This window comes from Trabulsiella odontotermitis (assembly GCF_030053895.1).
In the GTDB taxonomy this organism is placed as follows: Bacteria; Pseudomonadota; Gammaproteobacteria; order Enterobacterales; family Enterobacteriaceae; genus Trabulsiella; species Trabulsiella odontotermitis_C.
Map to the genome: position 1 here is coordinate 967,675 of NZ_CP125781.1, position 115,343 is coordinate 1,083,017.

The window sequence follows — 115,343 nt, forward strand, 5'->3', positions numbered from 1 at the left end:
ACCGCCATTGTTGCCGGAGAGATACTGTTCTTTAAATCCACGAACAGAGCTTTCTCCACCCAGAGTGAGTTGTTCAGCTCCGTATAGCCGGTCCGGTGACCACTGAAAGTAAACGCTGCTGAGCCACCAGAGATCGGTCGCCAGAGGCCGCTGGAAGCTGCCGTTGAGGCTCCACTTTCGGAACTCCGCTTTCGGCACATCGCCATATTTGTCGTGATCGTCCTCCGCCCCCAGCCACGGTACGCCGTGGGTAAAAGACGGGTTGAGGGTCGCCACACCGCCGAGCACTTTTTGCGTGTGGTTGATACCGAGCATCACGCTGGAGAGCCTGCGGCTGCTGGAGTCCAGCAGCACGTCGTCAAGGTAGTTATGGTTGATGCGGTGGGTGATGCCAGCGGTAAGCCCGGTTTTGATATCGCCATTGCGGAACACTACCCATGAGCCGGTAAGCCGGTGGGTTTCGCTGTCGCCAGTTGAGCGCCACGGCCAGCCGTTGTTATCAATGGTGTTGAGGTAATTGCTCCAGCTGTAGCTGTAGTCGAGCAGACCGTAGCCATACGGCACGCTGACACCCGCAGCAAAATTCTGCGCATCATGCGAGTTTGAAAAATCACTGCTGCGCCCGCCGCTGACGAACCATTTATCCGCCAGCCCGAGCAGGTTATTGCCGGTCAGCGCGCCGCTGAACTGGCCGGTGCCGGTGCTTTTCTGCCCGCTGTTATCAAAACTTACCGACCCGCTGAGCGGAAATTCCGGGGCGGCGGTGAGATTGACAATTGACCAGCCCTGTTTGTCGCCTGGCTGGATTTCAATCTCCACGGGAACCTGCCGCACGCGGTTTAATTGCTCCATACCCTGTTCGATGTCGCGCAGGTTAAGGATTTTTCCTTCCAGCCCGGGAAAAGTCATGGCGAGCGTCCGCTGCGGAACACCTTCCAGTCGGATTTGCTGTAACCGACCTTCCAGCACCGTAAGATGCAGCACGCCGGAAGAGAGGTCCTGCTCAGTCAGAAAGGCACGGCTGGTGATATACCCCCGGCTGATGTACCACTCGGAGACGGCGTTAGTGACCTGCGTCAGACGTGCCATATTCAGGCACTGATTCAGCCAGGGCGCGGTAACGGTATGTGCGTCGTGTGAAGAGAGCAGGGTGGCGCCGCGCACCTCAATACGAGAAATGGTAAAGCACGGGCCTTCTGTGGCCGGTGGTGCGACAGGAGCAGTCGGACGGGGCAGCGGCGTGCTGCGCTCCAGTTCATCACGCTGACGCTGGTTCTGCTCAAGCAACTGTTGTTGTTGCTGTTGAATCGTATCGCGGTCAGCCGGAGAGAGCGGAGCCGCTGTGGCGCGCGCGCACGCTACCGCCAGAATGGCGAAACAGAAAAGGCGCGTGACGACGGAATATCCGCGTACTGGCTTCCTGCCCATTACTTATCCTTAAGGGAGATTTCGTATAAAAATTAAACGTGAAAATAATCCATAAGTAAGATTTTGTAAATAACATTATTAATTGTGCAGTTATTGTAAGAAAGGCTAATGTATTTAGTCGTCTTACGGCAATGACGATAACCGGAAATTAACTGGTTTATAGAGAAATTCAGGCAAGGTATTTTATCGATACACAGGGTGTAAGATGGGATAGGCCGTGAACTGCTGTCGTGACGAGTCATTTTCCCGCCCCGATAAACCAGGAGTGCGTCATACGTAATACGCCTGCTGCAGGGAGTGAAAATGAAAGCAAAGAAAAGAGAAGGAAAAATGCAGGGACACTATGGACAATCGCTGAACTGTCTTTTCTTGAAAGAAATTATGGTGTGCTTACAGGAAGACTAAATATCACGCGCCAACCTCACAACAGATTTCATCTTAACCGTTTTTCGCTGTTATGGGTCTATGTCAGCGAGCAAATGTCAGGTAAATTGTTATAATACATGGCGGGTATTTTATAATACAAATGGATACAAATGATGGAGCAGCCTGACAGCAAAAGCGCAAAGCCACTCTATAAACAGCTTGAAGCCTCCCTCAAAGAGGCTATTTTATGTGGCGAATATCAACCTGGACAGCAGATCCCTACTGAAAATGAGCTAAGCGCACAATGGGAGGTCAGTAGGGTAACCGTGCGAAAAGCACTGGACGCGTTAACGCGTGAAAAACTCCTGACCCGCGTGTCAGGTAAGGGAACGTTTGTTTCCACTGAAAAATTTCAGCGTAGTATGACAGGGATAATGAGTTTCACCGAGTTATGCCAGTCACAGGGGCGGCGACCCGGCTCACGTACTATCAAATCAGTCTTCGAGTCTATCGATGATGAGACACGGTTTTTGCTGGGCATGACTGCCGAAGAAAAAGCTGTTGTCATCGAACGTATTCGCTATGCTGACGATATTCCCGTCTCGCTGGAAACCGTCCAGATGCCACCCCGTTTTGCCTTCCTGTTACAGGAAGAGCTTAACAATCAGTCGCTATACGAGTGCTTGCGTGAGAAACACGGTTTGTGGTTTACCCACTCACGAAAAATGATCGAACTGGTTTACGCGAGTTTTGAGGTTGCTCATTATCTGGGCGTAGCAGAGCATTATCCTCTTATCCTCATTAAGAGTGAAATGATCGACAACAAAGGCGAATTGTCCTGTGTCTCCAGGCAACTGATTGTCGGCGACAAAATTCGTTTCACGGTGTAGTTTTACCCTTTCAGCAGTCATACTGATTCATCCAAATCGGGATCCACGTCGCGGATCCCGTTTTTTTTTGCTTTGCATCTTGAACAAATGTATCTAAATGTCATATAAAAATATAAACACATTACAAGTCATTTGTGGCGGCAGAGTTCGCCGGGTCAAAGTAAGAACCAGAGGGATGTATGATGAGTATGAAAGAGATTGTTAGCGACATTTTGGCCAGCCAGGTGGATAAAGGGGGAGTAAAATACGTTTATTATGTGGCCTGCGGTGGCTCTTATGCTGCGTTTTATCCGGCAAAAGCCTTTTTAGAGAAAGAGGCGAAAGGTCTTACCGTTGGCCTGTACAACAGCGGAGAATTCATTAACAACCTGCCATCGGCATTGGGAGAGAACGCAGTTGTTATCGTGGCTTCGCACAAAGGAAATACCCCGGAGACCATTAAGGCGGCTGAGCTTGCACGTCAACATGGCGCACCGGTTATTGGGTTAACATGGGTAATGGATTCGCCATTAGTCGCCCATTGCGATTACGTGGAAAGCTACACCTTTGGTGATAACAAAGACATTGCTGAAGAGAAGACAATGAAAGGTTTGCTGAGCGCAGTAGAGCTATTGCAGCAGACTGAAGGCTATGTTCATTACGACGACTTCCTTGACGGGATAAGCAAAATTAACCGAATTGTCTATCGTGCTTGTGAGCATGTCGCAGAGCGGGCTGTGGCTTTTGCGCAGGAATACAAAGACGACAAAGTTATTTATACCGTAGCAAGCGGTGCTGGTTACGGTGCGGCATATCTCCAGAGTATCTGTATCTTTATGGAAATGCAGTGGATTCACTCAGCCTGCATCCACAGCGGTGAATTTTTCCATGGGCCTTTTGAGATTACTGATGCGAACACACCATTTTTCTTCCAGCTATCTGAGGGCAGCGCGCGGCCTGTAGATGAACGCGCTTTAAACTTCCTGAAAAAGTATGGCCGCCGGATTGAAGTTGTCGATGCGAAAGAATTAGGGTTATCTACTATCAAGACGACGGTGATAGATTATTTCAATCATTCTCTCTTTAATAACGTTTATCCTGTCTACAATCGCGCGCTTGCAAGGGCTCGTCAGCACCCGTTAACCACGCGTCGCTATATGTGGAAAGTTGAGTACTAATTACAGGGATTTAGAAAAGGCAGGGACGCTTTTTATTCTATATATAAATCAAGGATTAGTTATGAGCATCAGCGTTATAGGTATTGGTGACAATGTTGTCGATAAATACCTCCATTCCGGAGTGATGTATCCGGGGGGGAATGCATTAAATTTTTCCGTGTATGCAAAACTCGCAGGCGTACCTGCTGCTTTTATGGGAGTCTTTGGCAATGATGAGGCTGCAAGGCATGTGCAGGATGTCTTACATGAGTTGCAGATAGATATCACCCACTGCCGTCATTATGCTGGTGAGAATGGATACGCATGTATTCGACTCAAAAATGGTGATCGGGAGTTTGTTGCCAGCAATAAAAATGGGGTGCTGCGCGAGCATCCTTTGAAACTATCACAAGATGATCTCCATTATATTTCTCAATTCAATTTAGTACACTCCAGCATCAACGGTTTTCTGGAGCCAGAGCTGGAAAAGATAAAACAGAATAATAATCTTATTTCGTTTGATTTTTCCGGGCGCGGTACTGATGAATATTTCGAAAGTGTATGTCCATGGATAAGCTACGGTTTTATTTCATGCAGTGGTTTATCATCAGATGAAATAAAAGAAAAGCTTGAGAAAATTTATCATTACGGTTGCCAACATGTTATCGCGACCCGCGGACATGAGGGGGTTTATTATTTTTCGGCCAATGGTTATCTTGAGTGGCATCCTCAGTATATCGAACCAGTGGATACGCTGGGAGCGGGTGACGCTTTTTTAACCGGTTTTATGCTCTCCATTATGCAATCCGGTACAGATAAACCTGATGATGAAATAGTGATGTCAGCCATGCGGGCGGGAGGGCAATCTGCTGCGCAGGTTTTATCACATTACGGCGCATTCGGTTTTGGCAAACCTTATTCTGCCTGTTAACGCTGTTCCATTAAATTAACCCAGCATTCACTCCACACAGGTCAGGAGGAAGTATGTTTTGGACGGAATTGTGTTTTATTCTTATCGCTTTGATGATTGGCGCCAGGATCGGCGGCGTATTTTTAGGGATGGTCGGTGGGTTGGGTGTGGGCGTCATGGTATTCGTATTCGGCCTGACACCTTCAACACCCCCCATTGATGTTATTCTTATTATTCTTTCTGTTGTATTAGCTGCAGCATCATTACAGGCAGCAGGGGGGCTGGATTTACTGGTTAAACTGGCAGAAAAAATCCTGCGACGTCACCCACGTTACATTACGTTACTGGCTCCTTTTATTTGTTATATTTTTACCTTTATGTCTGGAACAGGGCATGTGGTATACAGCTTGTTGCCGGTGATCTCTGAAGTGGCTCGTGACTCGGGGATCCGTCCAGAACGCCCATTATCCATTTCCGTAATCGCCTCACAGCAGGCAATCACCGCCAGCCCGATATCAGCCGCAATGGCGGCGATGATTGGCCTGATGGCGCCTTTGGGTATTTCAATTTCCACCATTATGATGATTTGTGTCCCTGCAACATTGATCGGTGTGGCAATGGGGGCGATAGCGACTTTCAATAAAGGCAAAGAATTAAAAGACGACCCGGAGTACCAGCGTCGACTGGCTGAAGGAGTTATTCAGCCGGTTCAGAAGGAAAGCAAAAAAACAGAAGTCACGCTGCGTGCCAGGCTCTCTGTTGTGCTGTTTTTAATGAGTGCGGTTGTGATTGTATTGTTGGGGCTTATTCCGGCTCTGCGCCCAATGGTTGAAACAGCAAAAGGGCTACAACCGCTTTCAATGTCTGCCGCAATCCAGATTACCATGCTCTCTTTTGCCTGCCTGATTGTATTGCTGTGTCGCCCGCAGGTGGATCAAATCATTAGCGGTACGGTTTTTCGTGCCGGTGCGCTGGCGATTGTCTGCGCCTTCGGGCTTGCCTGGATGAGCGAAACCTTTGTGAATGGGCATATCGAACTGATCAAAGCGGAAGTCCAGACACTTTTACAACAGCATACCTGGCTCATTGCTATCATGATGTTTTTTGTATCCGCGATGGTCAGCAGTCAGGCCGCAACAACGCTTATTTTATTGCCGCTGGGGTTGGCGTTAGGGTTGCCAGCCTATGCGCTGATTGGTTCATGGCCAGCAGTCAATGGCTATTTCTTTATTCCTGTGGCGGGCCAGTGTCTGGCAGCATTAGCTTTTGATGACACCGGAACCACGCGGATTGGTAAGTACGTGCTTAATCATAGCTTTATGCGACCAGGCTTAGTCAACGTCATTGTTTCGGTTACCGTTGGCTTAATTATTGGAAAAATGGTGCTGGCCTGATTATTTAAAAGTCAGACAGGTTTCACCCTGTTCAATTAAATTCAGAGGAAGATAAAATGAATATAAGAATATTCATTGCTATGGCTTTGCTTTTTATCAGTCAAAGTATATTTAGCGCTACCACGCAACCTCATATTGTGATTCTTGCTACAGGAGGCACGATAGCAGGGACGGCAGCAAGTACAACACAAACATCGGGTTATAAATCCGGTGAAATTGGCGTTCAGACATTAATTAATGCCGTGCCAGAGATAAAAAATATTGCACGTGTTGATGGTCAACAAATTGCTAATATTGGCAGTGAAAACATGACCAGCGATATTATTTTAAAACTGTCTCAGCAGGTGAATACGCTACTGGCGCGGGATGATGTTGATGGTGTGGTGATTACTCATGGCACAGATACGTTGGATGAAACGGCGTATTTCCTGAATCTGACGGTGAAGAGTGATAAGCCCGTGGTATTCACGGCCGCAATGAGACCCGCGACAGCGATCAGCGCAGATGGCGCGATGAACCTGTTGGAAGCCGTTACTGTGGCCGCAGACCCGAATGCCAGGGGCCGCGGGGTGATGGTGGTATTAAATGATCGTATTGGTTCGGCAAGATTTGTCACTAAAACTAACGCGACCACGCTGGATACATTCAAAGCGCCTGAGCAGGGGTATCTGGGGGTTATTGTAAACGGTAAACCGCAATTTGAGACGCGAGTGGAAAAGGTGCATACCCTGCGTTCAGTATTTGATGTGCGAAACCTGCGCAACTTGCCGAAAGTCGTGATTATTTATGGTTACCAGGATGATCCGGAATATATGTATGATGCAGCAATTTCGCATCATGTTGACGGAATCATCTATGCCGGAACCGGGGCGGGTTCTGTTTCCGTCAGAAGCGAGGCAGGGATCAAGAAAGCAGAAAAAGCCGGAATTATAGTGATACGTTCATCCCGCACAGGGAATGGCGTTGTACCAGCCGACAAAGGTCAACCTGGACTGGTCGCTGATTCATTAAATCCCGCTAAAGCCCGGATATTACTGATGACTGCGCTGACGCAAACAAAAAACCCGGAGCTGATCCAACACTATTTCAGCACCTACTAAGCAAATTCGCCGCGCTAAACCTGTGCCAGAAAATACAAAAAGCGGTTTAGCGCAGCGGAGGGTGTTTCATTATTACGCCAGAAAACACCCACGCTTCCTTTCTGCTCTATTTTTGGCAAGTTTAGGATCACCAGCTGTCCCTGGCTGGCGTAGCGTTGTGCCAGACGTAAAGAAAGAATGGAGATCATATCGCTGCTTTGCAGCAGGTTGGTGCTGACGTTCATAGACGCGGATTCGATGGTATTCTCCGCCAGCATGACGCTCTTAAACCATCGCGGCATTGACCTGCAACAGGCTTCCTGAGTTACAGCCGCTTTCCAGATTGACGGGATGCGGTGTACATCGTCATGATTGGCCTGAGTGAAAACGGCCTGTGACTGATGACGCTACGGCTTGTGGCGGTAAATCGCTCACAATCCAGTGTGGTGAAGCCCTCCTGGCTCTCACGGTAAAAAGCGTTAAGCTTTTGGTGAAGGGCTTCTTTTGCCGTCATTGTTTATCTACTCTAAAGCGTAAACTCAGACAGGAACAATCTGGTATTGGCACCGCCTTAGCAAGCCCGGGGTGGTGTGAAACCTATCTGTTTCACATTTTAATTTCATTGATGGATGAAAATTGAGGTTCCTGTTATGAGGGCTGACTTATCAGGATGGCGCTCGTAATTAATTGAACAAGGTGATCTGCCCGCGAGGCGAATGATGGCTGGTCAACTGCCCAGCCCAGCGCCGTTATTAGCGCGAACAGGTCATCGCCATTCATGTCCATGCGCGCCATGCCTTCAGCCTGGGCGCGTTGTAGCAATTGAGCGCCTGCTGAATGCACTGCGGCACATGAAGCGTAAAGCGCGGAATCTTTATCCGTGTGAGCCGCGGCCATCATAGCGACCACACCCCTGTAGCTTTGTGTGAACATCACCAGTTCCTGGAACCAGGCAAGAAGCGCCTTATCAGCTGAAACCGAAGTTTCGAGCCAGGCTGGTGAAAGGCTTCAATCATCTGGTCGCTGCCGTCCTTGACCAGGATCCGTCCGTGCAGGGTGGCAGGAGAGTCGTATTCCTGGCGAGTGACGATGACAGCGCCCTGGCGGAGGTCGGTGTACTTGCGGAAAAACTCGGTTTCTCACCCGTTCCGCTGGGTGGACTGTCAGAAGGGGGCTTGCTTGTGCATGCGCGCGGAAAAAAATGGGGGCACCTGATATTCAAGGACCTGGTCTCGTTCGATAAGTGACAGATAAAACACACGGCCAACGGCGTGATGCGTCGTTGGCCAACCTGTCGGGTCAGTCAACCACCCCGCCTCCCAGCGACTGCCACAGGGCAATACGGTTATCCAGCTCGGTTTGCTGCAGCGCGATCAACGATTCCTGCGCTGACCACAGTGTGCGCTGCGCGGTCAGCACCGTCAGGTAATCGTCGCTTCCGGCCTGATAGCGTTTCACGGCGATATCCAGCGTCTGCTGCTCAGCAGCGACGTACTGGCGCTGGGCATCCAGCTCTTCATTCAGCGTCTGGCGGCGTGCCAGCGCATCGGCCACATCTTTAAACGCGCTCTGAATGGTTTTCTCATAGGTGGCGATCAGCCCTTTTTTCTCCGCTTCAGCATAGCGAAGCTGCGCCATATTGCTGCCGCCGGTAAACAAGGGCAGGGTAACCGATGGCGCAAACGACCACACCTTCATACCATGACTAAACAGCGATGAGAGTGAATCACTACCCACACCCGCACTGGCGGTAAGAGAGATTGTCGGGAAGAAGTTGGCGCGCGCTGCGCCGATATTTGCATTGGCGCTCAGCAGATTATGTTCCGCTTCCTGAATATCCGGGCGGTTGAGCAGCACAGCGGAGGAAACCCCTGCGGGCACCAGCGTGATGGTGTTGTCGCTTAAACTCTCCAGCGTACCCGGTAACAGTGAGTCCGGCACTGTCTGACCGGCCAGCAGGTTGATGGCGTTTTTGTCCTGCATTACCTGCGTCTGATAACTCGCCACGCTGGCGCGGGCCTGCTGGTAGACGCTCATCGCGGAACTCACGTCAGTGGCGGCGGCGGTGCCCACGTCCATCTGGCGTTTCACAATTTTCAGTGAATCCGCCGCGCTGTTCATCGTCTGCTGCGCCAGCGCGAGATTGCTGTTATCGGCGGCCAGCGTCACCCACGCGGTGGTGAGTTCGGAAATCATCGTCAGACGTGTGTTCTGCGCGGTGTACTCGCTGGCAAGCCAGGTCTCCCGCGCGGCGCGGGAGAGGCTCTGGTTACGGCCAAACAGATCCAGCTCAAAGCTGGATACTGCGCCTTCCGCCTGCGTTGTGGTGCTGACGCCGGTGGTGGTGGTGCGGCTACGGCTACCGGTTAGCTCCGCATCCACCGTCGGGAAGAGCGACGCGCGCGTTTCCCCGTATTCGGCGCGGGCAGCGTCGATATCAGTAATCGCTTTTTGCACATCGCGGTTGCTGTTTAACGCCATGCTGACCACCTTATTCAGACGGGCATCTTTCACCACCTGCTGCCAGTTGCCGATCACTGCCGCGGCTTGCCCCTGCGTACCCGGCAGCATTGCCGGGATGGGCGCGTCGGGCCGTTGATAGTTCGGGTCGAGTGATACGCAGCCGACGCTCAGGAAGGCGATAAATAAAACAGAGAAACGAAACATAACTTACCCCTGACGGCGTTTACCGGCGAACAGGCGTTTCACCAGCACAAAGAATAAAGGAACAAAGAAAATCGCCAGCAGCGTTGCGGTTAGCGTACCACCGATAATCCCGGTACCGATGGCGATACGGCTGTTGGCGCCTGCGCCAGTGGCAATTGCCAGCGGCGTTACCCCGGCGACAAACGCCAGCGACGTCATGAGGATCGGGCGCAAACGGGTTTGTGCCGCGCGCAGCGCCGCACGGGAGAGGGAGTAACCCTCGTTCACCGCCGCTTCGGCAAACTCGACGATCAGAATGGCGTTCTTCGACGACAGGCCAATCGTCGTCAGCAGCGCCACCTGGAAGTAGACGTCATTGCTGAGACCTCGCATCCACGCCGCCAGCGCCGCACCCAGCAGGCCGAGTGGGATCACCAGAATGACAGAAATCGGTACTGACCAGCTCTCATACAGCGCGGCCAGACAAAGGAATACCACCAGAATCGAGATGGCATACAGGCTCATCGCCTGGCCGCTGGCCAGTTTTTCCTGCAGCGACAGACCGCTCCATGCCCAGGTGGAACCGGCGGGCAGATTGTTGGCGAGCGTTTCCATGGTGGTCATTGCAGTACCGGAACTGGCGCTGGTGGCGTTCTCGCCCTGAATCTCATAGGCGGCTGCGCCGTTGTAGCGTACCAGGCTTTCCGGGCCGTATTCCCAGCGGGTGGTGGCGAAAGCAGAGAATGGTGTCATGCTGTCATCGCTGCCGCGCACAAACCATTTACCCAGATCAGACGGGGATGAGCGGGAATCGCTGTCGCCCTGGATATACACTTTTTTCACGCGTCCACGGTCGATGAAGTCGTTCACATAGGTGCCGCCCCAGGCGCTGGAGAGTGTTGACGTGACATCGCTCAGCGACAGGCCCAACGACACCGCTTTGTTGCTGTCGATATCGACCTGCAACTGCGGCGTTTGCGGCATATCATTGGCACGTACCGCATGCAGCGTGGCATCCTGACTGGCTTTGCCGATCAGCTCATCGCGCATTTTCAGCAATTCCGCACGATCGGTGCCGCCGCTGGCCATCAGTTCGAAGGTGAAGCCGTTGCTCTGGCCCAGACCATCCACCGCCGGTGGCGTCATGGCAAACAGCGTGGCGTCACGGATCGCCCCCAGCTCCTGGGTGGCGCGCAGGGCAATCGCCTGTGCGGTGTTTTGCGCGCCCTTACGTTCGGACCAGTTTTTCAGGGAGACAAACGCCATTCCGGCGTTCTGGCCGCTGCCACTGAAGCTAAAGCCGTTAACGGTGAAGATAACGTTGGTGTTGTCTTTTTCCTTATTGAGAAACCAGTTGGTGACCTGTTTGCTCACTTCGGCAGTACGGGAGTTGGTCGCGCCCGCAGGCAACGTGTACTGCACCATGATCTCGCCCTGGTCCTCAACTGGCAGGAAGCTGCCCGGCAGTTTCCACATCGCCAGCGCCATGCCGCCGCAGACCGCCAGATAAACCACCATCACCAGCCCGGTACGGCTGAGCGTGTTGAGCACCTTATGTTTGTACTTACGTTCGGTCGAACCGTAGAAGCGGTTAAACGCGCCGAAGAAACCTTTTTCATGCGCCGGGGTGTGACGCAGAATCGAGCCGCAGAGGGCAGGCGTTAATGTCAGCGCCACGACGACGGAGAGCAACATCGCCGAGATAATGGTGACCGAGAACTGACGATAAATCACTCCGGTTGAGCCACCAAAGAAGGCCATCGGCAGGAATACGGCGGAGAGCACCAGCGCGATCGCCACCAGCGCCCCGGAAATTTCTCCCATTGATTTTTCAGTGGCTTCGCGGGCGGGTAGCCCTTCGTCTCGCATAATACGCTCGACGTTTTCCACCACCACGATGGCATCATCCACCAGGAGCCCGATGGCGAGCACCATCGCAAACAGCGTTAAGGTATTGATGGAGTAGCCGAACAGCGCCAGCACGCCAAAAGTGCCGAGCAGCACGACGGGTACCGCCAGCGCCGGGATCAGCGTCGCGCGGAGGTTCTGCAGGAACAGATACATCACGCAGACTACGAGGATGATCGCTTCGAACAGCGTTTGTATCACGTCCTCAACGGAGATTTTAATAAACTCGGTACTGTCTTTCGGATACGCGACATCATAACCCTGCGGCATGTTGCGTTTGTATTCGTTGATTTTTTCTTTTACCAGCGTGGCTGTGCTCAGGGCGTTCGCCCCCGGCGCCAGCATCACTGCCATCCCGGCGGCCGGATGACCGTTCAGTCTGGCAACGGCGGTGTAATCTTCACTGCCCATCTCGACGCGAGCTACGTTACCAATGCGTACCACCGCGCCGTCAGACTGGCTTTTCACGATGATGTTTTTGAACTGTTCGACCGTTTGCAGGCGCGACTGCGCACGCACAGTGGCGGTCAGTTGCTGGCTGTCAGGCGACGGCAGCGCGCCGATTTTACCTGCGGAGACCTGCACGTTTTGCGCTTCTATCGCCGTCTCCACGTCGGATGGCATCAGGGAGTAAGAGGCGAGTTTCGCCGGATCCAGCCAGATACGCATCGCGTATTCGGCGCCAAATACCTGCAGGCTGCCGACGCCCTCGATACGGGCCATGGGATCCTGCATATTACTCACCAGCCAGTCGGCGATGTCAGAGCTGCTGGCTTTATCGGTTTTATCGTACACCCCCATGATGAGCAGGAAGTTGCTCTGGGATTTCACCACGGTGACGCCCGCCTGCTGAACCTCGCTCGGCAGGCGCGACTCCGCCTGTTGCACTTTGTTCTGCACCTGTACCTGCGCAGTATCGGGGTCGGTACCCTGCTCGAAAGTGACAGTAATGCTTACCGAACCGTCGGAACTGCTGGTGGAGGTAAAGTAGAGCAGGTTATCCAGCCCGGTAAGTTGCTGTTCGATGACCTGGGTCACACTGTTTTCCAGTGTTTGTGCTGATGCACCCGTATATGTGGCGGAAATTTTAATCGACGGCGGCGCGACATCCGGGTACTGCGCCACCGGCAGCGTATTGATGGCCAGCATCCCGGCCAGCATAATCAGAATCGCGATAACCCAGGCAAAAACCGGGCGACGCACGAAGAAACTGGAAAACATCAGGCGTTTCCTCCGTTGGCCTTCACTTCAACGGGTTTCACCTGTTGGCCAACCACCACTTTGGCAGAACCTTCGACGATTAACTTATCGCCCGTTTTCAGGCCGCGTAATACCAGCCATTTGTCGCCGTAGGTTTCGCCTGTCTCGAGTTCACGCTGTTCGACTTTGTTATCCGCGCTTACCACCAGCGCGGTGGCAGTGCCTTTGGTATCGCGGGTAATGCCCTGCTGTGGGGCCAGAATGGCATCGTTCATGATGCCTTCATCCACTTTGGCACGCACAAACATCCCTGGCAGCAGTTGCTGTTTCGGGTTAGGGAATACTGCGCGCAGGGTTACGGAACCCGTGGATTCATCCACCGCCACTTCGGTCAGCGCCAGACGCCCTTTTTCGCTGTAGGTTGAGCCATCTTCCAGAATCAGCGTCACGTTCATCGCATCGCTGTTGGTCGCCAGCGACTGTTTGCGCAGGCGTAGCAGGTCGACGCTGGAGCGTGTGAGGTCAACGTACATGGTGTCGAGACTGCGAATGGTCGCCAGTGCGGTGGTTTGTTCAGCAGAGACCAGCGCGCCAGGCGTCACCGATGAAATGCCGATGCGTCCGGCTATCGGTGCGGCGATGGTGGTCCAGTTCAGGTTGATGCGTGCGCTTTCCAGCGCTGCTTTTTTTGACTCGACGCTGGCTTTATCCTGCGCACAGGTCGAGGCGGCGTCATCAGCATCCTGACGTGAAACCCCGTTCTCTTTCACCAGTTGCGCATAACGCTGCGCTTTCGAACAATCGGCGGTCACCAGCGCCTGCGCCTGCTTCAGCGCGGCGGCGGCTTCGTTCCAGGTGGCGCGGAAGCTGTCTGCCTCAATCTGATAGAGTGCCTGCCCGGCTTTAACGTTATCGCCTTCATTAAAAAGCCGTTTCTGGATGATGCCGGTCACCTGCGGACGAACTTCCGCGCTCATCGCGGCGGTGGTGCGCCCGGTGAGTTCACTGACCACGGAAACGGGTTGGCTTTTTAATGTAACGACACCCACTTCCTGCTCCGGGCGTTGGGGCGCTGATGTTTGCGCATTATCGCATCCGCTCAGGAGAAATAATGCGGCAAAGGTGGTTGTGATGTATTTCATCTTTTTTCTCAAGGTGAATGACGTCCTCCCCGCGGATATATTGCGAGGATTTAAGGGTGAACGAATCCACATTCCCGGTTTCCCGGAAATGACAAAAAAGGAGAATTAAATTCCCCCGCTGATTACAGGATTAAATTACTTAACAGCGATAAGCATATTGATAATTTCCTGATAGATTTTTTCTAACGCCTCGGGTGAAACTTTTTGCGGCGTTAAACGGCGGTAAATGGAACCTTCCATCATGACCGCGATGACTTCCACACAGCAACGCACGCGTTCCGGGCTGAGGTGTGGGTGTTCTTTTTGCAGATGGGCGCAGGCGTTGTTGAACATACGCTCATCGGCCTCGGCCAGCCAGGCGGCGACCTGCGGGTTACGCGTGGCTTCCGCCGACATCTCAAGCATTAAAGCGTCGTCATCCTCACTCAGGGTAAAACGACAGGCCAGCAGATGTGGCAGCAGATGAGTCTGGGTGTTGCCTTCCATCTCGGCGATACGGTAATCGATGATACGGCGGATCATCTCTTCGATAATGGCGTCTTTACTGGCGAAGTAGCGATAGATTTGTCCGACGCTGAGTTTCGCTTCCGCGGCGATTTGCGACATGCTGGCAGCATGGAAGCCGCTGTCGCGAAAACAGAGGCGTGCAGCGGCAATGATATCGTCCTGCCGTGCTTTCTGTCGGGCTTCCAGTTTGCTGATCATGCATCGCTCCGTATTTTTGGGTGGTGAGAATGATCGTTCTCATTTTTGCTCATTATACGGCGATAATGGATAATGAGAAGTATTTTCTGGAATTGATTCTTTCTTTTTATTTCACCTTAAAAATAATGAAGAAAAAAAGGATTTTTTGTGAAATTACAAATGCAGGTTCGGATTTAAGCGCTGTTTATTATTTTTCAGGCTGTATTTGTATTCGCCGCGCTAAACCTGTGCCAGAAAATACAAAAAGCGGTTCAGCGCGGCGGAGGGTGTTTCATTATTACGCCAGAAAACACCCACGCTTCCTTTCTGCTCTATTTTCGGCAGGTTTAGGATCACCAACTGTCCCTGGCTGGCGTAGCGCTGCGCCAGTCGCAAAGAAAGAATGGAGATCATATCGCTGCTTTGCAGCAGGTTGGTGCTGACGTTCATAGACGCGGATTCGATGGTGTTCTCCGGCAGCATGACGCCGTTATCGACCAGCGCGTTATCAATGCTGATGCGGATAGGCGTTCCTGTCGGCCAGACAATCCAGCGCCAGTCGGCGAGATCGTTCCAGGTCAGCGTGGCATGCCCGGCTAACGGGTGATGAGGACGCGCGACAAAGCAGACGGGTTCGGTGTACAGCACCTGATAGTTCAGCGGCAGTTGCAGCGCCCGGCCACCGACACGGCCAACCACGACATCGACCGACCCGGCCAACAGATCATGCAGCAGCGGGGTCATTACTTTTTCTTCAATGTTCAGATGCAGCATCGGCATCTCATTGAGCAGATTGAGGATTGCCTGCGAGACGCAGTCGGTCGCCACCGGTGAACAACCGATTTTCAGGCTACCGACCAACCCACCCGCTTTAAAGCGCGCCATTTCATACTGCGAACGCTCCATATCGTTGATTAACCGCTGAGCATGTTGCAGCAACAGTTTTCCACCCTCGGACGGACGCAAGCCTTTACTGTGCCGTTCGAAGAGTGTGATCCCTATCTCATCTTCAAGCTGTGACAGCCATTTCGACAGCGCTGGCTGGGTGATATTCATCATTCTGGCGACGTGGGTCAGATTGCCCTGTTCGCCCAGCGCCACCAGCATTTGCAGATGATGGAGTTTCAGTTTCTGCGTCCAGTTCGCCATTAGCTATAACCCTCAGGTTATGTCTCTGCATGAAATGCCATTGTACATTTTATCGCCCAACCTACAAAGTCGTAACATATCAAAAACAAAACGACCTCTTACCTTACCTGCACTGAGGCATTTATCATGACTCAACGACGTGAACTACAAGCACTGATCGACGCCGCTCCCATCGGCAAGGTTCAGTGGCACGTGATCATCTGCTGCTTTCTGGTGGTCATGCTTGATGGCTTTGATACCGCGGCCATTGGCTTCATCGCACCTGATATCCGCACCCACTGGCAATTGTCGGTGGGCGATCTGGCACCGCTGTTTGGCGCGGGCCTGGTGGGATTAACCGCCGGCGCGCTGCTTTGCGGGCCGCTCTCCGACCGCTTCGGTCGCAAACGCGTGATTGAACTTTGCGTCGTGTTATTTGGTGCATTGAGTCTGCTGTCCGCGTTTTCGCCCGATTTACAAACGCTGGTTATTCTGCGCTTTCTGACCGGGCTCGGGCTGGGCGGCGCCATGCCAAACACCATCACCATGACCTCGGAATACCTGCCGACCCGTCGTCGTGGCGCGCTGGTCACCCTGATGTTCTGCGGTTTTACGCTCGGATCGGCGATGGGCGGGATTGTCAGCGCACAACTGGTGTCAGTGATTGGCTGGGATGGGATCCTGGTGCTCGGCGGCGTGTTACCGCTGATGCTGTTCTTTGCGCTGCTGGTGGTGTTGCCGGAATCGCCGCGCTGGCAGGTGCGCCACCAGTTGCCGCAGGCGACCATCGCCCGTACCGTCAGCGCAATGACCGGCGAACGATACGACAATACCCATTTCTACCTGAATGAAACGGCCGCGATTGCCAAAGGCAGCATTCGTCAGCTTTTCGTGGGTCGCCAGTTGCCCATTACGCTGATGTTATGGGTCGTTTTCTTCATGAGCTTGCTGATTATTTACCTGCTTTCAAGCTGGATGCCAACGCTGTTAAACCATCGCGGCATTGACCTGCAGCAGGCTTCCTGGGTTACCGCCGCTTTCCAGATTGGCGGGACGCTGGGCGCGCTGGCGCTGGGCGTACTGATGGACAAACACAATCCATTCCGCGTACTGGCGGTGAGCTATGCGCTGGGCGCGGTGTGTATCGTCATGATTGGCCTGAGTGAAAACGGTTTATGGCTGATGGCGCTGGCGATTTTTGGTACCGGGGTGGGTATCAGCGGATCGCAAGTGGGCCTGAATGCCTTAACCGCCATGCTCTATCCCACGCAAAGTCGCGCAACGGGCGTCAGCTGGTCCAATGCCATTGGCCGTTGCGGGGCGATTGTCGGCTCGCTTTCCGGCGGCGTGATGATGGCGATGAATTTCTCTTTCAACACACTGTTTTTCATTATCGCTGTTCCGGCGGTCATCAACGCGGTGATGTTAACCCTGTTGACGATAATTTCCCGCCCGCCAGCCTCTGTCCCTGATGCCTTGCCGCGTGCTGGCGTCGTGAACGATTAAGGAGAATCTCTATGTCTGAATATCATCAGGATGTTAAAAACAGCCGTCAGCAGTATTACCAGCGCATTTCGGGGCAGAACCTCACCCCGCTGTGGGAATCGCTGCATCATCTGGTGCCGCAGACGCCGAACGCGAACTGTGCCCCGGCGTACTGGAACTATCAGGAAATTCGCCCGCTGCTGCTGGAAAGCGGCGACCTGATTGGCGCAAAAGAGGCCGTGCGTCGTGTGCTGGTGCTGGAAAACCCCATGCTGCGCGGGCAATCCTCCATTACGTCAACCCTTTATGCGGGGCTGCAGTTGATCATGCCGGGCGAAGTCGCGCCCAGCCATCGCCATAACCAGTCGGCATTGCGCTTTATCGTCGAAGGAAAAGGGGCGTTTACCGCCGTTGACGGTGAGCGTACGCAAATGCACGAGGGCGATTTTATTCTGACGCCGCAGTGGCAATGGCACGACCACGGTAACCCGGGCGATGAACCGGTGGTCTGGCTGGATGGCCTGGATCTGCCGCTGGTGAATATTCTCGGCTGTGGCTTTGCGGAGGATTACCCGGAAGACCAGCAGCCGGTCTCGCGAAAAGAAGGGGACTACCTGCCGCGCTACGCTGCCAACATGCTGCCGCTGCGCCACCAGAAAGGAAATTCGTCACCGATCTTCAACTACCGCTACGACCGCAGCCGCGAAGCGCTGCACGACCTGACGCGCCTCGGCGAGGCTGACGAGTGGGATGGCTACAAGATGCGCTACGTCAACCCGGTGACCGGTGGCTACCCGATGCCCTCGATGGGTGCCTTCCTGCAACTGTTGCCAAAAGGTTTTGCTTCGCGCAGGGCGCGCACCACCGACAGTACCATCTATCACGTGGTGGAGGGCAGCGGCGAAGTCACTGTCGGCAACGAGACCTTCACCTTTTCAGCAAAAGATATTTTCGTGGTGCCGACGTGGCACGGCGTGTCGTTCAACAGTACGGACGACACCGTGTTATTCAGTTTTTCGGACAGACCGGTACAGGAAGCCCTCGGGTTGTTCCGTGAAGCACGCTATTAATTTGGGAGAGAGCCATGATTAAGTATGTTTTTGAACCGCAGGCACCCGTTACCGTCCCGGTTGTCGGTAGCGATGAGCTGTTTCCCGTCCGTCGCGTTTACTGCGTCGGGCGCAACTATGCCGCACATGCCCGCGAAATGGGTTTTGATCCGGATCGCGAGCCGCCGTTCTTCTTCTGTAAGCCTGCTGATGCGGTGGTACCGGTCGCAGCAGGCGAAACGCTCAATCTTCCTTATCCGACGCAAACCGACAACTACCACTATGAAATTGAACTGGTGGTCGCCATCGGCAAAAAGGGGAGCGACATTCCATTAGAAAAAGCCCACGACTATGTCTGGGGGTACGCCACCGGGCTGGATATGACCCGCCGCGACCGCCAGATGGAGATGCGCCAGATGGGGCGTCCGTGGGAAATCGGTAAAGCGTTCGATCTCTCTGCCCCGATTGCGCCGCTGCATAAAGCCAGTGAATCCGTGGATGTTAACAACGCGGCTGTCTGGCTACAGGTGAATGGCATCGACCATCAGCGCAGTGACATCCGTCACCTGATCTGGTCGGTTAACGAAACCATCAGCTATCTGTCCGGATTCTTTGAACTGCAACCGGGGGATCTGATCTTCACCGGCACGCCGGAAGGCGTGGGCGCGGTAGTCAAAGGGGATGTGATCACCGGCAACGTGGACGGGTTAACCCCCATCGCCGTGAAGATAGTCTGAGGTGATGCATGAAGCTGTACAGTTTTTTTAATAGCTCAGCATCGTACCGCGTACGCATCGCGCTGGCATTAAAGGGCATCGACTATCAGACGGTGGGCGTCAACATCCGCATCGGACAGCAAAACGCGCAGGCCTATCGCCGTATGAACCCGATTGGGCTGGTGCCGACACTGGTGACCGATGACGGCGACGCGCTCGGTCAGTCGCTGGCGATTATCGACTGGCTGGACCGGCATTTCCCGCAGTCGTGTCTGTTGCCAGCCAGCGACCCGGCGCGCAGCAGGGTGCTGGAGATCGTATACGCCATCGCCTGCGATATTCACCCAGTGAATAACATGCGGGTACTTCGCTATCTGAGCGAAGAATTAAAAGTCAGTGAAGAAGAGAAAAAACGCTGGTACGCACACTGGATCCAGCAGGGACTTAGCGCTGTCGAACAACTGCTGCGGGAGAGCCAGTCACAATCTTATTGTGTCGGGGATACCCCAACGCTTGCTGACTGTTGCCTGATCCCGCAGTGGGCGAACGCACAGCGCATGGAGTGCGACCTGAGTGACTATCCACGTTGTAAAGCGGTGTACGACGCCTGCACGCAGCTACCGGCGTTTATTGCCGCGGCACCCGAAAATCAACAAGACAAACTCTCAGCCTGAGAAGGAGAACGACAATGGCTAAAGTGACGAACGCAATTATCGTCGGCGGCGGAATCGGTGGAGCAGCGACTGCGCTTTCGCTGGCGCGTCAGGGCATCAAAGTGATGTTGCTGGAAAAAGCCCATGAGATTGGTGAAATTGGCGCGGGCATCCAGCTTGGTCCTAACGCCTTTTCCGCGCTGGACAGCCTCGGCGTTGGTGAAGTGGCGCGCCAGCGGGCGGTGTTTACCGATCACATCACCATGATGGATGCGGTGAACGCGGAAGAAGTGGTACGCATTGAAACCGGGCAGGCGTTTCGCGACCATTTCGGTGGGCCATATGCGGTCATTCACCGGGTGGATATTCACGCTTCTGTCTGGGAAACGGTGCTGACGCATCCGAATGTTGAATACCGGACGTCCACCAACGTCGTTGATATTCGCCAGACAGCGGATGATGTGACGGTGTTTGATGATAAAGGCAACCGCTGGACGGCAGATATTTTAGTCGGTTGTGACGGCGTGAAATCCGTGGTGCGCCAGAATCTGCTCAACGATTCCCCGCGTGTCACCGGTCATGTGGTCTACCGCGCAGTCATCGACTGTGAGGATATGCCGGAAGATCTCCGCATCAACGCGCCGGTGTTATGGGCCGGGCCGCATTGCCACCTTGTGCATTATCCGCTGCGCGGCGGTAAACAGTACAACCTGGTGGTGACTTTCCACAGTCGCCAGCAGGAAGAGTGGGGGGGTTAAGGATGGCAGCAAAGAAGAGGTGCTGTCGTATTTCGAGGGGATCCATCCGCGCCCGCGTCAGATGCTGGACAAACCGACCACATGGCGTCGCTGGTCAACCGCTGATCGTGAGCCGGTTGGCAAGTGGGGCACTGATCGCATCACGCTGGTGGGCGATGCGGCGCACCCGGTGGCGCAGTATATGGCACAGGGCGCCTGCATGGCGCTGGAAGATGCGGTGACACTCGGCAAAGCACTGGAGCAGTGCGATGGGGATGCGGCGAAAGCCTTTGCGTTGTACGAATCCGTACGTATTCCGCGCACCGCGCGTATCGTCTGGTCTACCCGGGAAATGGGGCGCATTTATCACGCGGCTGGCGTTGAACGTCAGGTAAGAAACCTGCTGTGGAAAGGCAAATCGCAGGCGGAGTTTTATCGCAGTATGGAATGGTTGTACGGCTGGAAAGAAGATAACTGTCTGCTGCCTCGCTAAAGAAGCGTAATTATCAGGCGCCGGACACACCGGCGCCTGTCTGTCGCATCAGGAAACGAAGTTGTCCTTCAGCGCCTTGAGACCATCCTTGTAGATGCCCGTAAACAGCGCCTGCGCCTCTTCATCAGACACGTTCACTGGCGTAAATTCACCGGACCATTCCACGCGGGAAACCTGGCTGTCAGCCGTGTGGTGAACCGTGATGGTGGAGAGGTAATCCACCACCGGGAACGGCGCCTGAATAATGGAGTAAGTGTAGCTGCGCTGGCGGTTATCGAACGCTTCCAGACGCTCAATCACCGTGCCGCCGTCAGAGGTTGTCAGTGAGCGAACGCGACCGCCCTCCGTCACCACACTTTTCGGGATAAACGGCAGCCAGTCTGGCAGCGCATCAAAGCCGCCCATCAGTTGCCATACGGTGTCGGCAGATGCCGGAATTTCAATCGATACACTTGTCTTAGCCATGATAATTTTCTCTTAAATCTCCAGGATTACATTGTCAGGGTGTCAACGACACCGCCATCGACGCGCAGGGCAGCCCCTGTCGTTGCCGAGGAGAGCGGTGACGCGAGATAAACCGCCAGATTCGCCACTTCTTCCACATCCGCCGCACGCTGGATGATAGAGCTCGGACGCGCCGTTTTAACAAACTCATCGGCCTGTTCACGCGGACTGCGCCCGGATTGCGCGGCGGCGTCCGCCAGCATCTCTTTCAGACCTTCAGTAAAGGTCGGCCCTGGCAGAATGGCGTTGACGGTCACCCCGGTTCCGGCCAGTCGTTTAGCCAGACCGTGGGACACCGCCAGATTCGCAGCCTTGGTGACGCCGTAGTTGATCATGTCGCCTGGAATAGCCACGCCGGATTCGGACGAGACAAAGATAATCCGCCCCCAGCCTTGTTCCGTCATGGCTGGCGCATAATGACGCGCCAGACGAACGCCGGAGAGAACGTTAACGTTATAGAAGTGCAGCCATTCGTCATCCGGGACGCTAAAGAAATCTTTATCGTTAAAAATCCCCAGATTATTGACCAGCACGTCAGCCGTCGGGACGGCGGCAATCAACGCAGTGACGCCATCTTCGGTGCTGAGGTCCGCCACCACGCCGCGCAGCGACGCCGTGGGGTTTTGTGCCGTAATCGCGGCTATGGCGTCATCGACACCGCTCTGTTTACGCCCGACGACAACCACGGTTGCGCCAGCCTTTGCCAGCCCGGCAGCGATACCCTGCCCGATGCCGGAGGTTGAGCCGCTGACCACAGCAAGTTTACCTGTCAGATCCAGTTTCATATTTCTCTCGCTCGGTTGATTAACGGGTCGGCAGTGGCGCGTTTTCCGCAACCAGATCCTGACGGCGCATTTCCGCCCAGAATTCAGCCGGAACGGTCGCATCCAGTGCCGCCAGATCTTCTGCCATACGGCCAGGACGGCTGGAGCCAGGAATGACTGCCGCGACGGCCGGGTTTGCCAGCGAGAACTGCAGCGCCGCGGCTTTGACATCGACGTTGAAACGCGCGGCAATGGCGTTAATTTGCGCCACTTTCTGCTGAATGGCCGGGGAGGCTTTCTGATATTCAAAGTGCTCGCCGCCTGCCAGCACACCGGAGCTGTAAGGGCCGCCGACGACGATATCGACGTTATGTGCCAGCGCTTCCGGCATCAGACGTTGCAGCGCACGTTTGTGGTCCAGCAGGGAATAACGGCCCGCCAGCAGGAATGCATCCGGCTTAGGCTCATCAAGTGCCAGCGTCAGTTCGCAGGGTTCGACGCGGTTCACGCCCAGTCCCCAGGCTTTGATCACGCCCTCGTCACGCAAACGTGTCAGCGCACGAAACGCGCCGGTACGGGCAATATTGAACTGCTCCAGCCAGCTGTCGCCGTAGAAATCCTGCGCCGGATCGTGGATCCAGACGATATCCAGACGGTCTGTTTTCAGACGTTTCAGGCTGTCTTCAATCGAACGCAGCGTGGCGTCGGCAGAGTAGTCATTCAGGATTTTGTTTTTCAGACCATGTTCGAACAGGCCGCCTTTTTCACCGAAATCACGAGTTGCCGGATCTTCCATCTCGTCCAGCATGATGCGGCCGACTTTACTGCTCAGAACGTATTCATCGCGTGGGTACTGAGACAGTGCTTCGCCCATGCGGATTTCAGAAAGGCCAGAGCCATACAGTGGCGCGGTATCAAAGTAACGCACGCCCAGGTTCCAGGCTTCGCTCACGGTAGCGTGGGCTTCTTCTTCCGGAATGGCGCGGTACATGTTGCCGAGCGGTGCGCCGCCCAGGCCGATTTTGCCGGGAAGTAAATTTTTAATGCTCATAAGATGTCCTCTTTAATTCGGGTTCAGTTGGGGCTTTTTTTGCTGTCGCCCTGTGACGGAGATCACAATACCTTGCGCTATTATGACTTAACAGGACATAATTGGTCTGACTTAAGTCCTTTGAGGTCTGACATGATCGATTTACGCCAACTTAAATATTTCATGGTAGTCGCAGAAGAGCAGCACGTGGGACGTGCCGCCGAGCGACTCCATATTTCGCAATCGCCGCTGAGCCGTCAGATTGCGCAGCTGGAAGAGCGTCTGGGATTGATGCTGTTTGAACGTAACCAGCAGCGCATCCGGCTGACTGCTGACGGGCAGACATTCCTCGCAGAAACGCGTTCTTTACTGACGCATGCCAACCGTCTGGAGTCACTGGGTAAACGTCTGGGGCGCGGTGAAGATGGTGGGTTGTGTATTGGTTACATTGAAAACGCCATGCATTCCGGCGTGCTTTCTACGGCGTTGCGTACGCTGCGGGTATCGCGCCCGGATGTGCATATCGCGCTTTACAGCCAACCGCCGGTTACCCAGATTGAAGGTTTGCGCCAGCGCAGCCTTGATTTTTCACTGGTCGATACACCGCCCGCCGACAGCGAACAGGATCTGGAATACATTCAGGTGCTGGATGACCGAATGCTGCTGGCCTTACCGCAAAACCATCCTCTGGCGCAGGAGGAAAGCCTTGCCGCGCAACAGCTTGCTGATCAGCAGTGGATTGCGGTGATCCATAACGACGATGCCCATTCACGCGATGATTTTGTCGCCGCCTGTGTCAAAGCCGGGTTTAATCCTGATATTCGTCTGGAAGCCGGTGAACCGCTCACCGCGTTAGGCCTGGTGGCAGCGGGATTAGGCCTGGCACTGATTCAACATAGTCTGCGTCATAATGCACCGGAAGGGGTGGTATTACGTGAATTACCGTGGATGAATTATTCCACACAATTATGGGCCGCCTGGCATAAAGCCAATCAACGTCCGCTGGTATCGCATTTTCGCCAGATCCTGCGCAGCGAATAAAAAAATTCCGCTTTCGTGCCCGACGAAAGCGGAGGCTTTTCACGTTCCCCATATCGACGGGATCTAGATTGCCCGTCGCTTATAAGGGCGATACTCCGGTAACCAGAACTCCGCAGTAATACTCTGGCGCAGGGCATCATCATCCATTTCATTTGCCACGCCAGACTGCTGCGCCGCCTTGCCTACCGCAAAGGCAATATAGCGGGTGATATCGCAGATCGTACTGATTTCCGGCAGCAGCCCACCAGTGCCATGACACACCAGTGGTGAAACCTCGGCAAGCGCACGACTCGCCGCCATCAGCATCGCTTCCGTGACCCTTTTCGCGCCACAGGCCAGCACGCCCAGCCCTATCGCCGGGAAGATGTAAACGTTATTGCATTGTGATATCGGGATAGTCCGCCCTACATAATCCACCGGTTCACAAGGACTGCCGGTGGCAACAATCGCATTCCCTTCAGTCCAGTGAAGAATATCTTCTGGCCGGGCTTCCATTCGCGACGTTGGGTTAGACAGCGGCAAAATGATCGGTCGTTCGCAGTGGCGGTACATCGTGCGTATCACCTCTTCAGTAAACAACCCCGACTGCCCCGAAACGCCCAGCAGAATGGTGGGTTTCGCATAGTGAATCACCTCCAGCAACGACGGTGTGGCGCCAGCGTATTTCCAGTCCGCCAGCCATTCGGGAGGTTGCGCCAGTGGCGCCTGAAAATCGGCCAGTGAGGGGGTTGTCGTCATTACCAGACCGTCACGATCCACCATAAAAATGGTTTTACTGGCCTCATCGACATGCATCCCTTCAGCTACCCGACAGGCGATGATATGCCGGGCGATGCCGCAGCCCGCCGCTCCGGCACCCACAATCACAATCGACTGCTGACTGAAATCACACTGATTACTGCGACACGCCGCTAAAATCGTCGCCAGCGCAACAGAGGCAGTTCCCTGAATATCATCATTGAAGCAGCACAACGCATTCCGATAGCGATGCAGCAAAGGAACCGCGGTGTGCTGGGCAAAATCCTCAAACTGCAACAAAACATCCGGCCAACGGCGCTTAACGGCGGCGATGAACAGGTCAATAAAAGCGAAATATTCCTCGCCGGTAATCCGCGGATGGCGCCAGCCTATATAGCGAGGATCGTCCAGTAACTGCGGGTTATTAGTTCCGACATCCAGCATGATGGGTAACGTCTGCGCTGGATTCACGCCGCCGCAGACGGTGTAGAGCGACAGTTTGCCAATGGGAATGCCCATTCCGCCGACGCCGAGGTCACCCAGACCGAGGATCCGCTCGCCGTCCGTGACCACGATAACGCTGACATCGTGGCGCGGAATGTCATGCAGAATATCGTCAATACGGTCACGATCGGGCCATGAGATAAACACGCCTCTGGCCCGGCGGTAGATCCCGGAAAATTTTTCACAGGCGGTACCCACCACCGGGGTATAAACCATCGGCAACATCTCCGGGAGATGTTTTTTCAGGAGATGGTAAAACAGTGTCTCATTCGTATCCTGAATATTACGCAGGTAGATATGCCGGGCGTTATCTGAGTCGGTATCCTGATACTGTTGATAAGCACGTTCAGCTTGCTCATCGATATTTTCAATGGCGCTGGGCAGTAATCCATTGAGATTAAAATCATTCCTCTCCTGCCGGGTAAAACTGCTTCCCTTATTCAGAAGAGGTGATTCCAGTAACAATTTGCCCGTAAACGGGACGTACAGCACATCGTCTCTCACGTTGCTATCCATGGTTATCAGCAGAAATTTAAATCAGGACGTAGTTGGCAATTAACATGGCGACAATACCCGCCAGCGCCGGAAGTAATGTTCTTCTGACGATCATAAACGGCGAACATTCACCCGCTTTACTGACGGCGATGATGATGCCGGCAACCGGTGAAATGGCGCGACCCATGCCCGCCATCAGTTGCATCGGCAGGATCATATTGACCGCGCTTTCACCAAACTTTGCCGCAATCGACGGTGCCAGCCCGGAAAAAGAGAAGAATGCCGCCACGCCGGAACCCGTCAATACTGCCGTAATACCCACCAGTGCGGTCATCACCAGGGTCATGCTGGTGAAGCCTAAGCCGGCGTTCTGAACCGATTGCAGGAGATAATCCACAGCACCGATTTTTTGCAGCCCCTGGGCGTAGATATCCGCGCAAACCAGCAGGGACACAATGCTGGTAAACATGCTGCCCATGCCTTTAAAGAACACCTGCAAACCTTTGCAGCAGGTCCGGAAATCACGCGTGGTGACCAGCTCAAAAAAGAAGGCGACGATGGCGCCCAAAATCATCGCTGTGACCACATCAATTTTGACTGATGTGATCAGCAGCGGGCTGAACACCAGCACAAGGACTACAGGTAAAACAGGGAGAAGCGCATATATCACCGGAGCCTTACGTCCTTCTTCTTCCTCCGCGGCAACCTCTTGTTCGCCAGGCACAAACCCGTCTTTTTTATCGAAATATTTCGCCGTGAAGAAAATCACTACTGCAACCGCCAGCATCACGACCGCCGCCACGGGCATCTGGTAATGGGCAAAGTAAATGGCGCTTTCCATTCCGGCATGTTTCGCCGCCAGGTTAGCCGTGCCGACGGCCGGGCCAAGATCCATAAACGCGCACAAACCGATCATGGCGGCCGCAGAGGCTTTACTCACGCCCAGACGCACCAGTACGGGGAAGAAAGTGACCAGCAATAACATCGCTAAACCAGCCGCGCTGGAGATAGCCACATGCAACAATTGCGCACAGATATAACCCAGCGCGAGGATAAGATAAGGCGCTTTGATCACCTTTAAGGGGCGAATGCACATATTCACCATCGCATTCGACGCTTTAATATGATCCATATAACTGGCGAACCCGCCGGCGGCCATGATGATCAAACCAATACCCGCAATTTGGGTCGTCAGCGATTCTTTGGCAAAGCTGAAGATATCCAGCCAGGTGGATCCGGTTGATTTTGCTTTGTCGTACAGAATACTATTTTCAGGAAAAAACAGCACCGTAATGGTGAGTAATGCTAAACCTGCGAGTAATAAAACAGTTTGCGGCTGATAATTTTTAACAATTAGCCACGCGGCAATTACTGTTATCACTATTGCTATAATAAACGCTGTCATAATAGAAATCCCTAATGCGCGATAATCACTGAGTTAAGCGTTTTGACCTGGAGATTCAATTCTAATCATTGGTGTTGATGCAAAATACGGGAAAGGTCATTTCCCAGTATTTTTTGTGAGAAGGATCGCATCTTATCTGCATCTGAGTGATGGGATGAAGAAATTCTGGAAAACAGTTAATATTAAAGGCTATGACGTAATTGACGCCCGCAGGGGATTATCTTATAACAACTCTGTTATAAAATAGTCTCCGGGTGGCATATATGTACAGAAAAAGAACACTAAGTCTGGATGAGTATAATTCGTTAACAAAAAGTATTGGCGAGTTAACAGAATCAGAATGTCGGCTTAATAAATATATTAACAAGCATTTTAATGAGCTGCCCTATCATGGCATTGTCGATCTTTCACAAAATGCGGCGGTGAGTAAAGCGACAATTGGCCGCTTTCTGAATAAAGTCGGGTTTACCGGCTACGCAGCCTTCAGAAGGGCGCTTGATACCACCCTGTCTGAGAATAAAATCTCGGCGCCTTTTGAAAAAAACATCCGCCAGCGGAACAAGAGTACCATTACGACTGAGCATATTGTTGGTGAATTCACGCACCGGGTATCCTCACTCTTTGCCGGATTTAAAAACAGCATCAATATAAATAATTTAAACGAATTTATTACACTGGTACTGAATGACCAACGGCACATTTATGCGGTAGGGCCGTCATCATCGCATGCGATGGCGATTCACTTTTGCACGCTGCTCAAGTACTTCCGCAGTAACATCACTCTGCTGCCCACTGACATTAGCGAACTTCCTAAATGCTTGATGGACATTAAAGAAGATGATGTGCTGGTTGTTTTTTCCTACTATCGTTTTAACCGTGTCGCGCTCAATATTGCAAAATGGTTCAGAAAGAAAAATGCCAACGTCGTGCTGATTACTAATTCCGAAGCTAATCCTTATGGCAAATTTTGCGAACTGCAATTTGTTGTTCCAAGTGATGCGCAATCCATTTTTCAAAGCCGAATTATAGGCTTCTTCTTTATCGAGCTGATTTTGCATCTGGCTTACGAGAAAGGGGACAGCGAGGGCAATTTTGCCCAACTGGAAGAATTGTTTGAGTTCTTTGAGACCTTCTCCGCGTCCTGATACCCGGTTGAGTATCAGGACGGGAGGTTATCAGGCAATATCAGCTATCTTAATCTTTTCGAATTTGTCGACGGTTTCGGCGATCAATTCATCGTTACAGCCAATATAAGAAAGCGGCTCGCAGGCCTCAGCGATCTCGTTTTGCGATAAAGCGGCCAGAATCTCCGGGCTGGACTGTACGATCGCCATAAAACTTTGCTCACCATCAGCCTGCATTAAGAGGGTTTTTACCAGGTTATAGGCGGGCTCCCGACCAATTTTTGCGGCAAGCTTCATCGTCAGTGATTCAGACATAATGAAATGCTTTGAGCAGGCAAAATTGGCGCGCATTTTTACTTCATTAACAATAAGATGCGAAAGCAGTTTTTCCGCACGCGTCAGACTGGTCGATAACGCATTCGATGCTTCAGGCAGAATCGTCCAGTTCAGTACCCGCATGGAAGCCGCGCGGACATCCTGCTGGTCGAGCATCGCTGGCGCGCCGGAGGCGTACATCCATCCCATTCTTGCCAGCGTCTGAATCATATTGCTGGCGCGTGGGTTAGCCTTATGCGGCATGGTGCTGGAACCGCCACCGCCTTCTCCCTCCATCACCTCGGCAATGGGGGTGCGGCCCATGGTTTCGACATCATTTGCCAGGCGGCACAGCGTACCGTGAATCAGCGCAAAGCACTGTACCACCTCGACAATGGCGTCCTGGCTGGCATTGTTTATGCCACAAGGGATATTCAACCCCAGCGCCTGCATTAAACGTTCACGCGTCGCCATCCCCTGCGCACCCACAGAGGCAAGATTCCCCACCGCACCACCAAACAGACCGGTAATGGCGCGGGGATAGAGCTGCTGAAGCCGGACAAGATGCCGGTTCACCTCAGCCAGATAACCGGAAACGTGTAACCCCCAGGTCGTGGCGGAAGCATCTACCGAATTGGTGCGCGCAACCATCACGGTGCGGGAGTGCTTCACTGCCATCGTCTTCATCTCTTCGCCAACGGTAATCAGTTGCTGATACACCAACTGCAGCGCCTGCTGCAACCGCATCGCCAGGCCAGAATCCAGTAAATCCTGGGTCGTACATCCCCAATGGAGATACTGACTCACCAGTGGCGTGCCGGAAGCCGAGATCTGATCGATCAACGGTTTGATCGCCATTCCCACGGATTGTGTTCCCTGCGCTAAGGCAGGCCAGTCCAGCGTTAAGTCGCGACAGGCGTGATCAATTTCTATCGCCGCCTGCGCCGGGATGATCCCCAGATCGCTTTGTACACGCGCGACTGTCGCTTCAAAGCGTAGCCAGCAGCGAATCAGATTGTCGTCAGACCATATTTCCCGCATCTGGTCATTGGTGAACAGAGGGGAATAGAGATCAGAATCAAATACGGTTGTTTGCTTACCGTACATACGGTACCTCTCCGGTAATGAAAGCATCGTAATAATAGTGTGATTAACCGATTTTGCGGGATCTGCGTTCCAATTTACAGGGGAAAATACATTTCCCATCGCAAAAGAGAACATGGGAATGTGATATTCCCAACGTCATGTTTGTTTTACTGTAAAAGTGCGATAGATTTCACAGTATTTTTAAAATTATCTCCAGAGTAAAAATAAAATCTGATCGAGTTATGTTAGCAAATACTGAAATAATTAATGCAAGAATGCGATGCGGTATATTTATGCGTGAATAATCACATTTTATTACGAGAAAAAACAATTCCCATATCGGATTTAATTCATTCTCACGAACAATTATCTCGCAGTTAACCTTTTATGACCAGGAAGTGAATGCTTCCTTGAGGCTTTCTTGAGGGATTATATGAAAATAAAACACTATTCACTAATATTACTGATGGGTATGAACTCTTCTGCATTTGCCTTAAATGTCTACGATAAAGACGGTAATACGCTGGATATCTATGGGCGTGTCGAGGGTACTATTGCCAGCGGTGACAACTCATTCGCCGGAAGCGAAACTCGCAGCGATCTGGGCGGTCGTTTAGGGGTTTATCTCACGAAAGATTTAACGTTTTTGCCTGATACCAAAGTTGTCGGTCGCCTGGAGTGGCAGGTTCGTACCGAGAAAAACGATAACAACACCGGTGACAGCGACCTGGAAGCCCGCTACTCATACATCGGTTTGTCGAACAAAACGTGGGGTGAAGTGATCGCGGGCAGAACGAAAAACCCGCTCTATCAGGTCATGCGAATGACTGATAAATATAAAAATTTCACCCCCAACGTCTATAATTACGGCGTGACGACCATTGACGATTCTTACCAGTTCAACCGTCAGGACGGTACTGTTCAGTGGAACGCCAAATTTGCCGGTAACGAAATCCAGATGGCGTGGGTTACCGGTAATGGTAATAGCGACAACGACGCCATGGACTATGGTGCAATGGCGAGCTACCGGAAATTATTCCGGCTTGGTGATGTCAGAATTACGCCAGCAATTGCTGCCAGCCGTTATAAACGTCAGGACGGTGTTGTGACCACAGATGGCCGTAATCAGCACGATCAGATCATGGGGGGACTCCAGCTCAATTATCAAGCCTGGGAGCTGGCAGTAACGGCATTACGCACTTCTATTTCTCGCGATAATAAAAGCGACAATAATTTTAATGGATTCGACTCACTCCTTTCCTATAACTTTGGCAAGGTTAAAGTCCTGGGCGGTTATAGTGTTTTAAATGAAGATGATAAAGATATTGCTGAAAAAGAAGACTGGCGCGTGGAAACGCAATTAACGTTGGCAAAAGATACCTGGTTATCTTTCACTTACGATAAATCGCTCGCCAATAAAAACCAAAAAACCAATGATGATGCCCTTATCGTCGGGCTTCGTTATGATTTCTGAGAGGCTACACATGAAAAGGCTCGCTCTGCTCGCCACGGCGGCAATGCTGACTTTTGGCAGCGTAAGCAGTTATGCGGATACATTAATTGCGCCTTCGCCGCATGCTAAAATGGATGGGGATAATAAAATTATCGCCCTGTACGGTAATTCATACACGTTTTACAACAACAATATTAATACCCGTCTGCGGGATCTGACAAAATCTTTACTGCCGGATCACGCTAAAGGCTATCAGTATCGTGGGATCACCATCTCCAGTGGTCGCTTAGGCTGGCATATTCCCAACCTTGAGTATCAGAACAGCCTGCAGAAATGGGATGTGGTGATCCTGCAAGGTAACTCCACCGAGCCTGTCTCGAAGAAAGAGAGTTCCCGAGAGAACTTCGTCGAATCGGCAACTAAAATGGCCGAGATGGCGCACAACGCGGGCGCAAAAGTGGTCTACTTTATGACCTGGGCAAAGCGCGATAAACCGGAAGAAACCCAGAAGCTTGCCGATGCCTATTTGTCTGTTGCGCAAAAAACGGGTGGCTACGTTGCGCCAGTCGGACTCGCGTTTGAAAAAGCCCGCAAGGCGCATCCGGAGATTAACCTGTATTACCAGGACGGCATGCACCCGTCGATGGCTGGCACCTATTTAGCCGCCTGCGTCTTCTTTGCCACGTTGTATAACCAGTCCCCGGTTGGAGGCGCACTGCCGATCGACACTGACATGACCCCGGCAACGGCAAAAGCCTTACAACAGGTTGCCTGGGAAACGGTAACTGAATTTCAAAAATAACCCGCGCGCCAGAAAAGCGTAACAACTCAACCCCACCTCCTTTATCGTCCGGCATGCTGACCTCTGTGTTGGCATGTCGTTACCTCTGAATACGCTCTCGCTTTAAGTGAAACTGACTGGTTTAAAGTTATGTCGATCACAAATCTATTCGCTAAAAAATAATTTTATTGACGTTCATGTGAATTACTGAGAGTTTCGTGTGGAACCGGTTACCTATCATGGTTTCTTATACGTGATAGCGACATCATTTCTGTCACAACTGGAGCGGGATCAGTTTTTAGCGACGACATGAACGTGCGTTGGGGCCTGCTATTGCCTGTAAAAAGGTAATTTAATCAGTGGCATAAAGAATACACGCACGACATATCCAGAGAGCAATAACGAATGGCAAAAAATTACGCCGAAGCAGCACAAAAGATCCTCGGTGCCCTCGGAGGCCGCGACAACATTGCGGCGATTACACACTGTATGACGCGTTTGCGTTTTGTAGTTCGCGATGAAAGCGTGGTGGATACCGCCGCACTGAAAATCATCAGCGGCGTCATGGGCGTGGTGAAAAACGAGAACCAGTGTCAGGTGATTATTGGAAATACCGTTTCACAGGCTTATGCCGAAGTAGTGAAACTGTTACCGGAAATGGCAGGGGGCTCACAGGAGACCGGAAAAAGAAAAATAACTTTCAGACGTATTGGCGCCGGTATTCTCGATGCGCTTATTGGCACCATGTCACCGCTTATTCCGGCCATTATTGGTGGCTCAATGGTTAAGCTGTTAGCCATGGTGCTGGAAATGAGCGGCGTATTACCGAAAAACGCACCGACGTTAATTATTCTGACCGTGATTGGCGATGGGGCGTTTTTCTTCCTGCCATTAATGGTGGCGGCTTCCGCGGCGTTGAAATTTAAAACCAATATGTCACTGGCGATTGCCATTGCGGGTGTACTGGTGCATCCGGCGTTTATCGACCTGATGGCGAAAGCTGCGCAGGGTGAACACATGGAATTTGCGTTTATCCCGCTGACGGCAGTGAAATATACCTACACCGTCATTCCGGCTCTGGTAATGACATGGTGTCTGTCCTATATCGAGCGTTGGGTAGACAATATTACCCCTGCGGTGACTAAAAACTTCCTTAAGCCGATGCTGATTGTGCTGATTGCCGCACCACTGGCGATCCTGTTAATCGGGCCGATTGGTATCTGGATCGGTAGTTCTATTTCCGCCCTGGTGTATACCATCCACAATTATCTGGGCTGGCTGGCCGTCGCCATTATGGGCGCAATCTGGCCACTGCTGGTAATGACGGGGATGCACCGCGTCTTTACGCCGACCATCATTCAGACTATTGCCGAAACCGGCAAAGAGGGTATGGTCATGCCGTCAGAAATCGGCGCAAATCTGTCGCTTGGCGGTTCATCGCTGGCGGTGGCCTGGCGCACGAAAAACCCGGAACTGCGTCAGACGGCACTGGCCGCCGCCGCATCGGCCATCATGGCAGGGATTTCTGAACCCGCACTGTATGGTGTGGCGTTACGCCTGAAGCGTCCGCTCATTGCCAGTCTTATCAGTGGTTTTATTTGCGGCGCAGTCGCCGGTATCGCCGGGCTTGCCAGCCACTCGATGGCGGCGCCGGGGCTCTTCACCAGCGTGCAGTTCTTCGACCCGGCGAACCCGATGTCCATTGTGTGGGTCGTGGGTGTCATGGCGCTTTCCGTTGTGCTCTCCTTTATATTGACGTTAATGCTGGGATTTGAAGATATTCCCGTTGAAGAAGAACCACGGAAAATAGCGGAGCCAGTTCAGGCGGTACAAACGCAACAGAGCGCCTCATAATGTAACAGGTCGTTGTAGTAATAAATATTCCGGCTGATATAAGAATAAATGCCTGGTGCGTAAGGTAGCTGCCTTGTGCCTGCTATTTTGTACAGTTTATATCGCTGAAATATGTCTGGTAGTGAGCGTCTTTAATAACCATTAATATGAACTTTTAGTAAAGGATATTTAAATGAAAATCCGTGCTCTTACATTTTTAATTCCGGTTATGTTGTTTTCTGCAGCGACTCATGCAGCGGAAATTTATAATAAAGATGGTAATAAATTAGGTTTATATGGTTTCATCAACGGGCTGCACTATTTTTCTGACGATAAAGGCTCTAACGGTGACAAGACTTTTATGCGTTTTGGCTTTAAAGGCCAGACGCAAGTCTCCGATGACCTGGTAGGGTTTGGCCGTTGGGAATATCAGGTTCAGGGTAACCAGGCTGAGAATACCAACACGGCTTTTACGCGTTACGCCTTTGCCGGTCTTCGCTTTGCACAATATAACTCCATTGATTACGGGCGTAATACGGGGATCCTGTATGATGCTGCGGCATATACCGATATGCAGCCGGAATTCGATGCCTCAACCTACGGCTCAGATCAGTTTATGTTCAAGCGCGGCAACGGTATTGCCACTTACCGTAACACTGATTTCTTTGGTCTGGTCGATGGCCTGAAATTCGCGTTACAGTACCAGGGTAAAAATGACAGCGGCGCGGCTGAAGCGGGAACCCGCAATGTGTTAACGCAGAATGGCGATGGGGTTGGCGCCTCGTTAAGCTATGAATTTGATGCCGGGATCAGCATCGCTGGCGCCTTCTTTAATTCTAATCGTACCGATGAACAAAATGCGGCGCCGGGTATCATGGGTGATGGCAGTAATGCAGAAGGCTACACCACGGCGATCAAATACGACAACAGCAAGCTCTACCTGGCGGCGATGTATACCCAGGCGTATAACGCAGCAAAATTTGGTTCACCGAGCGCCACCGCGTACGGGTTTGCTAACACCTCGCAGGCGGTTGAGCTGTATGCCGGTTATGCGTTCGAATTTGGCCTGGTGCCGTTCATCGCCTATAACCAGACGCGTGGTAAAGATTTAGGTACTGATCGCCAGGGCAATACTTACGACAGTCAGGATCTGGTTAAGTTTGTTGACGTAGGTTTTACCTATAATTTCAACAAAAATATGCAGGCGTATCTCGACTATAAAATCAACCTGCTGGATGACAATACCTTTACCCAAAACGCCAATATCATGACGGATAACGTAGCGGCAGTCAGCATGAAGTACGTGTTCTGATAATCTGTAAACCCACTCAATATTTTCGCCGCGATGCGCATGTGCGGAAATATTGAGATGGGTTGTTTTTACTTATGAAATACTTATTTTTCCTTACTAATTTTAGGGTTTTTCATTTTTCTTCTGTGTCAGTTGATTTTACATTTTCAAAGCAAAAATCAATAAAATCATAACGATACAAAGTGCTGGTGCAGAGTAATTACTTAGATTAATTCACAATGGAGCGTCCGAAAACCACTGCGCGTATTTTAACAATTCTCCAGGTGATAAGTTATAGTCGGGAAAATTATTTCGACTGTTTTTTCATGGAGGCGTTATGCTGAGTTTAAAAGGGATTAAGCGAGTTGTTGTTCTCGGTGGCGGGACTGCGGGTTGGTATACAGCGTTAACATTACGGAAATTATTCAGCGCTAACGTGGAAATCCGTGTCGTGGAGTCCACGGAAATCGGGATTGTTGGTGTTGGGGAAGGTGGTCTGTTGAATTTCCAGGCTGCGTTACATTCCGTTGATATTGATTTCAATGAGTTTGTACGTGAAACCAATGCGACCTTTAAATGGGGCTTCTGCTACGAAGGCTGGCGTACCGGTGAGAGGGACGATAAATATTACCATCCTTTCGCATCGGCCTCCGGATCGGCGTCAAAATGGGAAACGATGGGGCATTACCCGTTATTCTCCGCCATGATCAATAACAGCATTCCGCTGACCTCATACCTCAAAGGGTTTGATCTGATTGTCAATAATGCCAGTCAGGAAGAGGCTAGAAACGCGCTAAATAACCAGGCTGTAGATATTATTAACTCCTTCCATTTTGATAGCTACAAGATCGCCAAATACCTTAAAAAGGTGGCGCTGTCGCGCGGCATCATTCATCAGGATGTGATTGTTGAACATGTTGAAACGAACGAGAAAGGCCATGTCACGGCATTAATCACCCAGGAACAAGAGAAGATCGAGCTGGATTTCCTGGTGGATGCGACCGGGCTGGCGCGCAAGGTCATAGGCAAAGTGGTGCCCAGCGAGTGGTACTCGTTTAAGGAACATCTGTTGCTGGATCGCGCATTACCGTTCTATATGCCGCATCCGCTGAAAAATCCCTACCTGGTGAGTCGCGCTATCGCAATGAAGTCAGGCTGGATGTGGCAGATCCCGCTGATCGACAGGGTAGGGGCGGGCTATGTGTATAGCAGCAAACATATTTCTGACGATGATGCGTTGCAGGAAATTAAAGACTATCTGGGCTATGACGTAACGCCACAGCAGAACGTGATCAAGTTTGAGCCGGGTTGCTACCGTCAGGTTTGGGTGGGTAACGTGCTGACTGTCGGTCTGGCATCCGGTTTCGTTGAGCCGCTGGAAGCGACCTCGATCGGCCAGATGATTGAAGTGGTACGTAATTTCACCCGCGTGCTGGTCGCCAGTCAGGGTGTGGTTTCTGATAACGCGATTCGCGAGTTTAACGAATCTAACTTTGCATCGTGGATGGAGATCCTGGATTTCCTGCGCATGCACTATGACTGCCCGCGCCGGGATACCGAATTCTGGCAGGACGTCGCCACAACCCCGCTGACCGAGAACTATCGCGCATTTAAAGAGTGTATGCAGGTTCGCGCCCCGCGTTTGCTCGATGTTGAAAGCTACATGCTCTATGGCCGCCGCGGTATGTTCCACGTGGTGAACTGGATGTTCGTCGCTGCAGGTCTGGGTCTGATCCCGCCAGGTGCCGTGGTTAACGATCTGATGGCTATCGCACCAGAGAAGAAACAAGAGGTGGTGGATTTCCTGAATTCACTTAACCGGTAAAAGGAGGAGTCGCTGCGACGGGGGTTGTGGCGACTTTTTTCGTTAACCGCGCAACCTCTGACTACCTGAGCCAGTGGATTATTCTCAACCATCTTTTATCGTCTGATAATAGAATTTCTCCCCACAGAACCCGATTGAATGATAATTCAGCATAAAGGTCATCTTTGCCCGTTGAGTTACCAACTTGATATTCCAGAATATCAAGTTATCAATAAGCTCAGCCAGTCATCAAAATCAGCATTTTCATATAGATATCCAGAATCCGGAGTCGGGAGATCGACAGTGCCTAAACTTACCGCTCTTAGTACCACCACCTTTCAGTGGAACACCATTCTCATCAAGAACCCTGGCAGTGCTATTAAATAAATGATTGGTATCAATAATTTAGGAAGTTTGCAGCCCAAGCCGCTTTTCTTCTTCCTCGCTGAGTGAGTTATTCTCCACAACAACTCTTTCCGACGTGGGTTTATGTGGCCAACCAGGTTTTTAATTATACTTTCAGTGGGTTATATTCGTTTTTGTCTGGTTCATTTCCGGTGTGACAACTTTTTGCCCCGACGCGCCTTTCTCTCCTGAACACGCTACCGCCCCGGTGAAGATCACCAGGTCTGCTGCCCTAGGGAAGGTGCGAACAAGTTCCTGATATGAGATCATCATATTCATCCGGAGCGCATCCCAGAGGGACATCATGAGCCATCAACTCACCTTCGCCGATAGTGAATTCAGCACTAAGCGCCGTCAGACCCGAAAAGAGATTTTCCTCTCCCGCATGGAGCAGATTCTGCCATGGCAAAACATGGTGGAAGTCATCGAGCCGTTTTATCCCAAGGCGGGCAATGGCCGACGGCCCTATCCGCTGGAGACCATGCTGCGTATTCACTGCATGCAGCATTGGTACAACCTGAGCGACGGTGCCATGGAAGATGCCCTGTACGAAATCGCCTCCATGCGCCTGTTTGCCCGATTATCCCTGGATAGCGCCCTGCCGGATCGCACCACCATCATGAATTTCCGCCACCTGCTCGAGCAGCATCAACTGGCCCGTCAATTGTTCAAGACCATCAATCGCTGGCTGGCCGAAGCAGGCGTCATGATGACCCAAGGCACTTTGGTGGATGCCACCATCATTGAGGCACCCAGCTCTACCAAGAACAAAGAGCAGCAACGCGATCCGGAGATGCATCAGACCAAGAAAGGCAATCAGTGGCACTTTGGCATGAAGGCCCACATTGGTGTCGATGCCAAGAGTGGCCTGACCCACAGCCTAGTCACCACCGCGGCCAACGAGCATGACCTCAATCAGCTGGGTAATCTGCTTCATGGAGAGGAGCAATTTGTCTCAGCCGATGCCGGCTACCAAGGAGCGCCACAGCGCGAGGAGCTGGCCGAGGTGGATGTGGACTGGCTGATCGCCGAGCGTCCCGGCAAGGTAAAAACCTTGAAGCAGCATCCGCGCAAGAACAAAACGGCCATCAACATCGAATACATGAAAGCCAGCATCCGTGCCAGGGTGGAGCACCCGTTTCGCATCATCAAGCGGCAGTTCGGCTTCGTGAAAGCCAGATACAAAGGGCTGCTGAAAAACGATAACCAACTGGCGATGTTATTCACCCTGGCCAACCTGTTTCGGGTGGACCAAATGATACGTCAGTGGGAGAGATCTCAGTAAAAACCGGAAATAACGCCAGAAATGGTGGAAAAAATAGCCTAAATAGGCTGATTCGATGTGTTTGCGGGAAAAAAATCGGCCCAGATCCGCGAAATTTTAATCAGCGAGTCAGCTTGGGAAGAAATGACCTGCTTATTCGCACCTTCCCTAGAATCATCTCAGCATGACGTTATAATGCCACGCCCCCGCCTCATAAGCGTCTGTCAGTGGCTAATTAAATGATCAAGGGTAGAGGCGAGGGAGCGAATTTTGAGGTAAGAAGCAGGCCATTAAAAAATAGCCTGCCGGAGCGGATTCAAGATTTCTGGTTAAGAAGGCTATCGATCCTTGGAATAAAAAAGCCTCTATAATAGCCAGAGGCCATTTTAAAGATGTATATTACTTATCGTTCCTTTCGGATCAAAGAATCATACTCCCCAAACTCTGGGAATATATCATAATTCCCAGCCACATCTGAGTAAGTTTCACTCCTCTCCGATGTATTATTCGAGATATTATCCTCTATAATTATAGTATGTCCATCTTCTTTAAAATGGTACGTTGTCCCATTGATAACCAAGTCAGTATCACCGTCAAACTCTCTATAAACAGCCATCGATAGAAACAATGTTCCGACATTCAGTATCTGAAAATTATAAAGAAGATATTCTCTTAAATGCTCATCAAGAAAACTTACACTTACCCACCCACTATTCCTCATTATATTAATAAAACACGATGGTGTAGAATCAGAGCCAATGAGCACTGTATAAGAGTCACCAGCCTCATGTTTTTTAAGGGCTTTTTTCTCCACCCATAAGTTAATTGGCTCCTTATATCCAATTGACCATGTTTTGCAATAATAAACGTTCTGACTCATTTATACACCTTACCATTTGTATCACGAATCACCACACCGGATTTCCTGGCTGTATCAATTATTGATTGTGGGATAGGTTTAACCTGTGGAGGGATTTCTAGTATATTTTTCCCTTTCAGTAAGCTACCGCCAAGATCACCGCTAGAGGGAACATTTGCAACTGTAACTCCAGCCGGATACTTGTTCACAGCTTCCCGAATGTAATTGGTCGCCGTAGCCTCTGTAATATCTGCAAATTGTGTGAACTTACGCGACACTATCTCACCTGTTGCCGGGTTATACGAATCTACACGATAATAGCCGTTTCCGTTGGGTTTGTTTACATACAGTTCATTATACGGATAATTTTTAGACTGTTCTGCGTTAAACTTATTACCGGCCTGAACATTCTGCAACCAACCGGGTTTCGCAGAATTCATCGCTGTAACCTCAGCTTTTGCTGCTGCAATCTCTGCTGCATTCTTACCGACAGTAAGGATCCCTGCCTGATTCAGGCAAAGTATTGCAGCTGATTGACACCCTGCCAGCACTGCTGTGCTGCTGCGGCCAGTTCAGGCGTCGCAGCAGCATATTATCAATCCCCATGCCATGACCGATAAGGTTCGCCAGCTCTGGCGCAGATGCCCTGGCCAGTGCCCCGGCGATATTCCCGCCGGCCAGCCCCTGCAGTGCCGCTGTGGCTGCCTGAATACCACGCTGCAAATCACTACCGGTACCATAGTTCTGCATGGCAGTCCGGCCTGCCTGGTCTGCGATTTCCTGTGTGGTCGGACTGCTGTTACCTTCCTCCAGTAGCTTGTCTTTCGCCGCCGTCAGCGCTGCCGGGTCTTTCATTGCTTTCGCTTTAGCAATCTCTCCCTGCGTCCTCGCAATATCCATGGCCTGACTGCCAATCTCGCCAATCAGCTGAATTTCCTGCAGGCGGTTCTGTTCTTTCTCCTTGTCAAATATCGGGCTGATGCTGCCGTTGGCATGTTCCGTGTCGCGGCTCAGGTCTGCCACATCCTGTTTCTGGTTGTCCTTGTCACGGATGATGATGGTACCGTCGCTTACCGCTGCCTGTGTGGTACCTTCTGCATGACCGCTGTTACCACCTCCAGCCAGCAGGGTGTTTGCCATGTTTCCGGCGAACTCCTTACCGATATTGCCGCCTGTACTGAAGCCAGCGCCCTGGTGCTCAGTTTTGTAGTCAGCTTCGTTGTGAATGTCGCCGAAACCCAGCGTGTCGGTATCCAGCCGGTTTTTATCTGCCGGACCGGTGGAGGCTATCACGCTGCCATCACGCTGATTTGCCCCATCCACGGCAGGGTAAACAGCGAATAATTCAGCTCATTTCGCAGATAACCGCCATTGTTGCCGGAGAGATACTGTTCTTTAAATCCACGAACAGAGCTTTCTCCACCCAGAGTGAGTTGTTCAGCTCCGTATAGCCGGTCCGGTGACCACTGAAAGTAAACGCTGCTGAGCCACCAGAGATCGGTCGCGACGGGTCTCTGGAAGCTGCCGTTGAGGCTCCACTTGCGGAACTCCGCTTTCGGCACATCGCCATATTTGTCGTGATCGTCCTCCGCCCCCAGCCACGGTACGCCGTGGGTAAAAGACGGGTTGAGGGTCGCCACACCGCCGAGCACTTTTTGCGTGTGGTTGATACCGAGCATCACGCTGGAGAGCTTGCGGCTGCTGGAGCCCAGCAGCACGTCATCGAGATAATTGCGACTGATGCGGTGCGTGATGCCGGTCGTGAGTCCCGTTTTGATATCGCCATTGCGGAATACCACCCATGAGCCGGTAAGCCGGTGGGTTTCGCTGTCGCCAGTTGAGCGCCATGGCCAGCCGTTGTTATCAATGGTGTTGAGGTAATTGCTCCAGCTGTAGCTGTAGTCGAGCAGACCGTAGCCATACGGCAGGCGCTGACGGGCGGGGCAGCGGCGTGCTGCGATCCAGTTCATCACGCTGACGCTGGTTCTGCTCAAGCAACTGTTGTTGCTGCTGTTGAATAGTATCGCGGTCAGCCGGAGACAGCGGCGCTGCTGTGGTGCGCACGCACGCTACCGCCAGAATGGCGATACAGAAGAGGCGCGTGACGACGGAATATCCGTGTACTGGCTTCCTGCCCATTTCGTATCCTTAAGCGGAAATTAATTTGAGAAGTGAGCGCAACGGTAAAGTAAGGGGTATATTTTGTAAATGGTCTCAGTAACTATATGAATATATTTAAGGAAAATTAATTTTCTTTAACGTACGTCAGGATTTTTAGCGGAAAATTGGAGATAAGTCGGCAGGGGAAATTGGTGTTTATTTCTTTTTTACTGCGGTGAATTATTATTGGTTATCAATATTACAATGTAAATATAATAAAATAGCATTTACCTGTGAGTTACACAGATAAATGCCAGTACATTATTACTGTGCCGCTTTATCAGAATTTTCCGCGATACGACGCAGATATTCATTATTTTTAAATGCGATCATTATCAGTTCGAACATTACCCGGCAGCCGATCAGGCCAAAGATAATGGCAACGATCCCCCGAAGCAGTTCACCGCCAATCATAGTGAAAACGCCGCCCACCACGATCAGAACCATAAACAGCCAGTATAAAAATACCATCAGTTTCGGTGTCAACAGGTAATCAAAACCCAGAATTTGTTTCATTTTCTTATCCTTAGAAAAAAGAGATGTGCCAGCGCAGAGCGGCATTCGAACTATAAAATAGCTTTTTCAGAATGTAAATATGTGTGACTGTTTGGTACCAGGCAGGCTAACATCGCTTTTTATGTGGGTATTTTGGCATTTTTGCCAGAATGGCAATGGCATAATAAGTAAAAATAAGAATATTTCTTTCGACAGGCCACGATCCTGAATTAGAGCAGGCAGAACGGAGTGACTATGAGCGATAGTTTTACCATCATTGTCCCTGAACGCGTGATGATCCCTGAAGAAGAGGCGCGTGCACTGGGCAAACGAATGCTTTCCTGGTTGCGAGAAAAAACGTGGGTGGGAAACCCGCTTCCGGGCTGTATTCTGACCCGGGAGCTGGGATACCGGCTCACCAAAAATGCGGCAGAGATTATTACGCCTGAGGATTTACCCCTCTTTACCTGGGTTGCCGACCACTGCGATCAGCAGGTCTATGGCTATCTGGCCATTAAAGTCGCTGACGAGTTAAAAGTGGTGCATCACAGCGGGCAGGGCGGGATAGCCTCGGCGATCTGCCCGGCCTGCGGCCAGGACATCGGCGAGCAATATTACGATCTCATTGAAAGCTGGTGGAATGCCGAAGGAAATGATGACGTCATCTGTCCCGCGTGTCAGCAAGCGTCACCCCTTCCGGCGTTCATGTCAGATCCTGTCTGGGGATTCAGCAATTTGAGTTTCCAGTTCTGGAATATCAACGCCCGCTTCAGTGAAAATTTTCTCGCGGCTTTTGCGAAAGAGCTTGGCGAACCGGTGCGCTTAGTGACCGGCAAAGTATAAGGAAAGCGGCGGGTTGAAAGAGAAAATACTGATAAGCGCCTGTCTGATGGGATTTCCGGTGCGCTACAACCAGAGTGACAAACCGTTACGTTCAGCATTGCTTGAGCGGTGGCAACAGGAAGAGAGGCTGATCGTTCACTGTCCGGAACTCGCCGCTGGGCTGGAAACGCCGCGGCTGCCCGCCGAGCTGACGGGCGGGCAGGGGGCGGATGCTCTGGCAGGGGGGGCGAAAATTCGCGAGGTGGACGGTAGTGACGTTACCCCCCATTATCTGCTGGCGGCCTGGCTGGCGCTGAAAACCGCACAGGAAAACCACTGCCGTTTTGCGATCATGACCGACGGCAGCCCGACCTGCGGCAGCAGCCGCATCTACGATGGTACTTTCCAGGGTAAAACGATCGCGGGCGAAGGTGTCGCGGCGGCGCTGCTGCGTCAGCATGGCATTGAGGTTTTTGCGGAACATCAGATGGCTGCGCTGGCGCAACGGCTTGTCGAGGTTGAGTCGGTGTGAATAAGACCGTCGAAAGTCGACGGTCCTGGAAAAAAGATTACAGTGCGGTCTGCCCGTATTTCGGTGAGCGTGGACCATATAACAAAGCACCGTCAGCCCCGGCGCTAAACATACGCACACTGGTGACCTGAGCGATGTCATGCGCTTTCTCTGTTGCTGAGTTGGCAATCTGCGTCACTGCTGCCGTTAACAACATTCCCAACAGCCCGCCGTTGTTATTACTCTGGCCTTCATTGGTGGAGGCTGTCGCGCCGCCTGTCCACAATTCCTTGCCTGAGCGTAAATCCACTAAACGTGCCGTTGCCGTTACGCGTGTATCGCTATTCACAACCTGATAGGAAGTACCATAATCTGTGATAGTGATATACATCACCGCATCAGCACCAAAAATATCGTGCAGTTTTTTCAATGGGATAGCGCTGATATCATCCGGATTGGTCGCGCCATTTTGTTTAAACGTCTCTTCCACGACGGCGACCGGGAACACATAGTAACCAGACTCAGCCAGTGGCATGGTGACGCTACTCAGGAAGCTGTGGCTGGCGTTGACTTCTGGTGACTGATTTCTCGGCGGAAGGACCAGAATGCTGCGCGGCTTGCTTTCTTTGAACGCGGAATAGTCCGTCGGTTGTTTATTATTGGTGGCGCAACCCGTTAATATCAGTGCAAACGCAAGGGTGAAGAATGCGAATAATCCTTTCATTTTGTGTCCCTTATTTTTTTGCTGTCAGGAAATTAATATAAGAAGCCGATTCCGGGTACTGCGTTTTTTCGGCATTAAATTCGGCCATCGCCAGGTCTGCGTTACCGGTGTTGCTGTAGAGCATTCCCAGTTGCGCATGAACACCAGGGGGAACAGGCTTGTTGCTTGAACGGGACATTTCAATCAACTTCTGTAATGAGGCGATTTGTTCCTGGGCGCTGCTTTCATTGGTGTAATAGTGATAAACCGAGTCCTCATAACCATCCCACGTATACAGCTTTTGCGGTGCGTGATTTGCGCAACCTGCAAGCAGTAATACTGCTGCGCCAGCAGCGATCCTGTTTAAATATGCCATCATCCTTTCCTTTTAATTTGTATTTGACGGATTCCAGCTACCGTTCTCAATACCGGCAACCAGATTGTTTACGGCTTCACGAATGGCAAGATCCAGTACTTTGCCGTTCAGCGTGGAGTCATAGCTGGCGGTCCCGCCGAAACCAAGAATTTCACGATTAGACAGCTCGTATTCACCCGCGCCTTGTGAAGAAAAAACCACTTCTGATGTTTTAACATTGACGACATTCAGAGCGACTTTCGCATAAGCCACCTGCGATTTGCCGCGACCCAGAATGCCAAACAGCGCCCTGTCACCGGTCTCTTTACGACCGAATTCCGTCACATCACCGGTGATCACAAAGGTCGCGCCTTTTAATTGCTGGCTCTTACCGCTGATGTCTGCTTCAGCTTTGATCTCCTCCATATTCATGCGATCCAGTACATTAAAACGGCCAGTTTGCTGTAAGTGAGTAATCAAAATAGTTTTCGACTGATTACCTAACCGGTCGACACCATCAGAAAATATGCCATTCATATAACTTGAACGGTTATCGAATTTCCCGACGGATATCGGGCTGCGTGGACCCTGCCAGGCCGTCTGGTAAGTGGCGACTTTCGCGACTTCGACAGAACGAGAAGATTCTTTCGCGCAGCCGGTGAGGAATAAAGCGCTAAGACAGAGCGAACTTACGATTATTTTTCTGGCAATCATCATTTAATTTCCTTTAAGTATTGAATAGCGCAAAGCGCCATTCCTTATAAAACGCACCACATTTCCCACCGGGAAATGGTGTGAACAAATTCAATATGGAAAAACATAAAACAAAGGCGCTGCGCTGCCAGGAAGAGAACGCACGGTCGGAGAGGCTGGGGAAACGAGATGACTCGCAGCAAACGATCCGTGTATTGACCCTGGCGTAGTGCCTGTGTCTTATCCTTCAGCCAAAAATCGTAGGAAAATGAAGTACAACGATAAGGTAAAAGATAATTTTTGTAAATGACCCTATAAAAAATGCGTGAAGCAGTGATGCATTTCGCTACCGCCGATCCTGTCGATCTTCTCCTTACCATTCCCCGATCTGCGATCAAAATCACAGACGCTTTTTCGTTGCACTGTATATTTAGGTAATCGATTACCTAAAATGCAAATCATGAAAAAGAAACTGCTAATTAAAGATGTCGCGAACATGGCCGGTGTATCGACAGCAACGATTTCCCGCTTTCTGAACGGGAAATATCAGTCTATGAGTGAAAGTACCCGCCAGAAGATTGCCAGTACGATTGAGAGTATTGGTTATCAGCCAAATAATATTGCCCGGTCATTACGCAGCCAGGAAAGTAAAACTATTGCCGTTATTATGGCGGATATTTTTAACCCGTACTCGATGGATGTCTTGCGGGGTATAGAGGAATATTGCTCGCAGGAAGGGTACAAGATTTTTATTTGCGATGCGAAAAACTCCGGGGCCAGAGAACGTAACTATATCGAAGAGATGGTCAACCGCGGCGTTGATGGGTTTATTCTCAACACTACCGGCGAGAATGATCTATTTGTTAAGGGAATTTCCTTAGAACACCCCGTCGTATTGATCGGCAGAAAGATTAAAAACAGCAACATCAGCAGTGTCGCGGCAGATAACGCGCAGGGCGTTAAACTCGCCCTTGAACACCTGTTGAAAACAAATTGCCGGCGTGTCAGTTATTTAACGCCAGCACCAGGGAATGTTTCACCCCGTATTGAAAGAGTCGACACGTTCGGACGTTTTGCCGCGTTAAGCGCGTATTCACATATTGCCTTTGAATGCGTCAAATTTGATGTGATCGATCGCGAGCATGTCATGAACACATTGGAAACGTTGACCGCCCGTTCTTCGCAAAACCACACCATTATTACCGGGAACGGGTTGCTGTCACTGCATGTGGTGCAGGCGGCGAAAGCGCTGAATAAGCGGATCCCGGAGGATTTCTCCTTGATCGGTTTTGATGAAACCGAATGGTCAGAGATCCTCAAAAACCCGCTGACTGTCGTGGCGCAACCGACCTATGACATTGGCTGTACCGCCGCGAAAGAAATAATCACTACGCTCAGAAAAGAAAATGAGAGCAATGCAGCACGGATCACTCTCTTGCCATTTTCACTGATTGTCAGGGAAACCGCCTGACGGACGAGAGGATATTATGAGAATTAAATCCATCAATACCAGGGTAATTACAGACGAGCTGCCAGAGAAATTTGGCATGTCACAATGGTTCTGGAATAAACGAGCAATTTGTATCGTTGAAGTGGAAACCGACGAAGGCATTACCGGCTGGGGCGAATGTTTTGGTCCGGCACAGGCGAATGCCGCGTTGATTAACGAACTGTTTGCGCCGTTACTGAAAGGCAAAAACCCGCTGCAGCGTCGGGTGATATGGGAAGAGATGTACAACCGGACGCGGGAATTTGGCAGGAAAGGCATTGCCATTACTGCGCTGTCGGGCATTGATATCGCGCTGTGGGATATTTTTGGCAAAGCTACCGGCAAGCCGATTGCCGAATTGTTGGGCGCGGATCTCGAAACGCCAATTACAGCCTACGCATCCAGCTTTTATTACTCGCCGACAGATGATTTCCGGCAAATCGATATCGACGCCAGAAATGGGCTGGATGAAGGCTATCAACATTTCAAAATGAAAGTCGACGCCCTGACGCTGGCGGAAGATATTAAGCGCGTGGCACGCGTGCGTGAACTGATTGGCCCTGACGCCACGCTCGCCGTGGACGCTAACCGCGCCTATACCACTCATGAAGCGCTGAAATTCGCCCAGGCAATTGAACAATACGACATTAGCTGGTTCGAAGAACCCATTTTACCGGACGACACGGCAGCCTATCACCAGCTTAAGCAGCAGTTCCCGATGAAACTCGCCGCCGGGGAATCGGAGTTCACCCGCTTTGGTTTCCGTCGTTTCCTCGAAGCCGACTGCGTGGACATCGCCCAGCCGGATGTCGCCGCCTGCGGCGGTATCAGCGAAATCCTCAACATCGCCGCGCTTTCTACCGCTTATGGCGTTGAGTGTTATCCGCATCAGTGGGGCTCGGGCATCTCGCTGGCAGCCACGCTGCACGTAATGGCGTCGCTTCCGGCGGCGGTACCGCGGATGGCGAAAGAGCCAGCACGGCTGGAGCTCGATCGCGCGCCCAATATCTTCCGCGACAAGTTAACCGATCTGGATATCGGCCCGGTGATGACGGTGCCGCATAAACCCGGACTGGGCATTGAGGTCGATCCTGACATGCTTGACCATTACGCGCTGAAATAAAAGGTAGAGAAAAATGTTTAAATCGAAATGGTTCAGAATTGGCGTCACGCTGATGGTGGGGCTGTTTGTTGCCTACCTTGATCGTTCAAACCTCTCTATCGCGCTGCCCGGCATGGAGAAAGAGCTCGGCATTGATGGTGCGGCGACAAAAAGTCTGGCGCTGACCGGTTTTCTGATTGGTTATGCGCTGGCGAACTTCTTTGGCGGCTTCCTGGCGAACCGCCTGAATCCTAAAATCACCATCGTCACCATGGTGTTCCTGTGGTCGGTCGTCCAGATTATGACGGCGTGGATCACCTCGGCAGCGCTGCTGATTGCGTTCCGCATCATTCTGGGGATTGCCGAAGGGATTTACTGGCCGCAACAATTCCGTTTCGCCAGAGCCTGGTTTAATAAAGATGAGATTACCCGCGGCACCAACCTGATCCAGTTTTACGGTCAGTTCCTGGCGCTGAGCCTGGGCTTTATCATCCTGACGCCGATCTTCGATCACCTCGGCTGGAAATGGGTGTTCTACATTACCGGCGGCATGGGTGTCTTTATTGTGGTGCCGATGTTCCTCGCGTTCCTGAAAAACAGCCCGGACAAGGCTTCTGCACCGGATGAACCGGTGGCAGAGCCGGAACCTGCTGGCGGCAAAATCAGCTTCAGCGATCTCGGCGGCGCCCCGTTCCTGCTGCTGGTGTTCAGCTATTTTGCGAACGGCATGCTGTTCTGGGGGATCACGCTGTTTATCCCGATGGCCGTGCTGTCACTGGGTTTCAGCGGGTTTTCACAGGGCGCGGCGAGTGCGTTACCGTATTTCTTAGCGATTCTGCTGGCGATCCCGGTATCGTGGTACAGCGACAGAACGCAAAAACGCGGTCTCATTGCCGCCTGCGGGCTTGGTTCGGCGGGGCTGTTTTTAATCGCGCTGCCGTTCATCGACAGTCCATTCGGTAAACTGGCGCTGATTACCTTAGCTATCGCCTGGTTTACCAGCTGCTACACCACCAATATCTGGTCGATTATTACTTCCAGCGTGAAGAAATCAGCGGTAGGGCCGGCAGCCGGGGTGATTAACGGCGTGGGCGCGGGGCTCGGGGGAACGACGGCCGGGTTTGTGGTGCAGTATCTGCAATCCTGGAGCGGTTCGTATGTGCCAGGTTTTACGGTACTTGGCGTTGTCGCTATCCTCGGTGGGCTCAGCGTTTACACCTACAGCCGGATCATGGCGGCGCGTCCGGTCAGCGCATAATCACCGGAACGCAACGCGGCAGCCATGGCATCACGGCTGCCGTTTTTTTATCTTCAGGACTCATCCGGTTCAGCAACAATCACCTCGATTTTTTCCTGCTCCAGCAATTGACTGAATGCCGCTGGCGGACGCGCATCGGTGATAAAGGCTTTGACCTTGCGCGCGTTGCCAATGGAAACCGCCGCTGAGGCCTGGAACTTGGTGTGATCGGCTACCAGCAATGTATGACGCGCGTTGGCGATCATCGTTTTCGCAATGGTGGCTTCGTTGACGTCAAATTCCAGTAACGTTCCGTCGCTCTCAATTGCACCGATACTGGTGATCAGATAGTCGGCACGGAAATCCTCAATAAAATTTACTGCCGCCGGACCGACAATGCCGCCGTTATGGGCGCGCAATGTGCCGCCAGGCACCATCACTTCCAGATCCGGATTCTTATAAAGGATCTGCGCAACCCGCAGGCTGTTGGTGATGATGCGCATGTCATGCCGTGACAGCAGCGCTCTGGCGACGGCTTCGACGGTCGTGCCGATGGTGATGAAAACAGTACAACGTTCAGGAAGGCAATCGACAACCGCTTCCGCCATCGCGCGCTTTTCCTGCGTCAATGACAGCTCGCGTTGTTCGAACGCGATATTCATTACGCTGGAAACACGTCCTGCGCCACCGTGATGCCGGGTAATCAGTCCCTGTTCACTGAGCTTGCGGATATCCCGACGCACGGTTTGCGTCGAAACCTCCAGCAGTTGCGCCAGATCCTCAATGTTCATATAGCCACGTTCAGTAATGTAATGAACGAGCTGATCGTGTCGAGGATTCCCGGTCAGTTCGGTAATACTCATGCGCTCTCCTGTAGTCTTCCGTAAAAGGACGTGCTTATTTTACCTGTAAAGTGACAAAAATGACTCTGTTTGATCACGATTAGGAATGCCTGCGCGTCCGCCGGGTTGCGTACACTTCAGCGCCGCCACTGCCGATGAGAACCGAACAGCCTGTTCCAGCGGCATTTTTTCTGCTAATGCCAGCGCCATCGCGCCGTGAAAGACATCCCCCGCGCCGGTGGTGTCAACAACATTGACAGAAAAGGAGGGCAGATGACAGAAATGATCACCGTTCAGCCACAGCGTTCCTTCCTGGCCTTGCGTCACGCACACTGTTCCATCGGTCTGCTGCGCGGCTCGCGCCAGGCCTGGACGCGGCTCCTTATTTCCGCTCATACGCGCCAGACCTGGCGTTGAGAAGACGGCGTAATCGGCCAGAGCGACCAGTGGGGTCATGTCCTGCGGCGTGACGTCGGCATCCAGCAGCGTGGGTACGCTCGCCTTGCGCGCCAGCGTAAATGCCCGCGCGGTACCGTCATGCCAGCGTACATCCGCCAGCACCATGTCGTAACAGGAAAAATCAATGTCCTCCAGCCAGTCTGCGTTCTGCGGCAAATCGGGGCTGGGGTAGTTGACAATAATGCGTTCCCCTTGCTGGTCAACCAGAATGGCGGACTGCGACGAGCGTGCGCCAGGAAATACACGACAGTAGCGCGTGTTCACGCCCCACTGCGCCAGCTCAAGCCGTAACGTCTGACCACAGCTGTCATCCCCTACGCGGCCAATAAAATCCACCTCCGCACCGAGCCGGGCGATAGCCACCGCCGCCGTCGCTGCCGGGCCACCGCCGGTCTCCAGGTATTCATTCGCCTGATATTTGCCACCTTCTGTGGGCAGGCTGGCAAGGCTGTAGATCCTGTCCTGCACGGCGATGCCAACACATGCAATTCTGGTCATCTCTGTTAACTCCCTTAGTTTTTTGTTTGTTAATGCTCATTTTAATGACACAAATGATCAGATTGGTGATGAATGTCATGTTTTTAACCAGAAATTACAAATATGCTCAAAAACAGACGAGAGTGATTCCTTATTTGTGACTTTTTTACCACTCATTAGCAGGAGAGCGTTATGACAACGATCGCGTTTCTTGGGCTGGGTCAGATGGGAAGCCCCATGGCCAGTAATTTACTGGCGAAAGGCCATCAGTTGCGGGTGTTCGACCTGAACCCGGACGCGGTGCGTCAGCTGGTAGATAACGGCGCAACAGCGGCACATACGCCCGCAGAAGCGGCAAAGGGGGCGGAATTCATTATCACCATGCTGCCGAACGGCGACATCGTGCGCCAGGTACTGACCGGCGCTGATGGTGTTTGCGATACCGCCTCACCACAGTCGCTGGTGATCGACATGTCCACCATCCACCCGTTGCAAACGGACGCGCTCATTGCAGAGCTGCACGACCGTGGCATCGCCATGATGGACGCGCCGGTGGGGCGCACCTCGGATAACGCCAAAGATGGCACCCTGCTGATTCTGGCGGGCGGTACGGCAGAGCAGGTTGAACGAGCTCGCCTGGTGTTGATGTGCATGGGGTCGGAGCTGGTGGAAGCAGGCGGGCCGGGCATGGGGATCCGCGTGAAGCTGATTAACAACTATATGAGCATCGCGCTCAACGCACTCTCTGCCGAAGCGGCAGTGCTGTGCGAATCGCTGGGGCTGTCGCTCGACGTCGCCATCAGGGTGATGAGCGGTACCGCCGCAGGGAAGGGGCACTTCACCACCACCTGGCCGGGCAAAGTGCTGAAGGGCGATCTCTCCCCGGCGTTTATGGTTGATCTGGCGCTCAAAGATTTGCGCATCGCGGTGGACGTTGCGCAACAGACAGGCGCGCCGCTCGGCATGGGGAAAGTCGCCGAACTTTATTATCGTTCCGCCAGCGAAGACGGGCGTGGCCGTCAGGACTGGAGCGCGCTGCTGTCGCAGGTTCGCCACCTGGCGGGGCGCACGGACGTACAGTAATTTTTAGTCTACAACGGGAGTAAATATGTCTAACCAGAAGAGTCCTTACAGCCTGAACGATATCGCCCGACCGGGTGGCGGTTTTGCCATGCTGGCGGTGGATCAGCGTGAAGCCATGCGCCTGATGTTCCAGGCCGCAGGCCAGCCGACGCCAGTTGCCGACAGCGTACTGACTGAATTTAAAGTGGCGGCGACCCGTATTCTGTCGCCGTGGGCCTCAGCCGTGCTGGCGGACAAACAGTTTTGTCTTGATGAGATTGTCGCCCAGGGCGCAGTGGCTGAAACCTGCGGGCTGATCGTTGCGGCTGACCGTTTCCTGCCGGGCAACGGCATTCCGGTGGATAGCGTCGACATCGACATGGACATCGATCCGCATGCCGCGCGGGCAATGGGTGCAAAAGCCATGAAACTGCTGGTGCTGTGGCGTCAGGATGAACCGGCGGAGCAGCGCCTGGCGATGGTCGATACCTTCGTTGAACGCTGCCGGAGCGCCGGGCTGGTCAGCATTATTGAGCCGGTGGTGCGTCCGCCACGTCGGGGTGCCGCGTTTGATCGGGAAGCGGCCATTATTGCGGCAGCGGCGGAACTGGGCGACACCGGGGCCGATCTCTATAAAGCCGAGATGCCGTTGGGCGGTAAAGGTGAGGCGAGCACTTTGCTGGCGGCCTGCCAGAAGTTGAACGATCGCATGAAAATGCCGTGGGTCATTCTCTCGTCCGGCGTGGAGGCTGACATTTTTGGCCGCGCGGTGCGTATTGCGATGCAAGGCGGTGCTTCCGGTTTCCTCGCCGGTCGCGCGGTATGGGCGTCGGTTATCGGTGCGCAGGATCCACAAACAATGCTTCGCGATGTTTCCGTGCCGCGCCTGCAGCGTCTGGCAGAAATCGTTGATGAAGGTATGGCTCAGCGCTAATCCTCGCGATGTCAGCGCTCCTGGAGAATAACCATGGATAAAATTACGCAAGTGCTCTTTTCCGACATCGGGAAGGTCACGACTCAGTATATTGAACAACCGCATCAGGCGCTTAAGCCGAACGAAGTGCGCATCGCGCCTGTGTTTTATGGCATCTGCGGTTCCGATCTTCACGTCCTGAAAGGCGGACATCCTTTCGCTAAACCGCCCGTTGTGCCAGGGCATGAAATCGCTGCACGGGTGCTGGAAGTGGGCAACGCCGTCAGTAATGTCAGGCCGGGCGACCATGTGGTGGTTGACCCGATCATGGCCTGTATGGAATGCCGGGCCTGCAAAGCCGGGCGCTTTAACCTCTGCGAGCCGCCGCAGGTTGCCGGATTCCGCGCGCCGGGGTTTGCCCGCTCACAACACATCGTCCCGGCGCGTAACTGCCATGTCGCACCGCCATCCTTACCCCTGAAGGTGCTGGCGTTTGCTGAACCTGCCGCCTGTGCGCGCCACTGCGTCAACCGGATGCCGGACGCCGCGCGGGAAGATGTGCTGGTGATTGGCGCAGGCACCATCGGGCTGTCGATTGTGCAGGCACTGCGCATTATGGGCGCCGGACGTATAACGGTCATTGAGCCGGACAGCGCCAAACGTGCGCTGGCGCTGAAACTGGGCGCGGCGGCGGTCTGGGCACCAGGCGAACTGGATGCCGATGCCCGCTTCACCGGCGTTATCGACGTCGTTGCCGCGCAGGCCACACTGAATGAAGCCTGCACCCGCGTTTACGCTGGCGGCACGGTGGTGTGCATGGGCGTCCCAAGCGGCCCGCGTGAAATTCCGCTGCCGATGATGCAGCGTTTCGAACGTGATCTGCTCAACTCCGGCATGTACGTTCCGGCGGATTTCGACGCAGTGATCGAATGGCTGGCCGACGGACGTTTCGATACTCGCGAGCTGGTGACCGATCTTTTCCCGGTCAGCGAAGCCGAAAGCGCCTTTGCGCGTGCGCAGCAAAATGACTCAATAAAAGTCATGCTGCAGTTTGAAGACATTGATTTTTGACCTCTGCGGGCACCGCCTCGCGCGGTGCCGCCCTACAATTTTTGCAACAGGAGGCTGCGATGAGTCACATCACCAGTCCAGTGTCTTACCCGGTCAGCAGACCGCAGGATGTTATTGATATCGTCAATAAAAATAACGCGGTAAATGCCAACATCTGGATCATTTTTATCGCCCTTGGCGGGATCCTGATCGACGCTTATCAGGCGGCGATGGTGGGGTTTGGCAATAAATATATCGCCGCGCAGTTCGGCATTTCGCCGGGCCTTGCCGCAACGGTCAACGCCTCAGTGCTGGTGGCCGCGCTTATCGGCGGGCTGCTGGCAAACCGGGTGATTAACCGCTTTGGTCAGCGTCGCGCATTTCTCATCGGCATGGCGCTCTGTACGCTGGGCGCCGCGCTGGTGGCGGTCGCGCCGAATATCTGGTGGGTGCTGGTGTGCCGCGTCATTATGGGCTTTGGTCTGGGGATCGATTTCCCGCTGGCGACGAACGCGGTGGCGGAATTACGTGGCTCCACATCGAAGAAAACCGGCACCTCGGTTAACCTCTGGCAGATGGCCTGGTATGTCTCCACGACGGTGGTCTATCTGGTGCTGCTGCCCCTGCTGTTTGCGGGGGTAGCCGAAGAACAGCTGTGGCGTTACGGCATCTTTGTCGGGGCCATCTTCGCAGTCATCTTTATGGTGCTGCGCTATGTCTTTATCGGCGAATCGGCGATGTGGGCGGCGCGTGTCGGGCGCTATGAAGAGGCTTGTGCCATTCTGCAAAAACGGTATGGCGTGCAGGCGCGAGTGGTGGCGGAGTCCATCGTCGATGTAGCGCAGAAACCGGAAACTAAAATCCGTGGCGGTTATGGCATTCTCTTTAATAATCGCTACCGTAAACGCACCATTCTGGGCTGCGTGGTCGCCACCATGCAGGCGTGGCAATACAACGCGGTTGGGGTTTATTTGCCGTTAACGCTGGCAGGCATTCTCAGCGGTGGGCTGGCGGGCGCGCTGTCGGGATCGGCGGTGGTGAACGCGCTGTGCGGGATCACCGGCGGGCTTATCGGTTCGTTAATCCTTCAGCGTTTTGGTACCCGTTTACAGTCCATGTATGGCTTCGCCTTTGTCACCCTGGCTTTGCTGGCGCTGGGCTCGCTGGCGACGACCAACCCGTGGCTGTCGCTCGGGCTGCTGGGCGCGATTATTTTCTTCCATTCTGCAGGGCCGGGCGGGCTGGGCATGACCATCTCCACACTCTCTTATCCGCCATCTATTCGCCCGACCGGCGTCGGTTTCGCGCGAGCTATTATGCGTACCGGGGCGATCGCCGGGTTGATTTTCTGGCCCATGCTGTGGGGAAGCCTGAATACCGATGCCTTCTACTGGCTGGCGCTGGTGCCGTTCATCGGGTTCATCACCTGCGTGCTGATTAAATGGGAACCGCTGGGCGCCAATGTCGATGCGGAGGACGCCCAGGTACTCGCTGAGCTGGAAAAATAATAATAAGGCGCGCTGGCAGGTACCAGCGCGCCTCGTCTGCTTCTCGCCGACACGGAGGAGAATACGATGTCTGAAATAACCCACAGCGGGCTGAGCGGTAAAGCGATGCGACGCGTCGTGATGGGCAGCTTTGCCGGCGCGCTACTGGAGTGGTACGACTTTTTTATCTTCGGTACGGCTGCCGGTCTGGTGTTTGCCCCGCTCTTTTTTCCCGACAGTGACCCCTGGATTGGGTTGATAGCTGCCTTTGCCACCTTCGGCGTGGGGTTTCTGACGCGTCCGCTGGGCGGCATCGTTTTCGGCCATTTCGGCGATAAAGTCGGGCGAAAAATGACCCTCATCTGGACGCTCGGTATCGTTGGCGTCTCGACCTTTCTGATTGGCTTCATCCCGACCTATAAAGAGATTGGCGTCTGGGCGCCGTTGACGCTGATGTTGCTGCGCCTGATCCAGGGTTTTGGCCTCGGCGGTGAATACGGCGGCGCGGCATTAATGACCATTGAATCAGCGCCAGAATCGAAGCGTGGTTTTCTTGGCTCGCTGCCGCAGACCGCAGCTTCAGCGGGGATCATGCTGGCAACCGGTGTGTTTGCGCTTTGTAACCACTTCATGACCCAGGAGCAGTTCCTTTCCTGGGGCTGGCGCATTCCGTTCTGGCTGTCATCGGTGATGCTGGCGGTGGGAATGTTTATTCGCCTGCATACGGAAGAGACGCTCGATTTCCAGAAACAGCGTAAACCAGCAACGAAGGAGAAATCCCGCCTGCCGCTGTTCGAGCTGTTTCGCCATCACCCGCGCAACATTTTGCTGGCGCTGGGTGCGCGGCTGGCGGAAAGCGTGTCATCAAATATCATCAATGCGTTCGGCATTGTCTATATTTCCAGCCAACTGGCGTTGTCGCGCGATATCCCGTTGACCGGGATGCTGATCGCCTCCGCCATCGGTATTCTGTGTTGCCCGCTAATGGGGTGGATTTCAGACCGCGTCGGCCAGCGAAAAATCTACCTGCTGGGCGCCGGGTTCTGCGTTCTGTTCGCGTTTCCATTCTTTCTGCTACTCGGCACCAAAAGCACACTGATTATCTGGTGCAGCATGATTATCGGTTACAACCTCGGGCCGACGATGATGTTCGCCGTGCAGCCGACGCTGTTTACCCGCATGTTCGGCACCCATGTGCGCTACACCGGACTGTCATTTGCCTACCAGTTTTCCGCGATTCTCGGCGGAATGAGTCCGCTGATTGCCTCCAGTCTGCTGGCCCTGGGCGATGGCGAGCCGTGGTATGTCGCGCTGTTCCTGTTCCTTATCTCGGTGTTGTCGTTTGTTTGTGTCTGGCTCATTACGCCGCACCAGACGCCGGATCACGCCGGGCAGGATAAACCGCTTTCGCATCACCAGGGAACCTCACTATGAACAAAGACTTTTCGACCGATCACCGGCTGGCGCTGCTGCGTGCATTTGACGCCCCTTGGCCAGGCCCGCAGGGTGACATCATCGTTCTTCAGCAAGGCCATCTGACGCTGCACGTCAATGCACAGGATGGCGCGCGCATCACATCGCTCCAGGCGTTTGGCATGGAGGTGTTGCGTCAGTGGCATTCGGAGCGACGCGCTTTCCAGTATGGCTGTTTTCCGATGGTGCCGTGGGCCGGGCGGCTCGGTAACGCCACGCTGGTTTTCGGCGGACATGCGTATCCATTACCGGCCAATAAACCACCGCATGCGCTGCACGGTATGGCCTGCTATACCGCCTGGGAAGTGGTGGAGCGAAGCCCCAGCCGGGTAACGCTGCGTATGACGCTCGGGCATCCGTGGCCGTGGGCGGGCGACGTGCTATACACTATCTCGCTGGATAACGACGCCGTTTGTCTGCGGCTGGTGATCCGCTCCGCGCAGGGGCGTTTTCCAGCGTCTGCGGGCTGGCACCCGTGGTTTAATAAAATCGTTGGCGGTGAAGCGTTGCAGATTGAATTTTCGCCGGACTGGCTGGAGGAGCCGGGTGACAACGAATTGCCAACCGGCAGGCGGATCCCACCTCGCCCGGGGCCATGGGACGATGCGTTCGGTTTCCATCAGGGCGTGGATGTTATGCTGCGCTGGCCCGGACGTCTGCAGATGCATATGACTTCGCCGGCACACAGCCTGGTGGTGTTTGATAAGCAACCAGATGCGGCCTGCGTGAATCCGCTGACGCAGGCACCCGATGGTATCAACCGTGATCCTGACTGCGTGACGCCCGATGCGCCGCTGGTTCTGGAAACCCGCTGGCTGTTTGCAACAGATCCGCAGTAAGAAAAAAGATGAAAATTTAAATCAGAATGAATGCTGAGATCGGATTATTTACCATCTTTTATGAATAATCCGTTTTTATTATTTATTTAAAAGATTTATTTTGATCGAAAATCCCAAAGTGACCTTATTATTTCAGCTTTTTTATATCCCCGGGGAATGTGACATGCGACAAGGAAATAACGAGTCGCTATAAATAGAATTTTATTTGTCAGGATGACGTGTTCTGACTCACTACATTTATCATTGAGGGATTTATGAAAAAAGCATTATTAGCAATGTTGTTAGTTTCTGCTGCGTCGGCTTCTTACGCAGCTGATGTGAGTCCGACTTGCCAGAAGTACTTTGACTCCGTTGAAAACTTTATTGAAATGGCGAAAGCGCACCCGGAAGCGAAAGCACAAGTTGATACGTTGAAAACGCAGTTTGAGCAAAGTAAAACACAAATTACCACACTTCCGGCTGAATCTCAGGAGCAGGCTTGCAAACCAGCTCTGGATGCAATGGAGCAGGTGACTGCTCAGCTGAAAGCAGCAAAATAAGACAGATACAGGGAATGGGGAAAATACCCCTGCGCTAAAAGTAAAGAGAGCCGTAATGGCTCTCTTTTTTATTTCGGCATTCCATAAATTAGCGGGCAATTTATTAATGTAATAAATTCTGAGAATAAACCGGGTGGAGGTGGAACCACGAAGTTAGCGGGGCGACGAGAGTACGGGAGTCTGGCGACCCCGAAAATGAAGGCTCCGCAAGCGCCGGAATTACTTGAGCGCTTTAAGCCACATCATCAACTGCTTCAGTTCTGAGCCGGTCAGCGCCGGGATGGTCACTTTCCGTTTTAACTCAGTACTGACAAGCTCAAGCGCGAGCCGCATCATTTGATCGTTCTTGCCGTGTGAAATGACATCTGTACGCATGGCAGTACCTCCTCAATGTGAAAATACGCGCGAGCGCGATATAAGCACATGTTTAACAAGGAAATGCTAGATGTAGCGTCATTACGTCACAAATGGTACTACATGTTGGGTATTGTAACTGAAGTTTTCTGCAAGGCAAGTGACAATTTGAGGAAAGTCCAGGGGAATATTCTGTTGTTTTTCAAAAGGCAGAGGGGACAAGGGTCACGGCGTCATAATTGCACTGGACCAGGCATTCACCACAGCCCGTACAGCGTTCGCTGTCCAGTTCCGGCAACCAGTTTTCACCAATGGTGCATGCCTGCGCGGTACAACTGTCCACGCACTGATTACAACGGCGAACCGGGTTGATGCAACTGCTATTGAACACGGGGCGCAGGCCGGTGTCGAATCGCGCTTGCGGCAGCAAAGCGCCGACATCGCAGGCGTCGATGCAGCGTCCGCAGCCGTCGCAACTGGCATATTGAATATTGAGCTGCGGCAACCCGCTTTCGTGTCTCTCCAGAATCCCCATCGGACAGGCGTCGATACAGAGATGGCACTGGGTGCATTGTGCGTTGAATTCAGCGACCGGCAGTGCGCCGGGTGGCAACGGAATTGCCGGATACGCCGGTGGCGTTTCCGGCGCGACCTGACGAGCGGCGCTGACAACGGCGCGGAACAGTCCGCGCCGACTGACATGACGATGAGAAAGATACTCCTGATAATACCGCTCGGATTTGCTCATCAGAAAAACAGCCTTTTGGTCTCCGGTCGCAGCGCTTTTCGTTGCTGCACATCATTAAGAAACAGTGTCGCGACTCTGGCGAGACGGGCATAGAACGGGCTTATCTCATTGCGCTTGAGCAACTCGAGATAGCGATGTGCCCACGGCAGTAAATGCACTTCCAGCAGCGTGGCGGCCGCGTTCGGGTTTCCGCGCTCCAGCAGGGCACTCCAGGCGAGCAGCATCAGGCCGAACTGGTCTTCAGGCTCATTGTCTTTGCCATCAAAAGCAATGCCGTGACGGCGCAAAAACGCGCGGTACTGGGCCGTGGATTCCCCCATCAGCAGGTTATCTCTTTCCAGATAAACGGAACCCCAGGGCGGGGCGACCATTTCACCCTGACCTTCAAAAAGCGTTGAAAATTGCCAGATCAACGCCTCTTCGTCAGGCTGTGGCCACTCTTCGCAAAGCGCGGCGATTCTTTCGGGATCGAGCCACGAATAAAGGGAAGGTAATGTCGGGAGGCATTGCAACAGCTCCCGGGTTTCGCGATGCTCTGGTGAATAGTAAAACAGTGCACCGAGGATTCGCGTCATTACTGCATGGGCTGACATGTCATTCACTCCTGTTGTGACCCGGCCAGACGAAGACGGCAGCCAGTCATCCGCTGGCTGCCCGTTGATTACATCGGTAACGTCCATAAGTTATAGAAGGCGACCCGACCGGCCAGTTCTGCCGCGACGATCACCAGCACGGCGGTCGCCAGTACCGGCTGACCCGAGTTGCGTCGTGCGTATGCCATTGCGCAGATCAATCCCAGCGCTAACAGGACTCCCTGAGCAGTGAACCACGTTGTTTGCGCTGATGCCAACGCGCTGTCTGCATTTGTGATTGTTGACATATAACCAGGCAACAAACAGAAACTGGCGAGAATGGCGATGATGCACACCCACAGCCCCACGCGACGCGCGCCAAAGAATGCCGCTAGCGCGCCGCCGCCGATGAACGGCGTCAGCACCATAATGGCGGTGGTGTAGTGTGAGCTCCAGGTGGCGACAGTCGGCAACTGATAAATGCGCGGGATCGCGAGCACAAAGACCACGCCTGCTGCCGCCGCCAGCCAGGCGAGGGAGGCAAACAGTGTTGACGCACCGCGCTTCAGCAACAGCCCGAGTGCGGCGAGACCGCCGAGGGCGCCGAACACGGCGGAGAGCGCAATTTCATTGCTCATCGGCGATGACCCGACACGGAACAACATATTCAGCGCGCGTGCAGGTTGCCCGACGTGGAAAATACCCAACACCACGCCGAGGCCAAACAGACACATCACTGCGAACAGCCCGATGGCCATCCGTCGCGCGTCGATCTGCTTAAGCGCGCCACCGATCAGCAGCAGAATAAACGCGCCCACGGCGCACTGCGTAAAGACGGTGAAAAACACCAGTGGTAACTCATGCATGGCGAGTCTCCTGCAGATTCTGAATAGTGCCGGCCTTATCACCGCTGGCTTTCGCCTTCGGATGCGGTTTAACGATCAGGTTAGGGCGAGTGAATGAGGCGGACGGCAGCGGCGCAATCTCGTTTTCGCTGCCATATTTCGCGCGCAGCTCGTCAATCGGGCCGAAATCCAGTGCGCGTTGCGGGCAGGAATCGACGCAGATCGGGCGCAGGTTTTGCGCCAGCCGGTCCAGGCAACCGTCACATTTGCGCATCACTTTCGCTTTCGCATCAAACTGCGGCGCACCGTACGGGCAGCGCATTTCGCAGTAGCGGCAGCCGACGCAGATACTGTCGTCCACCACCACCAGTCCATCTTCTTCACGCTTGTGCATGGCGCCCGTCGGGCAGCCTGCGGTGCAGGTGGGTTCATCGCAATGGTTGCAGGCGATGGAGAGATAGTAGGCGAAGGTGTCGTTATGCCAGCTGTCGCCTTCTTTGACCCACTCGCCGCCGCCGTATTCATACACGCGGCGCAGTTTAGGTCCCACATCTAAATCTTTATTGTCCTTACAACTCACCTGGCAGGTTTTGCAGCCTGAACAGCGCGAGGAGTCAACGTAAAAGCCATATTGTTTCATATCAAATCACTCCTTAAGCGCGTTTAATCTCAACCAGGTTGGTGTGCTGCGGGTTGCCTTTCGCCAGCGGCGAGGGCAGATGGCTGGTCAGCGAGTTGATGCAACGACCAACATCGACACCGTCATTATCGAGGCGAGTCCATGCGCCCTGCGGCATGGCAGCCACGCCCGGGATAATGCGGTTTGTCACCTTGCAGGGGATCTCAACAACCCCGCGATCGTTAAATACACGCACCATGTCGCCGTTTTCCAGCTGACGCGCGCGGGCGTCGATCGGGTTGATCCACACTTCATCTGGTACCGCTTCGTGAAGCGCCAGGATATTGGTGTATGTGGAGTGGGTATGACCTTTGGTATGGAATCCGCTCAACTGCAGCGGGTATTTCTCCGTTAACGCCTTATTGAGGTGCGACTCTTTCACTACGCAGAATTCCGGGACTGCCGGAATGCGATCTCCTTCAGGCAGCGTCCATTTCTGCGCCAGATCCGCCAGCGCCTGCGAGTAGATCTCAATCTTGCCCGATGGCGTGGTGAGCGGGTTGGTTACCGGATCGGCGCGGAAATCGGCAAACACCAGGCTCTGTTTGTCGGTAGCGACCTGCTGGTCGATAACCCCTTTAGTTTTGGCAACGCTCCATTCGGGTAAATACGCCCGTTTTTCTTTGATCTGCTGATAGTGGAATTCGGCCCATTCCGCCTGCGTTCTGCCACCGGTGAATTTCTCCCGCAGACCGAGATGCCCGGCGATGTCAGCGCAGATGTCGTAGGTACTGCGCACTTCCCACATCGGGGTGATGGTCTTCTGCAGCGCGATCATATAGTTGTGCGAACCTGCTGCGTAGGAGCTGTCGACCAGATCGTCGGCTTCAAGGTAGCTGGTTTCCGGCAACAGAATATCGGCAAATTTCGCGCTGGGCGTCATGTGGTTTTCGATCACGATGATCGTTTCACACAGCGTTTCATCGGCGAGGATTTCGCGCGTACGTTTGATGTTGCCATGCTGGTTGACCAGCGCGTTCCCGGCCTGATTAACCACCAGTTTGATCCCGGTTTTCAGTTTATCAGTGCCTTTCACGCCCATAGTGGTGGCGGTCATTTTTTCCGGATTCAGAATAGCATCGGTCCACAAATAGCAGGGGATCGAGGTGGTGATCGGGTTGGTCTCGGTCGGCAGCAGCGGCACGCCGTACGGTGTGCCGTAAGGCCAGTTGCCGTTGTTGGTGCCAGGCAGACCAAAGTGGCCGGTCAGCGCAGGCAGCATCTGGATGGCGCGCACGGTTTGCTCGCCGTTGGCGTGGCGCTGCGGTCCCCAGCCCTGGCAGATATAGCAGGCTTTCGCTCCGGCGATTTCGCGGGCCAGCTGTTTGATGCGTACTGCCGGAAGCCCGGTGATGGCCGCCGCCCATTCCGGCGTTTTGGCGACCCCGTCCGGGCCGGTGCCGAGTATGTAGTCTTTATAGCTGGCGTTCGGCGCGGCCTGCGCGGGCAGGGTGGTGCTGTCGTAACCGACGCAGTATTTGTTGATCTCTGCTTCGTCGATCAGGTTTTCGCTGATCAGCGTCCAGGCGATGCCGGCGACCAGTGCGGCGTCGGTGGTCGGGCGGATCGGCAACCATTCTGCATGTTCTGCAATCACCGAGTCGGTATAACGCGGATCGATAATCACCACTTTGGCATTTGAGGTTTCCAGCGCGCGGCGAATTTCTTCCACCTGGCCGCCGCCGGACATCCGTGTTTCCGACAGGTTCAGACCAAAGAAAACCACCAAATCAGAATGGGCGATTTCGGTAAAATGGCTACCGGCATATTTGCCGTGAGTATATGGTGTCGCTGTCGCAATCTGGGCGGTGGAATAGGTATTGTGGTAATTCAAATAGCCGCCGGAAATGTTTAGTAAACGTTTCCAGGCTGGCGTTCCCTGGGTGTGATAATAGGCCCCGGACTGGTAGTGATAATATATGGCTTCACGGCCATATTTTTCAGTAATTCGCGTCAGCTCGTCGGCAATAAATTTCGTCGCCTCTTCCCAGCTAATGCGTTTGAATTTCCCTTCGCCACGTTTACCTACGCGTTTCATCGGATACTTAATACGGTCCGGACTGTACACGCGCCAGCGGCTGGAGCGCCCGCGCAGGCAGGGCCGAATCTGGTGCTCGCCAAATACCGCGTCGTCTCTGGCATCTTCCGGCTCGATTCGCACGATGCGATCGTCTTTCACGATAACCTTCAGCGGGCAGCGGCTGCCGCAGTTCACCAGGCATGCGCTGTGGCGTACGGTCTCGCCGGTGGTGGCATCGGTGGGCGTTGCGGCCTGTGCTACGGATGAAAACGGCAAGGTAACGGCATTGCTCAGCGCAACGGCAGAGCCAATTTTGGCCGCTGTCGTCATTGCTTCCCGTCGGGAGATTTCTTTATTTAAAATCTCGTTTATTTTATTTTTCATTATCTGCTTCCCTAAGGAAGGTGCGAACAAGTTCCTGATATGAGATCATCATATTCATCCGGAGCGCATCCCAGAGGGACATCATGAGCCATCAACTCACCTTCGCCGATAGTGAATTCAGCACTAAGCGCCGTCAGACCCGAAAAGAGATTTTCCTCTCCCGCATGGAGCAGATTCTGCCATGGCAAAACATGGTGGAAGTCATCGAGCCGTTTTATCCCAAGGCGGGCAATGGCCGACGGCCCTATCCGCTGGAGACCATGCTGCGTATTCACTGCATGCAGCATTGGTACAACCTGAGCGACGGTGCCATGGAAGATGCCCTGTACGAAATCGCCTCCATGCGCCTGTTTGCCCGATTATCCCTGGATAGCGCCCTGCCGGATCGCACCACCATCATGAATTTCCGCCACCTGCTCGAGCAGCATCAACTGGCCCGTCAATTGTTCAAGACCATCAATCGCTGGCTGGCCGAAGCAGGCGTCATGATGACCCAAGGCACTTTGGTGGATGCCACCATCATTGAGGCACCCAGCTCTACCAAGAACAAAGAGCAGCAACGCGATCCGGAGATGCATCAGACCAAGAAAGGCAATCAGTGGCACTTTGGCATGAAGGCCCACATTGGTGTCGATGCCAAGAGTGGCCTGACCCACAGCCTAGTCACCACCGCGGCCAACGAGCATGACCTCAATCAGCTGGGTAATCTGCTTCATGGAGAGGAGCAATTTGTCTCAGCCGATGCCGGCTACCAAGGAGCGCCACAGCGCGAGGAGCTGGCCGAGGTGGATGTGGACTGGCTGATCGCCGAGCGTCCCGGCAAGGTAAAAACCTTGAAGCAGCATCCGCGCAAGAACAAAACGGCCATCAACATCGAATACATGAAAGCCAGCATCCGTGCCAGGGTGGAGCACCCGTTTCGCATCATCAAGCGGCAGTTCGGCTTCGTGAAAGCCAGATACAAAGGGCTGCTGAAAAACGATAACCAACTGGCGATGTTATTCACCCTGGCCAACCTGTTTCGGGTGGACCAAATGATACGTCAGTGGGAGAGATCTCAGTAAAAACCGGAAATAACGCCAGAAATGGTGGAAAAAATAGCCTAAATAGGCTGATTCGATGTGTTTGCGGGAAAAAAATCGGCCCAGATCCGCGAAATTTTAATCAGCGAGTCAGCTTGGGAAGAAATGACCTGCTTATTCGCACCTTCCCTAAGTGTCCAGGGATAAACGATAAAGGGATTATGCAGAGCGTTAATTGATTACGATCAAGCGAAGATTCCTGTAATTCAGGTATGGCGCGCTTTTGTGATGAACATGATGGTGACGTGGGAAATTCATTTAGAAATGATATAAATTCCTGAATGTAATTTGTTATCGTTACCCATTTGTGATTATGTAAAATATTTTATTTCATGTTAAAGAAATGAAATAAGAATGGCGTCGAAGTATGAAATCCTGTTTTATTCTTAATCACATTGATATAAAAAAAGCCCCGCAGTCAACGCGGGGCTTTTTCAGGGGGAATGCTAACGTATTTATTTGCTGTTCACCGTCGGGTAATCGAGGTAACCGGCTTTACCGCCGCCGAAGAACTGCTCCCGAACCGGTTGGTTCAACGGTAGATTGTGCTGCAGACGATACGGTAAATCCGGGTTGGCGATGAACGGACGGCCGAAACCGATCAGGTCCGCCCAGCCTTTGGCCAGCGCCTCTTCTGCACGCTCCACGGTATATTTTCCGGAGTAGATCAACGTGCCGTGGAAGATAATTCGCAGCGCTTCTTTAAAGGCCGCAGGCATCACCGGCGCGTCTTCCCAGTCCGCTTCCGCGATGTGGATATACGCAATGCCAATCTCATTCAACACGCTTGCCGCGGCCAGATACGTCGCTTCCGGCGTGTCATCTTTCGAGCCCATCAGCGTGGTCAACGGCGCCAGGCGAATACCGAGCTTCTCTTTACCGATGGCGGCGGAAACGGCTTCTGCCACCTCTTTCAGAAAACGCAGACGGTTTTGTAGCGAGCCGCCGTACTGGTCATCGCGCAGGTTTTCACGCGAATCAATAAACTGGTTGATCAGGTAGCCGTTGGCGCCATGCAGTTCAACACCGTCAAAACCGGCAGCAATGGCGTTACGGGCGGCCTGTGCGTAATCAGCGATAATGCCAGGGATCTCTTCCAGCGTCAGCGCACGCGGCAGGGAGTGTTGCACCATCTCACCCACACCGTTTTCCGGGCCGCGGCCTTCTATGTCAACGAACACTTTCACGCCTTCCGCCTGAATCGCAGACGAGGAGACAGGCGCAGCGTTGCCTGGCTGCAGAACGGTATGCGAAACGCGGCCAACGTGCCACAACTGCGCAAAGATTTTGCCGCCCGCGCTGTGCACGGCGTCAGTCACTTTTTTCCAGCCTGCAATCTGCTGTTCATTGTAGATACCCGGCGTCCAGGCATAGCCCTGGCCTTGCTGGCTGATCTGCGTGCCTTCGCTGATGATAAGCCCGGCACTGGCGCGCTGCGCGTAGTATTCCGCCATGTCGTCGGTCGCGACATCGCCAGCACCAGCGCGAGAACGGGTCATCGGTGGCATGACAATGCGGCTTTTCAGCGGCAATGTGTTAAGTGAATACTGATCGAATAACATAGAATTTTTTTCCTCACTTAAACGGGAGACGATCTCCGGTACTGGCAATACAGCCGATTTTATTTATCCAGCTCAGCGGTCATCATGACAAAGTTACCCATGCGGGCGCTGGTGATTTTGTAGTCGCTTTTCCCTTCGGCTTTGGCTTTTGCCGCCAGGGCTGCTTCAGCAGAATCCAGGGTATTACCGGTTGCAGAGATGGTTTGTGCAGACGCGCCAAAGGCCAGCAAAGAGAAAGCAGCAGCGGTAATAAAAGTTGTTACGGTTTTCATTGGGGTATTCCTGAGTTTGTTTTTTCAATTAACGAGTGCTGTGGTCAACAACACGATGGAGCACAGGATATTCCCGCTGATTAGTGAGATAAATGCCAATAGTGGCAATAGACTATTGCGTATTAAGTAATAATCAGGCTGGAAGCCGGTTACGTCGCAGAGGTAGTGAGGCTCATCAAAATTGGGGGGGTTAAATATGATATAATCCGCGTTTCCCTTTTTGCTTTTGGGCTTTTTTTATGCAACAACCTGTTGTGCGTGTCGGAGAGTGGCTGGTTATACCCTCCGTCAATCAAATCAGCCGTCAGGGACGCCAGCTAACATTAGAACCGCGTTTAATCGACCTTCTGGTTTTTTTTGCCCGCCATCCTGACGAAGTACTGAGCCGTGATGAGCTCATTGATAATGTCTGGACGCGAAACGTCGTTACCAGCCATGTTGTCACGCAGAGCGTCTCCGAGCTGCGTAAATCCCTGAAAGATGGTGATGATAACAGCCCGGAATACATCATTACCGTGCCTAAACGTGGCTATAAGCTGACGGCGCCGGTGATCTGGTGTACGGAAGAGGGCGAAGAGCTCACGCCAGAAATGCCTGCCGCTGAAGTGTATTCGCCGGTTGAATCCGCTCATGTCCCTGTCGCTGCCAACCCCGCCGCGCCTGCCGCGCCGCCGGCGGTGAAACCCGAAAAACGTAAGCGTCTCGCGACCTTCTGGGTATGGTGTCTGTTCCTGCTGGCGCTCGGTACCTGCGTTGCGCTGGTGGCGATGTCGACGCTCAAATCGCATCCCGCGGTCACCAAAACGCGGCTGCTGCTGAACCCGCGTGATATCGACATTCGTCTGGAGAATGGCAACTCCTGTAATAACTGGATGTCGCAGCGTTCCTATGCGGTCGGGCTTGGCAGCCTGGTGACGACCTCGCTCAATACTTACTCCACCTTTATGGTGCATGACAAAACCAACTACAACATTAACGAGCCCAGCAGCTCCGGCAAAACGCTGTCAATTGAGTTCGTTAATCAGCGCCACTACCGCGCGCAGCAGTGCTTTATGTCAGTGCAACTGGTGGATAACGCCGATGGCTCTAGCATGCTCGACAAGCGCTATTTCATTACCAACGACAACCAACTGACGATCCAGAACGACCTGTTAAACAGCCTTTCCGAAGCACTGAAACAGCCGTGGCCGGAAAAAATGCAGGAGATGCTCCGGCAGTATCAGCCGCTGCAAAGTACCTCGCTGTCGCGCTTCTATCAGGCGCATCAATTCTTAATGAATGGCGATGTCGAGTCGTTAGGCAAAGCCAGTGATATTCTCAATGACATCACGAAGCAGTCGCCGGAATTTACCTATGCGTATGCGGAGAAAGTGCTGGTGGATGTATTACGCCATTCCCAGCAGCCACTTGACGGCACACAGCTGGCGGCAATGTATGAAGAAATTAAGCGGGTGGAAAATATCCCCGGAATGAAAGATGAGTCGATCGTTTATCAAATACGAACGATTGATCAGCTGGGTAAAGGTAACGTCGATGAAGCGTTCGACGCCATTAATACCGGCATCGATCTGGAAATGTCCTGGTTGAATTATGTGTTGCTCGGCAAGGTATATGAAATGAAAGGCGCCAACCGCCAGGCTGCGGATGCCTACCTTACCGCGTTTAATTTGCGTCCTGGTGAAAACACCTTGTACTGGATTGAAAACGGGGTATTCCAGACCTCCGTGACCCGCGTCGTTCCGTATCTCGACAATTTCCTCTCTTCAGAATAAGTAAACTCTCATCATGCTGCTATTTAAGGGCATGATGAGGTTAATTTTATGTATATCAACAATATTCGATTTGTTACTCAAATTCACCACTTTTCTCGCCGCGAATAACCGTTTTTTAACACCTTTTTTGTTCTCAACCTACTGTAAAACAACAATGTTTATCTTTTTATGATATCGGCTTGTCTTGTTGATGTGTTAATGCAAAAAGCTCAGGATATCATTTGTCTGACGTTTGCCATTAATTCATTTAATCCTTAGGACTTCTCCTATAAGAATCCTTAATCTTGTTGGCAGTCGGTCGGATCAATAAATAATTTGCATCATGGTCCGCACCTCCAAAGTAAAGCTCAGGAGAAAAAGAAACATGAGTTCTGCCAAGAAGATCGGGCTATTTGCCTGTACCGGCGTCGTCGCTGGTAATATGATGGGGAGCGGGATTGCGTTATTACCTGCAAACCTCGCAAGCATTGGTGGTATTGCTATTTGGGGCTGGGTTATCTCTATTATTGGTGCAATGTCTCTGGCGTATGTATATGCCCGACTGGCAACCAAAAACCCACAACAAGGTGGTCCAATTGCGTATGCAGGGGAATTATCTCCGGCATTCGGTTTCCAGACCGGCGTTCTTTATTATCATGCAAACTGGATTGGTAACCTTGCCATCGGTATTACTGCCGTATCTTATCTGTCTACCTTCTTCCCGATTTTAAATAACCCGGTTCCAGCGGGTATTGCCTGTATTGCCATCGTGTGGATATTCACCTTCGTGAATATGCTCGGCGGTACCTGGGTAAGCCGCCTGACTACTATTGGTCTGGTACTGGTGCTGATCCCGGTCGTAATGACCGCCGTTGTTGGCTGGCACTGGTTTGACGTTGCCACTTATCAGGCAAACTGGAACACCTCACAGACCACAGACAGCCACGCGGTCGTGAAAAGTATTCTGCTTTGCCTGTGGGCGTTCATCGGTGTTGAATCCGCTGCCGTGAGCACCGGGATGGTCAACAACCCGAAACGTACTGTGCCGCTGGCAACCATGCTGGGCACCGCGATGGCCGGTCTTGTCTATATCGCCGCCACGCAGGTTCTGGTCGGTATGTACCCGGCATCGCAAATGGCCGCCTCTGGTGCGCCGTTCGCTATCAGTGCTTCCACCATTCTGGGCGGCTGGGCTGCGCCGATGGTTTCTGCCTTTACCGCCTTTGCATGCCTGACTTCTCTGGGTTCCTGGATGATGCTGGTGGGTCAGGCCGGTATGCGTGCCGCTAACGATGGCAACTTCCCGAAAGTGTATGGCGAAGTCGACAGCAACGGTATTCCGAAAAAAGGTCTGCTGCTGGCCGCGGTGAAAATGACCGCGCTGATGATCCTCATTACCGTGATGAACTCCAGTGGGGGTAAAGCCTCTGACCTGTTCGGTGAGCTGACCGGTATCGCGGTTCTGCTGACCATGCTGCCTTACTTCTACTCTTGCGTTGACCTGATTCGTTTCGAAGGCATCAACATTCGTAACCTCGCAAGCCTGGTGTGCTCTGTCCTCGGCTGTGGCTTCTGCTTCATCGCACTGATGGGTGCAGGCTCTTTCGAACTCTCCGGCACCTTTATCATCAGCCTGGTCATCCTGATGTTCTACGGCCGCAAAATGTCCCAACGTCAGCAAAACAAAGTTGCTACTGAAACACAGACCGCTGACGCGCATTAATTCTTAACCCTTTCTCTGTGCCCCTCCTTACCCTGTCACGCCGTGACGGGAGGGGCCTTCTACACCTGGAGATACGAGTATGAACGTTATCGCAATCATGAATCACATGGGTGTCTACTTTAAAGAAGAACCTATCCGTGAGCTGCATCGCGCCCTTGAGCGTCTGGACTTCCGCATTGTTTACCCGAACGACCGCGAAGATTTACTGAAACTTATCGAAAACAATGCGCAGCTGTGCGGTGTGATTTTCGACTGGGATAAATACAACCTCGAACTGTGCGAAGAAATCAGCGAAATGAATGAGTACATGCCGCTGTACGCCTTCGCGAATACGTACTCCACGCTCGATGTGAGTCTCAACGACCTCCGTATGCAGGTGCGTTTCTTTGAATATGCGCTGGGCGCTGCTGATGATATCGCGGCAAAAATTAAACAGAATACTGATGAATACATTGATGCCATTCTGCCGCCGCTGACCAAAGCGCTGTTCAAATATGTTCGTGAAGGCAAATACACGTTCTGTACGCCGGGCCACATGGGCGGTACCGCCTTCCAGAAAAGCCCGGTAGGCAGCATCTTCTATGATTTCTTTGGCTCGAACACCATGAAATCAGACATCTCTATTTCGGTGTCTGAACTGGGTTCCCTGCTCGACCACAGTGGTCCGCATAAAGAAGCCGAAGAGTATATTGCGCGCGTGTTTAACGCTGATCGCAGCTATATGGTCACCAACGGGACGTCTACCGCGAACAAAATCGTCGGGATGTACTCCGCGCCGGCTGGCAGCACCGTGCTGATTGACCGTAACTGCCATAAATCGCTGACCCATCTGATGATGATGAGCGACATCACGCCGATCTACTTCCGTCCGACCCGTAACGCGTACGGTATCCTCGGTGGGATTCCGCAGAGCGAGTTCCAGCATGCCACTATCGCCAAACGCGTAAAAGAAACGCCGAACGCCACCTGGCCGGTACACGCTGTTATCACTAACTCCACCTATGACGGCCTGCTGTACAACACCGACTACATCAAGAAAACGCTGGATGTGAAATCCATCCACTTTGACTCCGCCTGGGTGCCTTACACCAACTTCTCGCCGATTTACGAAGGCAAATGCGGGATGAGCGGTGACCGTGTGGAAGGTAAAGTGATTTATGAAACTCAGTCCACGCACAAACTGCTGGCAGCGTTCTCTCAGGCTTCCATGATCCACGTGAAGGGTGACGTTAACGAAGAAACCTTCAACGAAGCTTACATGATGCACACCACCACCTCTCCGCACTACGGTATCGTGGCTTCCACTGAAACCGCCGCTGCGATGATGAAAGGCAATGCCGGTAAGCGCATGATCAGCGGTTCCATTCAGCGTGCGATCAAGTTCCGTAAAGAGATCAAACGCCTGAAAGGGGAATCTGACGGCTGGTTCTTCGACGTATGGCAGCCGGAACATATCGATTCACCGGAATGCTGGCCGCTGCGTTCTGACAGCGCATGGCACGGTTTTAAAAACATCGATAACGAACACATGTACCTCGACCCGATCAAAGTCACCATTCTGACCCCGGGGATGAAGAAAGACGGTACCATGGACGACTTCGGTATTCCGGCCAGTATCGTGGCGAAATACCTCGACGAGCACGGCATCATTGTTGAGAAAACCGGTCCGTATAACCTGCTGTTCCTGTTCAGCATCGGTATCGACAAAACCAAGGCGCTGAGCCTGCTGCGTGCGCTGACCGATTTCAAACGCGCGTTCGACCTGAACCTGCGTGTGAAAAATATGCTGCCGTCGCTCTACCGTGAAGATCCAGAATTCTATGAAAACATGCGTATTCAGGATCTGGCGCAGAACATTCACAAACTGGTTGAGCACCACAACCTGCCGGACCTGATGTTCCGCGCGTTCGAAGTGCTGCCAGCGATGGTCATGACGCCGTACAAAGCGTTCCAGAAAGAACTGCACAGCGAAGTGGAAGAGGTGTACCTCGAAGAGATGGTGGGGCGCGTCAATGCCAATATGATCCTGCCGTATCCTCCGGGAGTGCCGCTGGTCATGCCGGGTGAAATGATCACCGAAGAGAGCCGTCCGGTACTGGAATTCCTGCAGATGCTGTGCGAAATCGGCGCTCACTATCCGGGCTTTGAAACCGATATCCACGGCGCCTATCGTCAGGCAGACGGTCGTTACACCGTTAAAGTGCTGAAAGAAAACACCAAGTAACAGACGTAACCGAGGGAAGTGGCTTTGCCACTTCCCTTTTTTCATTGCCGGGTGGCACTGTGCTTACCCGGCCTACGATCCGCATGTAGGCCCGCGTAAGCGACGCGCCGCCGGGCACATTTGACAGACCGCAGGGAGACCGCATGAAAACACCCTCACAACCGCGCGCGATCTATTACATCGTGGCGATTCAAATCTGGGAATATTTCAGCTTTTACGGCATGCGTGCCTTACTTATCCTCTATCTCACTCACCAGCTTGGTTTCGATGACAGTCGCGCCATCAGCCTGTTCAGCGCTTACGCTTCTCTGGTCTACGTTACCCCCATTCTTGGCGGCTGGATTGCCGACCGCCTGCTCGGCAACCGCATGGCGATTGTTGCCGGTGCGCTGTTAATGACGCTCGGCCACGTGGTGCTGGGCGTGGAATCTGACACGACATGGAGTCTCTACCTCGCGCTGGCGATTATCATCTGTGGCTATGGCCTGTTTAAATCGAATATCAGCTGCCTGCTGGGTGAACTGTACGATCATGATGATCACCGTCGCGATGGCGGTTTTTCGCTGCTGTACGCGGCGGGGAATGTCGGGTCGATCGTCGCGCCGGTCGCTTGCGGGTTGACTGCGCAGTGGTACGGCTGGCACGTCGGCTTCGCACTGGCGGGCGTGGGGATGTTCATCGGTTTGATGATCTTCTTAAGCGGCCATCGCCATTTCCGCGGCACGCGCGGCGTGGACAAAGCTGCCCTGCAACGCGTTACGTTTGTGCTGCCTGCATGGGGCTGGCTGGTGGCGATGCTGTGCGTGGCGCCGCTCTTTTTCACGTTGTTGCTGGAGAATGACTGGTCGGGTTATCTGTTGGCGCTGGTTTGCGTCTTTGCCGCGCAGATAGTGGCGCGGATCATGATCAAATCGCCGGAACACCGCCGGGCGCTGTGGCAAATCGTCCTGCTGATGACGGCGGGCACGCTGTTCTGGGTGCTGGCGCAGCAGGGCGGCAGCTCGATCAGCCTGTTTATCGACCGCTTTGTTAACCGCCACTGGTTCAGCACCGAAGTGCCAACCGCGCTGTTCCAGTCGGTGAACGCCATCGCGGTGATGGTAGCAGGCGTGGTACTGGCCTGGCTGATTCGCCCGGAAGGCAGCGTGCGCTCGGTACTGCGCGTGTGGATGAAGTTCGCCGTCGGTCTGGCGCTGATGGGCGCAGGCTTTATGTTGCTGGCGTTGAACGCACGGCAGGGCGAGCTGCATGGCCAGGCGTCGATGGGCATGATGATTGCCGGGCTGGCGCTGATGGGGTTTGCCGAGCTGTTTATTGATCCGGTCGCGATGTCGCAGATCACCCGTCTTAACATGCCTGGCGTAACCGGCGTGCTGACCGGGATCTACATGCTGGCGACCGGTGCGGTGGCAAACTGGCTGGCAGGCGTGGTGGCGCAACAGACCACCGAATCGCAAATCAGCGACTCGGCGATCGCCGCCTACGGCCACTTTTTCTCGCAAATGGGTGAATGGACGCTGGTCTGCGTGGCGCTGATTGTGGCGCTGGTCATCTGCGCCCGTCTGCTGTTTACCACGTCAACGCCTCGCATGCAGGAATCCCGTCACGATTAACCTGCTTTTCGCTGCCCGTCATCCCCGGCGGGCAGTAAAAAGAGACATTTTGTGCGCCGCCTCTGTTTTTTTCTCCTGCCTTTTTTTATTCTCTTGCCTCTTTTCTTAAACATGAAATAACGTTTCATTTTACGCGGAGGCATAATGTTTACATTCTACAATGAAACAAAACTGGAAATTTTAGGAAATGGCGTAAGCCGGAAAATACTGGCGCACGCTGGTCAATTAATGGCCGTTGAAGTGCATTTTGACACCGGCGCGGTGGGCGCAATGCACAGCCATCCTCATGAGCAACTAACGTATATATTATCAGGTGAATTTGAATTCACGATCGGTAATGAAACACGGAAAGTCACTGCCGGAGACACGCTCTACAAACGGCCTGACATCCTGCATGGCTGCGTGTGCCTGCAGGCTGGCGTATTACTGGATACGTTTACGCCAGTGCGTGAAGATTTCCTGTAATTAAATATTTGTGGTGAATGTATTTTCTTTTTTTAATAAAAACACCCGTTAAAAATAGTATTTTATACTGACGGGTGTGATTATTTTTAATTGTGAGAATGATCACTGAATGATCTTCAAATGATCCCATAACATAAATTAAAACGTTGTTTCAAATTTATTCAAACATTGTTTTATGTGATCTGTTAATAATATTACGGATAAGGGATGCTATGAAGATAAAAAACTTACGGTGGTACATTATCATACTTGTCATGTTGGGGACCGTCACCAACTACCTGGCAAGAAGTACGCTCGGCGTTGCAGCGCCGGAAATGATGAAAACGCTGGGGTTATCCAGTGAGCAGTATTCGTGGATCGTCTCCGTCTTTCCCTTCACCTACGCCATCGGCGGCATCCTCTGCGGTTTTGTGATTGACCGCTACGGCTTGCGCCTGAGCTTCGCCATTCTGGCGGCACTGTGGTCGATCTTCAATATGCTGACCGGTCTGTGCAGCACCTGGCTGCCTATCGCCTGGTTGCGCGGTGGGCTTGGGATCACCGAAGCCGCCTTTAACCCGGCGGGAATGAAAGTGACGGCAGAATGGTTCCCGGCGAAAGAGCGCGGGCTGGCCTGCGGCGTCTACAGCCTCGGTACGTCGTTGGGGGCAATGCTGGCTCCGCCGTTGGTGGTGTGGGCCATCGTCAACTACAACTGGGAAATGTCGTTCGTGGTGACTGGCGGCGTCGGGCTTATCTGGTGTGTGCTGTGGCTGGTTTGCTATCGTCCGCCGGAAAAACACCCGGCGATGATCGCGGCGGAATATGACGAGGTTCTGGCGGATCAGATCGAAGTGGTGAAAGAGAAAGCTTCGCTGCGCTCCATCATCAAAAGCAAATCGCTGTGGGCCATTTCGCTGCCGCGCTTTATGGCTGACCCGGCGTGGGGAACGCTGCATTACTGGATGCCGCTGTACCTGGTCACCGTACGTCACATGAACCTGCAGGAGATCGCCATGTTTGCCTGGTTGCCGTTCCTGACGGCGGATCTCGGCTGCCTGTGTGCCGGGTTTATGTCGCGGATGCTGGTCAACCGTGGCGTCAGCGTGCTCAATTCCAAACGCATTACCTTCACTTTTGCCGCGTTGTTAATGCTCTCCATGGCGGGCGTTGGCTTCGTGACCAACGTCTACGTCGCCATCGCGTTGTTCTGCGTCGCCGGGTTTGCCCATCAATGTCTGTCGATCACTGTTATCAGCATGTCGTCTGACTTGTTCTCAAAACACGAAGTGGCGACCGCCACCGGTTTTGCGGCCTTTACCGGCAGCATGGGCAACTTCCTGTTCGGCCTGTTCCTCGGCGCGATGGTCGCGGTGGTGGGCTACAACGTCTTTTTCGTCGGCCTGGGCATTTTCGATTTAATCGGCGCGATGTTCCTGTGGCTGTTAATTAAAAATCCAGAACAAAAAACGCAAACTGTGGCGGCATAACTCGCCAGACATTTATTAAGGGAAAACGTATGAAAAAAATAGCAACGCTGTTGCTGGCGGTCGCCTTTTGCCCGCTGGTAAGCCAGGCTGTTACCCTCGATATTCGCGGCGGTTATCGCGAAGGCAGCCATAAATATGAATCGCGCTTCAAAATGAGCCAGGCGTGGAGTAATGGTTTCTGGCTCAGTATGGAAACCGATAATAAGCAGGGCGTCGATGGCTTTGAGCAGTCCACCACCGATTACAACGAAATTGAAGGCAACTACAAATATAAACTGACCAACACCGTCGCCATGCAGCCCGGCATGATTTATCACTGGGGCAGCGCAGGGGCGCAGATTCGCCCTTACGTGAAGTTTATCTGGAATATGACGCCGGAAACCTGGAGCGGCATCCGCTTGCGTTATGACTGGAATCAGTATGACTCTGTCGATCTGGCGGGGAATAACGACAAGGCCAGCGTCGGGCGAGTGGATCTCTATTTCGGCTGGCAAAACGATAAATGGTATATCCAGGATAACCCGGTCTTTTATCGCTACGTGAATGACTTTAATTACAACAATGACAAACAGTCGGCCTGGGAAAACGATCTGGTCATTAAATATAAGCTGAGCAAAGTCTGGCAGCCCTATATTGAGTGGGATTACATGGGCCAGCAGGGCAGTTATCAGGGGCGCAGAGGGCTGACCGAAAACCGCTACCGCGTCGGCATTTCCATCAATATTTAAGGGACGGACACGTTATGAAATGCAACATCGCGTATCTGGCGTTGGCCGTCTGGAGCGGTGCGTTCGCCGTGACCGCCAGCGCTGACTGCCTGACCTGGGACTGCCAGCAGATGCAGGACATCAAAACACAAATCACCCATCACGATGGCCGCTATACGGCGGCCTGGCAGGCGCTGCAAAAACAGGCCGATGCGGCGCTGGTGCATCCGCGCTGGTCGGTAGCGGATAAAACCCTGACCCCGGCGTCGGGCGATAAGCACGACTATTTCAGCTTCGGCCCCTACTGGTGGCCGGACCCGGACAGCAAAGACGGTCTGCCGTACATCCGCAAAGATGGTCAGATCAACCCGGATTCGAAAACCAGCGCCACCGACAGCAAACGGATGGTGCAGTTTTCCGATGACGTGCGCGCGCTGACGCTCGCCTGGTATTACAGCGGTGAGGCGAAATATGCACAGAAAGCGCAGCAGATGCTGCGCGCGTGGTTCCTCGACGCTAACACCCGTATGAACCCGCACCTGAAATACGCGCAGGCGATCCCGGGGATCGTCGATGGGCGTGGCATCGGCATCATTGATACCCGCGTGCTGATCGACGTGGCGGACAGCATCGCGCTGCTTGCTACGGCGGATCAGATCCCGTCCGCTGATCTGGCGGGGTATCAGAAATGGTATGCCGACTACACCGCGTGGCTGAAAACCAGTCGTAACGGCTTTGAGGAGGCGAACTGGTACAACAATCACGGCGCGTGGTATGACGCGCAGGTGACGGCGTTTTCCCTGTTTACCGGCGACAACGCCGCCGCCGCAACCCAGGTCGACATCTTCACTCTGCGCCATCTGGCCTCGCAGGTGAACAGCAAAGGTGAAATTACCTCGGAACTGGAACGTACCCGCTCTTTCCATTACAGCAACTTTGCGCTGGCAGCCTATGCGCGCATGGGGCGCTACGGCGAAAAGCTCAACACCGATGTCTGGGGATTTGAACTCGACGGGCGCACGATGAAAAAAGCGTTCGCGTTGGTCAGTGATCAGACCGGGAAATCGCCACAGGCGTGGCCGTTTGAGGAACTGCGTTATCTGCCATCCGAAGCGACGGGTCCGATGCTGGCGGCGGCGAGAGCGTATAAAGACGCGACGTTTGTCGAGAGCGCGCGCTTGCTGGCGGACGAAAATCCGCAGGATATCAATCTGCTGATCCCCGGATCGGTACTGGTGAAATAGGCAGGACAGGGATGAAACAATTTACCGATGCGCAGATCCAGTTAGCGCGCCAGCGCGTGACGCCGGAAATCGTCAACGCGTTGATCGCCCGTAACCGGGAGGTGATTGATAACGACATTCTGGTCCCGGAAACGGGTTGCGCGACCTGGAATCACTACTTTTTCTGCCCGAACCACAGCGTCCGGCTGATCTGGGATCGTCATTCACCGGGGCGGCATCGCTGCCCCATCGATGGCGCGACGTTTTCCGGAGAACCGTACGACGGCGCCTGGTGGCGCTGGCTGAACGGACTTAATGCCAGAGCCTGCTACGAACTGGCGGTGCTCTGGCTGCTGACCGACGATCCCCGCTGGCTGGAGAAGGTGGTCGCACTTCTGATGCGCTACGCGCAGTTTTACCCGGACTACGAAGAACATGGCGGTATTCCCTATAACGGGCCGGGCAAGGCCAATGCCCAGACGTTGTGCGAGGCGAACTGCCACGCCGATTTTGCCCGCGGGTTTGACATCATCCGCGGGCAACTGACCCAAACGCAGGAGCGCTACATCGCGGAACGGTTGCTGTGCTGCGGCGCAGAGTTTCTGATGGCTCATCGCTGCAATCAGATCCACAACCACGAAGTAAAGATCGGTGCCACCATCGGCATCATCGGCGCGGTGCTGGGAAACGATCGTTATCTCGATTTCGCCGTCAGGAGCCCGTACGGCCTGCAGTATCAACTGGAGCATGCCCTGTCGGCGGGCGGGTTGTGGTTTGAGGGATCGGTTCATTATCACTACTACGCGCTGGAAGCCTTTTTTGCTTTCGAAAAGGTGGCGCAGGGAAGCCGCTACAGCCTGCTGGATAAGCCCTGGTATCGCCGGATGCTGAGCGTGCCGCTACAACTGCTGCTGCCTGACATGACGTTTCCGGCCATCAACGATTGCGTGAAAGGGCAGGAGCGGCCAGGTCACCCGGATATCTACGAATTCGCCTGGCAGGTTTATCGCGAACCGGAATATGGCGCGCTGCTGTCGTGGCTGTACAGCACCCGCCCGCGCGATAACATCGACGCGCTGTTTTACGGCGTGGCGCTACCGGAGCAACATTTACAACCGCCGGAAGGGCATCTGCATGCGCCGGATCTCGGTTTAACCCTCATCCGCACCACGCCGGGAGATGCGGTGTGCATCAACCATCTGCCCTACGGTGGTGAGCACGATCATTACGCCAGCCTGGATCTGATCGTCTACCGTGATGGTAAACCGCTCCTGCCCGATCTCGGCACCACCGGCTACGGCGCGCCGCTGCATTATGGCTATTACAAAAACACCTTTTCTCATAGTACGCTGTGCGTGAACGGGAAAAATCAGCCGCCGTCGAATCCGCAGGTCGTCAACTGGGCAGAAAACAGTGCGGAAGCTCGCCTGGTGGCTGAGGTGGACTGGCGGCAGCCAATCACCATGCCGGACAGCAAAACCCGTGTCGAATGGGATGATGCGGCGTATCAGGATGTGAGCTTTCGCCGCCATGTGGTGGTGACGGATCGCTGGCTGATTGATGTGCACGAAGTCGATAACCCGCATCAGCAGCAGGTGGATTCGGTGTGGCATCTCAACGCCGCGCCTGCGGGTGACAGCACAGCGGGGTGTTGTTTTCCGCATGTCCAGACTATCCGTCAGACGCCACTGACGGGTGCCGCCGATCTCTTTTACGCCGCCGCCACACCACTGCACGTGCACTGTTTTTCCGGCGGTGAGACGACGTTAATTCAGGCGCGCGGTCCCGATAATCCGTCAACCTCGGATCTGGCGTACGTGATCCTGCGGGCCTCGCAGCGCCGTATCGTTCACGTCTGCGTGTTCGATTTTACCGGCAGCGGCGAGATTTGCGTGGGGTGGGAGAACGGCACGCTGCGCGTTGAAGAAGCGCGTTCGGGCTATTCCTGCGCGCTGGAGGTAAACGCGTAACCAACGTGCTTCAGCAGTGGCGGGGCGGGCATATGCGACATCAGGGTTTCAATGCTACTCTCCCGCCACAGCAGCCCTTGCAGCGCAAACCAGGGCATCTCTTCAAGCCACTGGCGATGGGCGGGCGTTTCGACGCCCTCCACAATCACCTGATGCTGATTAGCGCTGAAAAAACGCAGCAGGGAAGACATCAACTCCTGGCCGTTCTTTTTCTCAAACAGGCTCCACAGCAGGCATTTGTCGGTTTTGATAAAGCGGAAGGGCTGCACCGCCAGTGCGCTGAATCCGGCGTAACCGGCGCCGAAATCATCCAGCCAGAACGAGTACTTTTCGCTGATCGCCCGGGTGACCGGGCTGTGTTTGATCAGCGTGCCGGAGAACTCGTTGATCTCAAAATGCAGGCAATGCAGTTCGCTCACGCATTCGGCGACAAAGTCATTATCCAGCACCATCAGCGTTTGTTCGTCGATGTTCAGCGTCACCATCACGTCGTGACGCTGAAACCACGCCTGGTGGCGGCGAACCAGCGCGATTTGCTCCAGCAAAATGTCCTGACGCAGACCGGGGGAGGCGGCGCTAAAAAATTGCTCAACTTGTGAAAAACCGCTGTGTTTCAGCGGATCGAGCCGCGAAAGGCACTCCACGGCGATCAGCTTTCCTTCACGATTAAACATCGGCTGAAAAACGTAGCGCATCCCGGTAGGTTTACTGATCATCATGATGATTTCCTGACGCGTCTTCGGTTATTTGAACGTCACATCGATATTGGCGGAGGCATTGAACACCCCCTCTTTCGGCGTTGCGCTCAGCCATTTCAGGCTGGCCAGAAAGTTGGTGCTAATCACGCTGCCATTAACGTAGCCCAGCGGCACCGGCGTTTTCAGCGGGATCCAACTGGTGGGGTTATCCGCCGGTGAAATCAAAATCCCAAAACCGCTGTTGGTGGTTGGCAGAATAGTGGTGGTGTCCTGCGTCGGATAGGTGGTGCTGAAACTTGCCATCAGCGTCTGCCCCTGACAGTCCTGCCCGGCGCCGGTCAGGTTTGCCTGTACCGAGAACGGCACCTGTTTTTCGATTTTCCCGGTCACCGCGTTACGCGCCGGGATCTTGCCGAAATTCACCACCGTACCGTTGTTGGCGACCACGGTGACTTGCGGATTGCAGGAGATAAAACGGATATTACCCAGCCCGGCGATGTAAGCGCGGAAGTTGCTGTTGGGACGGCTGTTGAGCCCGCCGACGCCATCAACCTGGAACAGCGCATACTGCGCGTTATCCGTGATCTGCCCGTTCTGCGGCGGCTGCTGACCGGTGGCTTTGATATAGACCGAATATTCTACCGTGACTGTCTGGGATTGCGCGGGCGATCGACAACCGCCAAAGCCGTTCGGGCGGCAGGTGGTGCCCGGGCCGACCAGCGTTTTCGCCGACGGCGACGGTTTATGGTCCACGCTATGGTAGGTGACGCCCACTTCCAGCGATTTATGGATCGACTGCATCAGGGTGGTTGGATCCCAGTACAGATAAGCATCTTCGCCTTTCGGGTAGCCGTCGGTGTCTTCGCATTTAAAGGTCGACGTGAAGATTTGCGAACGCCACAGCAGTGACCCTGCCGTCAGGCTGGAGGTTGACACCACAATTGGTTTGTCCAGCGTAATGACCTGCTTCACGCTATTGGTGCCTGCTTCTTTGCAGGAGAGCGCGAAGCTTTTCAGTGGCAGCGAGGCGGCGAGCAGGGTTAACAGGATAAGCCCTGGCCGGGAGAGTTTTTGCGTGAATCGCATCATCAAGGTTCCTTTATTTTATGCTGCAGGTCAGGGTGACTTCCTGATAACCACCCGGTTTATCAGTATCCACAGGCGGCAACGGCGGCACGGTCATCATGCAGGACTGCCCGGCGTTATCGCCCCATTTCATTCGCAGTTTCTCGCCGCTTTCGACGCCAGAGACATACGCTTTCCCCTGGGTGCCGACGATACCAATGCTGCTGCCCTGGGCATTGAAAATGGTCGCGCCAATCAGCGGCGACTCGCCGTTATCGAGCGTGCTGTGAATAAGCAGGCTCTGGCCGGTATGGGTTTCAAACACCACTTTGCCGATCGCGCGCTGGGTCGGGACGATGTCTTTCGCCGCCAGCGGGATGTCAAGACCATTGCCGATATCCGAGGTGCGCAGCGCGACACGGTTGTGGCGGTATGGCATCGCGGAGGTCTGCACGGCGTAACCGAAGCGGTCGATGGCGGCGCCCGGCTGGTTTTCCAGACGCACGCCCTGCGCGTTTTTGGCCTCAACCAGCACGAAGGTGTTCTGCAACGGCTGCGACAGGGTAACGCCGCCCGCATGCATTACCACGCCGCCCGCCACGTTCAGTGAGGTCTGCTGATAACGCGCGTTGTAGCTGTGACCGACGTCAATATTGCCTGCGCTGCCCTGATAACCGAGATTCGCCAGGCTGGTGTCGCCGCCATGCTGCGTATGTCCGGTCTGGAGGAAATAATTCATGCGGTTGTCATCCAGCAGTGTGCCGCTCAGGCCAGTGCTGTAACCATCGCCACTCTGCTTGCTGTGGGTGAGGTTGGCGCTCAGCGTCATATCGCGGTTGTGGTCAAAGACGCTGAACGGAATCGACAGGTTGAGGTTTACGCTGTTGTCACTGTAGCCGTAGTTGCTGCGGCTGTTCTGGTAAAACACGCTGTAACTGACATTGCTCCAGGTGCTGCTGAAGCCGGTCTGCACAGTGCGGTCGTAGGCCGAGGTACCCCAGTAGTTCTGACGGCTGAGGATGGCGTACAGCGAGGCGCCGGCGATGTGCTGGTTCACCGACAGCTGAATGCGCTGGCGCTTGTTGTTGTAGCGCTGCGTGTCGTAATACTTGCGTTGCTGGTTTGCCCAGTCCGGCAGGCCGTTCGGGTTGTTATCTTGATCGTAATACTGCGTGCGGTAGAAGCCGTTGGCCCAGCTTGCGCGCTCGGCAATGGCGTCCGAAAAGTCGTAATAGCCGGAGGTGGAATAGCGGTAACCGGCAAGCTGAAATTCGGTTCCCAGTTCGTTCAGCGCTTTGGCGTAGAGAAAACGGAAACTCGCCCCGCGCTTGCTGTCGCCAGAGGCCAGATCGGTATCTGACCAGGCGGCATCCACCGAGGCGGCGCCCAGCACACCGAGGTTTGAGCCGACGCCGAGCACGCCGGAGCGATAATGTTCGGCAAACAGCAGACCGCCGTACGGCGTCAGGTCATAACGCATGCCGTGCGAAAAAGTGCCCTGCACAAATTGCGGCTGATAGCGGCTGGTGCCGTCGTGGTATTTCCCGGCGGTGAACTGATACTCCCACATCCCTTCGCGCAGCATGTTCGGTACGGATGAATAGGGGACGGAAAAGCTGTGGCGCGCGCCGTCCGCTTCGATAACCGTCACCGCCAGATCGCCGCTCAGCGTGCTCGGGTAGATATCGGTAAGCGCAAACGGGCCGGGTGGCACCATGGTGCTGTAAACCGTATAGCCGTTCTGGCGCACTTCAACACGCGCGTTGGTGTTCGCCACGCCGCGCACCACCGGGGCATAGCCGCGCAGGCTATCCGGCAGCATTTCGGGAATACTGGCGATTTGCACGCCGCGGAACTGGAAACTGTCGAACACGTCGTTGCTGGTATTGCTCTGACCAATCTGCAAACGGCTGCGCCACGGCACAATGTCGGTTTCCGCCCAACTGGAGACGGAGTGCCACTCCTCGTTTTGCCCCGGTTGTTTGGAGAGCGTCGAGTTATTGCGAAAACGCCACGCGCCGAGGTTTGCCCCGTTGTTCAGGGAGAGAAACGCGTAGTCGCCCTGGCGGGTGCTGCCGCCATCGGTATAACGGCTGTGATCGCCGCTGAAGGTGTAGTTCACATAGGCGGCGTTAATGCCGTCGTCATACATGCGGGGCGAGATAGCCCCTTGCGGACGCGGCTCCATGTGGGTTTGCGGAACGGAAATATCCAGCTCCTGCAGGCCGGCGTTCCAGCTGAGCGTACTGCCGGGAATATGTTTAACGATGTCGTAGCAGGCGTCGCTGTCTGCTGCGTCCGGCAGCAGAACGCCATATTCGCGATAATCATCCGCGCTCAGGCAAAATGTGCCTGGCGCATCTGGCTGGCGCTTTTTAAATTCAATTTCACGGTGGTCGACGCGTTTTTGGTTGATATAGATATCGAACGGATAACGCCCCGGCAAAATATCATCGCCATTGGCCAGATCTTTCACCAGCGCGACGTTATCTTCACCGTGAATAAACGAGGTATTGAACTGTTCTTCCGCGTAAGAAAAGGGCGTCACTAACCATGGCATCGCTGAAACATACAGCGTACAGCGGATGCGGGAAGCCAGACGTCGTGGTGACGTCGCCATTTTTTGAGCGCGTGCCATTGAGTTCATCCCTAAGCTGAATTATTGAATGCGGGCGTCTTTAACGTCGGTATGACCGCCATAGTCGTTGATAAAGCTGAACGACAGGCTGGTTGCCGCACTGGCGCCAGCAGGCAATGGAATATTCAGCGTGCCGTTTGGCTTGACCATATCCGCATCGACTTTCCAGGTTTTGTTGCCATTACCTTTCAGCGTCACCACGCCGAACGTCACATGCAGCGGACCATTGTTGGTCACGCGCAGCGTATTTCCCTGTTTGCTCCAGCGCAGTGCCTGCGCCTCTTTCAGCAGCGTGGTGTTAATGGATGCCGGGCGATAAAATAATTTGACGCGGGTTCTGACGGCAATTTGCAGCACGTTTTCTTGTTTTGCCGATGGCGGAATTTCCTGCACGTTAATCCAGTAAACCGTTTCACGATCGGCCGGTAATCCGCTGCCGGAATAGATAAAGCGCAAAATAGCGTCTTTATTTCCGGCCAGTTTCAGAATGGGGGGAACAACCTGCATGGGTAAATTATTCGGCGTTTTGCTGGCATCGCCGGTATCAAGCCAGGTCTGCACCATCCAGGTTTCGTCCGTGTCATTATGAATAGACAGGGCTGCGGATTTTTCATTGCCGTTATAAATAACCCGGGTTTCATCGACCTGAATACCTGCCGAGGCCTGTAAAGACACAAGAAATAAAAGTGATGCCAGTTGCTTTTTCATTGACTCAATTCCGTTAAAAGCGCAGACCATCCCTGGTCCGAATGCACAGTTCCGTGGCTTATTTGTATTCGATGGTAAAGTTGGCGTTGGCGTTCGCGGTACCCGCTTCAACCACCTGGTCGAAAGATTTGTAGCGTGCTTTGAGGTTAAAGGTCGCGGTGCCATCGCTGGCGTTCTGTGAGGACGGAGTAATCGTGACCCACGCTGTGTCGTTGCCAGCGGTCTGGTTGATCGGGATAATTTTCTCGTTGTTATCGAGGATCTCGATACCCACGCCTTTCGCCTGATCCACAGACAGCAGGTTCGGGTTGCCTGCTACAGTCTGGCCGTCAAAACGCAGGGAGTAATCACCCTGTTCGCATTTCTCCAGACTGATGGTGAAAGCTTTAGACGCTGTCACGTCGCCAATGTTGGCAAAAGCGGTCGTCGGGTATTTACCGATGAAAACCTGTTTATCCTGATCGCCGGAGACCACATTACAGGTGGATTTCACGATTTCACCGGTGAATTCAACCTTACCATTGGCTGCATAGGCGTTCATCGCTGTTGCTGACAGGATCAGCGCAGCAGCGGGCAGCAAAATCTTATTCATTTTGACTCCATGTACTGGTTTAGAAAAATGTCCGCATGGACTGATTGGGCGGGAGGAATTTACATTAAGAATTTTCTTAGATTGATTGTTTTGACGATTCGATTTTCAGGAATTAATCGCTCAATGCAATGACTGCTGTTGTTGATTTGTGCCTGGCATGAAACATGTCTTTTACTTTATGCACATTTCGGACATTTATTTGCCGGATTATTTTGCGGTGCAGCGATAATGAATAACCATTCGCATTGTCGTTAATCGATTGATATCAATCGTAGTTCCTGAATCGATAGGCACAAGCAATCATGACGGCAGATATTTTCTGCTACTATGCCGCCATTACTTAATATGTGACGTCTGATTGCCGCTCGCCGATTATTTTATTTCCGCTACGGAAATTATTTTCTTTATTTTTTAGCATCGTTAATTGCCTCTTTTTTTGCTCCATAACACAAGCAGACGAGTAGTGCTTGATACTGGTATCTAAAGGATAATGACAAAATGGATGACGCCTGGGTTAAGCAGGGTCTGTTTGAAATTATTGCGATATTGCGCGAAGCCATGAAAAAGGGCAGTCGCGTGGATGTCCGGGCGAAAGCGCGGACCCTCGCCACCCGTATTCTGCGGTTAGACTCCGCAGGGTTTTTAATCCCGTGGCATGAAGAGTTGTTCAAAGAGGGGCGTACGCTCAGCTTTGCGATTCACGATTATAACGCCAAATATGAATTCAAAACCGGCAAAGCGAAAACGATTACCAGCAATGGCATCAACTACTTATACATCAGGTTTCCCAATGAGATAAATATCACCCAGCGGCGAAAACACTTGCGCCTGTTCCTTGCCAATAAACATCAGTTTTACTGCAGTGGTAAGTTTAATAATGGAGTGCAATACCACTATAATATTAAGGATATTTCCCACGGTGGTTGTGCGCTTATTGTCGAGGACGACGAGCGTGTCGCCTCATTGTGCGGCAGCACATTACGCAATGCCGTGTTTGATTTTGGTGATATCGGCACGATAGTGTCTGATCTCCATGTGATTAATGTCAAACGTATTAAAGAAATAGCCGACGATGAGAGTGAGCGATTTTATATTCATCTCTCGTGCCAGTTTAAGCGTATGAACGAGAATACGCTGCGCAAGCTGGACAATATCATCGTCAAATTACTCCTTGAAGAGAAGCGTCTGCGTCGGTTGTAATCGCTGGCGCGGCGGTTTCCGCCGTCGTTAGAAATGATATTGATGAAACAAATTATCGTCTGGAGCACCATGGATTTTACCGGCGCCGGTCTCCAGTCTGCTATTGCCGTTTCCGGCCTCGAACCGGTATTTGTCTGTTCAATGGCTGCGCTGCAATTTGCTTTACGGGTTTATCCAACGGCGCCGCTGTTTATTAATCTTCTGGGGAATGATTACACGCCCACCGAAAAGATCCTCTGGCTGAATAATCATGTCGACGGGTTTGCCGAAAAACAGGTCGCGCTGCTGCTCAGGCGTCAGCATGAAACCCTGGTGCCGGAGTTGTTGTTGCTGGAAAACTGCCTGATCGTGACGGATAACGTTCGCCTGGTTCAGTTGCACGAAACGCTGCTGCAACTGGTGGTGAATCAGTACCGACCGTATGGCGATGCCCCGACAGCGGAACGCGGGCGCCTTACGCAAATGGAAAAAAGCATTCTGCGGCTGCTGTTGCAGGATGCGGATATTCGCCGGGCCTCGCAACAGCTGGAGATTAACTATAAAACCGCTCAGGGCCACAAGATGCGCGCCATTCGCAAGCTCGGCTTTCGCAACAGCGCGCAGCTCTATAAAAACCTGAACGGGTTTCGGGCGCTCGCCAGTTGAGCGCCCTGGGTTTACGGTTTGATGTTATCCAGTGCGGTTAATGCCCAGTCCGGTAGCTGGAGATCGGCCGCCGCCAGGTTTTCCTGCAGATGCCCCAGCGACGACGTCCCCGGTATCAACAGGATGTTAGGCGAACGCTGCAACAGCCACGCCAGCGCCACCTGCATCGGCGTCGCGCCAAGCTTCGCCGCCACCTCATTCAACTCCCCGGACTGCAACGGCGTAAAGCCGCCGAGCGGGAAGAACGGCACGTAAGGAATATTCTGCGCGGCCAGCGCATCAATCAGTGCGTCGTCCTGACGGTTCGCCACGTTGTAGAAGTTCTGCACACAGGCGACAGGCGTCATTTTCTGCGCATCTGCTACCTGTTTTGCCGTCACGTTGCTGAGCCCGATATGGCGAATCAGCCCGCGTTTCTTCAGGGTGATCAGCGTATCCAGCGGCTCTTCCAGCGGTCCCTCAGCCGGGCCGTGAACATCAAGCATGCTGCGCAGATTCACCACGTCCAGCGCCTCAAGACCCAGGTTCCGCAGATTATCTTCCACAGCCTGCGTCAGTTCGGCGGGTGACATGGCGGGGATCCAGTCGCCTTTGTCATTGCGGCGGGCGCTGACTTTCGTGACGATGCACAGCGACGCCGGATAAGGATGCAGCGCCTTGCGAATCAGCTGGTTGGTGACGTGCGGACCGTAAAAGTCAGACGTATCAATATGGTTAACACCGGCTTCCACCGCCGCCTGTAATACTTTCACCGCCATCCCGGGGTCTTTCGGCGGACCAAATACGCCAGGTCCTGCCAGTTGCATCGCGCCATAGCCCAGGCGATACACTTCACGATCGCCCAAAATATACGTACCAGATTTTTTCACGCTCGACATGGTAACTCCTCTCAGGATGTGAACCGACAGACAGCTGGCTGACAGTGTAACGCGCCGATGGCAGGAAAGGGTACCAGGGAGTGTAACCGAAGATGTGCGTGGCGGCAGGACGCCGCCACGACAGCGGTCAACCGAAGAACATCACCGACACGCAGAGAATGCCGACGATAAGCGTAATCAGGCTGCCCACGGAGCGGTAAGGCTTCAGCGACGGGATCAGGTACGTTGAAAGCGTCGGCATGATAAACAGGATCATGGCGATAAGCGGCCCGCTGATGGCGTAAATCATCGAGATGGCGTTCGGATTGATGCAGCACACCACGAAGGTGATCCCCGAAACCAGCAGGATGGAAACCGCGCGGTTGAACGCCCGGCTTTTATGCACGCCAAACGGGTTAAGTGACGTTTTGACAATTTCGCTGGCGCCTTCAATCACGCCAAAGTAGGTGCCGAGGAACGATTTCGACATAGCCACCACCGCCACGATAATTCCCGACAGCGCCAGCCAGCCGGGGGAGTCCGGCATCATCGACAGCGCGGAAAGGATAGTCACCCCTTCATGTTTTGCCGACTCGATGTAGTTCACCGGAATCGACAGCAGGCAGCTCACCACGAAGAACAGCACGCTCAGGCAGATGATCAGGTACGCCACTTTCATGATTTTTTTGCATTTACCCATGGCCTGATCGCCATATTTTTCCCGCCGATCAATAGCGAAAGTGGAAATGATGGGCGTATGGCTAAAAGCAAAAACCATCACGGGAATCGAGATCCAGACCTGGTGCAGCGTGTGCGCAGTAAATTCCATCTGCCCTGCCAGCAATTGCGGCTGCCAGCTACCGGTCAGCCAGAGCGACAAAAACAGAAAATAGGCAATCAACGGGAATACCAGAAAACCCATCACTTTCAAGGTGATGTGGCGACCCATCAGGAAGATCAGATTCAGCACCAGCACCACGCCTGCGCTCACCATCACCCGCACGGCGGTAGTGACCGGCTGATGTTTTGCCAGTTGCTCAGTGAGTGAATTGGTGATCGCGACAGCGTAGATCAGCACCACCACGAAAAAGGCGATGAAATAAAGCGTTGTAATCAGACTGCCGATTTTTTTGCCGTAATAGTGGCTCACCGCGCCGGTGATCCCGATATTAACAGGCGTGTTTGAGGAGAGAATAAACTGACACAGTGCACGGTGCGGCCAGTACGTCAGCGGCCAGGCGACAAGCGCGGTAATCAGCAGGACAAGGCTCCCGGCGGACCCAAGCTGAATGGGCAGGAAAAGCGTGCCGGCCCCCACAGCGGTGCCATATAAGGCAAAACTCCAGAGAGTCTCTTCTTTAGACCAAATCTTAGACATTATTTGAACGTATCAACCATCGAACCAAAAAAACGGAGTGCAATTTACCATAATTGAGGGGGTGAATGGGTGGATAGTTTTGTGTAAAACGCGTGCAGCGGATCGGTATCGGTGGCCGACGGATCGATGACATGTGATAAATCTCACTTTTTTTAAACAATTGCGAAAATAGTTGATAACAATCATCTACTATGGTGGAGGTTTTTTGCGCTGAGGTAGAGATGAAAGATGTCGTTATCGTCGGTGCGCTGCGAACGCCCATCGGTTGTTTTCAGGGCGCGCTGTCGCGCCATTCCGCCGTTGAACTGGGCAGCGTGGTGGTGAAAGCGCTGGTTGAGCGTACCGGAATCGCCCCCACGACTATCGATGAAGTGATCCTGGGTCAGGTCCTGACGGCCGGTACCGGGCAGAACCCTGCGCGTCAGTCTGCCATCAAAGGCGGACTGCCAAATACCGTTTCTGCCATCACCATTAACGATGTCTGTGGCTCGGGGCTGAAAGCATTGCATCTCGCGACACAGGCGATCCAGTGTGGCGAAGCGGATGTGGTCATCGCTGGCGGGCAGGAGAACATGAGCCGCGCGCCGCATGTGCTCACTGACAGCCGGACCGGTGCGCGACTCGGCAACAGCCAGCTTATCGACAGCCTGGTACATGATGGCCTGTGGGATGCGTTCAACGACTACCATATGGGCGTTACGGCGGAAAACCTGGCGCGCGAATACGGCATCAGCCGCGAACTGCAGGATGCCTGGGCGCTCAGCTCGCAACAAAAAGCCCGGCTGGCGATCGATTCCGGCCGTTTTCGCGATGAGATCGTACCGGTCATGACCACGCCGGAACGTGGCGCGCCACGGTTGATTGATACCGACGAACAACCACAAACCGATGCCAGCGCCGAGGGGCTGGCGCGGTTGTTACCGGCTTTCGAACAATGTGGTTCGGTGACAGCGGGTAACGCCTCGTCGATTAATGACGGCGCGGCGGCGGTGCTGATGATGAGCGAAAGCAAAGCACAGGAGCTGAATCTGCCGGTACTGGCGCGGATCCGCGCCTTTGCCAGCGTCGGCGTTGATCCGGCCCTGATGGGGATCGCCCCCGTCCATGCCACCCGCCGCTGCCTCGAACGCGCAGGCTGGCACCTTAACGACGTTGATCTGATCGAAGCTAACGAAGCCTTTGCGGCGCAGGCGATCTCGGTCGGCAGAATGTTGGAATGGGACGAACGGCGGGTGAATGTGAATGGCGGCGCTATTGCGCTGGGCCACCCGATTGGCGCCTCCGGCTGCCGCATCCTGGTGTCACTGGTGCATGAAATGGTGAAACGGGATGCGCGTAAAGGTCTTGCCACGCTGTGTATCGGCGGCGGACAGGGCGTGGCGCTGGCGGTTGAACGCGAATAATTCCCTAAAAAAAAGCCCTCTAAAAAGAGGGCAAGGCCAGTTACAGAAACACTTACTCAACGATATCTCCGCGATGAACCCTACGGAATCAATCAGCTCGAAACTTATCAAAACACCGTTTCACTTTGTGTGATGCCCGGCGCAAATTCCTGATAAACTCGCACTAATTCATCGCGTTCTGCGCCCGAACTTTGTTTTTCCGCACCCTTTTTCGCCGCCACCGTATTTTTTCAAAGATATTCTAATGCATTGTATTTTATGATATTAATTTTACGCCTTAGCGCAAGGGCGTGATCAATGCAGCATTTCTGACAATCTTCATCGGTAAAATTGAAACGTTGTTTTATTTATAATTGAAAACCCATTTCAGGAGGGGTAGGATGGCGACATATCCAAAGCGGAACTCTGTTTTATTTCGCTTATCCGATCACAAAACACTTTTCTGGAGGTGAACGTGGACGTCAGACAAAGCATCCATAGTGCGCATGCAAAAACGCTTGATACCCAGGGACTGCGCGACGAATTTTTAGTTGAGAAAGTATTTGTCGCGGATGAATACACCATGGTTTACAGCCACATCGACCGCATCATCGTCGGTGGGATCATGCCGGTCAGCAAAACGGTCTCTGTTGGTGGCGAAGTCGGTAAACAGTTGGGTGTCAGCTACTTCCTTGAGCGCCGCGAACTGGGCGTGATCAACATCGGTGGCCCGGGCACGATTACTGTTGACGGCAAATGCTACGAGATTGGTCATCGCGACGCGCTGTACGTCGGCAAGGGCGCGAAAGAGGTGGTTTTCGCCAGCGTTGACCGCGCAAAACCGGCAAAGTTTTATTACAACTGCGCGCCGGCGCACATGACGTATCCAACCAAAAAAGTGACGCCGGCAGACGTTGCGCCCGTCACGCTTGGCGATAATCTCACCAGCAACCGTCGCACCATCAACAAATATTTCGTGCCGGATGTACTGGAAACCTGCCAGCTCAGCATGGGCCTGACGGTGCTGGAGCCGGGCAACCTGTGGAATACCATGCCCTGCCATACCCACGAACGCCGTATGGAAGTGTACCTGTACTTCAACATGGACGATGATGCCTGCGTGTTCCACATGATGGGGCAGCCGCAGGAGACGCGTCACATCGTGATGCACAACGAGCAGGCGGTGATTTCCCCGAGCTGGTCAATCCATTCCGGCGTGGGTACCCGCGCTTACACCTTCATCTGGGGAATGGTAGGCGAAAATCAGGTCTTTGATGATATGGACCACGTCGCGGTAAAAGATCTGCGCTAGTCGCAGGCAGGATACGTTTTAATCATGCCTGAGCAATGCAGGCGCAGTAAGAGTGAGGAATAACATGATTTTGAATGACTTCTCCCTGCAGGGAAAAGTGGCCATCGTGACCGGTTGTGATACGGGTCTGGGTCAGGGGATGGCGCTGGGTCTGGCGGAAGCGGGCTGCGACATCGTCGGGATTAACCTGGTTGAGCCGACTGAAACCATTGAGCGCGTTACCGCGCTGGGGCGTCGCTTCCTGAGCCTGACCGCCGATCTGCGTGCGATTGATCGCGTGCCTGAACTGCTGGAGCGCGCGGTGGCTGAATTCGGCCATGTCGACATTCTGGTCAACAACGCGGGCCTGATCCGTCGTACGGACGCCATCGACTTCAGCGAAAAAGACTGGGACGACGTCATGAACCTGAACATCAAAACGGTGTTCTTTATGTCTCAGGCGGTGGCGAAGCAGTTCATTGCCCAGGGCAAAGGCGGCAAAATCATTAACATCGCCTCCATGCTCTCCTTCCAGGGCGGCATCCGCGTTCCGTCTTATACCGCATCGAAGAGTGCGGTGATGGGTGTAACTCGTCTGCTGGCAAACGAGTGGGCGAAACATGGCATCAACGTTAATGCGATTGCGCCGGGCTACATGGCAACCAACAATACGCAACAGCTGCGTTCGGATGAGCAGCGCAGTGCGGAAATCCTTGACCGTATTCCGGCCGGACGTTGGGGCCTGCCGAGCGATCTGAAAGGGCCGATTGTCTTTTTAGCCTCTCCGGCTTCTGACTACATCAACGGCTATACCATCGCTGTGGATGGTGGCTGGCTGGCGCGCTAATTTCCCGTCGGCCTCATCAACCCTCGCCTGTGGCGGGGGTTTTTTTTCGCCTTTTTTGTGCCTGAAAGGTCATATTATTAATGCCTTTTCTGTAGTGTTAAATGCTATCAATTTCGGTAATGTGAATGGGGAAAATATATTCAGTTAACGAATGCTATTACCGGAATCTGCATTTCGACGGGTATGGCGCAAGGGATTGCGGAAAGGCGATAAAAACAGCAATTATAAATGGTATTTATATAACTAATTGAATTAATTTGAATTATTCATGCATTTCTCTTTTGCTTAACAAAAATTTATCTCAATTGCTGAGACATTGGACCAGAACCCGTAAATAACTACTATTTTTCGTAGCCTGCGATTTGAATTAAAAAAAGCGATTCAGATTATTCTGGATATGAGATATTATTTGCACCTTAAGGGAATTAATCAGAGTTTTCATCTGCCATGTCTTCATTGGAAATCAAATCAAGCAACGTTCCAGAATTTGCGCATTATCCGCCTGCAACCTCGCGTTCCGGGGAGATCGATCTTCTCAGTCTCATTGATACGTTATGGTGTGCGAAGCGGCATATTCTGTCCTGCGTTCTGGGATTCGCCTTCGCCGGGCTTCTGGTCTCTTTCCTGCTTCCGCAAAAGTGGACCAGTAACGCGGTGATTACCCCTGCGGAATCCACGCAATGGAACACCCTGCGCCAGACGCTGGTTAACCTGCAGGTGCTTGATGTGAATACCAGCATCGACCGTGGCGAGGCGTTCAGCCTGTTTATCAAAAAATTCCGTTCCCAGTTGCTGCTGGAAGAGTACATCAAGTCCACACCGATGCTCATGGAGCAGTTTGAGAACACCCAGGTTGACCCAATGGAACTCCACCGGGCGATTGTGGCAATTTCCGAGAAGATGAAAGCGGTCGATGACAGCAGCAACAAAAAGAGCGATCCGCAACCCTATAGCTCCTGGACGCTGAGTTTTACCGCCCCCAATCCGCAGGAAGCGCAAAGCATTCTCGATGGTTACATTCAGTTTGTCGCAAAGCAGGTTGTTGAGCAGACGATGGATGACGTACGCAACGCGCTGGCGCTGAAAACCAAAACCGAGAAAGAAGCGCTCGATCTTGAACGGGCAAAACTCAACAATCTCCATGAAGCGAAAATTAAACGCCTGAATTATTCACTGGAAGTGGCGAAAGCGGCTGGCATTTCGAAGCCGGTTTTCAGCAACGGCCAGGCGGTAAAAGATGACCCTGATTTCTCCGTGTCGCTCGGCGCTGACGGTATCGCCCGTAAACTTGAAATCGAGAAATCCATTGCTGACGTTTCTGAGCTGAACGGCAATCTGCGTAACCGGGAATATGTGTTGGAGCAACTGGAAAAACTGAATATCGAAAACGTGACCTTCCCGGTCTTCAAGTATCAGCTTTCCGCGTCAATGCCGGTGAAAAAAGACGGCCCGGGCAAATCGCTCGTTGTGCTGCTCGCCGCGCTGCTCGGGGGAATGGTAGCCTGTGGTGGCATTCTGCTACGTCAGGCGATGAAAATGCGCGAACCGTCGCTGAAGGTGGTTTGATTTTTGTTATGTGTACATGAGGGTGCATGAGGGTATGGAGAAGGGTTCCGTTCACCTCCATTGCTCTGCTCCTCTGAAACCACACTGCTCATTAATGCCAGGAAGATTCGCTAAAAGAAAAAATCATTAATCGCGCCGATGCCGAAGTGTGGCGGGTCCGGCCGAAAATTGCCGACGTGTTTCCGTAAGGCAGGGAAAGCCCGCAGGGATGCGGGCTTAGGGTGTGGCCTGCATGGATGCAGGCTCACGCCCGGCCCGGCCGCCTGGAGGAATAAGCGGAGGGAACCGCGAAGCGGCAATTTTCCTGCCGGGAGCCGGGATTGTTAAGGGTGCGGCGACGAGCACCCTTAACACGTTCACAGGTATTGCGGTTTCAGAGTGGCAATACACTGGAAGTGAACGGAACCCTTCTCCAGACTCTCATATTCTCTAAAACACCAGATCCGCCGCGGCCCGGCATTTTATTCGCTGGAAAATCCTCCCTCATTTTGTTTCACTGGATGGAATGACATGGTGAGGTTTACGGATGAAAACGATTGGATTACTGGGCGGCATGAGTTGGGAATCAACCATTCCTTATTATCGCCTGATCAATGAAGGTATTAAGCAGCAACTCGGTGGGCTGCATTCGGCGAAAATCGTGCTGCATAGCGTCGATTTCCATGAGATTGAAGTTTGCCAGTCGAGTAATCAGTGGGATAAAGCTGGCGAGATGCTGGCCGATGCCGCGCAGGGGCTGGTAAAGGCGGGCGCCGAAGGGATTGTGCTCTGTACTAATACGATGCACAAAGTCGCAGATGCCGTTGAATCGCGCTGTGCCGTGCCTTTTTTGCATATCGCCGATGCGACCGGGCGGGCGATTGCAAAACAGGGGATGACGCGCGTGGCGCTACTCGGCACCCGCTACACCATGGAACAGGATTTTTATCGCGGGCGGCTGGAATCCGAATTCGGACTGGAAACGTTGATCCCCGACGCCAGCGAGCGCGAGCAGATCAACCGCATCATTTTTGAAGAGCTGTGCCTCGGCAGTTTCACGCAGCCATCACGCGACAGGTACCTGAAAGTGATTGAACGGCTGGCGCTGCAGGGCGCGGAAGGGGTGATCTTCGGCTGCACCGAAATTGGCCTGCTGGTGCCGGTGGAACAAAGCCCGGTGCCAGTTTTTGATACCGCAGCGATCCATGCCGCGGATGCCGTCGAATTTATGCTGTCGTAGCGTGGTTCAGCACCGCGTCCAGCGGTTGCGTGATCAACGACAGGTGAGCCTGTAAGTGCTGCGAAAAGGCCTCGACCAGCGCCGAGGCGGGTCGGTGGAGCGGGCGAATCAGGCTCACGGTAAACGGCACCGCCACGCTGAAGCGGCGCACAACCACGCCGCTGGCGGCATAGTCGAGGGCGGTCATCGGGTTGACCACTGAGATCCCTGCGCCAGCCCGCACCAGCGAGCATACCGATGCCGCGCTGTGCGTTTCCACCACCATTCGCCGCTTCACCTGATGCTCGGTAAACAGCGAGTCAAGTAGCTGACGGTAACTGTCAGTGCGCGACAGACTGATGTAATTTTCGCCATGAAAATCCGCTGGCGTCAGCTCGGTTTTGGCCGCCAGCGGGTGATTGTGCGGTAATACGCAGACTTCATTTAGCGTCAGTAGCGGTGTGCGTTCCGTTCCGGCGGGCGTCTGTAAGGTTTCCGTTAAGCCCAGATCATGGCGCTGGGCGGAAAGCCACTCCTCCAGTAACGGCGATTCCTGCGGCACAATTTGCAGACTTACCTCGGGATAACGCGCCAGAAAAGGCTGTAATAGCGCGGGTAAAAAGGATTGCGAAAAGACCGGCAGACAGACGATGGAGAGTTCGCCCTGGCGAAACTCGCGCAGCCCTTCTGCGGCGCTGATGATCCTGTCGAGCCCGTACCATGAGCGCTGCACTTCCTCGAACAACCGTAGCCCTTGCACTGTTGGGTGCAGACGGCCACGCGAGCGCTCAAACAGGGTTAATCCCAGCACTTTTTCAAAGCGCGCCAGCTCACGGCTGACGGTGGGCTGCGAGGTATTCAGCAGACGCGCCGCCTCGGTCAGATTGCCCGCAGTCATCACCGCATGAAAGATTTCAATATGACGCAGGTTGACCGTCGCCATGGGAAACTCCTGTGAGAACGTAATCCATATCATTTTTGCATAGACTGGCGATAAAACGATATTTTTTATTGCCTTCGTTTTATGGCGTAATCGGGAGAATTTATTATTGATTGATACCCGGAGTTCGCCATGCCACGCCCACTGTACAACACCGATACCAGCCTTAATGCAGAAAACCTGCTGCGCTTGCCCGCGGAATTTGGTTGCCCGGTCTGGGTATATGACGCGCAGATTATCCGCCAGCAAATCGCCCAGCTCAGTCAGTTTGATGTGGTGCGTTTTGCGCAGAAAGCCTGCTCCAACGTGCATATTTTACAACTGATGCGTGAGCAGGGCGTGAAGGTGGATTCCGTGTCGCTGGGCGAAATCGAACGTGCGCTGGTGGCGGGGTTTGATCCGAAAACCCGCCCGGATGACATCGTGTTTACCGCTGACGTGCTGGATAACGAAACCCAGGCACGGGTGGCGGAGCTGGGGATCCCGGTCAACGCCGGTTCGGTGGATATGCTCGAACAACTGGGTGCCGCGTCGCCGGGACATCGCGTCTGGTTACGCATCAACCCAGGCTTCGGGCATGGTCACAGCCAGAAGACCAACACCGGCGGCGAGAACAGCAAACACGGGATCTGGCACAGCGATCTGCCGCTGGCGTTGGCGGCGATCCAACGCTATCAACTGAAGCTGGTGGGCATTCATATGCATATCGGTTCCGGCGTGGATTATGCGCATCTTGAGCAGGTATGCGGCGCGATGGTGGAACAGGTGCTTGCCTTTGGGCAGGATCTGGACGCCATCTCCGCCGGTGGCGGGCTTTCCATCCCTTATCGTGAAGGGGACGAAACCATCGACACACAGCACTACTATGGTCTGTGGAACGCCGCGCGGGAGAAAATCGCGAAGCACCTTGGTCATCCGGTGAAACTGGAGATTGAACCGGGTCGTTTCCTGGTGGCGGAAGCCGGTGTACTGGTGGCGCAGGTTCGCAGCGTGAAAACGATGGGGCGCCGTCACTTTGTGCTGATCGATGCGGGCTTTAACGATCTGATGCGCCCGGCGATGTACGGCAGTTATCACCATATTTCGGCGTTACCGGCGGATGGTCGCGATTTGCGCCATGCGCCGCTGATTGACACCGTGGTGGCCGGACCGCTGTGCGAATCGGGGGACGTCTTTACCCAGCAGGAAGGCGGCAAAGTGGAAACCCGCCCGTTGCCCGCCGTCGTTCCGGGGGATTATCTGGTGCTGCACGATACCGGGGCGTATGGCGCGTCAATGTCATCCAACTACAACAGCCGTCCGCTGCTGCCGGAAGTGCTGTTTGACGGTGGCAAAGCGCGGTTGATCCGTCGTCGTCAGACCATTCAGGAATTGATGGCGCTGGAGCTGTTGTAAGGCCCGACGGTCACCGAATCCCGCAGCACCAGCGTACCGGTGAACGGCGGGATCGTTTCGATCGGTTGATGGTTCGCGAGCTTAATCGCCTGTTCAATGGCCGTCACAATCATGTTGTCGATGGGCAAATAGACCGTCGACAACCCCGGCTCCAGCCATTTTGCGCTTGGCGCATCGTCGAAACCGAACAGGGAAATATCCTGCGGAATGTGCAGCCCCGCCTGGTGCAGCGCTTTTGACGCTCCCAGCGCCATGTCGTCGTTACAGGCGAAGAGGGCGCTGAAGCGGGTGTTGTCGTCCAGCAGTTCGCGGCACAGTTCATAACCGCGCGTCATGCTGGAATCGCCGTATTTCACTTTCGCCGCATCCCACGGAATGCCGTGTTTTTTCAGCGCGTTGCGGTAACCTTCCAGACGTGCTTTCCCGGTCGGTGTGTGAATGGGCACGGTGATGCAGGCGATGTCACGATGGCCCTGTGAGATGAGATATTCCACCGCCTGGAACGCGGCATCCTGCTGTTCGAAGAACACGCAGCGGTCTCTGGCCTGCGCCACATCGCGGTTGATCACCACCAGTGGCATCGGGATCGACTCCACCAGCGCCATGATCGCTTTTTCGCTCATGTAGCGGGTATAGAGAATGATGGCATCGCACTGCCGGTCGGCGAGCATCTGCACTGCCTGCTCTTCCCGCTCCGGAGTGTCGTGACCGTCGGTGACGATCAACTGTTTACCGTGGGATTCCGTCTGCCGCGACGCCTGTTGCAGCAAACGGCCAAAATAGAAGCCGTCGAAGGTGGAAACCACCAGGCCAATGCTGTTGCTGGTTCGGTTAGCCAGAGATCGTGCCAGAAAGTTGGGTCGATAGCCCAGCTCCTCCATCGCCTTAAATACCTGCTGACGGGTGCTCTCTTTCACCTGACCTGTGCCGTTCAGTACGCGGGATACGGTCGCTTTCGACACGCCAGCGCGCAGTGAGACATCCAGCATTGTTGCCATTGTAGATCCCTGATTCCACGAAATGATGGATAGTCTATCACAGGCTGTCGGGCGCATAAGCCATTCCTCAAGTGTTAAAAAACGACTAAGATCACGCTTTTTGCTGTGAAATCACGGCGATGAGACGCCAAACGTCGCGATGATGGTTTCGGAAAGTTTGCTAAACTGGCCACTCTCAGACCCGCGTTTCCCCAGGAGATGATGTGAAAATCCAGCCGCTTTATGACGCGCCTCACCATGCAGAGCAGGTAACCGACTGGCTCTGGCAGGCTTTCGGCGATCCGCTGCCGAGGGAATTTTTCGCCAGCATTATTCGCCACAGCCAGACGCCGGACGCGCTACCGCTAACGTTCATCGCCACCGAGGGTGACACGCTGCTGGGTACCGTGGGGCTATGGCGCTGCGATTTAATCAGCCGTCAGGATTTGTGGCCATGGATGGCGGCGTTGTATGTTGCTGAGACGGCGCGCGGTGCGGGGCTGGCGGGAAAACTTCAGCGCTACGTTATCGACTATGCCCGCGAGAAAGGTTACGCGCAGTTGCATCTGTACTCGGCCTGTCGGGATTTTTACGAGCGCTTCGGCTGGCAATACCTCGGCGATGGCCTGGATTACCCGGCCACCGCCGTGCATCTTTATCGTTACGATCTTTCGCCATCGGCAGGTGCCAGCACTGAGTGACGGCGCACCAGCGTTGGGTTAAACAGGTGTGTCACTTCAGGTAGTGGGCGTTTCTCGGCCAGCGCCAGCGCCAGTTCAGCGGCCTGTGTCGCCATCGTGACGATCGGGTAGCGCACGGTAGTCAGACGCGGGCGCACATAGCGCGACACCAGCACGTCATCAAAACCAATCAGCGAAATATCACCGGGCACATCAATGCCATTATCGTTCAGCACGCCCATCGCGCCAGCGGCCATCGAGTCGTTGTAACAGGCGATAGCGGTGAAGTTTCTGCCACGGCCTAACAGTTCCATCATTGCCTGTTCGCCGCCGCTTTCGTCCGGCTCGCCGAATGTCACCAGCCGATCCTGACATGGCAGCCCGCTCTCTTTGAGGGCGTCGTAGTAACCCTGCAGGCGATCTTCCGCATCTGAAATGGGGTGGTTGGAGCAAATGTAGCCGATGCGGGTGTGCCCTTGCTGAATCAGATGGCGGGTGGCCAGATGGGCGCCGTAGCGGTCATCGAGTGCAACGCAGCGCTTTTCAAAGCCAGGCAGAATGCGGTTGATCAGCACCATACCGGGGATCTGTTTCATCAGGCCGATCAGTTCGTCATCGGGGATCATTTTGGCATGCACGACCAGCGCAGCGCAGCGATGACGAATGAGCTGCTCAATAGCCTGACGCTCTTTCTGCTCATTATGGTAACCATTGCCGATCAGCAAAAAATTACCCGTGTTGTAAGCCACCTGTTCGACGGCTTTGACCATCGCGCCAAAAAACGGGTCGGAGACGTCCCCAACGACCAGCCCAACCGTTTCTGTCGATTGCTGAGCCAGCGCGCGGGCATTGGCGTTCGGGTGGTAGCTGAGCTCTTCCATCGCCGACAATACGGCCTGCCGCGAGCTGTCGCTGGCTTTTGGAGAGTGGTTGATGACGCGGGAAACAGTGGCGACAGAAACACCTGCGAGCCTGGCTACATCCTTTATTGTCGCCATAGTATGCCTTCTTATGGGAAAACGTTTACACCAACACAGTGTTACGGAAAAAGGGGCAGGGTTCAAGGGAAAGGGGTGGAACCATTGTACAAATGTGACGCCGTCGCCGTCTCTTCGGTGTAATCGTTACACGGCTCGTTAGTGGTAATTGAAACCGGGAAAAGTGAATTCAAACCTTTAGTTACACTTTGCGAAGGGCTGTTGCGAATGTTCTCTGGAGGTCTCACCGGGCGGATTGTTACTCTGATCGTCCCAGAGGTATTGATTGGTGAGATTCTTCAGTACACGTTTTGTACTTTATTCTTGCACCGACCTGCGCAGACGCGCAGGTTTTTTTTGCCCAAAAATCCGCTTGTCCGCTGCATTTCCCCGGCCTTCTCGTGTAACCTTCATTGAAATCTTCGTCAGGCAAATGGAGTTGATATGCTTTTTGGATTCTTTCGGCTACTGTGTCGGGTGCTCTTCCGCGCCAGGATGACGGGTAACACAGACGCGCTTTACCAGTATAAAGTGTTGATCACGCCTAACCATGTCTCATTTATTGATGGCATTTTGCTAGCGTTGTTTCTCCCGATCCGCCCGGTGTTTGCCGTCTATACCTCGATCAGCGAAAAGTGGTTTATGCGCTGGCTGACGCCGATTATCGACTTTGTTCCCCTCGACCCGACGAAACCGATGACCATCAAGCATCTGGTACGGCTAATCGAGCAGGGGCGTCCGGTGGTTATTTTCCCGGAAGGGCGTATTTCTGTCACCGGCTCGTTGATGAAAATCTACGATGGCGCGGCGTTCGTGGCGGCAAAATCCAATGCGACCATCGTGCCGGTACGCATTGAAGGCGCCGAGTTAACCTATTTCAGCCGCCTGAAAGGGCTGGTGAAACAGCGCCTGTTCCCGCGTATTCACTTGCATATCCTGCCGCCGACCCGCATCCCGATGCCCGAGGCGCCGCGTGCCCGTGACCGCCGCAAAATCGCTGGCGAAATGTTGCATCAGATCATGATGGAAGCCCGGATGGCAGTGCGTCCGCGTGAAACGCTGTATGAGGCGCTGCTGTCGGCGCAGTCCCGTTTCGGCGCGCGCAAAAACTGCGTGGAAGATATCAATTTTCAGCCCGATACCTACCGCAAGCTGCTGACCAAAACGCTGTTCGTTGGCCGTATCCTCGAAAAGTACAGCGCGCCGGGGGAGCGGATTGGTCTGATGCTGCCCAACGCGGGTATCAGCGCGGCGGTGATTTTCGGTGCGGTGGCGCGCGGGCGTATTCCGGCGATGATGAACTACACCGCGGGCGTGAAAGGGCTTACCAGCGCAATTACCGCCGCTGAAATCAACACTATTTTTACCTCACGGATGTTCCTTGATAAGGGCAAACTGTGGCCGCTGACGGAACAACTGACGCAGGTGCGCTGGGTGTTCCTTGAAGATCTGAAAGGCGACGTCACCACGGCGGACAAACTGTGGATCTTTTCGCGGCTGCTGATGCCGCGGCTGGCGCAGGTGAAACAGCAGCCGGAAGAGGCGGCGATCGTCCTGTTTACCTCCGGCTCGGAGGGGCACCCAAAAGGCGTGGTGCACAGCCATAAAAGCATTCTGGCGAACGTTGAGCAGATCAAAGCCATTGCCGATTTTACGGCGAAAGACCGTTTTATGTCAGCGCTGCCGCTGTTTCACTCTTTCGGCCTGACTGTCGGGCTGTTTACCCCGCTGCTGACCGGTGCCGAAGTGTTCCTGTACCCCAGCCCGCTGCACTATCGCGTGGTGCCGGAACTGGTCTATGACCGCAACTGTACCGTGATGTTTGGTACCTCAACATTCCTTGGCAACTATGCGCGTTTCGCCAATCCGTATGATTTCTTCCGCATTCGCTATGTGGTGGCCGGTGCGGAGAAATTGCAGGAGAGCACGCGCCAGCTATGGCAGGACAAGTTCGGCTTGCGGGTGCTGGAAGGTTACGGCGTGACCGAATGTGCGCCAGTGGTCTCCATTAACGTGCCGATGGCGGCAAAACCGCACACCGTGGGCCGCATTTTGCCCGGAATGGACGCGCGGTTACTGGCGGTGCCGGGAATCGACGAGGGCGGTCGCCTGCAACTGAAAGGGCCGAACATCATGAACGGCTATCTGCGGGTTGAAAATCCGGGCGTACTGGAAGCACCGTCGGCGGAAAATCAGCACGGAGAAGTGGAGACTGGTTGGTATGACACCGGCGATATCGTCACCTTTGATGAACAAGGATTCGTGCAGATTCAGGGGCGGGCCAAACGCTTTGCCAAAATTGCCGGAGAGATGGTTTCTCTGGAAGTGGTTGAACAGATGGCGATGGCGGTCTCCCCTGACAAGATGCATGCCACGGTCATTAAGACCGACGCCAGCAAAGGCGAAGCACTGGTGCTGTTTACCACCGATAATGAACTGAGCCGTGACAAACTCCAGCAGTATGCCCGCGCGCATGGTATCCCGGAACTGGCGGTGCCGCGAGACATTCGTTACCAGAAACAACTGCCAGTGCTGGGCAGTGGTAAGCCGGATTTTGTCACGTTGAAAACCAGGGTTGAAGAGGCGGAACAACACGATGAGTGAGTCAGTGCACACTAACACCTCGCTGTGGTCGAAAGGGATGATGGCCGTTATTTGCGCACAATTTCTTTCGGCATTCGGTGACAATGCACTGCTATTCGCCACGCTGGCGCTCATGAAGGAACAGTTCTACCCCGACTGGAGCCAGCCGGTGCTGCAAATGGTGTTTGTGGGCGCTTACATCCTGTTTGCGCCCTTTGTCGGCCAGGTGGCGGACAGCTTCGCCAAAGGCCGGGTGATGATGTTCGCCAACGGCCTGAAACTGGTCGGCGCGGCCAGCATCTGTTTCGGCGTGAATCCGTTTATTGGTTACACGCTGGTGGGTGTCGGGGCGGCAGCGTATTCGCCGGCGAAATACGGCATCCTCGGCGAGCTGACCACCGGCGATAAACTGGTCAAAGCGAACGGGCTGATGGAATCCTCGACCATCGCGGCGATCCTGCTCGGCTCTGTCACCGGCGGGATTCTGGCAGACTGGCACGTGCTGGCGGCGCTGGGTGCCTGTGCGTTGGTTTACGCGGGTGCAGTAGTGGCAAATCTGTTTATCACCCGTCTGCCCGCGGCGCGCCCGGGGCAGTCGTGGCGCTTTAAGGCGATGACCGCGAGCTTCTTTTCTGCCACCGCCTCTCTGTGGCGCAACCGCGAAACCCGATTTTCCCTCGTCGGCACCAGTATGTTCTGGGGCGCGGGCGTCACGCTACGCTTTTTGCTGGTGCTGTGGGTACCGGTGGCGTTGGGCATCGTCGATAACGCCACGCCAACTTATCTCAACGCGATGGTGGCGGTGGGGATTGTGGTCGGTGCCGGTGCGGCAGCAAAACTGGTGACGCTGGAGACCGTCTCCCGCTGTATGCCTGCCGGGATCCTGATCGGCATCGTAGTGGCGGTCTTTTCACTCCAGCATGCGTTGTTGCCCGCTTATGCCTTGTTGCTGTTGATCGGCGTGTTTGGCGGTTTCTTTGTCGTACCGCTGAATGCGCTGTTGCAGGAGCGCGGCAAGCAAACCGTCGGCGCGGGGAATGCGATTGCAGTGCAGAATCTCGGTGAAAACGGCGCGATGCTGTTGATGCTGGGCCTGTACTCGCTGGCGGTAAAAGTGGGGATCCCGGTCGTGGGGGTTGGTATCGGGTTTGGCGTGCTGTTCGCGCTGGCGATTGCCGCGCTGTGGATTTGGGGACGTCGTCGCTGATACTACATTACCCGGCCCGCAGGCCGGGTAATGCTCGCTTACGGTGCCGGGTAGGTATACACCTTATGCACCGCTTCAATCTCCGTCAGTACCGCGTCGCTTAACTCAACATGCAGGCTTTCGACGTTGGTTTTCAGTTGTTCCATTGTCGTGGCGCCCAGCAGCGTGCTGGCAACAAACGGCTGACGGCGCACAAACGCCAGTGCCATCTGCGCCGGATCGAGCTGATGCCGCTTCGCGATATCAACATACGCCGCTACCGCTTTTTGCGCCTGCTCACCGCTGTAGCGGGTAAACCGGCTGAACAGCGTGTTGCGTGCCCCTGCGGGTTTTGCACCATTCAGGTATTTGCCCGTCAGTGTGCCAAACGCGAGGCTTGAGTATGCCAGCAGTTCAACACCTTCGTACTGCGTCACCTCCGCCAGACCCACTTCAAAGCTGCGGTTCAGCAGGCTGTATGGGTTCTGAATGGTGACGATGCGCGGCAGATCATGCTTGTCGGCCAGATGCAGGTAGCGCATCACGCCAAACGGCGTTTCGTTGGAGACGCCGATGTAGCGGATCTTACCGGCGCGCTGAAATTCGGTCAGCGCTTCCAGCGTTTCCAGCAGGGTTATGACCGGCTGTGTTTCCGTCCACTCATAGCCGAGTTTGCCGAAACAGTTGGTCGGACGCTGCGGCCAGTGGAGCTGGTAGAGATCAAGATAATCGGTTTGCAGTCGCTTCAGACTGTCATGCAGCGCATCGCGAATATTTTTACGATCCAGCGCCTGGTTGGGACGAACACCGCTGTCGTTATTGCGCGTCGGGCCGGCGACTTTCGAGGCCAGCACCAGCTTTTCACGGCTGCCGTGTTTCGCCAGCCAGTTACCGACGAAAGTTTCCGTCAGCCCCTGAGTTTCCGGGCGCGGGGGAACAGGGTAAATCTCTGCAACATCAATCAGGTTAATGCCCTGGCTAACGGCATAATCGAGCTGTGCATGGGCGTCGGCTTCGCTGTTTTGTTCACCAAACGTCATAGTGCCCAGCCCCAGTGTGCTGACTTCCAGGGAGCTGTGGGGGATACGGTGATAATGCATAGCCGCTTTCCTGTAACTCGAATTATTTAGGGTCTATAAACATGGCAGAGGGGGAGAAAAAGTGGAAGTAAAAAGATCAAAAAAGGCCAGCGGGGCTGACCTCTTTTCTTTTAGCGCTTAATAATTTGGGAGACGTCGTCGCGGTTAATCTGCATGGTGTTGCCCTGCTGATCTTCATAGCTAATCAGGCCCGTATCGTCGTCAACTTCAGGTTTCCCGTCTGTCAGGATCATTCGACCATCTTTGGTCGCCATCACGTAATCGCTGCTGCAACCTGAAACGGCAAACGCGATTCCTACCGCAGAAATCAAAACCGCCCATTTTTTCATTGTTCACCCCTTTATATGACCGCACTCCTGTTAGTCTAGTAATAACCTGATTAATGGTCAGTAAAAAGCGGTAAAATCTTAAAAATGGATGTAAGCCCCCATTTCGGGGGCATAAATGCTGCCTAAAGTGGGTTTTTCTTATTCCGCATAAGATTGAGACTTTCCACGGCAATCGAAAAGAACATTGCGAAATAGATATATCCTTTCGGCACATGCACGTCGAAACTTTCCAGAATCAGCGTGAAGCCCACCAGAATAAGGAAGGAGAGCGCCAGCATTTTGACGGAGGGATGACGATCAACAAACTCGCCTATCGGGCGTGCCGCAAACATCATGACCCCAACGGCAATGACCACCGCCGCCATCATAATAAACAGGTGATCGGACAGGCCTATCGCCGTGATCACTGAATCAAGGCTGAAGATAATATCCAGTAACATGATCTGCACGATGGCGCCGAGGAAGGAGTGGACGTTGGTCTTGAGTCCTTCTTCTTCGCCTTCGATCGATTCGTGGATCTCTTTACTGGCTTTCCAGATAAGAAAGAGCCCGCCGAGCAGCAGAATTAAATCGCGAGCGGAAATTTCCTGACCGAACACGGCAAATAAAGGATTCGTCAGCTTCGCCACCCAGGCGATGGAGGCGAGCAACGCGAGGCGCATTATCATCGCCGCCATTAAACCCAGTCGGCGAGCGTGGTTCCGTTGTGCGGTGGGTAGCTTCGCCACCACCAGAGAGAGAAAAATAATGTTATCGATCCCAAGTACGATTTCCAGTAGCGTCAGCGTACCCAGCGCCAGCCAGGCGTTGGGATCGGTTATCCATGCAAACAACATCTATTAAGTCCTGCCAAAACGAAAAGCTCTATTATACACGTCCTTTTTCGGCCTGCCTCTAACCCAACAGGAAATGGCGGGCGAGGAGCGCGGCAGTGAAATTTTTCTTAAGGTAAAAGCCGCGCGGCAGGGTAAAAATGAGTTCACCGTGTGCGCCGATGGCTTCGGTGAGCGCTTTGCTGTTCGCCGCCTTCGGGCGCAACTGCAGCACTTCGCCATGTCGGGCGGTGATGCGTTCCACCTGACCGAGCACAATTAAATCCATTAACTCTTCCCAGTCCATCCGTAACTGCCGTTCTTCTTCTTCGTTCGGGCTCCAGAGCAGTGGCGCCCCGACACGCCGTTCCGCCAGCGGGATTTCCCGCTCACCTTCGACCGGCACCCATAGCACGCGGTTGAGCTTATGCCGGACGTGGCTGGTTTCCCAGCTCACTCCGCTGTTGCCGGTGAGCGGAGCGACGCAAACAAACGTGGTTTCCAGCGGGCGGCCGCTGCGGTCTACCGGGATAGTTTTCAGCTCCACGCCGAGGGCGGCGAAATCCTGCTCGGGTTTACTGCCTGCACTGGCGCCGAGCCAGCGCTCCAGCAGAACGCCGATCCAGCCTTTATCCCGCTTCAAATCCAGCGGCGTCGGCAGGCCCGCGCGGGTCGCCAGCTCACCTAACGTTAAGCCCGCCAGTTGTTGCGCCTGAGCGAGTAACTGGGCTTCTGATTGCGGCGGCATAGCGAGTGGAACGAGCTGGGACATAGCGAAAACCTTTTTGGCGAAAAAATAGACGACACTTTTTGTCGCTGTGGGCAGAGTTTACCTGTTTTTGGATAAACAGACCAATTCAATGATTTATATGGGTTTTTTTATGTTTTCTGGCACGCAGTCTGAAACGGCAAAAGAAGTTTTCCTAAACTGGTCACTGACAATGAACAGGATCTTACACCCAGTTATCCACAGAAAAATGGGATAACTGGGAAAAACCCCCACTACTGTTTTGATTTACAGCCTTGACGTGCGACGAAAATCGAATTTTCGGATAAAATGTGCCTAACTTATTGGCACAATCTGTGGATAAAAACGACGCTGCTCGATCTTTCATCAACCAAAGGATCGCCACTGTGATGATCGTCACATTACGCTATGTAAATCGCTATTTAATACATTTAACCTGATGAATATAATAATTTTATTGTGAAGAGTATATAATGACTTATTCAGATAACTCCGGGTTTTCCCGGGTTAATTCCATACTTCTTCACAACTCTATCCACAGAAAAAGTGAATAAAATGCCGTTGTCGTGGTGCTCGCTGTTTATAACTCTGACGTTTACTGTGAGTTATTCAATTGTTATCCGGTGCGAAGGCAGTAACAGAGTGGTTTACCGTTTCCAGGTAGTATGAAACAATCATTCACATTGAAGCTTATTTTGAGGTAGTCCGGTGATTGATGACGATGGCTACCGCCCGAACGTAGGGATTGTAATCTGCAATCGCCAGGGCCAGGTCATGTGGGCCCGGCGTTTTGGTCAGCACTCCTGGCAATTCCCGCAAGGTGGAATCAACCCGGGGGAGTCCGCTGAACAGGCGATGTACCGGGAACTGTTTGAAGAAGTCGGTCTGAGCCGTAAAGATGTGCGCATTCTCGCTTCGACACGCAACTGGTTGCGTTACAAATTACCTAAACGTTTGGTGCGTTGGGACACAAAGCCGGTATGTATCGGCCAGAAACAGAAGTGGTTTCTCTTGCAATTGATCAGCAGTGACGCGGACGTCAATATGCAAACCAGCAGTACGCCGGAATTCGACGGCTGGCGCTGGGTGAGTTACTGGTATCCTGTACGTCAGGTGGTATCGTTTAAACGCGACGTATACCGCCGGGTCATGAAGGAATTCGCAAGCGTTGTCATGTCGCTGTCGGAAAGTACGCCGAAGCCGCAAAATGCGCCTGCTTATCGACGTAAAAGAGGTTAAGCGACGCAGATTATGCTCACCCGGTTGCGAGAAATCGTTGAGAAGGTTGCCAGCGCTCCACGCCTGAACGAGGCGCTGGATATTCTGGTGACGGATATCTGTCATGCAATGGAAACTGAAGTGTGCTCGGTTTATCTGGCCGACCACGACCGGCGCTGCTACTACTTAATGGCGACCCGCGGGTTAAAAAAACCGCGCGGGCGCACTATCACGCTGGCATTTGATGAAGGTATTGTCGGGCTGGTCGGGCGACTGGCCGAGCCTATTAACCTTGCGGATGCCCACAAACACCCCAGTTTTAAATATATTCCCTCGGTTAAAGAAGAGCGTTTTCGCGCATTTCTTGGCGTGCCGATTATTCAGCGGCGACAACTGCTCGGCGTATTAGTAGTTCAGCAGCGCGAGCTGCGTCAGTACGATGAAAGCGAAGAATCATTCCTGGTGACGCTCGCCACTCAGATGGCGGCGATTCTGTCGCAATCGCAGTTAACCGCACTGTTTGGTCAGTATCGCCAGACGCGGATCCGCGCCTTACCGGCCGCGCCCGGCGTGGCGATCGCTTCCGGCTGGATGGACGCGACAATGCCACTGATGGAGCAGGTTTATCAGGCTTCGACGCTCGATACCGGCCTTGAGCGCGAAAGGCTGACTGGCGCGCTGGAAGAAGCCGCGAACGAGTTTCGTCGCTACAGCAAACGCTATGCGGCGGGGGCACAAAAAGAAACCGCGGCGATTTTTGATCTCTATTCCCACCTGCTATCTGACGCCCGTCTGCGCCGTGAGCTGTTCGCAGAAGTCGATAACGGTTCAGTGGCCGAATGGGCCGTTAAAACGATCATCGAAAGGTTTGCCGAGCAGTTCGCCGCGCTAAGTGACGGTTATCTCAAAGAACGTGCCGGGGATCTGCGCACGCTCGGCCAGCGGATCCTCTTCCATCTTGATGATTCCATTCAGGGGCCGAATGCCTGGCCAGAGCGTTTTGTGCTGGTGGCGGATGAGCTGTCGGCGACTACGCTTGCCGAAGTGCCACAGGATCGTTTAGCCGGGGTGGTGGTTCGCGACGGCGCGGCTAACTCCCATGCCGCCATTATGGTCCGCGCGCTCGGTATTCCCACGGTAATGGGAGCCGATATCCAACCCTCGGTGCTGCATGGACGTATGCTGATTGTCGATGGTTACCGCGGTGAACTGCTGGTTGACCCGGAACAGGTGTTGCTGCAGGAATATCAACGACTCATCACCGAAGAAAATGAACTTAGCCGGATCGCGGAAGATGATGTTGATCGTCCGGCAGAGCTGAAAAGCGGTGAGCGCATCAAGGTGATGCTCAACGCTGGTCTCAGCCCGGAACATGAGCAGAAGCTCGGCAGCCGCATTGACGGCATCGGCCTGTACCGCACGGAAATACCGTTCATGCTGCAAAGCGGTTTCCCTTCCGAAGAGGAGCAGGTGGCGCAGTATCAGGGCATGTTGCAGATGTTCAACGACAAACCTGTCACGCTGCGTACGCTGGATATCGGTGCGGACAAACAACTGCCTTACATGCCTATCAGCGAGGAAAACCCCTGTCTCGGCTGGCGCGGCATCCGTGTGACGCTCGATCAGCCGGAGATCTTCCTGGTACAGGTGCGCGCCATGCTGCGCGCCAATGCGGCCTCCGGCAATCTCAGCATCCTGTTGCCGATGATCACCAGCATTGAAGAAGTGGATGAAGCGCGACGTCTGATCGACCGCGCCGGGCGCGAAGTCGAAGAGATGATCGGCTACGCCATTCCTAAACCGCGTGTTGGCGTGATGCTGGAAGTGCCGTCGATGGTGTTTATGCTGCCGAATCTGGCGAGCCGCGTCGATTTTATCTCCGTTGGCACCAACGATCTGACCCAGTACATTCTGGCTGTTGATCGCAATAACACGCGTGTGGCAAGCATCTACGATAGTCTCCACCCGGCGGTATTGCGGGCGCTGGCGATTATTGCGCGCGATGCCGAACAGTACGGTATCGACTTACGTCTCTGCGGTGAAATGGCGGGAGATCCGATGTGTGTGACGATCCTCCTCGGTATGGGGTTCCGGCATCTGTCGATGAACGGCCGTTCCGTTGCTCGCGTGAAATATCTGCTGCGGCATATCGAGCTGGAAGAGGCGCAGGTCCTCGCGCAGCGCGGTCTGGAAGCGTTACAAACGGCAGAAGTACGCCATCAGGTTGCGGCGTTTATGGAGCGTCGTGGTCTCGGCGGCCTGATCCGCGGCGGTCGCTAGTGATGGTATCGCCCTTTCCTTTACGGGAGAGGGCATTACATCGCATGACTATACATATCTTTTACATCTTAGCCGCATCGCCCGGCATTGCCCTGTGCTATTATTCGCACCTTTGGAGCAGCCGACCCGTGCGGCTGCGCGCATCTACCGCTACCCACTTTCGGCGGAATAACAAGTACTTGTGGTGACAGATGAATAGTGGCTATCTGCATTTCCCGGAATTTGATCCGGTGATTTTTTCCATTGGACCGGTCTCCCTGCACTGGTATGGGTTGATGTACCTGGTCGGTTTTGTCTTCGCGATGTGGCTGGCGACGCGTCGGGCCAATCGCCCGGGCAGCGGCTGGACGAAAAACGAAGTCGAGAATCTGCTGTACGCAGGCTTCCTGGGGGTTTTCCTCGGCGGGCGCATTGGCTACGTCTTTTTCTATAACTTCCCGTTGTTTCTTGACGATCCGCTCTATCTGTTCCGCGTCTGGGATGGCGGCATGTCGTTCCATGGCGGCCTGATTGGCGTCATCGTTGTGATGATCATCTTTGCCCGTCGCACCAAACGTACCTTCTTCCAGGTTTCTGATTTCATTGCGCCGCTGATTCCGTTCGGACTGGGCTGTGGTCGTCTTGGCAACTTTATCAATGGCGAACTGTGGGGCCGCGTCGATCCGAACTTCCGTTTCTCGATGTTGTTCCCTGGCTCCCGCGCTGAAGATCTCGCGCTGCTGCCGTCTCACCCGGAATGGCAATCGACCTTCGACACCTATGGTGTGCTGCCGCGTCATGCTTCTCAGTTATATGAGCTGGCGCTGGAAGGGGTTGTCCTGTTCATCATTCTCAACCTGTTTATCCGCAAACCACGCCCGACCGGGGCGGTTTCCGGCCTGTTTTTGATTGGCTATGGCGCGTTCCGCATCATCGTGGAATTTTTCCGCCAGCCAGACGCGCAGTTTACCGGCGAGTGGGTACAGTACATCAGTATGGGGCAGATTCTCTCGATCCCAATGGTGCTGGCGGGTATCATCATGATGGTCTGGGCGTACCGCCGTCGCCCGCAGCAACACGTCTCCTGAGGGAAACATGAAACAGTATCTCGAACTCATGCAGAAGGTGCTTGATGAAGGCACCCCGAAGAATGACCGTACCGGCACCGGTACACTTTCCATTTTTGGTCACCAGATGCGTTTTAACCTGCAGGAAGGCTTTCCGCTGGTAACCACCAAGCGTTGCCACCTGCGTTCAATTATTCATGAGCTGCTGTGGTTCCTGCAGGGGGATACCAATGTCGCCTACCTGCATGAAAATAACGTCTCTATCTGGGACGAATGGGCCGATGAGCAGGGCAACTTAGGGCCGGTTTATGGCAAACAGTGGCGCGCCTGGCCGACGCCAGATGGTCGCCATATCGATCAGATCACCACGGTGATGAACCAGCTCAAAAACGACCCGGATTCCCGCCGTATCATTGTCTCCGCCTGGAACGTCGGCGAGCTGGACAAAATGGCGCTGGCGCCGTGCCACGCGTTTTTCCAGTTCTACGTTGCCGATGGCAAGCTCTCCTGCCAGCTGTACCAGCGCTCCTGTGATGTCTTCCTCGGCCTGCCGTTTAACATCGCCAGCTATGCGCTGCTGGTGCATATGATGGCGCAGCAGTGCGATCTCGAGGTGGGCGATTTTGTCTGGACCGGCGGCGACACGCACCTGTACAGCAACCACATGGAACAAACGCACCTGCAACTGAGCCGAGAACCGCGCGCGCTGCCGAAGCTGGTCATCAAGCGCAAGCCGGCATCCATCTTCGATTATCGTTTCGATGATTTCGACATCGAAGGCTATGATCCTCACCCGGGTATCAAGGCGCCTGTCGCCATTTAACCCCGAACGTCAGAAAACCGGTACCTGTGTGTGCCGGTTTTTTTTATCCGCTGAATGCGGCTTCCGCTTTGCCTGCAACCCTGTGCAACACCATCGAAATCGTGGATAACGCCTCGTAAAACAGATCGTTGCCATTCGCATTGCCCTCGCTTGCTTCACATACTCCCGCCATGAAACGAGAACAGGGCTATACCCTCATTGAAACGCTTGTCGCCACGACGCTGATTGTGATCCTGAGCGCCGCCGGACTGTATGGCTGGCAGTCCTGGCAACAACAGCAACGGTTGTGGCAGACCGCCTCGCAGGTGCGGGATTACCTGGTTTTCCTGCGCAATGACGCTAACTGGCACAACCAGGATCACACGCTCAGCGTCCTGCGTGAAAACGCACACTGGTGTCTGATCAGCCGCAGGCGGAGTGGCGAATCGTGTACGGCTGTCGATCCTTTCACACTGTTGCCCGCCTGGCCGGAGATCGTGCTGAAAGAGATAACGCCATCGCTTGGTTTTTATGGTTTACGCAGTACGGCCTGGGCCGGGCATATTGTGCTGGAAAATCCTGCGGGGGAGTGGGTCATCACGGTGTCGGCATGGGGAAGGATCCGGTTGTGCCAGCGAACAGGAGGCGCGTCATGCCAGTAAAATCGCAGGGATTTTCATTGATGGAGGTGTTGATCGCTATGGCTATTGGCAGCGTGTTATTGCTCGCCACATCCCGGTTTCTGCCGGCGTTGCAAGGCGCGGTTCTCCGGCAAACCCGGCAGCAGGCGCTCGAAGAGGAGATCTGGCAACGGGTTTACGTGGTGGCGAAACATTTGCAACGCGCCGGGTACTGCAACGGGCGTTGCCAGGGCGAGCCGCTGCAACTGGAAAGGAATGGCGAATGCCTCATCATCCGCTGGGACGCCAACAGCAACGGTGTGTGGGATACCTCACCCGTGACCGACGCCGACAGTACCGGATTTCGCCTGAACAATGGCGCGCTTGAGACCCTGCGTGGCGCAACCAGCTGTACGGGAAAAGGCTGGGAGAAGATGACCGACCCTGGTGTATTCCACATCCGCCATTTTGCCATCACCCGTACAGCGCATTCCGGGTTTGCGCCGCAACTGACGGTAACCATGGTGGCATCGTTAATAGCCGATTCGCAGACGGCGGTTTCCGCGCAGTACAGCGTGACGGGGTATAACCTGTGAATCGTGAAAACGGGATGTCGTCGCTGGCGCTGGTACTGCTCACGCTGATATTGGGAACTTTGCTGTTACAGGGGCTGAATCGTCAGCATCAGACGACGCTTGCACAGGTCACGCTTGAGCAGGTGGCGCTGCGGGACAGCGCCCGCGCGCAATCCGCGTTGCAGTGGGGGCGGATGCAGCCGTGGGAAGCCAATCCGAAGGCGCAGTGCCAGTCGGCGCCCGCGTTTGCCGCCACGGTCTGTTTGCGGTTTACGGATGACAACACCGGGCTGTTGATCGCCCGTAGCGGCGATATCATCTACTGGCAATCCGCGACACTTGAACAGGCGGCTCTCCGCTTTCCGGCTCATGGCTGGAGCGATTTTTGCCCGCGAAAGGAGAGCGCACTATGTCAGATACCCTGAATCGCCGGCAGGGGTTTAGCCTGCCGGAAGTGATACTGGCGATGGCGCTGATGATAACGGTTGTCAGCGCGTTAGCAGGTTATCAGCGTGGGCTTGCTACTGGATTTACCCAGCTTGCACAGTACCGGCAACTGTGGCGCAATGCATGGCAGCAAACGCAGTGGGGGCCCGGCGAGATGCCGGAAGGCTGGAAGGTGAACCGTGTGCAGACATCCGCACAAAGATGTGTCAGCATCTCAGTTACAATCACCAGTCCAGTGGGCAGGCAGAGTCAGATGACGCGCTTACATTGTCCGGCAGGTCAGTAATCAGGAGCGAATATGTTAAGGGTGTACCATTCCAACCGCCTCGATGTGCTGGAAGCGTTGATGGAGTTTATTGTCGGGGAGGATCGCCTCGACGACCCGTTTGAGCCTGAAATGGTGCTGGTGCAAAGTACCGGCATGGCGCAATGGCTGCAGATGACACTGGCAA

The 115,343-nt window shown here is 53.8% G+C and carries 105 protein-coding genes and 4 pseudogenes (2 of these 109 only partly in view); 62 read left to right on the top strand and 47 right to left on the bottom strand.

Features of this window, described 5'->3' with window-relative positions:
* Nucleotides 1-1,428, bottom strand: the 5' portion of a protein-coding gene (locus QMG90_RS04755) for a ShlB/FhaC/HecB family hemolysin secretion/activation protein (protein ID WP_283282809.1). It extends 267 nt beyond the left edge of the window; the window shows 1,428 of its 1,695 coding nt (coding positions 1-1,428); it begins with the start codon at nt 1,426-1,428; the stop codon falls past the left edge of the window.
* 536 nt (nt 1,429-1,964) lie between these two features.
* On the opposite strand from QMG90_RS04755, the gene QMG90_RS04760 reads away from it, so the two are divergent.
* The 5 genes from QMG90_RS04760 to fraE all read left to right on the top strand — a co-directional run bounded on the left by QMG90_RS04760 (nt 1,965) and on the right by fraE (nt 7,224).
* Nucleotides 1,965-2,684: a GntR family transcriptional regulator gene (locus QMG90_RS04760; protein ID WP_241353418.1), complete on the top strand. Its 720-nt coding sequence runs from the start codon at nt 1,965-1,967 to the stop codon at nt 2,682-2,684.
* 179 nt (nt 2,685-2,863) lie between these two features.
* Nucleotides 2,864-3,841, top strand: a complete 978-nt coding sequence (gene fraB, locus QMG90_RS04765; RefSeq protein ID WP_241353417.1) for a 6-phosphofructose-aspartate deglycase — start codon at nt 2,864-2,866, stop codon at nt 3,839-3,841.
* Nucleotides 3,842-3,902: 61 nt separating this feature from the next.
* On the top strand, nt 3,903-4,751 hold the full coding sequence (locus tag QMG90_RS04770; protein ID WP_283282810.1) for a fructoselysine 6-kinase: 849 nt from the start codon (nt 3,903-3,905) through the stop codon (nt 4,749-4,751).
* A gap of 53 nt (nt 4,752-4,804) precedes the next feature.
* Nucleotides 4,805-6,124, top strand: a complete 1,320-nt coding sequence (locus QMG90_RS04775) for an anaerobic C4-dicarboxylate transporter family protein (protein WP_057107723.1) — start codon at nt 4,805-4,807, stop codon at nt 6,122-6,124.
* Between the two features lie 56 nt (nt 6,125-6,180).
* Entirely contained in the window at nt 6,181-7,224 is a 1,044-nt protein-coding gene (gene fraE / locus QMG90_RS04780; protein WP_283282811.1) for a fructose-asparagine asparaginase, read from the top strand.
* 14 nt (nt 7,225-7,238) lie between these two features.
* Here the strand turns inward: fraE and QMG90_RS04785 are convergent.
* The 7 genes and pseudogenes from QMG90_RS04785 to QMG90_RS04815 form a co-directional block, all read right to left on the bottom strand.
* Nucleotides 7,239-7,484, bottom strand: a pseudogene (locus QMG90_RS04785) (LysR substrate-binding domain-containing protein); the annotation flags it as partial.
* 367 nt (nt 7,485-7,851) lie between these two features.
* Nucleotides 7,852-8,136, bottom strand: coding sequence for an SbtR family transcriptional regulator (locus tag QMG90_RS04790; RefSeq protein WP_283282812.1), 285 nt, complete (start codon nt 8,134-8,136; stop codon nt 7,852-7,854).
* 366 nt (nt 8,137-8,502) lie between these two features.
* Nucleotides 8,503-9,870, bottom strand: coding sequence for an efflux transporter outer membrane subunit (locus QMG90_RS04795; RefSeq protein WP_283282813.1), 1,368 nt, complete (start codon nt 9,868-9,870; stop codon nt 8,503-8,505).
* Between the two features lie 3 nt (nt 9,871-9,873).
* On the bottom strand, nt 9,874-12,978 hold the full coding sequence (locus tag QMG90_RS04800) for an efflux RND transporter permease subunit (protein ID WP_283282814.1): 3,105 nt from the start codon (nt 12,976-12,978) through the stop codon (nt 9,874-9,876).
* Entirely contained in the window at nt 12,978-14,099 is a 1,122-nt protein-coding gene (locus tag QMG90_RS04805; protein ID WP_283282815.1) for an efflux RND transporter periplasmic adaptor subunit, read from the bottom strand. Before QMG90_RS04805 ends, QMG90_RS04800 begins: the two co-directional genes overlap by 1 nt.
* Before the next feature lie 135 nt (nt 14,100-14,234).
* Nucleotides 14,235-14,804 carry a TetR/AcrR family transcriptional regulator gene (locus QMG90_RS04810; RefSeq protein ID WP_283282816.1) on the bottom strand — a complete coding sequence of 190 codons (570 nt, stop codon included), beginning with the start codon at nt 14,802-14,804 and terminating at the stop codon, nt 14,235-14,237.
* A gap of 219 nt (nt 14,805-15,023) precedes the next feature.
* On the bottom strand, nt 15,024-15,932 hold the full coding sequence (locus QMG90_RS04815; RefSeq protein ID WP_283282817.1) for a LysR family transcriptional regulator: 909 nt from the start codon (nt 15,930-15,932) through the stop codon (nt 15,024-15,026).
* Between the two features lie 126 nt (nt 15,933-16,058).
* On the opposite strand from QMG90_RS04815, the gene mhbT reads away from it, so the two are divergent.
* From mhbT to QMG90_RS04840, 5 genes and pseudogenes are all read left to right on the top strand, one after another.
* Nucleotides 16,059-17,417, top strand: a complete 1,359-nt coding sequence (gene mhbT, locus QMG90_RS04820; protein ID WP_283282818.1) for a 3-hydroxybenzoate transporter MhbT — start codon at nt 16,059-16,061, stop codon at nt 17,415-17,417.
* 11 nt (nt 17,418-17,428) lie between these two features.
* A complete protein-coding gene (gene gtdA, locus QMG90_RS04825; protein ID WP_283282819.1) occupies nt 17,429-18,466 on the top strand; it encodes a gentisate 1,2-dioxygenase in 1,038 nt (345 codons plus the stop codon).
* Nucleotides 18,467-18,480: 14 nt separating this feature from the next.
* Nucleotides 18,481-19,182, top strand: a complete 702-nt coding sequence (locus QMG90_RS04830; protein ID WP_283282820.1) for a fumarylacetoacetate hydrolase family protein — start codon at nt 18,481-18,483, stop codon at nt 19,180-19,182.
* Nucleotides 19,183-19,190: 8 nt separating this feature from the next.
* Nucleotides 19,191-19,835 (top strand): maleylacetoacetate isomerase, encoded by a 645-nt coding sequence (gene maiA / locus QMG90_RS04835; RefSeq protein WP_283282821.1) that lies wholly within the window; start codon nt 19,191-19,193, stop codon nt 19,833-19,835.
* Nucleotides 19,836-19,849: 14 nt separating this feature from the next.
* Nucleotides 19,850-21,044: pseudogene (locus tag QMG90_RS04840) on the top strand (3-hydroxybenzoate 6-monooxygenase).
* Between the two features lie 48 nt (nt 21,045-21,092).
* On the opposite strand, the gene QMG90_RS04845 reads toward QMG90_RS04840, so the two are convergent.
* The 3 genes from QMG90_RS04845 to QMG90_RS04855 are packed head-to-tail and all read right to left on the bottom strand — an operon-like array spanning nt 21,093 to nt 23,363.
* On the bottom strand, nt 21,093-21,509 hold the full coding sequence (locus QMG90_RS04845) for an SRPBCC family protein (protein WP_283282822.1): 417 nt from the start codon (nt 21,507-21,509) through the stop codon (nt 21,093-21,095).
* A gap of 26 nt (nt 21,510-21,535) precedes the next feature.
* Entirely contained in the window at nt 21,536-22,333 is a 798-nt protein-coding gene (locus tag QMG90_RS04850) for an SDR family NAD(P)-dependent oxidoreductase (protein WP_283282823.1), read from the bottom strand.
* A gap of 19 nt (nt 22,334-22,352) precedes the next feature.
* A complete protein-coding gene (locus QMG90_RS04855) occupies nt 22,353-23,363 on the bottom strand; it encodes an aldo/keto reductase (protein ID WP_283282824.1) in 1,011 nt (336 codons plus the stop codon).
* Between the two features lie 132 nt (nt 23,364-23,495).
* Here QMG90_RS04855 and QMG90_RS04860 point away from each other — a divergent pair, with 132 nt between their 5' ends.
* Nucleotides 23,496-24,383, top strand: coding sequence for a LysR substrate-binding domain-containing protein (locus QMG90_RS04860; protein WP_283282825.1), 888 nt, complete (start codon nt 23,496-23,498; stop codon nt 24,381-24,383).
* A gap of 63 nt (nt 24,384-24,446) precedes the next feature.
* Here QMG90_RS04860 and QMG90_RS04865 read toward each other — a convergent pair whose 3' ends face one another.
* Together QMG90_RS04865 and dcuC are read right to left on the bottom strand one after the other, a co-directional pair.
* Nucleotides 24,447-26,141 carry an NAD-dependent malic enzyme gene (locus QMG90_RS04865; RefSeq protein WP_283282826.1) on the bottom strand — a complete coding sequence of 565 codons (1,695 nt, stop codon included), beginning with the start codon at nt 26,139-26,141 and terminating at the stop codon, nt 24,447-24,449.
* Nucleotides 26,142-26,157: 16 nt separating this feature from the next.
* On the bottom strand, nt 26,158-27,525 hold the full coding sequence (gene dcuC / locus QMG90_RS04870) for a C4-dicarboxylate transporter DcuC (RefSeq protein WP_283282827.1): 1,368 nt from the start codon (nt 27,523-27,525) through the stop codon (nt 26,158-26,160).
* Nucleotides 27,526-27,788: 263 nt separating this feature from the next.
* Between dcuC and QMG90_RS04875 the strand changes: the two genes are divergently transcribed.
* Nucleotides 27,789-28,670, top strand: coding sequence for a MurR/RpiR family transcriptional regulator (locus tag QMG90_RS04875; RefSeq protein ID WP_283282828.1), 882 nt, complete (start codon nt 27,789-27,791; stop codon nt 28,668-28,670).
* 30 nt (nt 28,671-28,700) lie between these two features.
* Here the strand turns inward: QMG90_RS04875 and QMG90_RS04880 are convergent, their stop codons facing one another.
* Nucleotides 28,701-30,071, bottom strand: coding sequence for a class-II fumarase/aspartase family protein (locus tag QMG90_RS04880; protein ID WP_283282829.1), 1,371 nt, complete (start codon nt 30,069-30,071; stop codon nt 28,701-28,703).
* 412 nt (nt 30,072-30,483) lie between these two features.
* On the opposite strand from QMG90_RS04880, the gene QMG90_RS04885 reads away from it, so the two are divergent.
* From QMG90_RS04885 to QMG90_RS22415, 7 genes are all read left to right on the top strand, one after another.
* The gene (locus tag QMG90_RS04885; protein ID WP_283282830.1) at nt 30,484-31,524 is read left to right on the top strand and encodes a porin; all 1,041 of its coding nucleotides are present in this window, start codon (nt 30,484-30,486) and stop codon (nt 31,522-31,524) included.
* A 10-nt stretch (nt 31,525-31,534) separates the two neighbouring features.
* On the top strand, nt 31,535-32,305 hold the full coding sequence (locus QMG90_RS04890; protein WP_283282831.1) for an SGNH/GDSL hydrolase family protein: 771 nt from the start codon (nt 31,535-31,537) through the stop codon (nt 32,303-32,305).
* A 384-nt stretch (nt 32,306-32,689) separates the two neighbouring features.
* A complete protein-coding gene (ascF, locus tag QMG90_RS04895) occupies nt 32,690-34,138 on the top strand; it encodes a PTS cellobiose/arbutin/salicin transporter subunit IIBC (RefSeq protein WP_283282832.1) in 1,449 nt (482 codons plus the stop codon).
* Between the two features lie 172 nt (nt 34,139-34,310).
* Entirely contained in the window at nt 34,311-35,429 is a 1,119-nt protein-coding gene (gene ompC / locus QMG90_RS04900) for a porin OmpC (RefSeq protein ID WP_283282833.1), read from the top strand.
* 316 nt (nt 35,430-35,745) lie between these two features.
* The gene (locus QMG90_RS04905; protein ID WP_283282834.1) at nt 35,746-37,233 is read left to right on the top strand and encodes a tryptophan halogenase family protein; all 1,488 of its coding nucleotides are present in this window, start codon (nt 35,746-35,748) and stop codon (nt 37,231-37,233) included.
* A 688-nt stretch (nt 37,234-37,921) separates the two neighbouring features.
* Entirely contained in the window at nt 37,922-38,902 is a 981-nt protein-coding gene (locus QMG90_RS04910; RefSeq protein ID WP_000019473.1) for an IS5-like element ISKpn26 family transposase, read from the top strand.
* Nucleotides 38,884-39,069 carry a hypothetical protein gene (locus QMG90_RS22415; protein WP_346733133.1) on the top strand — a complete coding sequence of 62 codons (186 nt, stop codon included), beginning with the start codon at nt 38,884-38,886 and terminating at the stop codon, nt 39,067-39,069. Before QMG90_RS04910 ends, QMG90_RS22415 begins: the two co-directional genes overlap by 19 nt.
* A 215-nt stretch (nt 39,070-39,284) precedes the next feature.
* Here QMG90_RS22415 and QMG90_RS04915 read toward each other — a convergent pair whose 3' ends face one another.
* From QMG90_RS04915 to QMG90_RS04940, 6 genes and pseudogenes are all read right to left on the bottom strand, one after another.
* Nucleotides 39,285-39,761, bottom strand: coding sequence for a hypothetical protein (locus QMG90_RS04915; protein ID WP_283282835.1), 477 nt, complete (start codon nt 39,759-39,761; stop codon nt 39,285-39,287).
* Entirely contained in the window at nt 39,758-40,180 is a 423-nt protein-coding gene (locus tag QMG90_RS04920; RefSeq protein ID WP_283282836.1) for a hypothetical protein, read from the bottom strand. Before QMG90_RS04920 ends, QMG90_RS04915 begins: the two co-directional genes overlap by 4 nt.
* Nucleotides 40,181-40,331: 151 nt before the next feature.
* Nucleotides 40,332-41,042: pseudogene (locus QMG90_RS04925) on the bottom strand (VENN motif pre-toxin domain-containing protein); the annotation flags it as partial.
* Nucleotides 41,033-41,671, bottom strand: a pseudogene (locus QMG90_RS04930) (ShlB/FhaC/HecB family hemolysin secretion/activation protein); the annotation flags it as partial. The pseudogenes QMG90_RS04925 and QMG90_RS04930, both read right to left, overlap by 10 nt.
* A complete protein-coding gene (locus tag QMG90_RS04935; protein WP_283282837.1) occupies nt 41,604-41,879 on the bottom strand; it encodes a hypothetical protein in 276 nt (91 codons plus the stop codon). The pseudogene QMG90_RS04930 and the gene QMG90_RS04935, both read right to left, overlap by 68 nt.
* Nucleotides 41,880-42,164: 285 nt before the next feature.
* On the bottom strand, nt 42,165-42,416 hold the full coding sequence (locus tag QMG90_RS04940; protein WP_283282838.1) for a DUF4282 domain-containing protein: 252 nt from the start codon (nt 42,414-42,416) through the stop codon (nt 42,165-42,167).
* A gap of 234 nt (nt 42,417-42,650) precedes the next feature.
* On the opposite strand from QMG90_RS04940, the gene QMG90_RS04945 reads away from it, so the two are divergent.
* Entirely contained in the window at nt 42,651-43,238 is a 588-nt protein-coding gene (locus tag QMG90_RS04945; protein WP_283282839.1) for a hypothetical protein, read from the top strand.
* 13 nt (nt 43,239-43,251) lie between these two features.
* Nucleotides 43,252-43,749: a 2-thiouracil desulfurase family protein gene (locus QMG90_RS04950; RefSeq protein ID WP_283282840.1), complete on the top strand. Its 498-nt coding sequence runs from the start codon at nt 43,252-43,254 to the stop codon at nt 43,747-43,749.
* A 37-nt stretch (nt 43,750-43,786) separates the two neighbouring features.
* Here the strand turns inward: QMG90_RS04950 and QMG90_RS04955 are convergent, their stop codons facing one another.
* Genes QMG90_RS04955 through QMG90_RS04965 form a run of 3 tightly spaced genes read right to left on the bottom strand, consistent with a single transcriptional unit; the run spans nt 43,787 to nt 45,497 of the window.
* Entirely contained in the window at nt 43,787-44,452 is a 666-nt protein-coding gene (locus tag QMG90_RS04955; RefSeq protein WP_283282841.1) for a DUF799 domain-containing protein, read from the bottom strand.
* 10 nt (nt 44,453-44,462) lie between these two features.
* Nucleotides 44,463-44,807 carry a DUF4810 domain-containing protein gene (locus QMG90_RS04960; RefSeq protein ID WP_283283886.1) on the bottom strand — a complete coding sequence of 115 codons (345 nt, stop codon included), beginning with the start codon at nt 44,805-44,807 and terminating at the stop codon, nt 44,463-44,465.
* 12 nt (nt 44,808-44,819) lie between these two features.
* Nucleotides 44,820-45,497 carry a CsgG/HfaB family protein gene (locus tag QMG90_RS04965; protein WP_283283887.1) on the bottom strand — a complete coding sequence of 226 codons (678 nt, stop codon included), beginning with the start codon at nt 45,495-45,497 and terminating at the stop codon, nt 44,820-44,822.
* Nucleotides 45,498-45,939: 442 nt separating this feature from the next.
* Here QMG90_RS04965 and QMG90_RS04970 point away from each other — a divergent pair, with 442 nt between their 5' ends.
* The 3 genes from QMG90_RS04970 (at nt 45,940) to QMG90_RS04980 (ending at nt 49,328) form a co-directional block, all read left to right on the top strand.
* Nucleotides 45,940-46,950, top strand: coding sequence for a LacI family DNA-binding transcriptional regulator (locus tag QMG90_RS04970; RefSeq protein WP_283282842.1), 1,011 nt, complete (start codon nt 45,940-45,942; stop codon nt 46,948-46,950).
* Nucleotides 46,951-47,026: 76 nt separating this feature from the next.
* A complete protein-coding gene (locus QMG90_RS04975) occupies nt 47,027-48,091 on the top strand; it encodes a mandelate racemase/muconate lactonizing enzyme family protein (protein WP_283282843.1) in 1,065 nt (354 codons plus the stop codon).
* A gap of 13 nt (nt 48,092-48,104) precedes the next feature.
* Nucleotides 48,105-49,328 (top strand): MFS transporter, encoded by a 1,224-nt coding sequence (locus QMG90_RS04980; RefSeq protein ID WP_283282844.1) that lies wholly within the window; start codon nt 48,105-48,107, stop codon nt 49,326-49,328.
* A 53-nt stretch (nt 49,329-49,381) separates the two neighbouring features.
* Here the strand turns inward: QMG90_RS04980 and QMG90_RS04985 are convergent, their stop codons facing one another.
* Both QMG90_RS04985 and QMG90_RS04990 read right to left on the bottom strand, forming a co-directional pair.
* Nucleotides 49,382-50,170 (bottom strand): DeoR/GlpR family DNA-binding transcription regulator, encoded by a 789-nt coding sequence (locus tag QMG90_RS04985; RefSeq protein WP_283282845.1) that lies wholly within the window; start codon nt 50,168-50,170, stop codon nt 49,382-49,384.
* A gap of 39 nt (nt 50,171-50,209) precedes the next feature.
* Nucleotides 50,210-51,106, bottom strand: coding sequence for a sugar kinase (locus tag QMG90_RS04990; protein WP_283282846.1), 897 nt, complete (start codon nt 51,104-51,106; stop codon nt 50,210-50,212).
* 171 nt (nt 51,107-51,277) lie between these two features.
* Here QMG90_RS04990 and yihU point away from each other — a divergent pair, with 171 nt between their 5' ends.
* The 7 genes from yihU (at nt 51,278) to QMG90_RS05025 (ending at nt 58,448) form a co-directional block, all read left to right on the top strand.
* On the top strand, nt 51,278-52,168 hold the full coding sequence (gene yihU, locus QMG90_RS04995; RefSeq protein WP_283282847.1) for a sulfolactaldehyde 3-reductase: 891 nt from the start codon (nt 51,278-51,280) through the stop codon (nt 52,166-52,168).
* A 25-nt stretch (nt 52,169-52,193) separates the two neighbouring features.
* Nucleotides 52,194-53,081, top strand: coding sequence for an aldolase (locus QMG90_RS05000; RefSeq protein ID WP_283282848.1), 888 nt, complete (start codon nt 52,194-52,196; stop codon nt 53,079-53,081).
* Between the two features lie 33 nt (nt 53,082-53,114).
* Nucleotides 53,115-54,131, top strand: a complete 1,017-nt coding sequence (locus QMG90_RS05005; protein WP_283282849.1) for a zinc-dependent alcohol dehydrogenase — start codon at nt 53,115-53,117, stop codon at nt 54,129-54,131.
* A 59-nt stretch (nt 54,132-54,190) separates the two neighbouring features.
* Nucleotides 54,191-55,618, top strand: a complete 1,428-nt coding sequence (locus tag QMG90_RS05010; RefSeq protein ID WP_283282850.1) for an MFS transporter — start codon at nt 54,191-54,193, stop codon at nt 55,616-55,618.
* A 66-nt stretch (nt 55,619-55,684) separates the two neighbouring features.
* Nucleotides 55,685-57,031, top strand: a complete 1,347-nt coding sequence (locus QMG90_RS05015) for an MFS transporter (RefSeq protein WP_283282851.1) — start codon at nt 55,685-55,687, stop codon at nt 57,029-57,031.
* Nucleotides 57,028-57,909: an aldose epimerase family protein gene (locus QMG90_RS05020; RefSeq protein ID WP_283282852.1), complete on the top strand. Its 882-nt coding sequence runs from the start codon at nt 57,028-57,030 to the stop codon at nt 57,907-57,909. Before QMG90_RS05015 ends, QMG90_RS05020 begins: the two co-directional genes overlap by 4 nt.
* A gap of 254 nt (nt 57,910-58,163) precedes the next feature.
* Nucleotides 58,164-58,448, top strand: a complete 285-nt coding sequence (locus tag QMG90_RS05025) for a DUF5339 domain-containing protein (protein ID WP_283282853.1) — start codon at nt 58,164-58,166, stop codon at nt 58,446-58,448.
* Between the two features lie 219 nt (nt 58,449-58,667).
* On the opposite strand, the gene QMG90_RS05030 is transcribed toward QMG90_RS05025, so the two are convergent.
* The 6 genes from QMG90_RS05030 to QMG90_RS05055 form a co-directional block, all read right to left on the bottom strand.
* Nucleotides 58,668-58,823: a hypothetical protein gene (locus QMG90_RS05030; protein ID WP_155483930.1), complete on the bottom strand. Its 156-nt coding sequence runs from the start codon at nt 58,821-58,823 to the stop codon at nt 58,668-58,670.
* 181 nt (nt 58,824-59,004) lie between these two features.
* On the bottom strand, nt 59,005-59,550 hold the full coding sequence (locus QMG90_RS05035) for a 4Fe-4S dicluster domain-containing protein (protein ID WP_283282854.1): 546 nt from the start codon (nt 59,548-59,550) through the stop codon (nt 59,005-59,007).
* A complete protein-coding gene (locus tag QMG90_RS05040; RefSeq protein WP_283282855.1) occupies nt 59,550-60,143 on the bottom strand; it encodes a molecular chaperone TorD family protein in 594 nt (197 codons plus the stop codon). The genes QMG90_RS05035 and QMG90_RS05040 overlap by 1 nt, the downstream gene beginning before the upstream one ends.
* Before the next feature lie 68 nt (nt 60,144-60,211).
* Complete coding sequence (locus QMG90_RS05045; RefSeq protein ID WP_283282856.1) at nt 60,212-60,988, bottom strand: dimethyl sulfoxide reductase anchor subunit family protein; 777 nt, start codon at nt 60,986-60,988, stop codon at nt 60,212-60,214.
* Nucleotides 60,981-61,607: a DMSO/selenate family reductase complex B subunit gene (locus QMG90_RS05050; protein ID WP_283282857.1), complete on the bottom strand. Its 627-nt coding sequence runs from the start codon at nt 61,605-61,607 to the stop codon at nt 60,981-60,983. The genes QMG90_RS05045 and QMG90_RS05050 overlap by 8 nt, the downstream gene beginning before the upstream one ends.
* Nucleotides 61,608-61,620: 13 nt before the next feature.
* Nucleotides 61,621-64,050 carry a DMSO/selenate family reductase complex A subunit gene (locus QMG90_RS05055; RefSeq protein ID WP_283282858.1) on the bottom strand — a complete coding sequence of 810 codons (2,430 nt, stop codon included), beginning with the start codon at nt 64,048-64,050 and terminating at the stop codon, nt 61,621-61,623.
* Nucleotides 64,051-64,133: 83 nt separating this feature from the next.
* On the opposite strand from QMG90_RS05055, the gene QMG90_RS05060 reads away from it, so the two are divergent.
* Both QMG90_RS05060 and QMG90_RS22420 read left to right on the top strand, forming a co-directional pair.
* Nucleotides 64,134-65,114 (top strand): IS5-like element ISKpn26 family transposase, encoded by a 981-nt coding sequence (locus QMG90_RS05060; protein WP_000019473.1) that lies wholly within the window; start codon nt 64,134-64,136, stop codon nt 65,112-65,114.
* A complete protein-coding gene (locus QMG90_RS22420) occupies nt 65,096-65,311 on the top strand; it encodes a hypothetical protein (RefSeq protein ID WP_346733135.1) in 216 nt (71 codons plus the stop codon). The genes QMG90_RS05060 and QMG90_RS22420 overlap by 19 nt, the downstream gene beginning before the upstream one ends.
* Nucleotides 65,312-65,587: 276 nt before the next feature.
* Here QMG90_RS22420 and QMG90_RS05065 read toward each other — a convergent pair whose 3' ends face one another.
* Nucleotides 65,588-66,694: an alkene reductase gene (locus QMG90_RS05065; protein ID WP_283282859.1), complete on the bottom strand. Its 1,107-nt coding sequence runs from the start codon at nt 66,692-66,694 to the stop codon at nt 65,588-65,590.
* Nucleotides 66,695-66,753: 59 nt separating this feature from the next.
* Nucleotides 66,754-66,966, bottom strand: a complete 213-nt coding sequence (locus tag QMG90_RS05070; protein ID WP_283282860.1) for a YdgH/BhsA/McbA-like domain containing protein — start codon at nt 66,964-66,966, stop codon at nt 66,754-66,756.
* A gap of 239 nt (nt 66,967-67,205) precedes the next feature.
* Here QMG90_RS05070 and cadC point away from each other — a divergent pair, with 239 nt between their 5' ends.
* The 9 genes from cadC to QMG90_RS05115 all read left to right on the top strand — a co-directional run bounded on the left by cadC (nt 67,206) and on the right by QMG90_RS05115 (nt 80,111).
* The gene (gene cadC / locus QMG90_RS05075) at nt 67,206-68,738 is read left to right on the top strand and encodes a lysine decarboxylation/transport transcriptional activator CadC (protein WP_283282861.1); all 1,533 of its coding nucleotides are present in this window, start codon (nt 67,206-67,208) and stop codon (nt 68,736-68,738) included.
* Nucleotides 68,739-69,102: 364 nt separating this feature from the next.
* Nucleotides 69,103-70,440, top strand: a complete 1,338-nt coding sequence (cadB, locus tag QMG90_RS05080; RefSeq protein WP_283282862.1) for a cadaverine/lysine antiporter — start codon at nt 69,103-69,105, stop codon at nt 70,438-70,440.
* 79 nt (nt 70,441-70,519) lie between these two features.
* The gene (cadA, locus tag QMG90_RS05085; RefSeq protein ID WP_283282863.1) at nt 70,520-72,664 is read left to right on the top strand and encodes a lysine decarboxylase CadA; all 2,145 of its coding nucleotides are present in this window, start codon (nt 70,520-70,522) and stop codon (nt 72,662-72,664) included.
* A 143-nt stretch (nt 72,665-72,807) separates the two neighbouring features.
* On the top strand, nt 72,808-74,277 hold the full coding sequence (gene dtpD, locus QMG90_RS05090; protein ID WP_283282864.1) for a dipeptide permease DtpD: 1,470 nt from the start codon (nt 72,808-72,810) through the stop codon (nt 74,275-74,277).
* Nucleotides 74,278-74,421: 144 nt separating this feature from the next.
* The gene (locus QMG90_RS05095) at nt 74,422-74,742 is read left to right on the top strand and encodes a cupin domain-containing protein (RefSeq protein ID WP_283282865.1); all 321 of its coding nucleotides are present in this window, start codon (nt 74,422-74,424) and stop codon (nt 74,740-74,742) included.
* Between the two features lie 212 nt (nt 74,743-74,954).
* Nucleotides 74,955-76,211 carry an MFS transporter gene (locus QMG90_RS05100; protein ID WP_283282866.1) on the top strand — a complete coding sequence of 419 codons (1,257 nt, stop codon included), beginning with the start codon at nt 74,955-74,957 and terminating at the stop codon, nt 76,209-76,211.
* 29 nt (nt 76,212-76,240) lie between these two features.
* The gene (locus tag QMG90_RS05105; protein WP_283282867.1) at nt 76,241-76,939 is read left to right on the top strand and encodes an oligogalacturonate-specific porin KdgM family protein; all 699 of its coding nucleotides are present in this window, start codon (nt 76,241-76,243) and stop codon (nt 76,937-76,939) included.
* Nucleotides 76,940-76,953: 14 nt separating this feature from the next.
* Nucleotides 76,954-78,162, top strand: coding sequence for an alginate lyase family protein (locus QMG90_RS05110; RefSeq protein WP_283282868.1), 1,209 nt, complete (start codon nt 76,954-76,956; stop codon nt 78,160-78,162).
* An 11-nt stretch (nt 78,163-78,173) separates the two neighbouring features.
* Nucleotides 78,174-80,111, top strand: coding sequence for a heparinase II/III domain-containing protein (locus QMG90_RS05115; protein WP_283282869.1), 1,938 nt, complete (start codon nt 78,174-78,176; stop codon nt 80,109-80,111).
* On the opposite strand, the gene QMG90_RS05120 is transcribed toward QMG90_RS05115, so the two are convergent.
* Genes QMG90_RS05120 through QMG90_RS05140 form a run of 5 tightly spaced genes read right to left on the bottom strand, consistent with a single transcriptional unit; the run spans nt 80,081 to nt 85,812 of the window.
* Entirely contained in the window at nt 80,081-80,830 is a 750-nt protein-coding gene (locus QMG90_RS05120; RefSeq protein WP_283282870.1) for an EAL domain-containing protein, read from the bottom strand. The two genes, QMG90_RS05115 and QMG90_RS05120, sit on opposite strands and share 31 nt — an antisense overlap.
* A gap of 24 nt (nt 80,831-80,854) precedes the next feature.
* Entirely contained in the window at nt 80,855-81,895 is a 1,041-nt protein-coding gene (locus tag QMG90_RS05125) for a fimbrial protein (RefSeq protein ID WP_419098056.1), read from the bottom strand.
* 13 nt (nt 81,896-81,908) lie between these two features.
* Nucleotides 81,909-84,512, bottom strand: a complete 2,604-nt coding sequence (locus QMG90_RS05130; protein WP_430381673.1) for a fimbria/pilus outer membrane usher protein — start codon at nt 84,510-84,512, stop codon at nt 81,909-81,911.
* Nucleotides 84,513-84,533: 21 nt separating this feature from the next.
* A complete protein-coding gene (locus tag QMG90_RS05135; protein ID WP_283282872.1) occupies nt 84,534-85,220 on the bottom strand; it encodes a fimbrial biogenesis chaperone in 687 nt (228 codons plus the stop codon).
* 58 nt (nt 85,221-85,278) lie between these two features.
* Entirely contained in the window at nt 85,279-85,812 is a 534-nt protein-coding gene (locus tag QMG90_RS05140; protein ID WP_283282873.1) for a fimbrial protein, read from the bottom strand.
* Between the two features lie 498 nt (nt 85,813-86,310).
* Here QMG90_RS05140 and QMG90_RS05145 point away from each other — a divergent pair, with 498 nt between their 5' ends.
* Nucleotides 86,311-87,012, top strand: coding sequence for a flagellar brake protein (locus QMG90_RS05145; RefSeq protein ID WP_283282874.1), 702 nt, complete (start codon nt 86,311-86,313; stop codon nt 87,010-87,012).
* A gap of 42 nt (nt 87,013-87,054) precedes the next feature.
* The gene (locus tag QMG90_RS05150; RefSeq protein ID WP_283282875.1) at nt 87,055-87,657 is read left to right on the top strand and encodes a helix-turn-helix transcriptional regulator; all 603 of its coding nucleotides are present in this window, start codon (nt 87,055-87,057) and stop codon (nt 87,655-87,657) included.
* Between the two features lie 11 nt (nt 87,658-87,668).
* On the opposite strand, the gene QMG90_RS05155 is transcribed toward QMG90_RS05150, so the two are convergent.
* Nucleotides 87,669-88,535 (bottom strand): aldo/keto reductase family oxidoreductase, encoded by an 867-nt coding sequence (locus tag QMG90_RS05155; protein ID WP_283282876.1) that lies wholly within the window; start codon nt 88,533-88,535, stop codon nt 87,669-87,671.
* Between the two features lie 127 nt (nt 88,536-88,662).
* Nucleotides 88,663-89,892: an amino acid permease gene (locus QMG90_RS05160; RefSeq protein ID WP_283282877.1), complete on the bottom strand. Its 1,230-nt coding sequence runs from the start codon at nt 89,890-89,892 to the stop codon at nt 88,663-88,665.
* 221 nt (nt 89,893-90,113) lie between these two features.
* Between QMG90_RS05160 and QMG90_RS05165 the strand changes: the two genes are divergently transcribed.
* The 5 genes from QMG90_RS05165 to QMG90_RS05185 all read left to right on the top strand — a co-directional run bounded on the left by QMG90_RS05165 (nt 90,114) and on the right by QMG90_RS05185 (nt 96,197).
* Complete coding sequence (locus QMG90_RS05165) at nt 90,114-91,295, top strand: acetyl-CoA C-acetyltransferase (protein WP_283282878.1); 1,182 nt, start codon at nt 90,114-90,116, stop codon at nt 91,293-91,295.
* 454 nt (nt 91,296-91,749) lie between these two features.
* Nucleotides 91,750-92,586 (top strand): 5-dehydro-4-deoxy-D-glucuronate isomerase, encoded by an 837-nt coding sequence (gene kduI, locus QMG90_RS05170; protein ID WP_054177570.1) that lies wholly within the window; start codon nt 91,750-91,752, stop codon nt 92,584-92,586.
* Nucleotides 92,587-92,650: 64 nt separating this feature from the next.
* Complete coding sequence (kduD, locus tag QMG90_RS05175; protein ID WP_283282879.1) at nt 92,651-93,412, top strand: 2-dehydro-3-deoxy-D-gluconate 5-dehydrogenase KduD; 762 nt, start codon at nt 92,651-92,653, stop codon at nt 93,410-93,412.
* Between the two features lie 447 nt (nt 93,413-93,859).
* On the top strand, nt 93,860-94,978 hold the full coding sequence (wzz(fepE), locus tag QMG90_RS05180) for an LPS O-antigen length regulator Wzz(fepE) (RefSeq protein ID WP_283282880.1): 1,119 nt from the start codon (nt 93,860-93,862) through the stop codon (nt 94,976-94,978).
* A 526-nt stretch (nt 94,979-95,504) separates the two neighbouring features.
* On the top strand, nt 95,505-96,197 hold the full coding sequence (locus QMG90_RS05185; protein WP_283282881.1) for an aspartate/glutamate racemase: 693 nt from the start codon (nt 95,505-95,507) through the stop codon (nt 96,195-96,197).
* Here the strand turns inward: QMG90_RS05185 and QMG90_RS05190 are convergent.
* A complete protein-coding gene (locus tag QMG90_RS05190) occupies nt 96,184-97,119 on the bottom strand; it encodes a LysR family transcriptional regulator (protein ID WP_283282882.1) in 936 nt (311 codons plus the stop codon). The genes QMG90_RS05185 and QMG90_RS05190 overlap by 14 nt on opposite strands.
* A gap of 129 nt (nt 97,120-97,248) precedes the next feature.
* Here QMG90_RS05190 and lysA point away from each other — a divergent pair, with 129 nt between their 5' ends.
* Nucleotides 97,249-98,511: a diaminopimelate decarboxylase gene (lysA, locus tag QMG90_RS05195; protein ID WP_283282883.1), complete on the top strand. Its 1,263-nt coding sequence runs from the start codon at nt 97,249-97,251 to the stop codon at nt 98,509-98,511.
* On the opposite strand, the gene QMG90_RS05200 is transcribed toward lysA, so the two are convergent.
* Nucleotides 98,481-99,509 (bottom strand): LacI family DNA-binding transcriptional regulator, encoded by a 1,029-nt coding sequence (locus tag QMG90_RS05200; protein ID WP_283282884.1) that lies wholly within the window; start codon nt 99,507-99,509, stop codon nt 98,481-98,483. The genes lysA and QMG90_RS05200 overlap by 31 nt on opposite strands.
* 203 nt (nt 99,510-99,712) lie before the next feature.
* On the opposite strand from QMG90_RS05200, the gene QMG90_RS05205 reads away from it, so the two are divergent.
* Entirely contained in the window at nt 99,713-100,189 is a 477-nt protein-coding gene (locus tag QMG90_RS05205) for a GNAT family N-acetyltransferase (RefSeq protein ID WP_283282885.1), read from the top strand.
* Here QMG90_RS05205 and galR read toward each other — a convergent pair.
* The gene (gene galR, locus QMG90_RS05210; RefSeq protein WP_283282886.1) at nt 100,150-101,166 is read right to left on the bottom strand and encodes an HTH-type transcriptional regulator GalR; all 1,017 of its coding nucleotides are present in this window, start codon (nt 101,164-101,166) and stop codon (nt 100,150-100,152) included. The genes QMG90_RS05205 and galR overlap by 40 nt on opposite strands.
* A gap of 423 nt (nt 101,167-101,589) precedes the next feature.
* On the opposite strand from galR, the gene aas reads away from it, so the two are divergent.
* Together aas and lplT are read left to right on the top strand one after the other, a co-directional pair.
* Nucleotides 101,590-103,749, top strand: a complete 2,160-nt coding sequence (gene aas, locus QMG90_RS05215; protein ID WP_283282887.1) for a bifunctional acyl-ACP--phospholipid O-acyltransferase/long-chain-fatty-acid--ACP ligase — start codon at nt 101,590-101,592, stop codon at nt 103,747-103,749.
* A complete protein-coding gene (gene lplT / locus QMG90_RS05220; RefSeq protein WP_283282888.1) occupies nt 103,742-104,935 on the top strand; it encodes a lysophospholipid transporter LplT in 1,194 nt (397 codons plus the stop codon). Before aas ends, lplT begins: the two co-directional genes overlap by 8 nt.
* A gap of 38 nt (nt 104,936-104,973) precedes the next feature.
* Here the strand turns inward: lplT and QMG90_RS05225 are convergent, their stop codons facing one another.
* The 4 genes from QMG90_RS05225 to mutH form a co-directional block, all read right to left on the bottom strand.
* Nucleotides 104,974-106,014 (bottom strand): NADP(H)-dependent aldo-keto reductase, encoded by a 1,041-nt coding sequence (locus QMG90_RS05225; protein WP_283282889.1) that lies wholly within the window; start codon nt 106,012-106,014, stop codon nt 104,974-104,976.
* Between the two features lie 110 nt (nt 106,015-106,124).
* Nucleotides 106,125-106,343, bottom strand: a complete 219-nt coding sequence (locus QMG90_RS05230) for a YgdI/YgdR family lipoprotein (RefSeq protein WP_049850459.1) — start codon at nt 106,341-106,343, stop codon at nt 106,125-106,127.
* A 122-nt stretch (nt 106,344-106,465) separates the two neighbouring features.
* Nucleotides 106,466-107,179 carry a TerC family protein gene (locus QMG90_RS05235; RefSeq protein WP_283282890.1) on the bottom strand — a complete coding sequence of 238 codons (714 nt, stop codon included), beginning with the start codon at nt 107,177-107,179 and terminating at the stop codon, nt 106,466-106,468.
* Nucleotides 107,180-107,237: 58 nt separating this feature from the next.
* A complete protein-coding gene (mutH, locus tag QMG90_RS05240; protein ID WP_283282891.1) occupies nt 107,238-107,927 on the bottom strand; it encodes a DNA mismatch repair endonuclease MutH in 690 nt (229 codons plus the stop codon).
* Nucleotides 107,928-108,611: 684 nt separating this feature from the next.
* On the opposite strand from mutH, the gene rppH reads away from it, so the two are divergent.
* The 9 genes from rppH to recC all read left to right on the top strand — a co-directional run.
* Nucleotides 108,612-109,142, top strand: a complete 531-nt coding sequence (gene rppH, locus QMG90_RS05255; protein ID WP_038157812.1) for an RNA pyrophosphohydrolase — start codon at nt 108,612-108,614, stop codon at nt 109,140-109,142.
* Nucleotides 109,143-109,154: 12 nt separating this feature from the next.
* A complete protein-coding gene (ptsP, locus tag QMG90_RS05260) occupies nt 109,155-111,401 on the top strand; it encodes a phosphoenolpyruvate--protein phosphotransferase (protein WP_283282893.1) in 2,247 nt (748 codons plus the stop codon).
* Nucleotides 111,402-111,592: 191 nt separating this feature from the next.
* A complete protein-coding gene (lgt, locus tag QMG90_RS05265; protein WP_283282894.1) occupies nt 111,593-112,468 on the top strand; it encodes a prolipoprotein diacylglyceryl transferase in 876 nt (291 codons plus the stop codon).
* A gap of 7 nt (nt 112,469-112,475) precedes the next feature.
* Nucleotides 112,476-113,270, top strand: coding sequence for a thymidylate synthase (gene thyA / locus QMG90_RS05270; protein ID WP_283282895.1), 795 nt, complete (start codon nt 112,476-112,478; stop codon nt 113,268-113,270).
* A 170-nt stretch (nt 113,271-113,440) separates the two neighbouring features.
* Nucleotides 113,441-113,911: a prepilin peptidase-dependent protein gene (locus QMG90_RS05275; RefSeq protein ID WP_283282896.1), complete on the top strand. Its 471-nt coding sequence runs from the start codon at nt 113,441-113,443 to the stop codon at nt 113,909-113,911.
* Nucleotides 113,902-114,465 carry a prepilin peptidase-dependent protein gene (locus tag QMG90_RS05280; protein WP_283282897.1) on the top strand — a complete coding sequence of 188 codons (564 nt, stop codon included), beginning with the start codon at nt 113,902-113,904 and terminating at the stop codon, nt 114,463-114,465. The genes QMG90_RS05275 and QMG90_RS05280 overlap by 10 nt, the downstream gene beginning before the upstream one ends.
* A complete protein-coding gene (locus QMG90_RS05285; protein WP_283282898.1) occupies nt 114,462-114,869 on the top strand; it encodes a DUF2509 family protein in 408 nt (135 codons plus the stop codon). The genes QMG90_RS05280 and QMG90_RS05285 overlap by 4 nt, the downstream gene beginning before the upstream one ends.
* Nucleotides 114,854-115,177 (top strand): prepilin-type N-terminal cleavage/methylation domain-containing protein, encoded by a 324-nt coding sequence (locus tag QMG90_RS05290; protein ID WP_283282899.1) that lies wholly within the window; start codon nt 114,854-114,856, stop codon nt 115,175-115,177. Before QMG90_RS05285 ends, QMG90_RS05290 begins: the two co-directional genes overlap by 16 nt.
* Before the next feature lie 12 nt (nt 115,178-115,189).
* Nucleotides 115,190-115,343, top strand: the 5' end (the start) of a protein-coding gene (gene recC, locus QMG90_RS05295; RefSeq protein ID WP_283282900.1) for an exodeoxyribonuclease V subunit gamma. 3,215 nt of this gene lie beyond the right edge of the window; the window shows 154 of its 3,369 coding nt (coding positions 1-154); the start codon lies at nt 115,190-115,192; its stop codon lies off the right edge, out of view.

Excerpts from the sequence above, each read along its gene's own strand:
- QMG90_RS05020 (WP_283282852.1), top strand. The coding sequence starts at position 57,028 with ATGAACAAAGACTTTTCGACCGATCACCGGCTGGCGCTGCTGCGTGCA.
- QMG90_RS05050 (WP_283282857.1), bottom strand. The coding sequence starts at position 61,607 with ATGAAACAATATGGCTTTTACGTTGACTCCTCGCGCTGTTCAGGCTGC.
- QMG90_RS05135 (WP_283282872.1), bottom strand. The coding sequence starts at position 85,220 with ATGAAAAAGCAACTGGCATCACTTTTATTTCTTGTGTCTTTACAGGCC.
- QMG90_RS05280 (WP_283282897.1), top strand. The coding sequence starts at position 113,902 with ATGCCAGTAAAATCGCAGGGATTTTCATTGATGGAGGTGTTGATCGCT.
- cadC (WP_283282861.1), top strand. The coding sequence starts at position 67,206 with ATGCAACAACCTGTTGTGCGTGTCGGAGAGTGGCTGGTTATACCCTCC.
- fraE (WP_283282811.1), top strand. The coding sequence starts at position 6,181 with ATGAATATAAGAATATTCATTGCTATGGCTTTGCTTTTTATCAGTCAA.
- QMG90_RS04860 (WP_283282825.1), top strand. The coding sequence starts at position 23,496 with ATGATCGATTTACGCCAACTTAAATATTTCATGGTAGTCGCAGAAGAG.
- QMG90_RS04805 (WP_283282815.1), bottom strand. The coding sequence starts at position 14,099 with ATGAAATACATCACAACCACCTTTGCCGCATTATTTCTCCTGAGCGGA.
- mutH (WP_283282891.1), bottom strand. The coding sequence starts at position 107,927 with ATGTCCCAGCTCGTTCCACTCGCTATGCCGCCGCAATCAGAAGCCCAG.
- QMG90_RS04905 (WP_283282834.1), top strand. The coding sequence starts at position 35,746 with ATGCTGAGTTTAAAAGGGATTAAGCGAGTTGTTGTTCTCGGTGGCGGG.
- QMG90_RS05040 (WP_283282855.1), bottom strand. The coding sequence starts at position 60,143 with ATGTCAGCCCATGCAGTAATGACGCGAATCCTCGGTGCACTGTTTTAC.
- QMG90_RS04990 (WP_283282846.1), bottom strand. The coding sequence starts at position 51,106 with ATGACCAGAATTGCATGTGTTGGCATCGCCGTGCAGGACAGGATCTAC.
- fraB (WP_241353417.1), top strand. The coding sequence starts at position 2,864 with ATGATGAGTATGAAAGAGATTGTTAGCGACATTTTGGCCAGCCAGGTG.
- ompC (WP_283282833.1), top strand. The coding sequence starts at position 34,311 with ATGAAAATCCGTGCTCTTACATTTTTAATTCCGGTTATGTTGTTTTCT.
- QMG90_RS05000 (WP_283282848.1), top strand. The coding sequence starts at position 52,194 with ATGTCTAACCAGAAGAGTCCTTACAGCCTGAACGATATCGCCCGACCG.
- QMG90_RS04935 (WP_283282837.1), bottom strand. The coding sequence starts at position 41,879 with ATGGGCAGGAAGCCAGTACACGGATATTCCGTCGTCACGCGCCTCTTC.
- QMG90_RS05185 (WP_283282881.1), top strand. The coding sequence starts at position 95,505 with ATGAAAACGATTGGATTACTGGGCGGCATGAGTTGGGAATCAACCATT.
- QMG90_RS04845 (WP_283282822.1), bottom strand. The coding sequence starts at position 21,509 with ATGGCTAAGACAAGTGTATCGATTGAAATTCCGGCATCTGCCGACACC.
- QMG90_RS05030 (WP_155483930.1), bottom strand. The coding sequence starts at position 58,823 with ATGCGTACAGATGTCATTTCACACGGCAAGAACGATCAAATGATGCGG.
- QMG90_RS04815 (WP_283282817.1), bottom strand. The coding sequence starts at position 15,932 with ATGGCGAACTGGACGCAGAAACTGAAACTCCATCATCTGCAAATGCTG.
- lysA (WP_283282883.1), top strand. The coding sequence starts at position 97,249 with ATGCCACGCCCACTGTACAACACCGATACCAGCCTTAATGCAGAAAAC.
- thyA (WP_283282895.1), top strand. The coding sequence starts at position 112,476 with ATGAAACAGTATCTCGAACTCATGCAGAAGGTGCTTGATGAAGGCACC.
- dcuC (WP_283282827.1), bottom strand. The coding sequence starts at position 27,525 with ATGACAGCGTTTATTATAGCAATAGTGATAACAGTAATTGCCGCGTGG.
- QMG90_RS04945 (WP_283282839.1), top strand. The coding sequence starts at position 42,651 with ATGAGCGATAGTTTTACCATCATTGTCCCTGAACGCGTGATGATCCCT.
- QMG90_RS05045 (WP_283282856.1), bottom strand. The coding sequence starts at position 60,988 with ATGCATGAGTTACCACTGGTGTTTTTCACCGTCTTTACGCAGTGCGCC.
- QMG90_RS05110 (WP_283282868.1), top strand. The coding sequence starts at position 76,954 with ATGAAATGCAACATCGCGTATCTGGCGTTGGCCGTCTGGAGCGGTGCG.
- lgt (WP_283282894.1), top strand. The coding sequence starts at position 111,593 with ATGAATAGTGGCTATCTGCATTTCCCGGAATTTGATCCGGTGATTTTT.
- QMG90_RS05115 (WP_283282869.1), top strand. The coding sequence starts at position 78,174 with ATGAAACAATTTACCGATGCGCAGATCCAGTTAGCGCGCCAGCGCGTG.
- QMG90_RS04890 (WP_283282831.1), top strand. The coding sequence starts at position 31,535 with ATGAAAAGGCTCGCTCTGCTCGCCACGGCGGCAATGCTGACTTTTGGC.
- QMG90_RS04855 (WP_283282824.1), bottom strand. The coding sequence starts at position 23,363 with ATGAGCATTAAAAATTTACTTCCCGGCAAAATCGGCCTGGGCGGCGCA.
- cadB (WP_283282862.1), top strand. The coding sequence starts at position 69,103 with ATGAGTTCTGCCAAGAAGATCGGGCTATTTGCCTGTACCGGCGTCGTC.
- QMG90_RS05200 (WP_283282884.1), bottom strand. The coding sequence starts at position 99,509 with ATGGCAACAATGCTGGATGTCTCACTGCGCGCTGGCGTGTCGAAAGCG.
- QMG90_RS05065 (WP_283282859.1), bottom strand. The coding sequence starts at position 66,694 with ATGTTATTCGATCAGTATTCACTTAACACATTGCCGCTGAAAAGCCGC.
- QMG90_RS05275 (WP_283282896.1), top strand. The coding sequence starts at position 113,441 with ATGAAACGAGAACAGGGCTATACCCTCATTGAAACGCTTGTCGCCACG.
- QMG90_RS05290 (WP_283282899.1), top strand. The coding sequence starts at position 114,854 with ATGTCAGATACCCTGAATCGCCGGCAGGGGTTTAGCCTGCCGGAAGTG.
- QMG90_RS05190 (WP_283282882.1), bottom strand. The coding sequence starts at position 97,119 with ATGGCGACGGTCAACCTGCGTCATATTGAAATCTTTCATGCGGTGATG.
- maiA (WP_283282821.1), top strand. The coding sequence starts at position 19,191 with ATGAAGCTGTACAGTTTTTTTAATAGCTCAGCATCGTACCGCGTACGC.
- kduD (WP_283282879.1), top strand. The coding sequence starts at position 92,651 with ATGATTTTGAATGACTTCTCCCTGCAGGGAAAAGTGGCCATCGTGACC.
- QMG90_RS05100 (WP_283282866.1), top strand. The coding sequence starts at position 74,955 with ATGAAGATAAAAAACTTACGGTGGTACATTATCATACTTGTCATGTTG.
- QMG90_RS04910 (WP_000019473.1), top strand. The coding sequence starts at position 37,922 with ATGAGCCATCAACTCACCTTCGCCGATAGTGAATTCAGCACTAAGCGC.
- QMG90_RS05070 (WP_283282860.1), bottom strand. The coding sequence starts at position 66,966 with ATGAAAACCGTAACAACTTTTATTACCGCTGCTGCTTTCTCTTTGCTG.
- QMG90_RS04980 (WP_283282844.1), top strand. The coding sequence starts at position 48,105 with ATGTTTAAATCGAAATGGTTCAGAATTGGCGTCACGCTGATGGTGGGG.
- ptsP (WP_283282893.1), top strand. The coding sequence starts at position 109,155 with ATGCTCACCCGGTTGCGAGAAATCGTTGAGAAGGTTGCCAGCGCTCCA.
- QMG90_RS04800 (WP_283282814.1), bottom strand. The coding sequence starts at position 12,978 with ATGTTTTCCAGTTTCTTCGTGCGTCGCCCGGTTTTTGCCTGGGTTATC.
- QMG90_RS05005 (WP_283282849.1), top strand. The coding sequence starts at position 53,115 with ATGGATAAAATTACGCAAGTGCTCTTTTCCGACATCGGGAAGGTCACG.
- QMG90_RS04885 (WP_283282830.1), top strand. The coding sequence starts at position 30,484 with ATGAAAATAAAACACTATTCACTAATATTACTGATGGGTATGAACTCT.
- QMG90_RS05130 (WP_430381673.1), bottom strand. The coding sequence starts at position 84,512 with ATGGCACGCGCTCAAAAAATGGCGACGTCACCACGACGTCTGGCTTCC.
- QMG90_RS05165 (WP_283282878.1), top strand. The coding sequence starts at position 90,114 with ATGAAAGATGTCGTTATCGTCGGTGCGCTGCGAACGCCCATCGGTTGT.
- gtdA (WP_283282819.1), top strand. The coding sequence starts at position 17,429 with ATGTCTGAATATCATCAGGATGTTAAAAACAGCCGTCAGCAGTATTAC.
- QMG90_RS04790 (WP_283282812.1), bottom strand. The coding sequence starts at position 8,136 with ATGTTCACACAAAGCTACAGGGGTGTGGTCGCTATGATGGCCGCGGCT.
- QMG90_RS05230 (WP_049850459.1), bottom strand. The coding sequence starts at position 106,343 with ATGAAAAAATGGGCGGTTTTGATTTCTGCGGTAGGAATCGCGTTTGCC.
- QMG90_RS04985 (WP_283282845.1), bottom strand. The coding sequence starts at position 50,170 with ATGAGTATTACCGAACTGACCGGGAATCCTCGACACGATCAGCTCGTT.
- QMG90_RS04915 (WP_283282835.1), bottom strand. The coding sequence starts at position 39,761 with ATGAGTCAGAACGTTTATTATTGCAAAACATGGTCAATTGGATATAAG.
- yihU (WP_283282847.1), top strand. The coding sequence starts at position 51,278 with ATGACAACGATCGCGTTTCTTGGGCTGGGTCAGATGGGAAGCCCCATG.
- QMG90_RS05150 (WP_283282875.1), top strand. The coding sequence starts at position 87,055 with ATGAAACAAATTATCGTCTGGAGCACCATGGATTTTACCGGCGCCGGT.
- aas (WP_283282887.1), top strand. The coding sequence starts at position 101,590 with ATGCTTTTTGGATTCTTTCGGCTACTGTGTCGGGTGCTCTTCCGCGCC.
- QMG90_RS04960 (WP_283283886.1), bottom strand. The coding sequence starts at position 44,807 with ATGGCATATTTAAACAGGATCGCTGCTGGCGCAGCAGTATTACTGCTT.
- QMG90_RS04760 (WP_241353418.1), top strand. The coding sequence starts at position 1,965 with ATGATGGAGCAGCCTGACAGCAAAAGCGCAAAGCCACTCTATAAACAG.
- QMG90_RS04940 (WP_283282838.1), bottom strand. The coding sequence starts at position 42,416 with ATGAAACAAATTCTGGGTTTTGATTACCTGTTGACACCGAAACTGATG.
- QMG90_RS04975 (WP_283282843.1), top strand. The coding sequence starts at position 47,027 with ATGTCACAATGGTTCTGGAATAAACGAGCAATTTGTATCGTTGAAGTG.
- dtpD (WP_283282864.1), top strand. The coding sequence starts at position 72,808 with ATGAAAACACCCTCACAACCGCGCGCGATCTATTACATCGTGGCGATT.
- QMG90_RS05160 (WP_283282877.1), bottom strand. The coding sequence starts at position 89,892 with ATGTCTAAGATTTGGTCTAAAGAAGAGACTCTCTGGAGTTTTGCCTTA.
- QMG90_RS05235 (WP_283282890.1), bottom strand. The coding sequence starts at position 107,179 with ATGTTGTTTGCATGGATAACCGATCCCAACGCCTGGCTGGCGCTGGGT.
- ascF (WP_283282832.1), top strand. The coding sequence starts at position 32,690 with ATGGCAAAAAATTACGCCGAAGCAGCACAAAAGATCCTCGGTGCCCTC.
- QMG90_RS04875 (WP_283282828.1), top strand. The coding sequence starts at position 27,789 with ATGTACAGAAAAAGAACACTAAGTCTGGATGAGTATAATTCGTTAACA.
- QMG90_RS04775 (WP_057107723.1), top strand. The coding sequence starts at position 4,805 with ATGTTTTGGACGGAATTGTGTTTTATTCTTATCGCTTTGATGATTGGC.
- QMG90_RS04970 (WP_283282842.1), top strand. The coding sequence starts at position 45,940 with ATGAAAAAGAAACTGCTAATTAAAGATGTCGCGAACATGGCCGGTGTA.
- QMG90_RS04955 (WP_283282841.1), bottom strand. The coding sequence starts at position 44,452 with ATGAAAGGATTATTCGCATTCTTCACCCTTGCGTTTGCACTGATATTA.
- QMG90_RS05025 (WP_283282853.1), top strand. The coding sequence starts at position 58,164 with ATGAAAAAAGCATTATTAGCAATGTTGTTAGTTTCTGCTGCGTCGGCT.
- QMG90_RS05095 (WP_283282865.1), top strand. The coding sequence starts at position 74,422 with ATGTTTACATTCTACAATGAAACAAAACTGGAAATTTTAGGAAATGGC.
- QMG90_RS05035 (WP_283282854.1), bottom strand. The coding sequence starts at position 59,550 with ATGAGCAAATCCGAGCGGTATTATCAGGAGTATCTTTCTCATCGTCAT.
- cadA (WP_283282863.1), top strand. The coding sequence starts at position 70,520 with ATGAACGTTATCGCAATCATGAATCACATGGGTGTCTACTTTAAAGAA.
- QMG90_RS04920 (WP_283282836.1), bottom strand. The coding sequence starts at position 40,180 with ATGAATTCTGCGAAACCCGGTTGGTTGCAGAATGTTCAGGCCGGTAAT.
- galR (WP_283282886.1), bottom strand. The coding sequence starts at position 101,166 with ATGGCGACAATAAAGGATGTAGCCAGGCTCGCAGGTGTTTCTGTCGCC.
- QMG90_RS05155 (WP_283282876.1), bottom strand. The coding sequence starts at position 88,535 with ATGTCGAGCGTGAAAAAATCTGGTACGTATATTTTGGGCGATCGTGAA.
- QMG90_RS04865 (WP_283282826.1), bottom strand. The coding sequence starts at position 26,141 with ATGGATAGCAACGTGAGAGACGATGTGCTGTACGTCCCGTTTACGGGC.
- QMG90_RS05015 (WP_283282851.1), top strand. The coding sequence starts at position 55,685 with ATGTCTGAAATAACCCACAGCGGGCTGAGCGGTAAAGCGATGCGACGC.
- QMG90_RS05105 (WP_283282867.1), top strand. The coding sequence starts at position 76,241 with ATGAAAAAAATAGCAACGCTGTTGCTGGCGGTCGCCTTTTGCCCGCTG.
- QMG90_RS04880 (WP_283282829.1), bottom strand. The coding sequence starts at position 30,071 with ATGTACGGTAAGCAAACAACCGTATTTGATTCTGATCTCTATTCCCCT.
- QMG90_RS05055 (WP_283282858.1), bottom strand. The coding sequence starts at position 64,050 with ATGAAAAATAAAATAAACGAGATTTTAAATAAAGAAATCTCCCGACGG.
- QMG90_RS04770 (WP_283282810.1), top strand. The coding sequence starts at position 3,903 with ATGAGCATCAGCGTTATAGGTATTGGTGACAATGTTGTCGATAAATAC.
- QMG90_RS04830 (WP_283282820.1), top strand. The coding sequence starts at position 18,481 with ATGATTAAGTATGTTTTTGAACCGCAGGCACCCGTTACCGTCCCGGTT.
- QMG90_RS05120 (WP_283282870.1), bottom strand. The coding sequence starts at position 80,830 with ATGATGATCAGTAAACCTACCGGGATGCGCTACGTTTTTCAGCCGATG.
- QMG90_RS05140 (WP_283282873.1), bottom strand. The coding sequence starts at position 85,812 with ATGAATAAGATTTTGCTGCCCGCTGCTGCGCTGATCCTGTCAGCAACA.
- QMG90_RS04810 (WP_283282816.1), bottom strand. The coding sequence starts at position 14,804 with ATGATCAGCAAACTGGAAGCCCGACAGAAAGCACGGCAGGACGATATC.
- QMG90_RS05010 (WP_283282850.1), top strand. The coding sequence starts at position 54,191 with ATGAGTCACATCACCAGTCCAGTGTCTTACCCGGTCAGCAGACCGCAG.
- QMG90_RS04850 (WP_283282823.1), bottom strand. The coding sequence starts at position 22,333 with ATGAAACTGGATCTGACAGGTAAACTTGCTGTGGTCAGCGGCTCAACC.
- lplT (WP_283282888.1), top strand. The coding sequence starts at position 103,742 with ATGAGTGAGTCAGTGCACACTAACACCTCGCTGTGGTCGAAAGGGATG.
- QMG90_RS05060 (WP_000019473.1), top strand. The coding sequence starts at position 64,134 with ATGAGCCATCAACTCACCTTCGCCGATAGTGAATTCAGCACTAAGCGC.
- QMG90_RS05225 (WP_283282889.1), bottom strand. The coding sequence starts at position 106,014 with ATGCATTATCACCGTATCCCCCACAGCTCCCTGGAAGTCAGCACACTG.
- QMG90_RS05125 (WP_419098056.1), bottom strand. The coding sequence starts at position 81,895 with ATGCGATTCACGCAAAAACTCTCCCGGCCAGGGCTTATCCTGTTAACC.
- QMG90_RS04795 (WP_283282813.1), bottom strand. The coding sequence starts at position 9,870 with ATGTTTCGTTTCTCTGTTTTATTTATCGCCTTCCTGAGCGTCGGCTGC.
- QMG90_RS05145 (WP_283282874.1), top strand. The coding sequence starts at position 86,311 with ATGGATGACGCCTGGGTTAAGCAGGGTCTGTTTGAAATTATTGCGATA.
- mhbT (WP_283282818.1), top strand. The coding sequence starts at position 16,059 with ATGACTCAACGACGTGAACTACAAGCACTGATCGACGCCGCTCCCATC.